Annotated in this window: 93 protein-coding genes and 1 other RNA gene (2 of these 94 cut by a window edge); 30 read left to right on the top strand and 64 right to left on the bottom strand. The window is 54.3% G+C overall.

The features are described 5' to 3' along the window. The 6 genes from OLTU_RS04780 to OLTU_RS04755 form a co-directional block, all read left to right on the top strand. Window positions 1–408, top strand: partial view of a polyprenyl synthetase family protein gene (locus OLTU_RS04780; protein ID WP_176736333.1) — the end only. 558 nt of this gene lie to the left of the window's left edge; the window shows 408 of its 966 coding nt (coding positions 559–966); the start codon falls outside the window, past its left edge; its stop codon occupies window positions 406–408. Further along, the gene (locus OLTU_RS04775) at window positions 405–980 is read left to right on the top strand and encodes a GbsR/MarR family transcriptional regulator (protein ID WP_141731614.1); all 576 of its coding nucleotides are present in this window, start codon (window positions 405–407) and stop codon (window positions 978–980) included. Before OLTU_RS04780 ends, OLTU_RS04775 begins: the two co-directional genes overlap by 4 nt. A gap of 74 nt (window positions 981–1054) precedes the next feature. Further along, complete coding sequence (locus OLTU_RS04770; protein ID WP_141731613.1) at window positions 1055–2014, top strand: hypothetical protein; 960 nt, start codon at window positions 1055–1057, stop codon at window positions 2012–2014. Window positions 2015–2091: 77 nt separating this feature from the next. Next, on the top strand, window positions 2092–3261 hold the full coding sequence (locus OLTU_RS04765) for an acyltransferase family protein (protein ID WP_141731612.1): 1170 nt from the start codon (window positions 2092–2094) through the stop codon (window positions 3259–3261). A 114-nt stretch (window positions 3262–3375) separates the two neighbouring features. Continuing rightward, entirely contained in the window at window positions 3376–5844 is a 2469-nt protein-coding gene (locus tag OLTU_RS04760; RefSeq protein WP_141731611.1) for a 7TM-DISM domain-containing protein, read from the top strand. After that, window positions 5813–8248, top strand: coding sequence for a 7TM-DISM domain-containing protein (locus tag OLTU_RS04755; protein WP_218109841.1), 2436 nt, complete (start codon window positions 5813–5815; stop codon window positions 8246–8248). The genes OLTU_RS04760 and OLTU_RS04755 overlap by 32 nt, the downstream gene beginning before the upstream one ends. Here OLTU_RS04755 and OLTU_RS04750 read toward each other — a convergent pair whose 3' ends face one another. The 9 genes from OLTU_RS04750 to OLTU_RS04710 form a co-directional block, all read right to left on the bottom strand. Continuing rightward, window positions 8249–8683: a PaaI family thioesterase gene (locus tag OLTU_RS04750; protein ID WP_141731609.1), complete on the bottom strand. Its 435-nt coding sequence runs from the start codon at window positions 8681–8683 to the stop codon at window positions 8249–8251. Between the two features lie 12 nt (window positions 8684–8695). Further along, the gene (pfkA, locus tag OLTU_RS04745; RefSeq protein ID WP_141731608.1) at window positions 8696–9670 is read right to left on the bottom strand and encodes a 6-phosphofructokinase; all 975 of its coding nucleotides are present in this window, start codon (window positions 9668–9670) and stop codon (window positions 8696–8698) included. Between the two features lie 123 nt (window positions 9671–9793). Further along, a complete protein-coding gene (thpR, locus tag OLTU_RS04740; RefSeq protein WP_176736332.1) occupies window positions 9794–10354 on the bottom strand; it encodes an RNA 2',3'-cyclic phosphodiesterase in 561 nt (186 codons plus the stop codon). Between the two features lie 76 nt (window positions 10355–10430). Further along, on the bottom strand, window positions 10431–11264 hold the full coding sequence (locus OLTU_RS04735) for an alpha/beta hydrolase (RefSeq protein ID WP_141731606.1): 834 nt from the start codon (window positions 11262–11264) through the stop codon (window positions 10431–10433). Between the two features lie 58 nt (window positions 11265–11322). Further along, complete coding sequence (locus OLTU_RS04730) at window positions 11323–14469, bottom strand: efflux RND transporter permease subunit (protein ID WP_141731605.1); 3147 nt, start codon at window positions 14467–14469, stop codon at window positions 11323–11325. Window positions 14470–14481: 12 nt separating this feature from the next. Continuing rightward, window positions 14482–14919, bottom strand: coding sequence for an efflux RND transporter periplasmic adaptor subunit (locus OLTU_RS04725; RefSeq protein ID WP_141731604.1), 438 nt, complete (start codon window positions 14917–14919; stop codon window positions 14482–14484). Then, complete coding sequence (locus tag OLTU_RS04720; RefSeq protein ID WP_218109840.1) at window positions 14919–16121, bottom strand: TolC family protein; 1203 nt, start codon at window positions 16119–16121, stop codon at window positions 14919–14921. Before OLTU_RS04720 ends, OLTU_RS04725 begins: the two co-directional genes overlap by 1 nt. Before the next feature lie 88 nt (window positions 16122–16209). Further along, window positions 16210–16524, bottom strand: a complete 315-nt coding sequence (locus OLTU_RS04715) for a hypothetical protein (RefSeq protein ID WP_141731602.1) — start codon at window positions 16522–16524, stop codon at window positions 16210–16212. A 1-nt stretch (window position 16525) separates the two neighbouring features. Further along, window positions 16526–18340, bottom strand: coding sequence for an ABC-F family ATP-binding cassette domain-containing protein (locus tag OLTU_RS04710; protein ID WP_141731601.1), 1815 nt, complete (start codon window positions 18338–18340; stop codon window positions 16526–16528). A gap of 159 nt (window positions 18341–18499) precedes the next feature. Between OLTU_RS04710 and OLTU_RS04705 the strand changes: the two genes are divergently transcribed. Beyond that, window positions 18500–19204, top strand: coding sequence for a hypothetical protein (locus OLTU_RS04705; protein WP_141731600.1), 705 nt, complete (start codon window positions 18500–18502; stop codon window positions 19202–19204). Window positions 19205–19206: 2 nt separating this feature from the next. On the opposite strand, the gene OLTU_RS04700 is transcribed toward OLTU_RS04705, so the two are convergent. From OLTU_RS04700 to OLTU_RS04690, 3 genes are all read right to left on the bottom strand, one after another. After that, window positions 19207–19908: a purine nucleoside phosphorylase YfiH/LACC1 family protein gene (locus tag OLTU_RS04700; protein ID WP_141731599.1), complete on the bottom strand. Its 702-nt coding sequence runs from the start codon at window positions 19906–19908 to the stop codon at window positions 19207–19209. A gap of 9 nt (window positions 19909–19917) precedes the next feature. Beyond that, window positions 19918–20757, bottom strand: coding sequence for a ParA family protein (locus OLTU_RS04695; RefSeq protein WP_141731598.1), 840 nt, complete (start codon window positions 20755–20757; stop codon window positions 19918–19920). 119 nt (window positions 20758–20876) lie between these two features. Then, window positions 20877–21347: a type II 3-dehydroquinate dehydratase gene (locus tag OLTU_RS04690; protein WP_141731597.1), complete on the bottom strand. Its 471-nt coding sequence runs from the start codon at window positions 21345–21347 to the stop codon at window positions 20877–20879. A gap of 113 nt (window positions 21348–21460) precedes the next feature. Here OLTU_RS04690 and OLTU_RS04685 point away from each other — a divergent pair, with 113 nt between their 5' ends. Next, window positions 21461–21760, top strand: coding sequence for a hypothetical protein (locus OLTU_RS04685; protein WP_141731596.1), 300 nt, complete (start codon window positions 21461–21463; stop codon window positions 21758–21760). 3 nt (window positions 21761–21763) lie between these two features. Here OLTU_RS04685 and OLTU_RS04680 read toward each other — a convergent pair whose 3' ends face one another. From OLTU_RS04680 to pilM, 7 genes are read right to left on the bottom strand one after another with little or no spacing between them, the layout of a single operon-like run. Further along, entirely contained in the window at window positions 21764–22708 is a 945-nt protein-coding gene (locus tag OLTU_RS04680) for a hypothetical protein (RefSeq protein ID WP_141731595.1), read from the bottom strand. Window positions 22709–22726: 18 nt separating this feature from the next. Then, on the bottom strand, window positions 22727–23281 hold the full coding sequence (locus OLTU_RS04675; RefSeq protein WP_141731594.1) for a hypothetical protein: 555 nt from the start codon (window positions 23279–23281) through the stop codon (window positions 22727–22729). 11 nt (window positions 23282–23292) lie between these two features. Next, entirely contained in the window at window positions 23293–26403 is a 3111-nt protein-coding gene (locus OLTU_RS04670) for a secretin GspD/PilQ domain-containing protein (RefSeq protein ID WP_141731593.1), read from the bottom strand. Between the two features lie 26 nt (window positions 26404–26429). Further along, a complete protein-coding gene (locus OLTU_RS04665; protein WP_176736331.1) occupies window positions 26430–27320 on the bottom strand; it encodes a pilus assembly protein PilP in 891 nt (296 codons plus the stop codon). 19 nt (window positions 27321–27339) lie between these two features. Further along, entirely contained in the window at window positions 27340–27933 is a 594-nt protein-coding gene (locus tag OLTU_RS04660; RefSeq protein WP_141731591.1) for a type IV pilus inner membrane component PilO, read from the bottom strand. A gap of 7 nt (window positions 27934–27940) precedes the next feature. Further along, a complete protein-coding gene (locus OLTU_RS04655; protein WP_141731590.1) occupies window positions 27941–28747 on the bottom strand; it encodes a PilN domain-containing protein in 807 nt (268 codons plus the stop codon). A gap of 15 nt (window positions 28748–28762) precedes the next feature. Then, window positions 28763–29830, bottom strand: coding sequence for a type IV pilus assembly protein PilM (gene pilM / locus OLTU_RS04650; RefSeq protein WP_141731589.1), 1068 nt, complete (start codon window positions 29828–29830; stop codon window positions 28763–28765). A 331-nt stretch (window positions 29831–30161) separates the two neighbouring features. Between pilM and OLTU_RS04645 the strand changes: the two genes are divergently transcribed. Further along, entirely contained in the window at window positions 30162–31508 is a 1347-nt protein-coding gene (locus OLTU_RS04645; protein WP_141731588.1) for a cystathionine beta-synthase, read from the top strand. A gap of 208 nt (window positions 31509–31716) precedes the next feature. Next, window positions 31717–32349: a DUF4360 domain-containing protein gene (locus OLTU_RS04640; protein ID WP_141731587.1), complete on the top strand. Its 633-nt coding sequence runs from the start codon at window positions 31717–31719 to the stop codon at window positions 32347–32349. 9 nt (window positions 32350–32358) lie between these two features. Here the strand turns inward: OLTU_RS04640 and OLTU_RS04635 are convergent, their stop codons facing one another. After that, on the bottom strand, window positions 32359–34107 hold the full coding sequence (locus OLTU_RS04635) for a TIGR02147 family protein (protein ID WP_141731586.1): 1749 nt from the start codon (window positions 34105–34107) through the stop codon (window positions 32359–32361). Window positions 34108–34117: 10 nt separating this feature from the next. Beyond that, window positions 34118–35077: a hypothetical protein gene (locus OLTU_RS04630; RefSeq protein WP_141731585.1), complete on the bottom strand. Its 960-nt coding sequence runs from the start codon at window positions 35075–35077 to the stop codon at window positions 34118–34120. A gap of 273 nt (window positions 35078–35350) precedes the next feature. On the opposite strand from OLTU_RS04630, the gene OLTU_RS04625 reads away from it, so the two are divergent. Continuing rightward, a complete protein-coding gene (locus OLTU_RS04625; RefSeq protein ID WP_141731584.1) occupies window positions 35351–37021 on the top strand; it encodes an AMP-binding protein in 1671 nt (556 codons plus the stop codon). Here the strand turns inward: OLTU_RS04625 and OLTU_RS04620 are convergent. Both OLTU_RS04620 and OLTU_RS04615 read right to left on the bottom strand, forming a co-directional pair. Beyond that, the gene (locus tag OLTU_RS04620) at window positions 37006–38199 is read right to left on the bottom strand and encodes a cytochrome P450 (protein ID WP_141731583.1); all 1194 of its coding nucleotides are present in this window, start codon (window positions 38197–38199) and stop codon (window positions 37006–37008) included. The genes OLTU_RS04625 and OLTU_RS04620 overlap by 16 nt on opposite strands. Beyond that, window positions 38196–38768, bottom strand: a complete 573-nt coding sequence (locus OLTU_RS04615) for a TetR/AcrR family transcriptional regulator (protein ID WP_141731582.1) — start codon at window positions 38766–38768, stop codon at window positions 38196–38198. The genes OLTU_RS04620 and OLTU_RS04615 overlap by 4 nt, the downstream gene beginning before the upstream one ends. Before the next feature lie 106 nt (window positions 38769–38874). Here OLTU_RS04615 and OLTU_RS04610 point away from each other — a divergent pair, with 106 nt between their 5' ends. After that, a complete protein-coding gene (locus OLTU_RS04610) occupies window positions 38875–39939 on the top strand; it encodes an NAD(P)H-dependent flavin oxidoreductase (protein ID WP_141731581.1) in 1065 nt (354 codons plus the stop codon). On the opposite strand, the gene OLTU_RS04605 is transcribed toward OLTU_RS04610, so the two are convergent. After that, the gene (locus OLTU_RS04605; protein ID WP_141731580.1) at window positions 39940–40596 is read right to left on the bottom strand and encodes a hypothetical protein; all 657 of its coding nucleotides are present in this window, start codon (window positions 40594–40596) and stop codon (window positions 39940–39942) included. A 123-nt stretch (window positions 40597–40719) separates the two neighbouring features. Between OLTU_RS04605 and OLTU_RS04600 the strand changes: the two genes are divergently transcribed. Further along, window positions 40720–41052, top strand: coding sequence for a hypothetical protein (locus tag OLTU_RS04600; protein WP_141731579.1), 333 nt, complete (start codon window positions 40720–40722; stop codon window positions 41050–41052). 38 nt (window positions 41053–41090) lie between these two features. On the opposite strand, the gene OLTU_RS04595 is transcribed toward OLTU_RS04600, so the two are convergent. Continuing rightward, window positions 41091–42041 carry a trypsin-like serine protease gene (locus tag OLTU_RS04595; protein WP_176736330.1) on the bottom strand — a complete coding sequence of 317 codons (951 nt, stop codon included), beginning with the start codon at window positions 42039–42041 and terminating at the stop codon, window positions 41091–41093. 362 nt (window positions 42042–42403) lie between these two features. On the opposite strand from OLTU_RS04595, the gene OLTU_RS04590 reads away from it, so the two are divergent. Then, on the top strand, window positions 42404–49276 hold the full coding sequence (locus OLTU_RS04590) for an RHS repeat-associated core domain-containing protein (RefSeq protein WP_141731577.1): 6873 nt from the start codon (window positions 42404–42406) through the stop codon (window positions 49274–49276). 14 nt (window positions 49277–49290) lie between these two features. Then, window positions 49291–49533: a hypothetical protein gene (locus OLTU_RS04585; RefSeq protein ID WP_141731576.1), complete on the top strand. Its 243-nt coding sequence runs from the start codon at window positions 49291–49293 to the stop codon at window positions 49531–49533. Window positions 49534–49805: 272 nt separating this feature from the next. Here the strand turns inward: OLTU_RS04585 and OLTU_RS04580 are convergent, their stop codons facing one another. The 10 genes from OLTU_RS04580 to OLTU_RS04540 form a co-directional block, all read right to left on the bottom strand. Further along, window positions 49806–51161 (bottom strand): hypothetical protein, encoded by a 1356-nt coding sequence (locus OLTU_RS04580; RefSeq protein WP_141731575.1) that lies wholly within the window; start codon window positions 51159–51161, stop codon window positions 49806–49808. Window positions 51162–52562: 1401 nt separating this feature from the next. Continuing rightward, window positions 52563–53036, bottom strand: a complete 474-nt coding sequence (locus OLTU_RS04575) for a hypothetical protein (protein ID WP_141731574.1) — start codon at window positions 53034–53036, stop codon at window positions 52563–52565. 10 nt (window positions 53037–53046) lie between these two features. Continuing rightward, on the bottom strand, window positions 53047–54213 hold the full coding sequence (locus OLTU_RS04570) for an RCC1 domain-containing protein (RefSeq protein WP_141731573.1): 1167 nt from the start codon (window positions 54211–54213) through the stop codon (window positions 53047–53049). An 88-nt stretch (window positions 54214–54301) separates the two neighbouring features. Continuing rightward, the gene (locus tag OLTU_RS32255; protein ID WP_218109839.1) at window positions 54302–54595 is read right to left on the bottom strand and encodes a hypothetical protein; all 294 of its coding nucleotides are present in this window, start codon (window positions 54593–54595) and stop codon (window positions 54302–54304) included. Window positions 54596–54862: 267 nt separating this feature from the next. Further along, on the bottom strand, window positions 54863–55393 hold the full coding sequence (locus OLTU_RS04565; RefSeq protein ID WP_141731572.1) for a DDE-type integrase/transposase/recombinase: 531 nt from the start codon (window positions 55391–55393) through the stop codon (window positions 54863–54865). A 749-nt stretch (window positions 55394–56142) separates the two neighbouring features. Continuing rightward, on the bottom strand, window positions 56143–57171 hold the full coding sequence (locus OLTU_RS04560) for a hypothetical protein (RefSeq protein WP_141731571.1): 1029 nt from the start codon (window positions 57169–57171) through the stop codon (window positions 56143–56145). Between the two features lie 1243 nt (window positions 57172–58414). Next, window positions 58415–59119: a hypothetical protein gene (locus tag OLTU_RS04555; protein WP_218109838.1), complete on the bottom strand. Its 705-nt coding sequence runs from the start codon at window positions 59117–59119 to the stop codon at window positions 58415–58417. 109 nt (window positions 59120–59228) lie between these two features. Further along, the gene (locus tag OLTU_RS04550) at window positions 59229–60116 is read right to left on the bottom strand and encodes a Hint domain-containing protein (protein WP_141731569.1); all 888 of its coding nucleotides are present in this window, start codon (window positions 60114–60116) and stop codon (window positions 59229–59231) included. A gap of 11 nt (window positions 60117–60127) precedes the next feature. After that, window positions 60128–61801, bottom strand: coding sequence for a hypothetical protein (locus OLTU_RS04545; RefSeq protein WP_141731568.1), 1674 nt, complete (start codon window positions 61799–61801; stop codon window positions 60128–60130). 105 nt (window positions 61802–61906) lie between these two features. Next, on the bottom strand, window positions 61907–63112 hold the full coding sequence (locus tag OLTU_RS04540; RefSeq protein ID WP_141731567.1) for a hypothetical protein: 1206 nt from the start codon (window positions 63110–63112) through the stop codon (window positions 61907–61909). Window positions 63113–63488: 376 nt separating this feature from the next. On the opposite strand from OLTU_RS04540, the gene OLTU_RS04535 reads away from it, so the two are divergent. Together OLTU_RS04535 and OLTU_RS04530 are read left to right on the top strand one after the other, a co-directional pair. Continuing rightward, window positions 63489–64229, top strand: a complete 741-nt coding sequence (locus tag OLTU_RS04535; RefSeq protein WP_141731566.1) for a hypothetical protein — start codon at window positions 63489–63491, stop codon at window positions 64227–64229. A gap of 5 nt (window positions 64230–64234) precedes the next feature. Continuing rightward, window positions 64235–64648, top strand: a complete 414-nt coding sequence (locus OLTU_RS04530) for a hypothetical protein (protein WP_141731565.1) — start codon at window positions 64235–64237, stop codon at window positions 64646–64648. A gap of 136 nt (window positions 64649–64784) precedes the next feature. On the opposite strand, the gene OLTU_RS04525 is transcribed toward OLTU_RS04530, so the two are convergent. From OLTU_RS04525 to OLTU_RS04485, 9 genes are all read right to left on the bottom strand, one after another. Continuing rightward, window positions 64785–65900, bottom strand: coding sequence for a CaiB/BaiF CoA transferase family protein (locus tag OLTU_RS04525; protein WP_218109837.1), 1116 nt, complete (start codon window positions 65898–65900; stop codon window positions 64785–64787). A 9-nt stretch (window positions 65901–65909) separates the two neighbouring features. Then, window positions 65910–67055, bottom strand: a complete 1146-nt coding sequence (locus OLTU_RS04520; protein WP_141731563.1) for an acyl-CoA dehydrogenase family protein — start codon at window positions 67053–67055, stop codon at window positions 65910–65912. Window positions 67056–67070: 15 nt separating this feature from the next. After that, entirely contained in the window at window positions 67071–69206 is a 2136-nt protein-coding gene (locus OLTU_RS04515; RefSeq protein ID WP_141731562.1) for a 3-hydroxyacyl-CoA dehydrogenase NAD-binding domain-containing protein, read from the bottom strand. A gap of 11 nt (window positions 69207–69217) precedes the next feature. Then, window positions 69218–70429 (bottom strand): acetyl-CoA C-acetyltransferase, encoded by a 1212-nt coding sequence (locus OLTU_RS04510; RefSeq protein WP_141731561.1) that lies wholly within the window; start codon window positions 70427–70429, stop codon window positions 69218–69220. A gap of 122 nt (window positions 70430–70551) precedes the next feature. Next, window positions 70552–71574, bottom strand: a complete 1023-nt coding sequence (locus tag OLTU_RS04505) for an AraC family transcriptional regulator (protein WP_218109836.1) — start codon at window positions 71572–71574, stop codon at window positions 70552–70554. A gap of 10 nt (window positions 71575–71584) precedes the next feature. Continuing rightward, a complete protein-coding gene (locus tag OLTU_RS04500) occupies window positions 71585–72400 on the bottom strand; it encodes an oxygenase MpaB family protein (RefSeq protein ID WP_141731559.1) in 816 nt (271 codons plus the stop codon). Between the two features lie 13 nt (window positions 72401–72413). Next, window positions 72414–73865, bottom strand: a complete 1452-nt coding sequence (locus tag OLTU_RS04495; RefSeq protein WP_176736329.1) for an aldehyde dehydrogenase family protein — start codon at window positions 73863–73865, stop codon at window positions 72414–72416. A 212-nt stretch (window positions 73866–74077) separates the two neighbouring features. Further along, window positions 74078–74989, bottom strand: coding sequence for an alpha/beta fold hydrolase (locus OLTU_RS04490; RefSeq protein WP_141731557.1), 912 nt, complete (start codon window positions 74987–74989; stop codon window positions 74078–74080). 92 nt (window positions 74990–75081) lie between these two features. Continuing rightward, window positions 75082–77235, bottom strand: coding sequence for a molybdopterin-dependent oxidoreductase (locus OLTU_RS04485; protein ID WP_141731556.1), 2154 nt, complete (start codon window positions 77233–77235; stop codon window positions 75082–75084). A 146-nt stretch (window positions 77236–77381) separates the two neighbouring features. Between OLTU_RS04485 and OLTU_RS04480 the strand changes: the two genes are divergently transcribed. From OLTU_RS04480 to OLTU_RS04470, 3 genes are all read left to right on the top strand, one after another. Beyond that, a complete protein-coding gene (locus tag OLTU_RS04480; RefSeq protein ID WP_141731555.1) occupies window positions 77382–77930 on the top strand; it encodes a cyclic nucleotide-binding domain-containing protein in 549 nt (182 codons plus the stop codon). A 4-nt stretch (window positions 77931–77934) separates the two neighbouring features. Further along, window positions 77935–78576 carry an alpha/beta hydrolase gene (locus OLTU_RS04475; protein ID WP_141731554.1) on the top strand — a complete coding sequence of 214 codons (642 nt, stop codon included), beginning with the start codon at window positions 77935–77937 and terminating at the stop codon, window positions 78574–78576. Window positions 78577–78731: 155 nt separating this feature from the next. After that, window positions 78732–80339 carry a hypothetical protein gene (locus OLTU_RS04470; protein ID WP_141731553.1) on the top strand — a complete coding sequence of 536 codons (1608 nt, stop codon included), beginning with the start codon at window positions 78732–78734 and terminating at the stop codon, window positions 80337–80339. 28 nt (window positions 80340–80367) lie between these two features. On the opposite strand, the gene OLTU_RS04465 is transcribed toward OLTU_RS04470, so the two are convergent. The 5 genes from OLTU_RS04465 to scpA form a co-directional block, all read right to left on the bottom strand. Continuing rightward, on the bottom strand, window positions 80368–81378 hold the full coding sequence (locus tag OLTU_RS04465; protein ID WP_141731552.1) for a threonine aldolase family protein: 1011 nt from the start codon (window positions 81376–81378) through the stop codon (window positions 80368–80370). Between the two features lie 96 nt (window positions 81379–81474). Next, window positions 81475–82560, bottom strand: coding sequence for a hypothetical protein (locus OLTU_RS04460; protein ID WP_141731551.1), 1086 nt, complete (start codon window positions 82558–82560; stop codon window positions 81475–81477). Window positions 82561–82713: 153 nt separating this feature from the next. Continuing rightward, entirely contained in the window at window positions 82714–84093 is a 1380-nt protein-coding gene (locus OLTU_RS04455; RefSeq protein WP_141731550.1) for a cytochrome P450, read from the bottom strand. Window positions 84094–84210: 117 nt separating this feature from the next. Then, window positions 84211–85194 (bottom strand): methylmalonyl Co-A mutase-associated GTPase MeaB, encoded by a 984-nt coding sequence (meaB, locus tag OLTU_RS04450; RefSeq protein WP_141731549.1) that lies wholly within the window; start codon window positions 85192–85194, stop codon window positions 84211–84213. Then, window positions 85191–87344, bottom strand: a complete 2154-nt coding sequence (gene scpA / locus OLTU_RS04445; protein WP_141731548.1) for a methylmalonyl-CoA mutase — start codon at window positions 87342–87344, stop codon at window positions 85191–85193. The genes meaB and scpA overlap by 4 nt, the downstream gene beginning before the upstream one ends. Window positions 87345–87615: 271 nt before the next feature. Here scpA and OLTU_RS04440 point away from each other — a divergent pair, with 271 nt between their 5' ends. Then, entirely contained in the window at window positions 87616–90804 is a 3189-nt protein-coding gene (locus OLTU_RS04440) for a TonB-dependent receptor (protein WP_218109835.1), read from the top strand. A 116-nt stretch (window positions 90805–90920) separates the two neighbouring features. Then, window positions 90921–91715 (top strand): transglycosylase SLT domain-containing protein, encoded by a 795-nt coding sequence (locus tag OLTU_RS04435; RefSeq protein ID WP_218109834.1) that lies wholly within the window; start codon window positions 90921–90923, stop codon window positions 91713–91715. A 34-nt stretch (window positions 91716–91749) separates the two neighbouring features. Here the strand turns inward: OLTU_RS04435 and OLTU_RS04430 are convergent, their stop codons facing one another. Next, window positions 91750–92991 carry a methyltransferase gene (locus OLTU_RS04430; RefSeq protein WP_218109833.1) on the bottom strand — a complete coding sequence of 414 codons (1242 nt, stop codon included), beginning with the start codon at window positions 92989–92991 and terminating at the stop codon, window positions 91750–91752. Between the two features lie 360 nt (window positions 92992–93351). Continuing rightward, the gene (locus OLTU_RS04425) at window positions 93352–93882 is read right to left on the bottom strand and encodes a hypothetical protein (protein WP_141731544.1); all 531 of its coding nucleotides are present in this window, start codon (window positions 93880–93882) and stop codon (window positions 93352–93354) included. Between the two features lie 207 nt (window positions 93883–94089). On the opposite strand from OLTU_RS04425, the gene OLTU_RS04420 reads away from it, so the two are divergent. Continuing rightward, the gene (locus OLTU_RS04420) at window positions 94090–95043 is read left to right on the top strand and encodes an MBL fold metallo-hydrolase (RefSeq protein ID WP_141731543.1); all 954 of its coding nucleotides are present in this window, start codon (window positions 94090–94092) and stop codon (window positions 95041–95043) included. 13 nt (window positions 95044–95056) lie between these two features. Here OLTU_RS04420 and OLTU_RS04415 read toward each other — a convergent pair whose 3' ends face one another. The 9 genes from OLTU_RS04415 to OLTU_RS04375 form a co-directional block, all read right to left on the bottom strand. Then, window positions 95057–96157 (bottom strand): alkane 1-monooxygenase, encoded by a 1101-nt coding sequence (locus OLTU_RS04415; protein WP_141731542.1) that lies wholly within the window; start codon window positions 96155–96157, stop codon window positions 95057–95059. Then, complete coding sequence (locus OLTU_RS04410) at window positions 96129–96794, bottom strand: TetR/AcrR family transcriptional regulator (protein WP_141731541.1); 666 nt, start codon at window positions 96792–96794, stop codon at window positions 96129–96131. Before OLTU_RS04410 ends, OLTU_RS04415 begins: the two co-directional genes overlap by 29 nt. Before the next feature lie 92 nt (window positions 96795–96886). Further along, entirely contained in the window at window positions 96887–98005 is a 1119-nt protein-coding gene (locus OLTU_RS04405; protein ID WP_141731540.1) for a DUF3421 domain-containing protein, read from the bottom strand. A 134-nt stretch (window positions 98006–98139) separates the two neighbouring features. Continuing rightward, the gene (locus OLTU_RS04400) at window positions 98140–100593 is read right to left on the bottom strand and encodes a FliG C-terminal domain-containing protein (protein ID WP_141731539.1); all 2454 of its coding nucleotides are present in this window, start codon (window positions 100591–100593) and stop codon (window positions 98140–98142) included. Window positions 100594–100715: 122 nt separating this feature from the next. After that, on the bottom strand, window positions 100716–101732 hold the full coding sequence (locus OLTU_RS04395; RefSeq protein WP_141731538.1) for a L,D-transpeptidase family protein: 1017 nt from the start codon (window positions 101730–101732) through the stop codon (window positions 100716–100718). 45 nt (window positions 101733–101777) lie between these two features. Then, the gene (locus OLTU_RS04390) at window positions 101778–102818 is read right to left on the bottom strand and encodes an RluA family pseudouridine synthase (protein WP_176736327.1); all 1041 of its coding nucleotides are present in this window, start codon (window positions 102816–102818) and stop codon (window positions 101778–101780) included. Continuing rightward, the gene (locus OLTU_RS04385) at window positions 102785–103615 is read right to left on the bottom strand and encodes a helix-turn-helix domain-containing protein (RefSeq protein ID WP_141731536.1); all 831 of its coding nucleotides are present in this window, start codon (window positions 103613–103615) and stop codon (window positions 102785–102787) included. The genes OLTU_RS04390 and OLTU_RS04385 overlap by 34 nt, the downstream gene beginning before the upstream one ends. Further along, the gene (locus OLTU_RS04380; RefSeq protein ID WP_141731535.1) at window positions 103615–104691 is read right to left on the bottom strand and encodes a MinD/ParA family ATP-binding protein; all 1077 of its coding nucleotides are present in this window, start codon (window positions 104689–104691) and stop codon (window positions 103615–103617) included. The genes OLTU_RS04385 and OLTU_RS04380 overlap by 1 nt, the downstream gene beginning before the upstream one ends. Before the next feature lie 153 nt (window positions 104692–104844). After that, complete coding sequence (locus OLTU_RS04375) at window positions 104845–105447, bottom strand: septation protein IspZ (protein ID WP_141731534.1); 603 nt, start codon at window positions 105445–105447, stop codon at window positions 104845–104847. Between the two features lie 144 nt (window positions 105448–105591). Between OLTU_RS04375 and sthA the strand changes: the two genes are divergently transcribed. The 4 genes from sthA to OLTU_RS04355 are packed head-to-tail and all read left to right on the top strand — an operon-like array spanning window position 105592 to window position 110630. Next, a complete protein-coding gene (sthA, locus tag OLTU_RS04370) occupies window positions 105592–107025 on the top strand; it encodes a Si-specific NAD(P)(+) transhydrogenase (protein WP_141731533.1) in 1434 nt (477 codons plus the stop codon). Next, the gene (locus OLTU_RS04365) at window positions 107006–107908 is read left to right on the top strand and encodes an AAA family ATPase (RefSeq protein WP_141731532.1); all 903 of its coding nucleotides are present in this window, start codon (window positions 107006–107008) and stop codon (window positions 107906–107908) included. The genes sthA and OLTU_RS04365 overlap by 20 nt, the downstream gene beginning before the upstream one ends. Then, complete coding sequence (locus OLTU_RS04360; RefSeq protein WP_141731531.1) at window positions 107905–108798, top strand: DUF58 domain-containing protein; 894 nt, start codon at window positions 107905–107907, stop codon at window positions 108796–108798. Before OLTU_RS04365 ends, OLTU_RS04360 begins: the two co-directional genes overlap by 4 nt. Then, window positions 108795–110630 (top strand): transglutaminase TgpA family protein, encoded by a 1836-nt coding sequence (locus OLTU_RS04355; RefSeq protein WP_141731530.1) that lies wholly within the window; start codon window positions 108795–108797, stop codon window positions 110628–110630. The genes OLTU_RS04360 and OLTU_RS04355 overlap by 4 nt, the downstream gene beginning before the upstream one ends. A gap of 2 nt (window positions 110631–110632) precedes the next feature. Here OLTU_RS04355 and OLTU_RS04350 read toward each other — a convergent pair whose 3' ends face one another. Both OLTU_RS04350 and rsmI read right to left on the bottom strand, forming a co-directional pair. Further along, complete coding sequence (locus tag OLTU_RS04350; protein WP_141731529.1) at window positions 110633–110851, bottom strand: hypothetical protein; 219 nt, start codon at window positions 110849–110851, stop codon at window positions 110633–110635. Next, window positions 110841–111722 carry a 16S rRNA (cytidine(1402)-2'-O)-methyltransferase gene (gene rsmI / locus OLTU_RS04345; RefSeq protein ID WP_141731528.1) on the bottom strand — a complete coding sequence of 294 codons (882 nt, stop codon included), beginning with the start codon at window positions 111720–111722 and terminating at the stop codon, window positions 110841–110843. The genes OLTU_RS04350 and rsmI overlap by 11 nt, the downstream gene beginning before the upstream one ends. Window positions 111723–111929: 207 nt before the next feature. On the opposite strand from rsmI, the gene OLTU_RS04340 reads away from it, so the two are divergent. Then, window positions 111930–112487, top strand: coding sequence for a TMEM165/GDT1 family protein (locus OLTU_RS04340; protein ID WP_141731527.1), 558 nt, complete (start codon window positions 111930–111932; stop codon window positions 112485–112487). Here OLTU_RS04340 and OLTU_RS04335 read toward each other — a convergent pair. Both OLTU_RS04335 and OLTU_RS04330 read right to left on the bottom strand, forming a co-directional pair. Beyond that, a complete protein-coding gene (locus tag OLTU_RS04335; RefSeq protein ID WP_141731526.1) occupies window positions 112484–113248 on the bottom strand; it encodes a hypothetical protein in 765 nt (254 codons plus the stop codon). The two genes, OLTU_RS04340 and OLTU_RS04335, sit on opposite strands and share 4 nt — an antisense overlap. A 128-nt stretch (window positions 113249–113376) precedes the next feature. Then, window positions 113377–113856, bottom strand: coding sequence for an acyl-CoA thioesterase (locus OLTU_RS04330; RefSeq protein ID WP_218109832.1), 480 nt, complete (start codon window positions 113854–113856; stop codon window positions 113377–113379). 269 nt (window positions 113857–114125) lie between these two features. On the opposite strand from OLTU_RS04330, the gene ssrS reads away from it, so the two are divergent. Both ssrS and OLTU_RS04320 read left to right on the top strand, forming a co-directional pair. Further along, window positions 114126–114239: non-coding RNA, 6S RNA (ssrS, locus tag OLTU_RS33340), on the top strand. Window positions 114240–114409: 170 nt separating this feature from the next. Further along, window positions 114410–115343 carry the 5' portion of a pyridoxal phosphate-dependent aminotransferase gene (locus OLTU_RS04320; RefSeq protein ID WP_141731525.1) on the top strand. Its footprint extends 260 nt past the window's final position, so 934 of the gene's 1194 nt are visible here — the first part of the coding sequence; its start codon is at window positions 114410–114412; its stop codon lies off the right edge, out of view.

Raw genomic sequence — 115343 nt, 5'->3', positions numbered from 1 at the left:
CTGGCCTATCCGAACGGCTATCTTCTGCCGGAAGCGCGCCGCCTTGGGGAAGCGATCGGCATCGCCTTTCAGATGACCGACGATATTCTGGATTTCAAACGTCGCGATGGATCCGAAGGGGCCGATATCAAAAACCGCGTGATCAACGCCGTGATATTTGAAGCTCTGTGCCTGACTCATGATCGCGAGCAATTGGATATGACGCGCATCGATTCAATTGAACCCGAGCCGCGGACCCTCGACCTGGCGATTGAGCGCGTGCGCCAGCGGGTGGATCACCTGGTGGGGGAAGCCAACACGCTCCTGGAAATGCTTTCCGAGGCAACGGAAAGCCGTCGCGGGCAAAAAGATCCACAGTCTCTTGCTGCGCTTAAAGTTCTTGTGAATTATCTGGCCCAGCGGATATGACGAAAAAAGACGATCAGCGTGTCCTCACGGAACTCGAAGAATTTGCCTCGGAAGTTGGGCAATTCATGGAGTATTGGGGATTCAAGAAAGTTCACGGACAGATCTGGTGTCATATTTATCTGTCGCAGACACCTTTGGATGCTGCGGAACTCATGCGGCGGCTGCGCATTTCCAAAGCCCTGGTGAGCATTTCGCTGAAGGAGCTTTTGGATTTTGCCGTGATCGAGGAAGCGGGTAAAAGCGAGCGCGGAACCCGTCTTTACAAGGCCCGTGAAGACCTGGGCGCCACCATTCTCGATACCCTGCGTCGCCGCGAACGCAAGATGATGGCCCGCATTCGCACCTCCCACTCCCTTCTGGAGCGTCTCGATCCTCAGGAATTGCAGGACCATGGCGTGGAACGGCAGAAAGTGGCCCTGCTCGGCATGCTCATCCGTATCGTGGAGCAAAGTCTGGATCAGATGATCAAAAGACAAAGTGGTTCTGTATTCGATCTGCTGGGTATGCTTTCTCAGAGCTTCGTGCCTCAGTCTCCGCCGAATACTCCGCCTCAACGCCCCGAAATTACTTAATAATTGGCACATTATCAAGGAAACTACCCAGGCGACCGATCTTAATAAGGTAGGGAACCGTAAGAGGAGTCCGTATGCGACCGACATACCTGCTGGTATGCTCAGCTCTGCTTTTGAGTTGTGCCCCAGGCGATTCATTCAAGCCTTTCCAGCCAACCAAACGCGAAAACAAAAGCGGGTCGGCTCAGCCTTTGGGCAGTGATGCGATTCCTGTTCCCTCCGAACCAGGTGAAATCCTTATGCCGCCTCCGGATGATCCCGAGGAGGAGGAGAAGGCCATTGAGCCCGCGATCATCGGCGGTGCCTATCTCTATTGTGATGCGAATGAAAAGAAGGATGATAAGGCACCGCCCGAGCCGATGAATGTCGGCTGCCGGATCGGGAATGTGCCGGATGATGAGTGGTTGAGTGCTGACAAAAATATGATGGTTATGAACAACCTCGACAGCACCATCGCCCCGAGTGTCGTGACAGCTCTGCCGAAGGGCAGTCCCTATCATATGATTTTTGATTCAGACCGCAGTCTGCAAAATAACGTGGAGCTGCATGTCGAAGTCATGCTTCCCCAGGGCTTTTTGCAGATGTCCACCACCGTCAATCCCGGGTCTTTGAAGGCCATTGAGCAGCGCATCGGCAAAGGCCTGGCGCTTTTTGCCTCCACGGGTTCCGCAGGGGACTGGCCTGGCATGGATCGTAAAACCTGGAATCTCTGGATGCCGCTGAAGATTCCGAGGTATATCAGCAACTATGCCCCCGGTGGGTCCAATGCGGGACAAGGTCCAGGCGCGGATCAGCCCAAGGATAAGATCGAGCTGATCTTCGATGAAACGGTCTGCACCTATTCGGTTCGGGAGGGCAAACCCGAAGGCATCAAGGGTGCGAAGCCCGAGGACTTTATCTTCGAGTCGTGCAGCCGCAACTGGAATCCTGATGAGTGGGTCCGGGTCAAAACCCTGACTTTGCAGATAAAAGCTGCGGAAGGCGCTGGACGCGCCACGCGGACTGCGGGTGTGGTCCTGCAAACCGCACCCTGATCAGCCTATGATTCGCACTCTGATGCAAGCACCTCCGCGGAATTTCCACTAGGATCTCCGCGGAGGAAGCACGCACAATGTCCGAAATCCCAGCCAAGCCGGCTGCGCAAGGCCATATTCCGGCCCTGGATGGTATCCGGGGTCTTGCCATTCTTATGGTCCTCTGCGTGCATTTCTTTGTGACGTTTACACCACAAAATTTTTTCGAGCTCAGCCTGCAGAAGCTCAGCGGCTATGGAACCCTCGGGATCGACCTCTTCTTTATGCTGTCCGGTTTTCTCATCACCGGCATCCTCATGGACACCAAAGCGGATGCTCAGTACCTCCGCAATTTCTGGGTGCGACGCTTCCTTCGAATCTTTCCCCTTTATTACCTGGTCCTCCTGCTCGTCATGCTCGTGCTTCTGCTTTTGCCTGAGGCTTTGCAACCCGCTTACGCCAAAGTCTGGGATGCCATGCCCTGGGCCTGGACCTATCTTTTGAATTTTTACATAGCCGCCGAAGGCAGCTGGTCCGTTCCCTATATTGGACATTTCTGGTCGCTCGCTGTGGAAGAGCAGTTTTATCTGGTCTGGCCTTTGCTTGTTTACCGGCTGGCGGAACGGCATCTGATGCACCTCTGCGCGGCTCTCGTGATCCTTTCCACAGCTTTTCATTTCTGGATGGACGTCAACGGCATCAGCAAGGTTTCGATTCACGTGCTGACACCCTTGCGTTTGAATGCGTTGTGTCTGGGTGCCTGGCTTGCCATCTGGCTGCGTCAGCCTTCGGTTGTGGTTCAAGGCAAGGTGGTCCTACGACGCTGGGCCGCCTGGCTGTTTGGGGCGTCCCTCCTGACGAAGATTGCGATCATCGCCCTGGTGCAGATGAATCCTTCCATGGACGAGGCCGCGGAAGCCTTCCGGACTTTGTCGTGGCTTGGCTTTTTTGCAGCTTTGCATCTGGGGGCTGTGGCTCTGCCGAAGACGTCGCTCCTGAATCGTGGCCTCTGTCTGAAGCCTTTGCGCTTTCTTGGAAAATACAGCTATGGAATTTATGTGTTCCACCACTTTCTGTCCTGGCCCGCCTATCAGTATCACAGCATTGACTGGCTCACGAGCAGTCTCGGCCATCAGACGCCAGCTGTCCTGGTGAATGCCGCCATCGGCATCAGCGTGGCCATACTCGGCGCCTGGATCAGCTACCACCTCTTTGAGAAGCACTTCCTGCGTTGGAAGGATCGCCTCGCTCCCCGTGTCACCTCCTAAGGCGGCAAAATCTGCCGACCATGCCTGCCTGGGCTCGGCAACACTTTCCTCAGCAGGACCGATAAACTGAAAGAGGATCCTCATCGCTTTTTTTAAAAAAGGGCGTTCGTGCGCATGCGATGGAAACTCTGCAAATCTCTGCAGTTCTGCCTGCTTATGGGCAGTCTCTGGTTTTTGACCAGCGGCTGCGATCATGAGCAGCTTTATGATTTGCAAGGTTCCAAAACTTATACTCTGATGCCGGAAGGCCTCGATGAGCCCCTTTCCTTTGAAGCGATGAAACAGAATGAAAATTTCCTGCCGCCGAACCGGATCGATCATCTGGATGCGTTCCAGGCGGTCTGGCTTCGCTATGAGGTCCCGGCGGAAGCGCTTGATCAGCGTTCGGTTTTGATGCTGGGTTTCTGTGGCAATGTGGACAAGGTCTACTGGGGCGAACGAATGCTGGCGGACTTTCAGCTCAAGAGCAACTTCAACCTCGAACTGAACCGCAACAACAAACCCTATTTCCTTCTGCCCATGGATCAGGGTCCGCAGCCGCTTTACTTCCGCATCCTCCGTTCCCATCGCACGGCCTTTCAACTGGACTGCCGCGAGGTTCGCATCGGGAATGAGGTGACCGTCGTAAGGCGGTTTGCAACCTTCCAGGCTTTTGAAACGCTCACGTCCATGGTCATGCTCTTTCTGTGTGCGATCAGCCTTATGGTCTGGCTCTTTAAGATGCAGAGGACCATACTCCTCTTCGGTCTCTTTTCCGGCTCGGTCGGTGCCACCTTCTTCGCCGTGTCCCATCCGGTTCACTTCGCGTTGCCGGGCATTCCCTGGCTGCTCCACGTCTGGCATTTTGCGGTGATGATAGCTCCGGCGGCCTTCATGTTCTTCTTTTATCATGTGCTCCCGACGCCGATTCCAACCCTGCGCGTGCTGGCCTGGGTGAACATCGTGCCGACCCTGGTGGGTGTGGCCCTCTTCGCCAGCGGTTATGATCAGCATTTGGAACGCCTGCGTATCCTCTTCTTCCAGTTCCTGGGTCCCCAGCTGATCGTGGTCGCCATTCTTTGTCTGCCGCTGCTGATCCGGGCGCCTTCACCGGCTCCGATCCTGACCCTGGGGCTGATCGTGCTTTTCCTTGGTACGGCGGTGGATATCGCGAGCCTGCTCCTCGGCTGGCCCTTCTTTGAAGCCACCTGCCTCGCTCTCATATTTTTTATGGGAACACTGATCACCTATCTGATTCAAATCTATATCGATCGGGAGCGCAGCCTGGAAGTCGAGCGCACCCGGAGTCTCGAGGAATACAGCCTGAAACTGGCCGAGGAGGTCGAGCTGAGATCCCAGGTCCTTCAGGTCAAGACTGAAGAACTCGAACAGTCGAATTTTGATCTGGAAGAAAAGAATATCCTGCTCAGCATCAGTCACAAGCGGCTTGAGGATTTGATTGGCCAGAAGGATGCTCTTTTGAAAAAGGTGGCGGAAATCAGCAGCGATATTCTGCCGAGCCTGACGGATGGTCTGAAGCAGCTTTATGAGCAGCGCAATAAAACGGCTCTGCAGAATCTCAGCATTGAAGTCCATAAAATCGCCAGCCAGCTCGAGCCGGTGGCTCGCTTGCACAGCACCAGCGAGGCGCTCAGAAGCCGGCGCATCTGGCTTTTGGAGCCGGAAAAGCAGCTTCTGATGGTCACCAAGATGGCCCTCGGCGGCAGCCGTGTCGATATCCGTTCCTTCATGAAACCTGATGAATTTACCGAGGCCATGTCCCAGGAGCAGCCGGATCTGACCGTGATCAGCACCGACTTTACCGGCATTCCTTCGCTCGTGCACAGGCAGTTTCCGTCCGTGGCGACCGTGCTCACCACGCGTCATGAGCTGAGCCAGCACATTGACCTTCTGGCGGAAAATCCGGGTCTCTGCCATGTCATTTACCAGGATGATGAGGAGCGTGCCCTGACCCAGAAAAACCTTCTGGTTACCGTAACGAAGATACTCAGCAACGATATTTTCGGTTTGGAGAAGTATCTGAACTGGGGTGTGGACGTCAAGGAATACATCATCACGTCGAGTCAGAATCGGGCTCAGTATCTGGAAGTGGTGGAAAGTGAGCTGACCAAGGCCGGGATCATGACCTCCCATATCCGCAATGCGACGATGATCACCGACGAAATTCTCATGAATGCCATCTATGACGCTCCCGTCGATCGCAAGACCGGCCTTTCGAAATACAATCACCTGTCGCGCCGGGTGGCGGTGGAGCTGGAACCCACGGAATACGGCAAGCTGCGTTTTGCCTTTGATGGTTCGACCATTGCGCTCTCCGTGGATGATCCATTTGGAGCCCTGAAGCGCGAAACCATCACGCGCTATCTGAAATCCTGCTTTGATGGACACTTCGGCAAGATCAATGAACATGAAGGCAAAGGCGGTGGAGGCATGGGCCTCTTCCAAATCATCTCCACGGCGGATCTGATGATCACGAATATCAAACCGGGAGAACGGACGGAGATCATTGCTCTGATCAATGTGATTGGCAAAACCCAGGTCCGCAAACGGCATGGGTCGTTTCATTATTTTGTGGAAAGGTGAAGGCTTGGTCTTCCTCAGGCGTTACAACCTGCTCGCATTGCTTCTTCTGCTTCTGACAGGGCCGATCGCCTGTCGGCAGGGAGGCACGTTTGATTTGCGGCAGGGTGAGCCTGTGCTTTGGTTTTATGACAGCAACAATGTGTTCCAAACACCTCCCCCTTCCGGGACGGGCTGGCAGGAGGTGACCGAGGAATCCGTTGATGACAAGCCCATCAATTCCAAAGCGCGCGCGTGGTTCGCCTATTCCCTGCCCGAGGACCCTGCGCTGCACTATTTGATTCTGACCAAATGCACCAACATCATCCGGATTTTCCAGGATCAGGAGTTGATTCTGGAACGCACGCCGGAGGTGAGCTGGCCCAATAGCGTTCGCATTATTCAAGGGCAGCCCTTCCTGATCCTGCCGCGACCCGAACGCCCCTCGCAGGTGATCGTGGAGACGTTCTATTCGGACAAGAACGGCTATCAGCCCACCTGCCACACGTTGAACGTGAGCGAGCAGGATATGGCCCTCTATCAATTCCTGGCCACGGACATCGCCGACCTCACCGCGGGCTCCATCGTGCTGTTCATGGGCATTGGCGGCTTTCTGCTCTATCTCATCAAAGGCGGCCGCGTTCTGCTCTACTTTGGTCTTTCGGCCTGTGCCATGAGCATCACCTATATCACCGGCACGGACCTGGTTTATGTTCTCTTCTCTCATACACCGCTCTGGCGCCTGATCTGGCATCTGCTGCTGGCGCTGGCCCCGGTTCCTTTCTTCCTCTTTATCGAAGAGATCATGCCCACACGGCAGAAGATTGGACATAAACTGGCCCTTCTCAATGCCTGCATCTTTGTCTTCTTCCTCGGCTCCTGGCTTTGGAGTGACTCGCTCAGCTTTGATGGCTTGCGGCGCAATTACTATAAGGTTCTGATCGTTCAGGTTTTGATTTTCCTGCCCTTTGCCTTGCGGGCCATGTTTGAAAAATCCCAGTTCGGCGCCCGGCTTGGGGTCAGCCTCGTCGTGCTCACGGTGGCATCGCTCCATGATATCGGCCAGCTTTTGTTTTCCGATTCGGCTCGCGGCATGCTCTTCCCCTGGGCCCTGATCGCTTTCATCAGCATCCTGCTCTCGATCATGATTCAAAAGACCATTCAGAATGATGCAGAAATTCAACGCGCCAAGGCCAAGATCATTGCCGACCGCAACCGCACGCTCCAGGCTGAAGTGGACCGGCGCACGGCGGACCTCAACCGGCGGAACAGCGAGCTGGAGCGTCTGCATCTGGAGCTTGAGGATCATCATGAGGCTCTGGCCAACCAGAAGGAAAAGGTTGCGCTCATTGCCCGGGACAAGGATGCGATTCTGAGCCGCATCGCGGATCTGCGCAATCACACGATCCCGAAAGTCTTCAGCTGCCTGCAGCAGCTCCATGTGGCCTTTGATAATGCGTCCTACACGGACCTTGAGAGACATATCAGTCTGCTGACCCGCACCCTGGAGCCGGCAGCCCAGCTCTATGAAAAGAGCCATTCCATAAGCAAAAAGCGCCTTCTGATCCTGGATGCCGATCGCAAGCATCAGCGGATCTATCGCATGGCGATCGGCGGCAGCAAGGTCGAGCTTCAGCTGGCGGAAAACCCGCAGGAATTTCTGCAGCTCATGAGAGAGCATGCCTTTGATCTTCTGGCCCTGCATCACAGCTGGCTGAGTCTGACACCGGAAATCATCCGGACTCATCCGAACACCCGCATTGTGGTGATGTCGTCCGAGGATACCCTGAAAAACCTCGCCATGATGCGACAGAACCCGCATGTGGCCCATATCATTCCCTTGAACCTGCCGCGTCTCATGCTGCAGCAGATTCTCCTGATTCATTTAAGCAAGCTTCTGACCCGTGATATATTTGGAATCGAAAAGTATCTGGCCTGGGGTTTCGAGGTGAAGGAAAAACCTCTGCCGGCGATGGAGCAGCGGGATTCCCTGGTGCAGCAGCTGCGCGAGGATCTGGAACGCATGGGACTTGAAGGCGAGAGCATCGAGGACATGGCCGAGATCACCAGCAGTCTTTTGAGCCTTAAGAAAGCCCATGCCATGGTCGCGAACTCAAACCCACAGACCATCAGCACGCCGCTCCAGCAGCTGCGTTATGGTTTCGATGCGAGCCTTGTGGCCATATCCATGGACCTGCGCGGCCAGCTTTTGAGCCAGCAGGAACTGATCGTCTTTTTGGAAGAGCATATTCAGGAGGGTGAGGGCCGCCGCTCGCTGCCAGGTCTTTCGCGCCTGATGCAGCTGGCTGATGCCCTGATACTCAATAGCGACGGTGATCGCCGCCATGAAATCATTGTGCTGATTTTTCTGGAAAAGAAGGACCCCGGCCATCAACCAGCCGCCTGGTTCCATTTCGAAACCCGCTGATCAGCCGGGACGTTCCACCACAGCCACCGTCAAGGTCACCCGCGCCACCAGCTTTTCGCTGCGTTGATCGCGTATTTCCGTTTCCCAGATCTGCGAACGCCTTCCGACATGGACGGCCTGCACGCGGGCCCGGAGAACATCACCGGGTTTGGCCGGACGCAGATGCAGGGCCTGCAGATTCTGGCCGACGACGGCGAGCGCAGGATCCTTGAGGCTCAGATTGCCAGCCACCGAACCCATGCCCTCCCCCACCAGACAGGAGAAGCCGCCATGCATGATGCCATGCGGCTGCAGCATGGCATCACCGACCGTGAATTCCGCTGTGATGCTGTTCTCTCCAATGTCCACGAAGTTCAGGCCGATACTGGATTCAGCCTTGGGTCGCCAGTCCCGATTCAAAGACGCCAGATCGATCGAAGCAGGGAAAAGACCCATCCCCACGCCCTTTCATAGTGCGAGTACATTCAGAAGATCCAAAAGACTGCGATCAAAATCATTGCGCTTGCTCAGACACTCGTTCAGAGGAGCGATCGCGAATTTTCCATCGCGCACCACGGTGGCTACAGCCTTTTCCCCTTGCACGAGGGCCTTGACCGCCATGTTCCCCATGAAGGAACCGAGGAAACGATCCCGCGGCGATGGGTTGCCGCCCCGTTGAATATGCCCGAGAATACAGAGCTTGGTTTCCAGTCCGTAAGCTTCCTGCAGTTCCTTTTGATAGACGTGACTCAGGCCTTCCTTTTCCCCTTCCGCGACGATGATGATGGACGATTTCTTGCCACGCGTCACACCGCGTTTCACAGTATAAGCGACCGAGGCCAGGTCCACTTTCAAATCAGGGAAGATCACGGCTTCCGCACCTGTGGCAATCGCCACCGTGATGGCGATCAGACCCGATGAGCGTCCCATCACTTCCACCAGGAAGGTGCGATCATGCGAGGTAGCGGTATCACGAATTTTATCGATGGCTTCCACTGCGGTATTCAGAGCGGTGTCAAAGCCGATGGAAAATTCGGTTCCTTCGATATCATTGTCGATGGTTCCCGGCAGACAGGCGACCGGGATGCCATGTTCCTTGTGCAGAAGAGCGGCGCCATTGAATGAGCCATTGCCGCCGATCACGATCAGACCGGAAACGCCCAGGTCCTTCAGGAACTCGGCGGCCTGCGTCCGGTATTCGGCCTGCATAAAGCGGGACGAACGGGATGTGTAAATGATGGTCCCTCCGCGCTGGATGATATTGCCGACTGAGGACAAATCCAGATGAGCGACGGATTTATCGAGCAGACCTTCGAATCCCTTGTAAACGCCGTATACATCGATGCCTTCAAAATAGGCGCTACGCACCACCGAGCGAATGGCTGCATTCATGCCGGGGCCGTCACCACCACTGCAAAGCACAGCTATCGATTTCTTCGTCATACTTTCTCCGCACAAGCGAGTTCCGGGGAACCAATCTTTTACACTCCCCGTTGTAATCCTTCCAGACTTTCCTCTCAACAGCTTTAGCGGCAATGCCTACACCGATGAAGCTTCAGCGAACGACTATACCGTAAATCGGGTCAGGACCTCGTACAAAGGCCCAGGCGCATGATCCCTGGCGCCAGAACGCCGCTTCATGAGGACATACTCTTCACAGGTGAAGCGACCCCAGGCGCGTTCCGTCAAGGGTGTGAGCGCCTCCATCAGCGCATCGGCATCCCCTCGTTTGAAGCGGGCAATGGTCAGATGAGGCGTAAAGGCCCGGCGTTCCGGTTCAAAGCCCAGCCCCTGCACCTGCTCCTCGAGACTCTGTTGCAGGTCGATCAGCTCGGGCCACATGGTCTCCAGATCAATCCACAGCACGCCGCGATCCCGGTGCGGCGGAAAAGTTCGGACACCCTGCAACTCCAGGGAAAACGGCGTGAAGGGCAGGCTCCAGTCCTGGACCGCTGCCAGCAGTCGGGTCATGGCTTCGTGCTGCAGGCCCCCGATAAAACGCAGGGTCAGATGGAAATCCTCGGGATGGACCCACTGCACGGATGGCCATTCCTTGCGTAAAGGGGCCAGATCCGCGGCGAGTTGCGCCTTCAGATCAACAGGGATGGGAATTGCGAAGAACGCCATACAAGGTTCCCCCATGATGTCTGCAGCATGACGGGATCAGGGGGCTTTGACAAGGGGCTATCCATGATTTTTGCGCTCACAAAATATAACGGCAGATGGGCCAACCCTTCTTATCCGGCCTGATCTGATTCGTTAAAAACCAGCGTGCGCTGGTGATAAAACTGAGGGCATCCTGCTCCAGCGCTGGCAGCCAGTAGGCGTCTTCACCTGATGCAGCGGACTCCGGCTGGAGCATGGCATGGGGAACGCCTTCCGGATAAAAACAGAGGCGGGCGTTCCTTGCCTTTTCCACCGCGCTTTGGATGGCGTCGGCATCGACCGTGGCTTCATGAAGGACGCCCACGAATTGCATGGGCACGCGAATCCTTGCGATCGCGTCCAGCGATTCCGTTGCACGCGGTGCAAAGATCAAAAGCCGGTCCCAGACGCCCGGCCCGACAAGGGCAGCCTCGGTGGCCAGCGAGCCGCCACCGGAAAGTCCGGCCAGCACCTTGTCCCCACGCGGCGCGCGGCGTGCGATTTCGTTCATGGTGGTGATGAATTTTTTGTAACGAAGCTCCGGCCGATCCAGTGTCCTGTGCGAAGACTCGGGAAGCAGCGGCAGATACACATCAAAGCCTGCCTTGGCAAGACGTTCACTGAGTGTCGCGAATTCCTGCGGGCAGGCGTTGAAGCCATGAAAAAACATCAGAAGGCCGCGGCGTCCCACCGTAGGATCAGCCTGCACGCGACGCGGCTGGCATTCCGAAGGGATGGAATGCGAAGCGACGGTTTCCTTCACATAATCGTTCCAAAGTTCCTGCTCAGGCGAAGGGCCAGCAGGCGTCGGATGGGGACGCGCGCTGTAACTCGTTTGGCAGGAGACAGCGAAAAGCGCAAGAAAGGCCAGCGAAACGAGCTGTTTCTTCATAATGCGAACCCTTGATAATAGGACATCCCCCTATGATAAGGGTTCGCTCAACGTGGGGTCAATGCGCGGTCACGCGAAAGTTCCGCACGCGCTTTTCAATCAGGGAAAAGAGCATCGGCAGAATAAACAGCGTTAAAACTGTCGCCGACAGGACACCACCGGTGACAACAGTGGCCAATGGCTTTTGCACTTCGGCGCCCATGCCTTTCGAAAACATCATCGGCAGAAAACCAAAAATGGCGACGAGCGCCGTCATCACCACCGGCCGCAGACGGGCGACGGTGGCCTGCATGATCATGGGAACTCCGTTTTCACCCTGCGCCTTGCGCGTGTTGTAGAAACCGATGAGCACCACCCCATTCAGCACAGCGATACCGGACAGCGCAATGAAACCCACACCCGCCGAAATGGAGAAAGGCAGATCATTGAGCCAAAGATTCAAAATTCCACCGACCCAGGCCAACGGAATGCCGATAAAGATCAGCAGCGTTTCCCAGGCATTGCCAAAGGCCGCATACACCATGAAGAAGACCAGGCAGAGCGCGAGCGGTGTCAAAATCAAAAGTCGCAGCCGGGCCTCCTGAAGATTCTGAAAATTGCCGCCCCATTCGATAAAACTGTTCTCCGGCAATTGGATTTTTTCCGCGATGCGCGCCTGAGCCTCCTGCACAAAGCTTTCCGTATCACGGCCGCGCAGGTTCACCAGAACGGCCGCGCGACGCATGCCGTTTTCCCGATTGATCGAACCAAACGTATCCGCGAATTCAAGATCGGCCAGATGATCGAGTCTGGTGGAGATGCCATGGCTGATCCCCACGGGCAGCGAGCGGATCACATCCAGGTCGGAGCGTTCGGCTTCACCGAGGCGAATGAAAATGGGCACCTTCTGCTCATTTTCGTGGATAAAACCGGCCTCCTCACCCCCCAGGGCGGCGGCGACGGTTTCAAAAACCTCCGCCACCGAGGTGCCGAAGCGAATCAGGGCTTCGGGCTTCGGCTCAATCTTGAGCACTGGGGACGTTCCCGCCAGATCCAGCTCCACATCCCCGGCGCCGGGAATGGCCTCCACGATCTCGCGAATTTCCCGCGCCGTGTCCAGATTTTTGTCGAGGTCATTGCCAAAGACCTTGATGGCCACATCCGCACGGGTCCCTTCCATGAGTTCGTTGAAACGCATCTGGATCGGTTGCGATGCCAGATAATTCTGTCCTGGCACCTCCCGCTCCAAAAGTTCCACAATATGCTGGGCCAGGGATTCAAAGTTGTGCTTCCGCCCTTCATGCAAGGGCCAGGTCGCCTGGTCCTTCAGCATGATATAGGTGTCCGAGACGTTCACGCCCATCGGATCGGTGGCCACTTCACTGGTTCCAATGCGCGAAAACACATGCTGAACCTCGGGCACATCGCGCAGGACCCGCTCGGCCGTTTTTTGAAAGGCAATCGACTGATCCAGGCTGATATTCACAGGTCGGATCATGTGAAACGCATAGGATCCTTCCCCCAGTTGCGGCAGGAACACAGCTCCCATGCGGCTGAAGAGAAGGAGTGAGACCGCGATGGCCAGCAGGGCTCCGGTGATAAAGACCAGGCGGAAGCGAAAGGACAGATGCAGGATGGGTTCATAGATGCGGGTGAGAATCCGCATCAACCAGGGTTCGCGACTCTGACCCTTGCCACTCAGCACAAAACTCGCCAGCGCCGGCACGGTGGTAAACGACAGCAAAAGTGCACCGAGCACGGCAATCGAAAATGCGGTCGCCATGGGCTTGAACATTTTGCCTTCCACCCCCACCAGGGCAAAGATCGGCAAAAATACGACCACAATGATGAGCTCGCCAAAACCGGCGGCCTTGCGAATCTCCACGGTTGCATCATGGATGGCCTGCTTTTTTTCGAGCGATGTGAGCCCGCGACCAAGATTTTGGGCCCGGCTCTGAATCATTCGCACACAATTATCGAGGACAATGACCGTCCCGTCGACGATCATGCCGAAGTCGAGGGCCCCGAGACTCATGAGGTTGCCGGAAAGTCCCAGAGGACGCATCAGAAGAAAGGTGAGACTCAGGGTGAAGGGTATGGTCAAGGCGGTGATTAAAGCTGCCCGCATATTGCCGAGCAGGGCAAAGAGCACCAGGGTCACGAGCAGGGCACCGAAGAGCAGGTTATGCTGCACCGTCTGGATCGTGTGATCGACAAGTTCCGAGCGATCATACACTGTCGCCAGAACCAGGTCAGGCGGCAGCGTGCGACGGATCTCTTCAATCCGGGCATCGATGGCCTTGGCCACGGCACGGCTGTTATCGCCCATCAGCATCATCACCGTGCCGAGCACGACCTCTTCGCCGTTCATCGTGGCGGCACCGGTTCTTTGCTCACGCCCGAGGGTGACAGCGGCCACTTCACCGAGCCGTACCACACGCAGGGATTCCAGCTGTTTCACGGGAACGAGTTTGATTTCCTCAGGGCTTTTGAAAAGGCCGATGCCTTGCACCAGAAATTGTTCCGCCGTCTGCTGAATTTGACCGCCGCCCACATTACGGTTGGAGCCTTCCAGGGCCTCCTTCAGATCCGAAAAATGAATGCCATAGGCCTGCATTTTCTCGCGATCGGGTTCGACCTGATACTGCTTTTCATAACCGCCCGTGGTATTGACTTCAGCCACCCCCTTGACCGTCAGAAGGCGCGGCTTGATGGTCCAGTCCTGGTAGGTGCGCAGCTGAATGAGTTGCTGAAAGCGGGCCTCGGGATCCTGGGCCACATTCTTGTAATCAAGCGTGTACTGATAGATCTCACCAAGTCCCGTGGAGATGGGACCCAGGCGTGTGGTGGCTCCGGTCGGCAGGTCGCTCAAAACATTCTGCAAGCGTTCGGAAACCATCTGCCGGGCCCGATAGACATCCACGCCGTCTTCAAAAATCACGGTGATCTGCGAAAGACCGAAGCGCGTGATGGAACGCACGCTGTCGACCTGGGGAAGGCCGCGCATGGAGGATTCGACGGGAAAGGTAATGCTGCGTTCAATTTCCTCCGGTGCGAGTCCGGTGATGGTGGTGTTGATCTGCACCTGGTTGTTGGTGATATCAGGAACCGCGTCGATGGGCAGAAGACGAAAGCCAAAGACCAGTCCACACGTCACCAGAAGAAGCGTCAAAAACAGGGTCAAAACCCTATGAAAAACGGCAAAATGTATGATGCGATTGAGCATGAAGCATCCTTGTCAGTGATCGTGATGGTCGGCGGCGGGACCCATAAGGCTCTGTTCGATGATTTTCAAAAAGCCGATCCCCTGGATGGCCAGTTCATCACCGGCAGCCAGACCCGCGCTCCGGATTTCGGCGCTAACTTTGGTCTTGCGAACAATCTCAACATCCACTGATTGCCAGGAGCCTTCACGCTGTCGCATCACCTGGACTTCCAGACCGGAGTACACCAGAGCCGAGACCGGAATGGTCCAGATCGGACCTGCCTTGAGCCGGGACTTTTGAATGGCAAAGTTCTCCTCGGCACTGGGGCGCAGAACAAAGCCTTCATGTTCATCGAACTTCAGAATACCCTGATCCGGGCCAACCCGCGAAGGACCTGCACCTTCATCCCCATGGGCGAAAACAAGGGGAGCAAAACTGCAGATGAGAAGAAGAAAAATAGGAGTTTTCATCACAAATCCCCCTCCTGAATCTGACCCGTGAGATAACGGAGATTCCAATAGGCCTCCATCGCCTTCCATTCGATCTGATGACGGGACACCAGATGCTCATACATCTGCCGATGCGCTTCAATGATGAGCGACGCGTTCACGCGCCCGGCCAGAAAAAGTTTTTCCATTTTTTCATGCTTGTCCTGGACCGCGGTCTCCGCAAAACCCTGCCGCAAAACCTTCACCGCACTTCGGTACTGATGAAGCCAGCGCACATAGTCCGCGTTGCGTTTTTTCGCATCCAGTCCCGTTTCCGCTTCGGCCAGAGCAAAGGCGGCCTGGGCCACCTCCAGCGTGGCCTTCTGTTGGGAGGCACCGATGGGAAGGCTGGCAGCCAGACCAAAGGCGGGTTTGCCGCTTCCATCTTCAAGGCTCAAGCGTGCCACGGGAGCGATGGACACATCAGAAAACGACTGAGCCTTTTCCTGATCGAGGAGCGCCAGAGCATGAGCCTTGTGCGCTTCCTGTTGACGTTTCCAGGCCGCACGCTGTCCCTGCATCTCCTCCGGAAATTCCGGCCATTGACTGCGCTCCTGGGGCGATTCCTTCGGAAGTGTGACGTTGGTGCAACCGGTCAGATAAGCGAGCTGACTGCGCACTCCGTCCTGTTCGACCTCCAGCTGTCCTGATTTCAAAAGCGTTTCATCATGAGCCAGGCGAAAAACAGCGAGCGTGACATCCTGCTCAGGCGAAAGCGCAGCCTGGGCACTGAGCTGACGAATCAGGGCCCGGTAGGTGGTGACAGTTTCCTTCAGGATTTCCTGTTCATGTTCAATCTGCTGCCAGCGATCGGCGGTAATCGCCAGATCACGCAGGAGTTCAGTTTTACGACTCTCCAGCCCTGCCACGGAAAGGGCCAGCTGGGTGGTGGCCAGGCGCTGCCGTGCCTCCTGTTTGCCGCCGCGTTCCAGGGTCCATTCATAGCGGATTTCGGCCTCCCCTTCCCGACGCAAAGGGGTTCCGGCCAGATACTGCGCTTCGGCCCGGGCCTGAGGTCCCAGCGCCGCCGCTTCGATTTGGGTTCGATTCAGATCCTGCTTTTTCTGCAGAGCGGCCCATTCGGGAGCGGAACGCAGCACCGCGGCCGCGACTCCGGACCATTTGGACCAAAGGCAGGTTTCAGCCCCAAAAAGAGGCCAGGGCAATGACAAGGTCAAAGTCATGAGAAATAAATGTCTCATTCCATACTCGAAAAATAAGGGATGGGGGCAGCCACGAGGCTGTGGAAATCTTATCAGATTGTGGGAAGGATCAGGCGAGAGGAGGACGCATGGGTAAAAAGCGCGGCCCACTCCTCACAATAAAGGAATAGGGCGTGATATTTCTGTGATGATGGCTGTCAGGCTCTTCCATGGGACTGGCCTGCCATCGCGCATGCAAATGTCCACAATGCCCAAAGTGGCAGGATTCGGCATGGCATGGGTGAACATCCTTATCCGTGGAAGACGAGGGATCGACCAGAGCAACCGGCTCATGCGCCTTCTCATCACAAAGCAGCCCCTCGGCCAGACTCGAGATCCAGCTGAGGCTAAGGAGCAGCAGAATGAAGAGGGCCATTTTTTTCAAATCAACCGCCCTGCACCTTGGATTCCAGTTCGGTCCATCGTGCATAAAGCCGATCGACCGTTTCCTGCGCTTTTTGCAGCCTTTCACTGGCCGCCATGAGCTTTTGCGTTTGCGACGCGATCGAGGGATCCTCGACGGCAGCCTGAGCCGCGGACAGTTCCTCTTCCGCGTGCAAAATGGATTCCTCCATTTTCTCATATTCACGCTGCTCATTATAGGACAACTTCACCGCCCGGCCGGGCTTGGGTTTGGCGGCAGCTGAGGTGCTGGCTCCGGCCTTGTCCTTTTTCTGAGCACGTCCCTCATCCAGAAGGCTGCGTTCCCATTGTTCGTAATCCGCGTAGGCCGTGATCCTGCCTCCTGGTCCCAGCCCAAGGAAATGCGTGCAAAGACGATCGAGAAGATAGCGGTCATGCGAAACGAGAACGATGGCACCCGGGAAATCCTCAAGGCTGTCCTCCAGAATTTCCAGGGTATCGATATCCAGATCGTTGTTCGGCTCATCCAGAAGCAAAACATCCGCCTTGCGCTGCATGAGGCGCGAAATCATCACCCGGGCCTTCTCTCCACCCGAAAGAAAGGAGACCGGCGTATCCAACTGCTCCGCTTGAAATTGAAAGCGACGGGCCCATGAGGCTACATGCACGGAACGATCGCGGAAGATCACCGCCTCATGACCATCGGAAAGGGCGCGCTTCAAAGTCCAGTCGGGCTGCAGTTGCTCCTTGGCCTGATCGAAGTACACGATCTCCAAATTCTGAATGGCCTGGATGCTGCCCTCTGTGGGTGGCTCGATGCCGCCCATGATTTTCAGAAGAGTTGACTTGCCGGTTCCGTTATCACCGAGGATGCCGAGCGTCATGCCAGGCGCCAGAACGCAGTCGAGATTTTGAAAGAGAACACGATCACCGTAACGCTTGCTGATGCTTTTCAGCTGCATAAGCTGTTTGCTCTTGCGGCCGGACGCTTGAAAATCAAGATTGGCGCTGCTCGTATTGAGGCGCTGTTTCAGGTCCTGCATCTCGCCCTTCATGCGCATCGCTTCATCGATGCGATAGCGGGCCTTGGTGCCACGGGCCTTGGGCTGACGGACGAGCCATTCCTCTTCCCGCCGCAGTTTATTGGCGAGCGAGGCTTCCTTCACCTGCAGGTCATAGAGATAGGCTTCCTTCTTTTCGATGAAGGAGGAGTAACCGCCATCCTCAACATGCCAGCGGCCGGGATAGGCTGGATGAATTTCCATGATTCTTTGGGCCGTGCGATCCAGAAAGAAACGATCGTGACTGACGAGCACCCAGGCAAAACTTGCCTGTCTGAGAAACTCCTCGAGCCAGATCACCGAACGCAAATCCAGATGGTTGGTGGGCTCATCGAAGAGCACAAGGTCGGGATTGCTGATCAGAGCCTCGGCGATGGCCAGGCGTTTGCGCCAGCCTCCCGACAGCGTTCCCACGATTTGCATGGGATCGGGAAAGCCAAGGCGGCTCAAGAGTTTGTGCGCCTCAATCAAGGCCGTGGCATGATCCAGACCCTCATTTTCGCCCGCTGCGGTCAGAACCTCCTCGAGGTTTTTTTCCGTGGGAAATTGCGGTTCCTGAGTAATGAAAGCAAGCCGCAGACCTTTGCGGGCCGCGATGGTGCCGCTGTCAGGCACTTCCAGGCCTTTGAGAATTTTCAGAAAGGTGGATTTGCCGGCTCCGTTGGGGCCAATGATGCCCAGTTTTTCACCGTCCTCGATCGCGAGGTTGAGATCCTGAAACAGAATCTTGTGACTCATCGATTTCGCAAGGTTTTGACAGCCGATCAAAACGCCCATGGAGCACTCCTTCGTAGCCTGCGCGCAGAGAGGCAGTTCTAGCACAGAGCCGGACCAGGAAAAAAGGGCTCTTGCGGGCATACTGCCAATATGATGCACTAAGATGGGGGATAAAAATCGTGTTCCCGCCGCGGAAATTCGTGAACAAGGACACAAGTCATGAAAAAATTTGCCGTTTATTGCATTTCCGCCGTTCTGCTCAGCAGCAGCCTGCAGGCGTCCGCGACTGAAGAGGCTGAAGCCGGCTCTGCAGCGACGGAATCCACCGCCTCGTACTCGCTGCAATTCTCGGGGCTCAAATGGGCTCAATCCAAAACCAAATACAGTGATGAAGCCACGAGCCGCGACGCCACCAGCTTGATGACCGGGGACCTTGTGGATGCGTCGGTCTGGGCAAGCATCGGCAAATGGAACGTCTATTTTTATCCTTTCCAGGATGTCAATGCACTCGCTTCCGTGAGCTATATGCTGCGCGATGATCTGGAGATCGGCATTGATCTGGGGCTCAATGCCACGAGGGTCAAGGAACCGAAGAATGAAGTCAGCTCGGATCTCTACGGGATCTTCACGACCTGGTCGGTCCCCTTTGAAAGCTTTATCCTGGAAAACCTTGCCGTGCTGGACATGACGCGCGTGGAAACGACGAGTTTCAACAGCACCACCGGCGAAGATGAGAGCACCAAAGTCACCGGCAGCTATCTGAAACTCTCCAGTACGATAGTCGTTCCGCTCGCAAAGAATGCTGCGTACCTGGCCGGCGTCTGGTGGGCTTCGGAAAGCGGCAAAAACGATGGCACCGACACCACAAGGAAGAGTTCGCAGTTTGGCCTGACCCTGGCCGGCCTGCGTTTGACTTTGGATTGAAATTAAATGCGAATCCAGCTCCAGTTGCGACCCGCTCTTTGACCATCACGGCGGAAGGAATGCCAGACCATCGGATTTTTCCGCGTGCAGCTGCGGATGACACTCAGCTGCTCAGCCTGAAATCCGGCCTTGCGCAAGCGCAGGGCACTCAGAAGGGCGAGGTCCAGATGCCAGCGATCCCCCTGCCCTTTGCTTGACGCCCAGGCGAGGGTTTCATCATCGAGGCGATAGGCACCGCGCCGCAGCCCTTCGATGACTTCCGGACCAACTTCAAAACTATCGAGACTGATGCAGGCACCAATCCCGACCTTGCAGGCGTTCAGGGGAATGCCCTCCTGCGCCAGAACCTGGCAGCCGGCACCCAGAATATCCTGAGCCATCCCCTTCCAGCCGGCGTGAATGGCCATGACAAGCTGGGGATGATAAATCAGAACCGGCACACAGTCCGCCGTCTTCACGGCGATGCCCAGCCCCGGTTCGCGGGTCCAGAGGCCATCGGCTTCGGGGAGCGCCTCAGGATCCGTGCCTTTTTTTATTTCCACAAGCCGCGCCCCGTGGACCTGCTTCAGGCTGTAACCCTTCGCAGGATACTCATAACCCAGCCCTTCGAATCCATGAATAATCCCGCTTTCAACCCAGGACGGCAGCTGATGTTCCGGACCTGTCCAGGTCATGCGATTGATCCAGGATTCAATGGCTGTCATGCGCGTTCCTTATGCTTCCGGCTGCGGCGTGCGGCGGCTGCGCCCTTTGGGTTTTGCGTCACGACCCGCCTTGTTCTGTCCAATCAGTTGCTCGGCCAGGCCTGAAAACTCCAGGCTCAATTTATGGCTTGGACGGAAGAAAGGCAAGGGAACACCTGCGCTATGGCTTTCGCGCATCACGACCGAGGAACTCAGGAAGGGTTCAAGTATCGTGAAACCCTGCTGCTGCAGGCGGTCGATGCCGGCCTTGGGAACCTTGGCCTGGGCCTGATAATGATTGATGATGATGCCTTCCACCTGCAGATCAGGCCGGTGATCATTGGCGACTTCCTGCACAGCCTGCATAACCTGATGAATGGCGTCCTCGCTGAAGGCATCGCAATCAAAGGGGATGAGCACACGATCCGCCGCGAGCAGCGAGCTCATGCTATAGAAATTCAGAGACGGCGGCGTATCGAAAAACACATCATCGAAGCCCATCTTTTCGATGGCGACGTCGATCGCTTCGCCGAGTTTGAAAATCTTGTAGCGGCCTTCCAGTTTCGGCTGCAACTCTTTCAGCTGCTCACTGGCCGGGATCACGTAGAGGCCAGGATATTCGCTTTCATAAATGGTATCCATGAGCGAATCCTGAAACAGGCGGAAGCTCAGGGTCGAATTGAAAAAGTCGGCGACCGTATTGTTCACGCGCTCCATGCGCGAACCAAGCAAATACTTCGAGGAATTGGCCTGGGAATCAAGATCCACCACCAGGACCTTGCGTCCGGCTTTGGCAAAAGCAGCCGCCAGGTTGCAGGTAATGGAAGTTTTGCCGACTCCGCCCTTTTGATTAAAAACGGCACGTTTCATCGGTCCCCCTTTGGGAAGGTGTGCGCTAAATTCTTTGTGGCAAGAATGCAGGGGGAGCGGAGGGCAGGTCAAGAGCGAAAAAGAACCCATGATGCGAAAGGGGCGCCCGGAAGCCACCTTCAGGACTGTTTGGCAAACCAGGCGTAGAGTCCCGAGAGCCCGCACAAATAGGATGCTGCGCCAAATCCAAAGCAAACGCCCACAGCATGCGGTGCGGAGTACGAATGCTGGCGAAAGGCCTCACGCTTCGCAAGATTGGAAAGATGCACCTCGGCAAAGGGCAATTTCAAACCGGCCAACCGATCCGCGAGCGCCAGGGATGTATGGGTCCAGGCGCCGGGATTGATCACGGCTCCATCCCATCCTTCCGAGATTTTTTCCAGGAACTGCCCTTCATGATTGGTCTGATAAAAGGTGAGCTCGGCGGCATCAAGACTAAAGACCTTGGCCAGATTGGAGTTGACGGCCTTAAGTTCGGCTTCAATACTCGCCAGCGTGGACGCACCATAGATTTCCGGCTCACGCGTGCCGAGAAGATCGAGATTTACGCCATGAGCAATGAGTATACGTTTTCTGGTTCCTTTGGTCATGCCTCTGTCCTCATTTGTAACAGGTCTATTACACAGAAAGACTCGAAATGATCCAGTGTTTATGCTTCTATCAAAGGCGGTGGCAAACGTTTCAAACCAAAAGGAGTTCTTTCATGAAAAAGATGATGATCCTGGTTGCCGGTGCCATGCTGAGTCTGAGTGCGGGTGCCTATGCCGGAGGCCCCGGAAAACACGGCAAAATGACAGAATGGACCAAGGAGCAGCGGGAAACCATGGCCAAAAATCACGAGATGATGGCCACCTGCCTGCGCAGTGATCGATCGGTCGGGGAATGCCATGAGGAGATGATGAAAAGCTGCAAGGATAACGACGCCTGCCCCATGAAAGGTCGCATGGGTATGCATCATGGCATGCATGAAGGAAAAGGCACGAAACCGCAGAACTCCCAGTAAACCTTAAGCCACATCCAGTTTCTCCAAATTCTGGAGCAGATGATTGAGCACAGCGATTTTCTTATCGATCGTCCGAACCTTGTCCATGGCATCGGCCATTTTCGGGTCCATCTGACGATCGATTTCCTTCTGGGCATCGCGCAGTTCCCGGACTTCAGCAAATTCCCGGCGCAAAAGTTCATTGCCGGGTGCTGCATAGGCCAGCCTTTCGTAGATTTCAAAAGCGGTTTGATAGAATCCCTGACGACGGGCCAGGCGGGCCCGGGTCAGCTCATCCAGGTCCCCGGGCTTGAGATCCGGAGCCGAGCGCTTCACAAAAATTTCCTGCACCGGGCTTGAGAAAAAGCCTTTGGCGACGCGCTCCCGAAAATTCTCCTGAGCCAGCTCATCCTCCTGGCTCTTCGATGTCAGGGCGATTTCGTTATTGCGCTGAGCCTGCTGCTTCTGCTGCTGATTGACCCCATCCCAGCCCAGATACTCGGCATAATCCCGCCGCAGCATCACAAAGGTTTTGATATTGATGTGATCGATGACGATGCGCGCTTCACCATCCTGAAATTCCTGAACGGCCAGTTCCCGCGCCAGGCTGCGAGCCTGGGATTCAAAATTGAGAACCACACACAGTTTCAGGCGTAGAATCTGAGCCGTAAGATTGGTGCGCAGCGAGGAAGGGCTCGCTTCGAGGCAGTTCCACGATTCCCTGAAAAAATGCTTTTTGAAAAAGAGCTGGGCGAGGAACACCCGCGCCACCGAATAATTGGGATGACGCTCCAGGCCCTGCATCAGCACCTGAATGGCTTCCTCAATTCGGTGATGGCGGACCAGAATCTCGCCCACCGCAAAAAAACCGCGACCATCCGGCTTTTTGCGGAAATGATCCAGCGCGACCAGCTCGGACTTCGCGAGCTTGCCGGGATCAAGGGCTGCGAGATGATCGATGCTATTCATGACAGACTCGCTTTCGCATCACTGGGACAATGTCGTCGTCGTAAAGGTGGCCACATCCGAATAAAGAGCGCCCGAATGCATCTGAATGCTGACTTCGCTCGAAGAGCCGGCGGGCGGGCATACGGCGGCCACTTCAACCGTCACCACTCCGCAGGAGTCAGAGCACCAGTTATCCTTGGGCGTGATGATTCCTTTGTAACGGGCTGGCGTGAAGACATCACCGTTGATTTCCACATTGGGATTGTGTTCGGGAAGATCCGAACGCAGGCCATTCACAATGGGCTCCACACTGATGAACGGCACCGGTCTTTGGCCCGGCGTATCCCCACCGGTATCAAAGGCCTCCGCCACCAGAAACTGGGCGAAGAACGGATCATTGATCACCTGTCCGGCGGCACCGGCGGCACACGTCACGGTATTGGTTGTGCTTTGCAGGGACAAGGATAAGGGAACATCATTGCTGCCAATGATGGCGCTGCTGCAGTTGAGTTTACAAAGACCTGGATCCTCGGGCTCGAAGGAACAGCCTGAAGCCAGGCTGATCATCGACATCATCAAAATCGGGCGAAACATGGCGCTCTCCTTCACATCACCTGGCTGGGTTGGCTGCTCTTGGCCGCGGAAGTTTCCATTCGTTCTTCACTATTGTTGCCGGATACGATCGTCGGGGTGACCATGATCAGAAGTTCCGTCTGGTTTTCCACCGTTTGCGTTGAACGGAAGAGGGCCCCGAGGATCGGAATATCGGACAGCAGCGGCACGCCCGAAACCGTGGTGGTGCGGCTCGTATCATAGATGCCGCCGATCACTCCGGTATCACCGCTCTGGCGAACCATCTGCGTGGTCAATTCCCTGGTGTTTTTGGTGGCCAAGGCTTCCCCGGTGGAATCGCCCGGCGTATCGCTCTTGATCAGAAGATCCATGATCACAGAACCCAGTGCTGTGATCTGCGGTTTGACATCCAGCTGCAGGTTGAAGGTGACTTCCGCAAGACCCACGGCTTCGCCATTGCCGGCTCCGCCACCGGCCGGAATTTGTCCGGGAATGGTGGCCGCCCCGGCTGCAGGACGGAAGAAGCGCGAGTTACCAGCGAGGATCGAAGCCTTTTGCCCATCCAGGACCAGAACGCGGTTGGACTGCAGAACGTTGGTCGTGCCTTTCTTTTCCTCCATCTTGAGGAGCAGATCAAGATCGACGAACTTGTTCAAAGAACCGAAGCGGAAGCGTCCCACCCCAGCGGTATTAGCTGCAGCGACCCCGGGATCGACGGCAAAACTGGAACCCACCGAGTTCGGGAAGTTCAAGGTGCCAAAGCCAAGGGCACGACCAGGATCAAAGTTGAAGCTGTTGCCCCAGGCCACACCAAAGAAATTGTTCAGGGTCTTTTGCACCTCCACGATCCGCGAGGCGATTTCCACCTGCGGGGTTTCCAGATCGAGGCGTTCAATGATCGCCTTGGCTTTGTTGAGCACCTGCACCGAGGCTTCCATGACGATGGCATTGGTCCGATCATCGGCCTGAATCTTGGTGCGTTGATCGACCTCGATATCACGTGCCAGCAGAGCTGTCAGGCGTGTGGCCACATCACGGGCCACAGCGTTGTTCAAACGGAAGACCAGCACCTTGGTCGGGATGCGGCGCAATTCAAAAAGCTTGGCCTGTTCCAGATCCTGCATGTACTGAGTCAAACGCGTGACCTGATCGATCCGGACCACGCTTTCCCCGATGCGCACCATGCCGAGGCTATACGTTTCCAAAATGCCCTTCAACGCTTCATCCCAGGGCACGCCCTTGAAGTGCACGGTGACCGGTGTGTTTCCGATCTGACTGGAATAAACGAAGTTGTTGCCCGTTTCCTCTGAGAAGCTCTTGAGGACGAGGGACAGCGGGGCATCATAGAACTCCATGAAAATAGGCTTGCCAACGTAAGCCTGACCGCCATTGGGATCGGCCTGACCGGTCATTTCCATGGGCGCTGGCGTGTTGCTGGCGGGCATGGTCATCTGATCCATGGGGTCCTGGACCGGCGCGGCTGCCGGCGCTGGAGCAGGAGCTGGAGTCGGTTCCGCCATGGCCTCGTCGGTGATGGAAACATTTGCGGCCGGGTCGGCAGCTGGCAGTGCCTCCTCTTCCATGAGCGCCGGATCAGCGACGGAAGGAGCCATCTCATCCGCGACGGGAATCGCATTGGGCGTGGCTGCATTCTGGGGCGGGGCGTTCGGTATGAAATTGCCTTCCACCGTTTCGGTTGGAACATTCTGAATGGTATCGTTCGAGACCTCCTGCGCGGCCTCGTTATCCTTCGCCCGCTTCAAGGCGTCAAATGCAAAATTGGATTCCTCTTCCTCTTCAAACGCCTCATTCAAATCATCCTGCCCCACGGAGCTGAGGGAGAATCTTTCGATGTGATAGACCGCACGCTGCTGCCGGGGAGCCGGCTTGCGATTGAAATCCTCGGGCAGACCCTGCTCGTCGGTTGCGTCCTCGCGATAGGAACGAATCACATCCTTGATCGGACGCAGCGCGGTGGGCTCGTCACGGAAAATGGTGCGTCGATGGCCGAGAACGTCCGGACCGTTGGGCGAGGATATTTTGGTTTCCTGGCGCAGCGGTGTTTCGTTGCCGGTCACCAGACTGATGGCCCGATCCTTGATGCGGCGACGGGACGCCCGGGCGTTATTAAAATAAGTTTCCGGGATTTTATAAACGAGCAGCATGCGGCCTTCGCGCGCATAAAACTCAGGCAGAATGGGATCGCGATGGGTCAGCACCACATCCACAACGCCCTTGTCCTTGAATTCGCGCATACGGATATAAGCAACCGGCGAACGGAATTCGCTGGAGTTGATATCCCAATGAATTTTCCGGCGCAGACGCGTCGCATAAAAGCGGATCACGAGTTCAAGCTGCTGGGAACGGTTGGTTTCCTCAAAGATCTCGTAATCGGGATTGCCTTGACTGAAGAGTTCCACTTTCAGCTGGCGCTGTTTTTCTGCAATACGATAGCCCACCCAGCTGAGAACGCTCGACACGGGTTCCAGCTCCTCGGCCGGGGCGGGAGCCGGCTGGGTCGGAGCCATCGGCGCCGCCGGTGCAGGAGCGGGTGCCGCCGCAGGAACCGTGGGGTTGACCGCAGCGGTTTGTTCCACCATGCCCGGAGGCACCTGATCGGAGCCTTCGCCGATGGGATCAATGTTATCCGTGAAGTTGCCCATATCGCCGAATTCAGCCGCAGCGGCCGCGGCCACGGGATCGCCTTCATCCATCAGCATGGCATCCGGGACGGTCGGATTCGAATTGATCAGCGCCGAATCCTGGCCCATATCAGAGGCCGCAAAGGATTCCGATGTCGGATCGATCATGGTATCAGGATCACCGGTGGTATTCACCAGCGTGTTTTCCTCGAACTCATCCCCAAACATATCCTCACGGGAGTTGGATGCTTCATTGACGAAGTTCTCCCCTTCGCTTTCGGCGTTCAGGAAGTTGGCTTCATCTCCGGCATTCAGGGTCGAGCCACCTTCATTGACCATGGCTTCATTGATGGCCGCCTCAGCATTCTCTTCGCTGAACTCCAATTCCGCCAGGCGATCGGCATCGGACGTTTTCGCCGCCTTGTTCGTTGAACTGCAGCTCAGAAGCAGCAAGCAACTGATGAGCGCCAGACGTTGACGGCCTCTTCGCAAGTATTTCATCCATCATCCTCCTGTTCCCGTTCGCTTTACTTCGGCGTGCGGGGAACGACTGGGTCGAGTCCTTTTTCAACGGGCTGAATCGGTTGCACACCGGCTGCAGGGATCGGGGCCACACCACCAGGAGCCACGGCGGGAACTGCTGCCGGCGCGCCAGGAGTAGGCATCGGTGAGGCCGGCGCCACAGGATTCAGTGCCTGGCCCAAAGGCGCCACCGGCATCGGTTTTCTGTCAGCATCGGGATTCACAAAAACAGGATCCTTGCCGGGTTCGAGTTTGATCACGCCCTGGCTGGCATCCGAGCTTCCACCAATTTTCATGCCCACATCTTCATATTCACGCACACCATCGGAACGCAGGCGATAGAGCCGCACGGTGAGCAGTTCGCGTTTGATGCTCAGCACCTTGCCCGAGGAGATGGGATCACCTTCCTTGACGACGACGCCTTCGCCTTTGGGGGTCAGGATCACGGCCCGCACCTCACCGGTGGAGAGCTGCCATATGCCTTTGACATTGAGATCATTGAGAGGATAACGCTGCAAAGGACTGGTGATTTTTATCTCACTGCCTTCGGGCGTAACGGAGGCACCAGCGCTGGTGCCTGGATCCATGAGAGCCGCCGGAGCCTGAAAGGGATCCGGTCGCCCAAAGGATGCGTAGCTGTATTCGCTGGATGGTTCGACGATTTCGCGAATTTTCACCGAGCTGCCCACGTCTATGGTGGAGCGGGTGGGCGTGCTATCCCATTCCTCTTCCACCTGCTCCAAATCGATTTGATTCAAATCGAGGCGCTCAGCCGGTTTTCTTTTCTTGACCGGCTTGGCATTGATCGGTTCCGCGTTCTGAGCCAGTCTCCGGGAATGGGGAATGGGGTCGGCGGCCAGCATGCTCCCCGAGGGCAGCAGCAGGAGAAACATCATTGGGCGCATCCAACACATCTTACATCCCCTTGAACAGAATCAAACGCGCACTGGTTTCCAGAAGCGGAGGTTCGCCGGGTTTCTTGGTCATATCCTGCACGCTATTGCCGAATTGAATATTGCGCACATGAGTCAGGTTCGGCATATGGACCAGGCGATCCAGAAAGCGCATCGTTTGCGGAAAGCTGGCCTGCAGCACGAGATCCACCGGCATTTCCTTGTATTCCAAAGTCGGATTGGGCTGATACTCCTGCCCCGGTGTGAACTTGGCGATTTTCACATCAAGTTCCTTTTCCAGGTTGCCGAGCGAAGCGAGTATGCCATCCATTTCAATGCGATCCGGCAGAATCTGCTTGGCGCGCTTGAGCTCCTCTTCAATTTCTGAAAGCCTGGCCATCAGCGCCGGAAGCTCCGCCACTTTTTGTTTGGCCGCTTCAAACTTCTGACGTTCGGTTGCGACGTCCACTTCCGCTTGCGTCCGCCTGGCTTCAAGGGATTCCCCTTGATTGAACCAGGTATTAAGGGCCGGCAGCAAGGCCAACAGCCCCACGAGCCCATAACGGACCTGGCGTTTGGAATTGCGGTACTTGTCGATCAGATCTTCCAATTCCATGGCGTCCTCAGTTCATACTGGCCTGACCGTTGCGACGGAAATCATCGATAAACTGGCTGAATTTACCTGTACTATCCGTATCGCGACCGGTGCGTTCACGTGAGTTGAGCTGCAACTTGAAGTTGACGTAGTCAGAGGATTTGCCATCCATTTTCTGCGTCGAGACCTGGGAAAAGTTAAGCGCCACATCGCTGAAGAAAAGCTGCGTGCGCAGATCAGACTTTTCATAGGCCTGATTCTGGGTCGTCTTAAGGGCCATCATGAATTCGGCAATCTGCACGTTGCTCGTGGCACTGCCGCTGATTTCAATGACGAAGGGATATTCCGCACCGGCACCATCCAGTGGAATGGCTGCCTGGGGCGCACCCGGAGCGGCGCCATTGGCCGCCATCGGTTGATTCATATCAGGAGGCGGCGCCTGCTGGCCGTCCGCTTTCTTGTCGATAAAGGCCAGCGCGGTCAGCCAAACACCTGACGGTTTCAGGTTCTGAATATTCTCGAGGAGGATGATGGGCAGGAACCGCACCAGTTTCGATTCGGTGATGCGCTTCAGTGAGAATTTTTTCGACTCCAGGAGCTCGATCTTTTGATTCAGGGAGTTGTAGCGTTCCACTTCCGAGGCAAGCGCCTGGGTTTCCGCCGCCATGCGGTTCTTGTCCGCTTCCAGTGCCGCGATTTCAGCCTCCACGGAGCTCACGTAAATGTAGACGCCGCCGAGGCTCAGGAGCAGTATGACCAGCAGCACGGATAGATCCGGAATCCACCAGTAGGGATTCTCGAGTTCTTCAACCGGTGTGAGGTTTATTTTAATCACGGGCCCGTCATCCTCTTAGCCAACATCTGTGAAGTCACGCAAACCCAGGCCCACGCTGATGCCGAACAGCGAACCCTGAGTCATGATATAGTCCATGTCGATGCCCGAGGGTTTGATGTCAATCCTTTGAAAGGGATTGATCACCTGCACCGGGGCTCTTAAAACCGAGGAAATGGTGGAGCCGAGATCCAGCGTGCTGGCGGCACCACCGGCCAGGAAAATATGGTCGACCTTCTCAAAACGCCCGCTCATTTCCTCGCTTTGGAAATAGGTCAGCGTCGTATTGATTTCGACCGCGATCTGATCATTGATTTCCTGGATGGCCGGACGCACCCGATCAGCTATCGCCTGATCGCCCATCGAGGCGGAGATTTTCAGGGATTCGGCATTATCAAAGTCCACCCGCAGATTCTCGGCGATGCGGGCGCTGATATCGTTGCCGCCGGTGAAGAACTCACGAGAGAACAGGAATTCCCCATTGTAGAGGAAGATCACCTGCGTGGCGCTGGCCCCGATATTGACGGCCATCGTCAGGGCATCCGCCACGGGATAGTTATGATCGAACATGTTGGCGAGACAGAAAACGTCGCAATCCGTGATGCCGACTTTCAAACCCACGCGATGGATGAGCTCGACATACTGCTCAATGGTTTCGATTTTCGCAGCAACAAGGATAAAGGAACGCTGTCCCTCATCCACAAAGGCGGATTCAATTTCCTGATGCCTAAAGTACATCTCATCAAGATTCGAATGGAACTGCTGCTTGGCTTCCTCGTAGAGCGCCTCGTCCGTATCCGTATCCTCTTCCACATTCACGGTGACCCGCTTGATGAGAGTGGATACGCCCGAGACGGAGATGGCCACACGCCGGGCCTTGGTTGAGATACCGAGACGATCCATCAGTTTTTTCAAAGCCCGCGAGACCACTTCGGACTCACGAATGATTCCGGCCTCAATCGCTCCACGCGGCAGCAGTTCGATGCCTAAATTGTGGAGCTTTTTCTGTTGCCCGCCCGACATTTCGATCGCCTTGATCGAGGAGGAACCGATGTCGATGGCCAGCAATGGTTTTTTAAATAGCATGCCATAGCCCGCAGTGGTGAATTGTCTGGAAACCGAAGTTTACGGCCAGTGTGACAAGTTGCTGTGAGTCCGGGGACTCCGAAAAACCGGCCTGGTCAAGAATATGACGAGATATCATTCATTATTGTTTCACTGACACCCTTGCCTGTCAACGAGTGCACGGCGTCAAGATTTTGTTACTGCTCGACATGACCTCGAAATTCCTGTGCATTCCTGTTAATTATGGAAGGTGGATAAGAGCCAGTTCACACAGGGATTGACAACTCACTGGCAGCTTCAGGTAAAACCGGGGGATTGGTCCTGTTTTTCCCCTACTAGGAAGGATAAGTGCATGCTTTGCGAAACCATTCTCGATGCGATTGGCAATACGCCTTTGGTGAAACTCCATAGGGTCGGCAGCAATCTCGCCTGTAATCTCTACGCCAAATGCGAATTCATGAACCCAGGCGGTTCAGTCAAGGATCGTATCGGCTATCGGATGGTCACGGACGCCGAGAAACAGGGCCGGATCAAGCCAGGCGACACGCTGATTGAGCCCACCAGCGGCAATACCGGGATCGGTATCGCTTTGGCCGGTGCCGTGCGCGGCTATCGTGTCATCATTACCATGCCCGAAAAAATGAGCCGGGAAAAGCAGGTGGTGCTGGAAGCACTGGGCGCCGAAATTATCCGGACCCCAACCGAAGCGGCCTGGGATGCTCCGGAAAGCCATATCAGCGTGGCCAAGCGTCTGCAAAAGGAATTGCCCAACGCGCATATCCTGGACCAGTATTCCAACCCCTCCAACCCCAATGTGCATTATGAAACCACCGCGGAAGAGATCCTGCGCGATCTGAACGGCAAGGTGGATATGGTCGTGATCGGCGCCGGGACCGGCGGGACCATTACCGGTGTGGCCAAGCGTCTGAAGGAAGCCTGCCCCGACTGCATTATCATCGGCGCGGACCCTGAAGGTTCGATCCTGGGCGGTGGCACCGAGGTCGCGTCCTATAAAGTGGAAGGCATCGGCTATGACTTCATCCCCGATGTGCTCGACCGTGAGCTGGTGCAGACCTGGGTCAAGACCAACGATCGGCAATCCTTCCTGCTCGCGCGACGTTTGATTCGCGAGGAAGGTCTGCTCTGCGGTGGTTCGTCAGGTTCCGCTCTGTTTGCGGCCTTGAGGGAAGCCAAAAGGTTGAAAAGAGGCCAAAACTGTGTGGTTCTGCTGGCCGACGGCGTGCGCAACTACATGACGAAATTCGTCGATGACAAGTGGATGGCGGATAACAGCTTCTCCGGCCCCTCGGCGCTGGAAGGAACGGTGCAACGCCTCGTGGAAGCGAAGCCCAAACGCAATCTCATCACGGTCAGCGTCGATGAAAGCGCGGCAAAAGCCATTGAGCTGATGCGGACCCAGTGCATCTCGCAGCTGCCGGTTCTGAACAACAACTACCTGGTCGGGATTCTGACCGAGGATCACCTTCTGCACTTCCTCAGCTCCACGGATGCCGTGGATGAGAAGGTGGGTGCGATCATGGAACGCTCGGTCCCCACGGTGGAACTGAACACACCCATCAGTTCGCTGCAGGGCGCCATCATGAAGTCGGGCCTGGCGATCGTCCTCGACAAGCAGAACCATCCGCTGCATATCCTCACCAAAATTGATTTGGTGGAATGGATGTCCAAAAAAGTCTAATCCGCCGGCCTTTCCCGTCCACCATCCCTGCCATGCGGGGGTGGCGGCTGGGATGTTCCCCCCATCCGCGTTCTGCCAGCTTCGTTCACTCGGTGAACACAATTCACAGCCTGAAGCCAGGGCCTGGCGACAGCTCCTGACTTCGTCTTGAGTCTCGACAATAATTTGTTAATGTGAGTCTGGAAATTGCTCTTTAAAGGAGAAGTTTATGCGAATGCCGTATTTCCTCATAGGGAGCTGTCTGCTAAGTCTGACAGCCCCGACGGAAGGGCAGGAAATGGTGCCCGATTATTTCGAAATCACGGACGTCATCTTCAATGGTGATGGCTGCCCACCGGGGAGTGTCGACAAGAATGTAGCCGCGGATCGCCTCAGTTTTTCCCTCATTTTTCGCAATTACATCGCGGAGGCGGCGCCTCATCTGAGTCCGAGTGATGGCCGTCGGGCCTGCCAGGTCACAGTCAATCTCAGGGTTCCCCCCGGCTGGCGCTTTGCGGTCGCAGGCTTTGATTATGCGGGTTATATGAATCTCGATGAAGGGATCCATGCCGAGCATAAAACGAGCTATTACTACCAGGCCACCGACAAACAGGGCGAATTCACCAACACCAAAAAGGGCCCGCAGCAGAATCCTTTCCACTTTCAACAGGACGTCAAGCTGCATGACAAGCTCTGGTCGTCCTGTGAGACCAAACGTGCCTTGAATATTAAAACCGCCATCCGCGTCTGGAATAACGACCGGACGAGGTATCCCAATGCCGCGGGTGTGATGGGCGCGGATAGTTTGATTGGTGACTTTCATGATCAGAAATGGAAATTGAGCTGGGCCCGTTGCCCATAAAACGCGGGGTCAGGTCGGACCCTGAAACATTTGAATGCTGAGCTGAAACACCTGATCCTGATCGCGTTCCTTGCCGGTGCGATCCAGAAGGCCGTGCAGCCATTCCCGGATCTTTTGCCTTGCGACATCGAACGACTGCGAATCAATGAGGACATGGATCGCCAGCGAACGCATGGTGTCGGGCGGATCGTCCAGGACAGCCGCCGCCAGCTCAGACATCTCTTCATGGATCCGCAGAATTTTTTCGTGGGCTTTTTCGTCCCCCGTGACCACGTTGCGCTCTCTTTGATGATAGCGGCGCTGGTTCGGATCATAACTGATCATGCCCATTGCCAGGAGGGAATCGAGCGCCTTCTTCACCGCCGTCCCGGAGACATTCGGCGCGAGGCAGGAGGCTATGGCCGCAGGATCAGCGGGAACCGCGGGAAGGGCAATGATTTCCCGAACGATCATGGGCAGCCAGCTGGCCCCATCATGATCCTGTTTTTTCCGTCCCTGGGATTGCGGTTTGCGAGCGTGAGGGTTCACCGACAGCGGAAAAAAATGGCTGAGAATGGTGATGCACTGGCCATCCTCCTTGTTCGTTCCATACGTCCGGATAAAGTCACGCCAGACACATTCCATTTCCCGGGCATATCGTTCCGCGCTGGCTCCGGGGATGGTAAACACCATGGCCTGCAATTCGCGCTGACTGCTTAGGAACGTGGAGCGTCCGAGTTTGGCGAAATCCAGGAAATCTCGCGCGAGTTCGGTTTCCATCAGGTGCAGGGCACTCACGGGATAAAGCGAGGCCGCTCCGGGAATGCCGCGCTTTGTCAGAAGACGCTGCCTTGCGCTCATTTCATCCCGATGGAAAAAGGAGACCTGATGGGTCGCCTTCGCGGGATCACGGGCCTGAAAATAGGCCGCGATGGTTTTCAATTCGGAAAGGCGCGGACTCTGGTTTTCCTCTTTCAGAAAAAAACCGGCGGGCAGCACCAGCGGCAGCTCCAGACCGATCGCCTGGGGCTGATTCTGAACCAGTTCAAGGCTGCGGCGGATGACCTTGCGAAAGTCCTTGAAAAAAGGCGTGCGGCCCGAGCTGTGAACGAGCTTCCAACCCGCTTCATCCATTTCCTCGAACAGCTGCTTTTGGACGTTTTCCTGCAGCAGATTGTGAACGGAACCGACCACCAGCTCCATCTCGTGCCGCACGGGGTGGACCAGAAGGTGATAATCCTTGCCGGCTTTCGTGGGATTCGAACGAGCGGCGAAACTGATGGGATGGTTGACGATGGGCTCGTGAAACTGCGAGGCCCGGGTATAGGCCATCCGAAGCTGGGCGGGATTCAGAGTGCCCTTGATGCCTGCGTTGAAGAGTTTGAGGTTGGCATAGGCTTCCAGCCAGGCGGGATGCCACGACAGGACAAGCTCGTTTCGCGAGGGCAGCGTGATCAGGACCTGATCGTCATGCGTGGTATCGATATCCACGACAAAGCCGGGAAGGTCGGGATAGAGTTCGGCCACCACCACCTGGATCACCTTGATCTCAGGATAACGCGGCAAGGCGTTCCAAACGCCTTTGAGTCGATCCACCGTCAAGTGAAGATGATGCAGACGGTCGGGAATGTGCAGATCCACCTGGGATTTGACGGCCGCCTCCACGAGATGAAGCGGAGGCGTTTCCCAGGCTTTCAAGGAGTCGGCGTGGACATGCAGCAGAAACTTATAACGCCTGGCATCAAATTCAACTTTGAGTTTATCTGGGATTTTATTCATGCGGCTCTCGTTAGGGGCAGCTGAGATCGGACGGCAGGGCCGGAACTTTCAGACTGGCCTTGCCGGGAACGGCGATCCCTTTCAGCCTTTGCCAGGCTTCGGCTCTTTGCTCCGCCGTATAGGTCGTGCCGTCAGGGAGAGGACGGCCTCCACACCAGGAAGGAGCATCCGCTGCCTCATCAAAGACGGTCGTATTGCAGTCGGGACGAAAGATATTATAGGTCACGAATTCGCCGACACCGGCATCATCGAATAATCCCGCAAAATACTCATCGCCTTCATCCTGGATCGTTGCGGCTTCCTCATACCAGTTATGAACACCGGCCAGGGTAAAGGTTCCGTTCTCATACGTGCCCACCGTGTGATCGGCCAGATGGCTGCCGTCCGCACCGGGCAAAGGCTGGCCTGGAGTGGCGGTCAGCCAGACATCGATACTGGATCGCGTTCCCTTCGTATAGGTGATTTCGGAGAGCATGTTGCTCTTGCGCCGCGCATCGACCGGATCGATGGCGTGATCGCGGATCGTATGCACCGAACCGGTCGCCGGCGTCCACTCCACAATTTGAAAGGGCGTGCTGTCGTAACAGATCACGGCCTGGTACACATAGCCGTCCGGGTGATCTGTGAGTTCCAGAATGCGGCCGCTGACCTTGCCGTCCGCGCCCTTACCCGTAAAATCACCCACTGACTGAACAGCATCTGCGTTGAGTCGACTGATCATTTGATTGACCCGATCGATGGTCTCATCAATCCTGCGGGCGGAATCTTCAAAGATGCGATCGGGCAGTTCGGGGGCCAGTTCGTAACCGGACACGCTGGTGGGGATATCATAGTTGATGGTCTGAACAAACCCGGTTTGATCCCCGCCCTCTGCGGGATTTCCCGGGTTGCCAATGATGATGCCGCACGCCCCAAGACTTGTGGACAAGGCCAATCCCAACAGGACCTTGGCGCCCTTTGACTCCTGCATAATCAATCCCAGCCTCCTGGCCTTCGGATGAAAAAGACAAAAATGAGCGGATGTCACCCATCATACCACAGGGGCGAGCACGGCAGGAGGGACGGTGTTATTCCGCAGGCTGGGGTTTACGATTGTGCTCCTGTTCATAAATTCTGAATGCGTCCGTGAAACCCCACAAAACATTCTGAAATGAATGGAAACCCCTCCAGTTTCCTCTTTCTCACAACTGGCATAACTGCTATCAACAGCTCATCTTTCAATCAACAGGGGGAACGGCATACCATGAGTGAACCTATGCTCAAAACACCACTCGATATGTTCCATGAGCGCGAGAAAAATCATCCGAATCGCGTTTTTCTGCGGCAGCCTCTCAACGGCCAGTGGCATGAATACACCTGGGGAGAAGCCGGGCGTCAGGCGCGACGCATGGCCCAGGTCCTGCATGATCTGGGTTGCCAAAAGGGGGATCGGGTGGCGATCCTATCCAAAAACTGCGCGCACTGGATCATGGCCGACCTGGCGATTATGATGGCCGGTTGTGTGAGCGTTCCTTTGTATCCGACCCAGCAGGCGGATTCGATTGAGTATGTCCTGCAGCACAGCGAGACCAAGGTGATCTTTGTTGGGAAACTGGATGAAGGCCCGAAGATGGAGCCTGGCATTCCTGCGAGCGTGAAGCGCATCCGTTTCCCCTATCCGGACCCGATGCAGGCTGAACACGATTGGAAGGAGCTGGTGGAGAATGGCCCCGGCCTGACAGGACAGTACCGGCCGGATCCCGATGATCTGGCGAGCATTATTTATACGTCGGGAACCACAGGCTTTCCGAAAGGCGTGATGCATAGTTTCCGGACGATCGCTCATGCCGCGATGGGTTATAGGCAAACATTCGATTGTAGTCCGGAGGATCGATTTTTCTCCTATCTTCCGCTCTCGCATGTGGCCGAGCGGGTGCTGGTGGAAATGAACGGCATTTATTGTGGGGCCACCATCAGCTTTGCGGAATCGTTGGACACCTTCGCTCAGAACCTGCGGGATGTGGCGCCGACCGCATTTTTCTCGGTGCCAAGGCTTTGGAAAAAGTTCCAGCAGGGTATTCTGGAAAAGGTTCCCCAGGAAAAACTCGATCGTCTGCTGGCCATTCCCGTCGTATCCGGTCTGATCAAACGGAAAATTCGCAAAGGTCTCGGCCTTCACAAGTGCCGTTCGATCGGTTCCGGAGCGGCGCCGATAGCTCCCTCGCTGCAGGCCTGGTATCAAAAGATCGGGATTGATATCCTCGAAGGCTACGGCCTCACCGAGAACTTCGCCTATGCCACCGCCAATCGCATCGGCAAAAACAGGATCGGGACCGTGGGGGCCGCCCAGCCGCATACGGAAGTGAATATCGCGGAAAATGGCGAGATCTGGATTAAAAACAAGGCTGCCATGCTGGGCTATTACAAGGATCCGGCGAGCACCGCGGAGGTGCTGTTCGATGGTGCCATTCGCACGGGTGACATGGGTGAGATCGATGCCGACGGCTGTTTGAAAATCACCGGCCGCATCAAGGAGATTTTCAAAACAGACACCGGCAAGTATGTGGCTCCGGCGCCGATTGAAAATCACTTCCTGGCTGACAATCCCTATATTGAGCAGCTTTGCATCACCGGCAATACGCTGCCCAGTCCGGTGGCGCTGTGTGTGCTCACGGAATCAGCGCGCAAACAGCCGCAGGAATTGATTCTGAAGGAATTTTCGGAATCCCTGCTTCGTCTGAATAAAAAGCTCGACAAGCATGAGCGCATCAACCGCTGCATTCTGATTCACGAGGACTGGACCGTCGATGGAGGAATGATGACGCCGACTTTGAAAGTGAAGCGTCATCAGGTTGAGGCGAAATACCGCCATGTCATTTCCAAAGCGATGCTGGCGGATCAGCCGATCGTCTACGAGCATCACTTGCCACAGTGATTCCACATCCCCTGGCCCGCGGGTTCCTTGATGCGCATCAGGAGCCGGCGCGGTCCCAGGGTATGAAGCCCTGGATTGGGTTCATACGAATCCATTTCAAGTTCAAAATCAGAGATATGCTCGATAAAGGTCTTCAAGGCCACCTTCGCCTCCAGTCTGGCCAGGCTGGACCCCAGGCAATAATGAATCCCGTGCCCGAACGCGAGATGATCGGCTTTTCTCCTGAGTTTAAAAACATCAGGTTCATCGAACACCAGGGGATCCCGATTCGCGGAACCTATAACAGGAATGACAAGCTGCTGAGGCTTCAGCTGGTGCCCGTTCAAGCTCGTTGGAAGTTTTGTCATGCGGTACATATACTGGACGGGAGACATGAAGCGAAGCGTTTCATCAACCCAGGCCTCCAAAAGATCCGGATCGTTCTGCACCTCCTGACGAATCCAGGGGTTTTCAAACAGACAGACGATCGCATTGCTGATCAGGTTGGTTGTCGTTTCATGCCCGGCCGAGATCAGGAGTTCAAACATGCCCAGCACTTCATCCCAGGACAGGCCCGCATCATCCAGCAACAGATGATCCAGAATCGAGGAGACCTGCGCCCCACGCCTGCTCTTCATGCCTGACAAATAATCCGCGATCTCGGTGCGAGCGCTCCGGTAGCGATCGCTGGCCACCTGGGCGTCCGGACCACCCTGAACAACTCTGCTGAGACCGAGTATGCTTTCACTCCAGAGCTTGCACCGGGTCCAATCTTCCTGCGGCAGACCCATCAGCTGGGAAATGGCAAAAATAGGCAGAGGCCCACTGTAGGAGGAGACCAGGTCCATGGCTGTGAATCCCTTCAAACTGGCGATAAGGTCGGCACTCAATTGTTTCAACGGAAGGGATAAGGTTTGAACTTTCTTCGCTATCAATGCGGAGGATACAGTCGAGCGCAGTCTGGCATGAAGAGGCGGGTCCGTGAAGACCATCCAGAGCGGACTTTTGTGATACTCATTGTCCAAGGCGGATCCAAAGATGCTGTGATCAGAAAGCACTCTTTTTACATGGGCATGATCGAAGACAAACCAGGCGTTGAAGTCCTCGGAATAAAAAACAGGATCCGATTCCCGAAAGGCTTGATAGAGGTCATAGGGATTTTTGCGAGCGCTGGGACTGAAGAGTTGCTGGAGGTTCATGACTCAAGTCTCCTTGGCGAATTCAGCAAGGTTTTTAGGGTGGTTGTGATCTGCTGTTTGGAAGGCGTGCTCGTGTGTGTCCACTGGCGCATCAGCCAGTGATGGCAGGTTCCCGTGATGATCATCATCAGGCTGCGGGCCTCGATCGCGTCCGGCAGGTTCAGTTTTTTCGCGAGGCTTTGGAAGAACTGTTCCACAGCTCCAAAGTGAAAGGGTGTGCTGATGCCATGGATCTGGGCATCCATGAACATCCAAAGGTAATGGCGCAGTCGATCCGGATCCGCGTCCCAGAACTTGAAAATGCCATCGATGACGTCATCCCAGGTCTGGATATTGTCCGAGAGCAAGGATTCAAAAATAAGAAGGAAATCCTTTTCCGCTTTCTCCCTGACCTTCGCCAGAAGGTTGGCCTTGTCCCCAAAGTGATGGGAGATGACGCTGAACGTGACCCCCGCCTCGGCGGCAATCATTCGTAAAGACGTCCCTTCATACCCATGCCGGGCAAAAATTTTTGACGCTACGGTCAGGATATTTTCTCGTGTTTGTTCTCCATCCATTCGAAGGCGCATAACAGCCTCTTCTTAGATTGTACAAGTGTACTAACTAATCTTTGTTGACCTGTCAAGCCTTGGCGCTAGAGTCATCAGACATGCCAACTTAAGAGGGAGGACACGCATGATCCACTGGCCCGATCAAAGAATCATCCAGCTCCTTGGTATCGAGCATCCCATTCTGCAAGCCCCGATGGCCGGCGTGCAGGGGGCGGACCTGGCTCTGGCCGTCGCACGGAGCGGTGGCCTCGGTTCCCTGCCTTGCGCGCTGCTGACGCCTGACAGGATGCGTGAAGAGATCCAGCGCATACGCAGCCAATGGAATGGCCCTTTCAATCTCAACTTTTTTTGCCACCAGCCGCCGGCCTACGATTCCGAAAAGGACAAACGCTGGAGGGCGGTTCTGCAGAAGTATTATCGAGAATTCGGATTGGATCCGGAGGCCAGGACGCCTGCAGCGACGCGAAATCCTTTTGATGAAGAATCCTGTCGCATCGTTGAAGAATTCAAACCGGCTGTTGTGAGTTTTCATTTTGGATTGCCGGATGAGCGCTGGCTCGCCCGTGTCAAGGCCAGCGGGGTCAGAATCCTTTCCTCCGCGACGACGGTGGAAGAGGCCCAATGGCTGGAAAAAAAGGGCTGCGATGCAATCATAGCCCAGGGTTCGGAAGCAGGAGGGCATCGCGGATCCTTTCTCGCCCGCGATGTCGCATCCCAGGTGGGGACCCTGGCTCTCGTTCCTCAGGTGGTTGATGCCGTTAAAATTCCCGTGATCGCCAGCGGAGGGATAGGGGATGCGCGTGGCATTCGTGCCGCCTTCGCCTTGGGTGCGGCCGCGGTTCAGTTGGGGTCTGCTTTTCTGCTCGCGACCGAGACCACCATCTCGAATGCCCACAGGCAGGCGCTCCGGTCCGCTCAGGACGATCAGACTGTTCTGACGAATATCTTCACCGGGCGCCCGGCGCGTGGCGTGATCAATCGACTCATTCGGGAGCTGGGGCCGATATCACATGATGTGCCTGAGTTTCCGCATGCGGCGGCGGCCCTGGCGCCACTACGCAGCGCGGCCGAAGCCAAAGGGCAAACTGATTTCAGCCCTCTCTGGGCCGGCCAGGCTATAAGGCTTGCGCGGGAGGAATCCGCGGCTGAGATCGTGAAGCGTCTGGTCGCGGATGTTCAGGGAAAATAATCAAAAGCACTTCCGGCCACCGAGTTGGCCGCCGCCCAGGAGAGCGGCACCACCGTCCTTGCAATCATAGTTATAGTTCACGTCAAAGTTCAAACTGTGGCGGAAATTCCAGGTCTTCTGCCGGGAGATGACGTCCGGAAATGTCCAGGTCTTGGCCCCCGTCTCGATGCAGTTGTGAAACCTGTCATCACGGATCTCAGCTGATTGAGAACGCAGCGAGACCAGCTCATGCTCGGCGAATGTTGCCACGATGGTAAACTCGCCTTCAATGGACAATTCCGCATCGCCCTCGCGAGCCTCCCAGATGGCTGTGCGCCGCTTGACAAGTTCATCGAAGCAGGAGCGGATCGTCTGGCGAACGACGCCACTGTAAAACTCTGCTGTCGCATCCTGAGGTTTTTTCCTGACGGCGAGGTCCTGTCCCTGCGGCAGCAGGGCTGCATAATGCGGAGCCTCGGGCCGCGCTTCGTTTTCCGGAGTCTTGAGGCTGCGCTTAAGATGCGAGGTGATCGGCGCCTTGTCGGCTGTTTCCGGTTCCACGACCGCTGCCTGCGGTTCGCCTGCCTGTCTGATCTGGCTGGAAGCACCCTGCCTGGACAAATAGAAGAGTGAGCCTGTGATGGCGAAACTGGAAATTATGATCCATTTGAGTACCATAAGACCTCTGAGTTTTGGACCTTTATCGGTATAACTTACCAATAACTTGAGTTTTTCTGCGCACCGCCGCAATTTTTGAATTCGCGCGTTCTTCCTTATGTTCCAACCACAAGGAGAACATCCATGCGTTTTGTCAAATTACTGGGAGTTTTCAGCATTCTGTTGAGTTCGGCATTGAGCGCCAACACGAGAGTCGACCTGACTCGCGTGGACAACTGGAACCTCGATGAACATGTGGTCGAGGTGGCTCGTAAAGCGGAGCAGGACGCCGCGCGGGATGCACTGGATCATTCCACAGGGGATGACTGCGACTCATGGGGCAGCTACGTCTGCCCGAGAACCGGCGAGGCTTTCGATTATGATCCGCCGCGCTGTGGAGGGTTTACCAAGCCAGCAGCCAAACGAGCTTGTGAAGCGGCCTGTGCCGTCGCATGCAAGGATCAAGGCTGGCAGTAACAGTGAAGCGGGCCTCGCGCCCGCTTTGCCACCAGCTCTTAAAGACTTTGATTCTGTCCTGAATAGACGAAGGATGAGGTCGGAAGAATACTCTTCAGCCACAGATCGATGCTGCTGCGGTGCCAGGGATCGATCAGCCTTGTATGAATATTGATGGAAGCATAGCCATCTGCGGGATCGAAGAATGTATAGTCAGCATTCACGCCAACCACAATATTCTGACCCACACGGTAAACCGGACCGCCCGAATCACCGGGGCAAAGGCTAAAGCCCGTCCGGTTGCTCTGACCATCATAGCGAACACCAGGAGTCAAAAAGAAGCGACTCGCGAAGAAATCAAGATTGGGTTTTTCCACGTGCTTGCCCCAATCGTTGATTTTGTATGAACTCACCACAGCGCCCTGACCAATTTTCTTGTGAACAATGTTGCTAAAGGTGCCATTGACACCTGCTTCGCAGCCATAGCCGACCACGTCGACCGTATCACCGTCCAGAACATTTTTCACATCCACTTGAGCCGTCGGCCATTGGCTGGGCAGATCCTTTGTGAATTCGATGATGGCGATGTCGGGGGGAGGCAGGAGTTTGACGTCCAGGGACGTTCCACAGTCGACGCCAGAGGCACTGCATTCAGCCGCATATTCATCCTGAATATGAATCGCTTTGATCTTTCCTGAATGCCAGAGACGCGTATCCTTTTCATTGCGTGTCGGGAAGTTGGTAATCTGGAGCGTGGTGCCTGCCGCAAGGTTGGTTTTGATTTTTCCTTTCCTGTCCGCAACACAATGGGCTGCCGTTAACAGGTGACGACTGCTCACCTTCGTGCCGCTACAAAAACCGGAGGGCATCTTGTAATAAACGGCTGAACCATACTGCGTGGCTTTGGCCTGCTTGCCACCAACCAAATTCAATTCGGATTCAGGCTGGGCCGAGCCGCAGCTGATCAAAGGAAATAGACCAATCAATGCAAAGATTTTTCTAAAGGACATGGGTTCACTCCTCGTCCGGGGTTTGAGTTCACGGACAGAGGACGGTCCAGGTGTCAGGAAACTGCAAGTCGCTTCCAGGAAGGCTTTGAGGGAGTCGTTCAAACTCTGACGCCGCTGTCCATGACCCTGACGCCGCCCCCGCCCAACCAAGTGGAATTCTTGGACTATTTCATGGTTATTTTCTTGCAACATTCAACCCAAATTTCGACAACCGAAATCCCGTGACGCAGCAATGCTTGCATTTCAAGGACCTTAAGCAAGTCCGGGTCTCAATCCTTTTTGCTTAAGCCATGCATGCATGACCGAAGACCAGTCATCTGAATCACAGGACTTCCAGAACTCTGCAATGTGAAGGGAATTCCATGACAGTCGCAATTCTGAGAACGGCCATGATGTGCGCCCTGTCCCTCCTGATGGGAGCACGACTGGCCTGGGGGCAGGCTCAGCCCTTGGATCTCACCAGAAACTTTTCGGTCACGGATGATGGAAAAGCGGCATTGACCATACCCATTGTCGCGCCTCCTGGCACCTCAGGGATGCATCCCAATATAAGGCTGGAGTATAACAGCCAATCCGATAACGGAATTCTCGGCAAGGGCTGGAATATCAATGGTCTGAGTTTTATCACGCGCTGTGCCAGGGACCTGGCCCGCGATAACGTGATAGGATCGATCAACTATGACGCCAACGATCGCTTCTGTATGCAGGGTCAAAGGCTTATCGCCATTTCGGGCGCCTATGGCCAGAGCGGAACGAGCTATCGAACGGAGCGTGAAACCTGGAGCGATATCAAATCGGAAGGCGTGTGTGGCAACGGGCCCTGCTCCTTCACCGTGCGAACCCGGGACGGCTTGAAACTCGAATTCGCAACCACCGAGAATGCGCGAATCCGGTTTGCCGGCAATGGCGCCCATGTCTATCTTTGGGCCCTGAACCGGGTGACCGACAAGAATGGAAACTTCTGGGACGTGGAGTATAACCGTTCGGATTATGCGTTCACTCCCAAAATCCTATCCTATACCGGCAACAGTAAAACCGGTCTGGCCCCGACGAAAAACATCCAGTTCATCTATGAAGACCGTAGCGATTACAGGCCACTCTGGGCCAACGGAGTCAGACAGGAAGTTCGCCAACGCGTCCGTGAAATTCAGGTGAACGCATCGAATGAACTGGTCCGCTCTTATAAACTCTCCTACATAAACAGCGCAACCAGTCGGACCAGTCTCCTGAAAAAAATCGATGAGTGCAGCGTCAGCGGCCAATGTTTGCTGGTTTCCGAGTTTGAATACAACCAGCCCAACCCGGGTTTTAACGCCAGCAAATCCTTTGATCTGCCAGGAAAGATCTATCACAATAACCGCGATGGCTGGGACGTAAAAACCGAGGGGCTCCTTCAGGATCTCGACGGTGATGGCATCGTGGACTTTACCCGCGCCACATGCTGGGATCAAAACCTGCCGTGCGACCTTAAAATCTATCGAGGCAACGGTAACGGCTATCATGCCTATGACGGCTGGCAACTGCCAGGACACGTTTTCAAGAATGAATACGCCGGCTGGAGAGTCAAGACGGAAGGTCTCCTCCAGGACCTCGATGGGGATGGGATCGCCGATTACACTCGCGCCACCTGCTGGAAGAATAACCCACCGAATGGCCAGGCCTGCGACCTTCAAATCTGGCGCGGAACGGGCCATGGCTTTGTCAAGGAATCAGGCTGGACTCTTCCCAAACATCTCTTTTTCAACGAAGGTGAAGGCGAGTGGAATTTCAAATCCGAAGGCATCCTGCAGGACCTGAATGGCGACGGCGTGGCTGATTTCAGTACCGGAACCTGTTGGGATAAGGAAAAGCCCTGCGATCTCAGAATCTGGAAAGGGACTCGCCGCGGCTACCAGCTGGTCCCGGGCTGGGAACTTCCCTTCAAGGTCTTTCACAATGAGTACGACGGCTGGCGCGTTAAGGGCGAAGCCATCGTCCAGGATTTGAACGGCGATGGCATTACGGATTTCAGTCGCGCCACCTGCTGGGAAGAGGGCGGCTGTGACACCATGATTTACCATGGCACAGGCCACAGCTTTGTCAATTCCGGTTACAGCATGCCCGCAGGGGAATTTGTCTATAAGAATGAAGGAAACGGCTGGAGGGTCAAGACCGAAGGCGTGTTTCAGGATTTCAATGGCGACGGTATTGCTGACTTCACACGCGGAACGGTCTGGCATGACGGGACCAACAGGCTCCGTATCTACTACGGCACAGGCCGGGGCTATCGCTACGAGAATTTCAATCTCGATGATAAGCTCTTCCATAACAAGTCACATGATTGGGAAGTCAAGACTGAAGGCGTTCTTTTTGACTTCAATAACGACGGCTTGCTTGACTATACCCGTGGGACGGACTGGGATATTGGTGACCCCTACCTGACCGTATTTCATGGCTATGGGCGCGATTTGGGAGGCAGCGATTTCCAGAATTCCGGCTACGGACTTCCCGACAAGTATTTCTTCAATGAATCAGAAGGCTATAGGATCAAGACCGAGGGAGTGCTGAGGGACCTGAATGGCGACGGAGCCATTGATTATACCTCGGGCACCTGCTTTAACGATGCGAGCGGCACCTGCCGCCTCGGCGTCCACCTCAACAAGAGCGTGAACCCCGATACGCTCAGGTCCATTCGCAATCGCATCGGCGGCCAGGTTCATATTGATTACCAGGCCCTGACCAGAAGCGGCATCCATGCCCGATCCATGGGAAGTATTTACCCCAAGGTGGATTCACAGTCGGCAACTTACGTCGTGTCGCATTATGCGTTAAGCGATGGCAACGGGGCTGTCTATAATTTTGATTATCAGTACGAAGGCGCAAAAGTCAGTCAGGATGGTCGGGGCTGGCTGGGTTTTGGAATGATCGCCCAGACCAATCGCGAAGCCGGAATCATCACCAAAAAATACTTTCATCAGGACTTTCCGCGAGCCGGCCTTATGGATTTCCAGGATATTGTCCGGCTTAATGGAAACCTTTTGAAACGTCAGCGCTATGAATATGTTTCCCGCTCATCCCATGCCGGAGTTTATGTCGTCGAAAACTCCAGCGATCGCCAGGATCTCTTTCTGGATGGAAGTTATGATTATACTCTGGCCAAAAACTATGAGTATGACGAGTACGGTAATGCCACTGTGGTCCATGATATCGGGGATATCAACGATCCTTCGGACAATCTTGCCACCTGTGCAAGCTTTTCGAATGATCTTGCATCCTGGCAGCTGGGAAATATCACCGCCATCAAGGTGACCAAGGACCTCAATCAGTGTGAACCGGAAACCCTGCTCACATTCTCCAGCGCCTCTGATTTTAAATTGACCCGTTTCACCTGGGACAGCGAATTCAATCTGGTGGCTGAAGAACGCTACCGGGATACGTTCAACGACTTTGTGAAGACCAGCTATAAATACGATGCCTATGGCAACCGCATTGAAACTCAAAATGCCCTCGGCGCGATCGAGAGTGTTGAATTCGATGCCCTCACACATACCTTTCCGGTAAAATTCCTGTCCGCTCTGAATCAGAATGGTCAGCGCCTCACAACGTCGGCCACCTATTCGCACAAGTTTGGGCAGATCCTCACGCAAACCGATATGAACGGCAACGTCACGCAAAACCGTTATGATGACTTTGGGCGCCTCATCGAACGCCTGGGGGGGTCTGATCAGAATGGAAACCTGGTCAGCCTCGAACAGTTGAGCTATACCGATTGTCCCGGCAGCGGCGTCTGTGCCGCGGGCTTGTATCTTCTGCACCGCAGCCGGCCGACCTGGGCCGACAGTGATGAAGCTTCCTGGCCCTGGACCAAAACATTTGTGGATGGGCTCGGCCGTCAATATCTGACGCAAACAGTTGGTGGAGATCAAGGCGAAAAAATTATCGAGCGCTGGAGGAAGTTTGATGCGCAAGGGCGCATTATCCAGGAATCCAGTCCCGCCTTCCAGGGTGATCCTGTAAACTGGGCTCAGCAAAGCTATGATATCCATAGCTCCCCGACCCGGATGATCACGCCCGATGGTGCCGTCACCAGCACCTGCTATGGATTGGGCAACGATAGCCTCAATATTCAGGATGCCTGTCAACAGGAGCCCACCCAGGGTTTCAGTTTGCTGCGGATGTCACGTCCCGTGGAGAAGGCTCCGGAGGAACCGCAGGATTCCTATGCGGATATCATCGCTCAGATCGAGCAGTCCATTAACAACCAGAGCGCCTTAACGCGTGCGAATCGTCAGACTTTGATCGCCGGTCCTGACCCGCGGTTAAGAAATGACGAAACCTCGCAACTGAACCGTTCCCTGCAGAATTTCAATCCCCAGGGTCTCATGATCCGGGACCAGGCGATTGATGAAAGCGAAGTCACATACCAGTACAATGCCATGGGACAGCTCACCACCGTCAAGGATCGGAGTGGAGCGCAAACCTCCTATACCTATGACTCCCTGGGCAATGTGATCCAGGTGAATGATTCCACCCGTGGCACCAGGACCTATTTGTATGATGAGCTGAGCCGCCTGATCGAAACCCGTGATGCGAGGGGTTCGGTTCTCAAGTTGACCTATGATCGTCTCAATCGTCCGGTGAAGCGTGAAATTTTTGCCGCCGGTCACTCCCACAAACCGGAGTCGAGCAGTGTTCTGGCTTATGACGACCCCAGCCTTGCCAATAGCATGGGCCAACTCGCATCCGTCTCCTGGGATGAATGGGATGAGTCCGAGCGAGCCTTGCTCGAGTATCGCCAGTCGTTTGCCTACGATGCCTATGGTCGCACAACCCTGGATCAGCTGAAGATCAAGTCCGATCGCAAAAACCGGCCGCTGGAATTCCTGGAGCATAACAAGGAAGTGAATTACACATCCTCCATGGAATACCTGCCGACGGGAAAAATAGCCAAACGCGTGTTTCCTGATGGAGCGGTGCTGACCTATGCATACAATGCAAGTTTGCATCTGGAAGCCATCGAACTTCAGGAAACCAAAAAGAATGGAAGCCTCGATACGGCCCAGCTGATCGCAAGGTTCAGTGACTATACCGCCCTGGGCCAGTATCAGAAAATGGTTTATGGCAATGGAGTCGAAAGCCATCTGACGTATGATGCCCTGGGACGCATGATCTCGAAGGAGACTCTATCGAAGGATGGGGAAAGTGCGGAAAAGCTTTCCTATCTTTGGAACAAGGCTGGCAAGCTCTATTCCATTGAGGATGGAGCCGACAGCAGCCGCAATCAGGAGTTTTACTATGACATGCGCGGACGCCTCGAGTCAGCAAAAGGTCCTTACGGGAGCAAGTCTTATGTTTATGATCCGAGTGGCAATCCCCTGGTCATCGACGACCTCTCCTTTGAGTACAGCCCCGGCAGCGCGCATCAAATTGCAAAAGTGCTGGATTCCAAAGGCCGGGAATTGGGCGCCTACACCTACGATGCCAATGGGAATATCACCTCGCAGCCGGTTCTTGATTCCGACAGGCATCGCCATGGCCGAAATGATCACCAGGATCGCTGGTATTATACCTACGATTCCGAAAACCGCCTCGTCGAAGTCCGGAAGGGTCACTCGAGTCGCAACGCGAAACTCGTAAATCGCTTCGTTTATGCTCCTTCCGGGGAGCGCCTCAAGAAAATCGATGCGAACGGCAAGACCACGCTTTACCTGGGTTCCGGATATGAAGTTGCGGTGCAGGGGCATGGGAAGCAAACGCATACCAAGCATATCGTCGACAGTCAGGGTGTGATCGCGGCCTTTACGAAGGACTATATCCGCGGCAAACAGCTTACGCTCCTGGATCAGAATCACAATAACCTCATGGCACAGGCTGCGAATGGAGGCAGTTTTGAAGGCCTGCAGCTGAAGGTCAGCTCATGGCTGCATCTGGCCAGCATGGGCCTTGAGGAAACCATCGGCAACACGATTTTGACCGGTTGGATCGTGGTGTTTGCCCTGGTCTTCGGCTGGATTTGTTATGCCTTGACCCGCATTCACTTCGGCTTAAGAAAAGGCTTTATTTTCCGTCAGATCGCTCATGTTCTGAGCTGGGCCATTATTCTTCTGGCCCAACCGTCGTGTTCCAGTCCTCCGGCCTGGAAATCCGGACCCAATGGTCAGGGCTATCCAAGTGGGGAGCGCTATTTCCATAAGAATCATCAGAATTCCACGACCCTGGTTTCCAACGCCAAAGGTCAGGCCGTCGCGCGCGTGAGTTATGAACCTTTCGGCAAGCTTCATGTCGAAAGCAGTTCAGGCGAGGATAGCTTCCGGCAAAAGTATACGGATAAGGAACTCGACTCCGATTCCGGTCTTTACTACTTTGGTTCACGTTTCTATGATCCCATTACGGGACGCTTCCTGACGCCTGATCCTGCGTGGCAGTATCATAATCCGTACATGATCGGAGGCAATGACCCGCTCAGCGGCATCGATCCCGATGGAGAGTTCTTCTGGTTCCTGATTGCCGTGTTCGTCGGTGCTTTGGTCGGTGGCTATGTCGGCGGTGCCATGGCCAACGGCAACAACTTCAACCCCGCGCAGTGGGATTGGACATCAGGCAAGACCTGGGGAGCGATCTTTGCGGGTGGCATCCTGGGTGGACTGGGAGCCGGGGCCGGAGCCGCGGCCGCAGCGGCCGGTGCCAGTATTCGGGTTATTATTGGAATCGAAGCCGCCGTTGGGGCTGCCGAAGGGCTGGTGAGTGGTGCCATCAGTGGCAAAACGGGCCTGGATCTCTTCACCTCGACCTTGATCGGGGCGGGGGCGGGAGCTCTGCTGGGCGGTGTGTTCGCGGGAGCGGGCAGCGCTCTCGGCAAAGGTTTCGGCAGTGCCATCGGAACAGCAGCGCGAAGTGCGGATGCCCCATCCGGTCAGGCCGGTCAACTCAGGGTATTCTGGTCAGGACCTGGTGCCATGGATGCAGCCGCGGCCTATGCTCGTGCCAATGGTGGTATTACACTGGAGATGACGCCTCTGGGTCGTGCTCTTACGAAATTGACCAACGTGGTTGGATTCAAGCATACGAAGGGTCTTTGGCAAAAGGCATCCGAGAGATTCGCAAGGCAGGCTCAGGGACCTGTTCATGCCTTCCATTCCGCGGATGGGGTGAGACTACAGAGTATCTGGACTCGGATTGAATATCCGATACTCAAATCAAGAGGCGTGGATATCAATTATCATGTCAGTCCCAGTGTTTTAAGTGACGGGATTTGAACGGAGGTCGGTCCATGTTTTTTGGAAAGAAATACAAAGTCAAACTCCTGGGACGTTCCGGGATGATCTATACCGAGGGCGGGAGGAGTCTCTCCCTCGTATCCGAAATGCTGGTGGATGGAGACTATGATATGGTCATCCATCTCAGCCGGGCCTCACGCTGGGAGGATGGCACGCCCTTGTCCGATGAGGATAAGGCGCAGATCAAGTCCAATATCATCAAGGAACTGAAAACGTCCCGGATTGATTGGAGCTGAAACTTTCGCTATGGAAAAAAGATCCCCTGGGCACAGGGGATCTTTTAGACGGTAGTATCGCAGCAATCGCATGTGCAGGCACCACCCCAGCGAGGCAGACAATGCAGCAGACGAGGTATTTTCGGATAGGCACCAAGCCTGCAATAGTCAGATAGAGAGCAGCAAAGCCATCCAAAAGGAAGTGAAAATGAAAAACCGCAGGTTGTTTGCCTGGGGGTATCTGTTTACCTAATTGGTTTGAAGGTTATAGGGTTCAATGTATCAGCAGGCTTCTACAGATATGGTATGATGTTGGAGAAGTCAATTGGAGTATTGTCCAGATTTTCACTTGGGTCTCCATAGTCAACATGACCCTTGATTTCGTCTAATAGAGTGGAGTTCTCTTCCACCGGATCCTGCATATGCTCTCCGGTAAGCTTGTCTGTTTTGAATTTTTGGCAATAGAGAGGCCCATAAAAAGTGGTGTCACAAATGCCTTTCTTCAAAAGAGCTGCCGCCTCTTTCTTGCGCTCCTCTTCAGATTTATTGAAACCATCTTGGTTATAAGTCTTATCCTTATTCTTCGAGACCTCTCTCTTGAAAGACTCGAGTAGGCATCTCGCCACAGGATTGTTAAAGTTTTCCTGATCGTAGTTAGCGAGCATTTCCCCTGGCTTGGTGACAGGTGAAGGGTCTCCCGCATATGAACCTACGTGAGTGTGCTCAATTGTGTCGCCGGTTTTGCCAGAGTTACTGGAAGAGGAAGGGGTTTTATGATTAGTTCCTTCATCTTTCTTGGAACTGCTGCTGCTCTTGCTATCATTATTCGATGACTTTTCTTCCGGCTTTTTGGGTTGAGGCTGGTAGTCCTCATTGGGAATATCGCGCGAGAAGCTGCTTCCGCATTTAGGCTCATCCTTCACGCACATAATATCGGGATTGACTGTCGTTAAATTAGGATTGGCCTTTGCTTCAGCATAGGCTTCAGCATAAATCTCCTTGGCTCTTTGTTCCGACAAAGGCCCTGATTCAGTGGTTTTTCCGTTTGAGTTCGAATGATCCGCCCCAGCTTCCATATCGACGCTGGAAAGTCCACTGAGTCCAATTTGTGATAAGAATTTACCGAATACAGCTGTTGTGGTGGTAGACTCAGTTGTGGTCTTGTTCACTGCAGAGGCTTTCTTTGCGCTTTCGACAGCATACGTGCCATATTCCATGCCAGCCTTCTTCCTGGCAGCTTCGCTCCATTCATGGCGGTGCATGCCTTCTTCTTTGCTATAACGATATTCCGTGTGCCAATATCCAGCTGTAGCAGAACCGCCCCCGCCAGTTTTATGGCCAATGAGTTCATCCCTTAGATCAACTTGCTCTTGCCTGGCTTTATCTACACACTTTCCAGCGGCTTCAGCCATACCATGTCTGACAATGCTCTCTGAGCAGTTTTTCACATCAGGCCGACCAGTAATTTTACAAAAGGCTGTTGCCGTAGCTTCTTCTTTTTCTTCCTGAGTACATATTGGAATTCCGTCAGCGTCAGCATGTTCTTCGGTATTGGCGCAATGGCTGGCGCCGTAAGGTACCTTATGGGCAAAGCCTGTTACAGGCGCAAAGGCCAAGATTGCTATGGGTACATAAACCAGTCTCTTCATAGTATAAACAGCTCCCTTCAAGGGTTTCTGTCCGTTCTCCTTATATCTCAAGGCATTTTAAAACAGAACGGTCATTTAAGCGTTTAATGACATTATTGTTTTCGACCAGAGTTAATTTTTCTGAACTCGAAACGGAACCCACGTCAATTATTCCGCTGGCAAAAATCTCCAACACTTCGCCGTCCCGAAATTGATGTGAAACAATGCTCCTCAAGTGATTTTGATGTCGCATAGCAAGACCAGTTAAGGAGATCGGATATTGCAGACAGGGCGAAAAAGCCTCGACGGGAGTTTTCCAGGAAGATCATTTTGCGGTGAAATTGATCTGGTCATTCAACTCAAAAAGAAAACAACGCAAGAGGTTAGACTGTTCCCTCCTTTGGGGTCTTCAGGAGGACAATGGGGGAAGGATAGGCTCTCCTTCTGCAAATTCTTCCGTAATTGACGTTGTAAAGAGACTTGCTAGTGGCCGACTGGAAACAAGATCCCCTGGCACAGGGGATCTTTAGGACAGTGGTATCACAGCAATCGCATGTGCAGGCACATCCGCTTGCCCTACCTTGGCTCATTCCTTCAGAAGACTGTTATCAGCCCCCTTGGCCGCGCCGATGAAACGATAGATGGGCTGGAAGTTGGAGAATTTAAGAGGCGAGGCTAGCTCCAAAGCTTTCTAAAGTAGAAATGATTTACAAATCTATGTTACACATGCAAAAGTGTTAATTAAAAAATTATATTAAAAGTTAAAGTGCGTTATTACACCAAGAAGGCTCTCCCGTCCTGCCACTCTTCTTTCTCCTCAGTCCAAGGGGTAGAGGCAAGTCAACATAGCTGCGAGCTCAACCTTTTGATCTCTGACAGAAAACTTGCAGTCGGTGGTCTTAATCAAATTGGGGGGCACTATATGGTCTTCCTTGGCATTGGTCTTGAGTCCATTCACGTCAGCCTTGAGAAAGGTTTCGATCCAGCCTTCGACCTCGGACTCTTTCAGGTCCTACTCCCGACAGACATCAACCAGGGACTTCTCCCCCTTCATGATCTTGACTATCAACTCAACCTTGCGTGGCAGTCCATCTCTGAAAGGCGGCTTCATTGCATACCCCGTTAGTACAGAATTTTCTTATACCCTGTACGAATCAGGAGGGGAACACTCCAAGTCTGACTGCTTCTGATTTGAACTCGGAGGAAAATTTGCGGCATTTACCTGCGGATTTAGCTGACTTCTCTGGATTCAATTCTAGACTCCTTATTCTCACGGCTACATCTTAACAGATGCCTCCGCGGAATCCGGATAACTTCACCTGGTCCTTTTCTTCTTCTCTCAGATAGAACTTCTATTACTACGACCTTTCAATAATTTTCATGACCTTTCGGTATAGATAAGCTGCAAGCTTATCTGCATCCTTAAAATATTTTTTTCTTTGCCTCAATGGCCTCCAATGACCGTGATTTCTCACATTCAGCTTCAACGGGCTCTTGGCTCAATAAAGGATAATATCTAAAGCGAGTTTCACCAACCGTCCAGGACGCCAGAGTCTGGATTTTTTCATCCACACACAGGTAGGAGCCGGACGGGTCTAATGGATCAACAATTAAATCCGCTTTAAATACACCGTCATTATAAAATCCTGAACAGGCAATTCTTGTTGGAGCCATGAGGTCTGGCTGATGTTCAATGTGTTCTTCTGTACATTGATCCTCTCCAACCTTCTTGGAAACTTGCTCATATTCAAAGCTCAATACCACAGTCCTTTTAAACAGCGCGCTGCTCTGAATAATACCTTCGCATTTGTAAGAAATCCTGGATATACAATCTTCTTTTTCTTTACCGCATGCTACCAAAGTTATCACGACGAGTAAGACTTGATAGGGTTTCACATTATCTCCGCTAGTTAGAGAAAAAGCGCAAGACTTCGATCGGATCCGTGAGTGCATACCTTGAATTGGCCCAGCAGTATAGATTTTGATCATTCGTAACAGCACAAGTACCCAACTGGCCTGCACTTACATCTATAAAGTAACTGGAATCAGGGATAACAAATTCCTTCAGCTTGGAAGTATCAGCTTCTCTAGAAGATTTATCGTATCTATTGCCAGTTTCATGACTTCCCCAGCAGTACAACACCCCATTACCAATACCGCAGGAAAAACCTTTACCAGAAGAAATTGAATCTAGCTTGACACTCTCAAGAACAGCGATTTTCGTAGGAGCGAAAATGCCTCCAACTGTCCCTCCAGTTATGACTCCGTAATGGTTCCCACCCCAGCAGAAAGTCTCGCCCAACTCAGAAATAGCGCAAGCGTGAAAAATGCCTGCCGATACCTTTGATAATTTAATATCAGACCCGAAATCAATTTTAACAGGGCTTAAACTTTTCTCGACATTTGGACCAAGCTGCCCCAAACTCCCATATCCCCAGCAATAAACATCGCCGGCCGTTGTCAAGCCACAGGTATAACCCTCAGATGAGTGCACACTTTTAAATGTCTCACTCACGGCAATTCCCACAGGAACGATGCTGGATTCTGTATCCCCTGACCCAAGTTCCCCACTGACATTGATCCCCCAGCAATAAACCTGACCTTCTTCCGAGACGGCACAAGTATGGTAATGTCCTGAAGAAATGTTCGAGATCTTGGAGTTGTTGGGAAAATGAATCCTGGTCGGCTCCGTTACTGCTGCGACGCTCTGAGGCTCAGAATTAATTCTGGTGGAACTACCCCAGCAATACACCTCTCCCTGTGCATTAATAACACAGTTATGATAAGAACCACTTGATAATTCTATAATTTTCCCTGTGACATCAGTCGAAGTTACTTTTAAAGGTACTGATGAAGAAGCAACAGCTCCACTGCCCAGCGCCCCAGATTCAGAATCCCCCCAGCAGTATACTTCACTCATTCCGTCTATGAAGCAAGAATGATACATTAATCCCATGCTAACTGACTTGATAGAACCACCTTGAAACCATATCAAAGGTTCATCCTTTTTTTCATTATCGCCGCAGGAAGTGATCACGAAGGCAAATATTGCAAACAGTGTCCTCACTCTCATACTTACTCCGCCAATGGCAATAAGGGGGCCTTAAATCAACTGGGCGTTCCCCGTCGTAATATACCTCAGTTTACACTTGCAGAGCCCATCAAGTCCCCACTTGAAGCTCGCGTTTTAAAGCCAATTCTGTTCCGGAAAAATGCTCTTCGACTTTGCTAAGCCGAAGAACGCCACCATCACTTTCGCCTAAATCCAGCCACAGGCAGCGTTGTACCGCGCAATCCGACCTTTTGTTTCTATATGTGCTACCGGTTTCGCAAGCTATATCAAACTCATGCTCGAACGGTTCCACCACATCCTGGCTGAGAAACCCGGAGCAAGCGTTGCTAATGCCATTTGCATAGATTGATGATGTAAAGGCAATGATATCATCAGGAGCCACTGGATACCAAGTAAACTGCGCATAGAGATTGCTTCCATATTTAGTAGTACTTGGAATAACTTAGAGAATAGCTCAAATACTGGATTGAATCGTAAGTTACAGGATTATCGGCGATGCCAACGTCTATGTTGTCCTGTCCGAGCATAGGTGACACAAACCCGGCCTAAAATTATGTCAACATCCCCTTCCTCGGCATGGCTTCCTGCGATTTCCAGTATACATGCCTTGAACTCCGGGTCGATTCTCTACCCGACTTCCTGCGTTCCATTAGTGCCTTCGCCCCATGTGATGGACGACATTCGATGCAAACCCGCCCACGCTCATGTTGGGTCGGTTGAAACAGTAGTCGTGGATTACCGCGGCGATTCTCCTCTGCGCTTCAGCCTCATCCACATAGTAATCCTGCAGTTTGATTTCCTCAGTTTTGAGCGTTCCAATCACGCGCTCGGTCCTGGCGTTTCCCGTCAGTCTTCCGATCCCTGAGAGCCAGAGTTTGAGTCCTTGAACTTCGATATTACGCCGGGTCCACTTGGAGACATTGGGCCTCCCATGATCGGCCACAAGCAAGGGCTTGAGCGCTGATTCTGGCAGCGAATCGATTCTTTCGATGGCTACAGCGTCTGTTACAACAGCGACCACTTCGTGGCTCGTAATTTGATGCGACAGCGTCCATGAGAGGATCTTGCGCGAGTACCAGTCGAGAAGAACCGTCAGATACATGTGCTTGTCTGCCACGCGAACCCAAGCCCAGTCAAGACCCCAAAGGAGATTCTTTGCTCGGGGCTCATGACGGAGCATGTCCTTAGGTGGGATATCGGTCTTACGTGATGATGGGTCCCAGGCGTGATTGAGCCCATTCTCTTTCGGGATCTCCGCGACTTTGGTTTTCCCGACCCATGTTTTTTTTCTCCAAGGCGTAGGCAATCCTTCGGCATCTGTGCTCGGGATTTTTCCGTGCGTAGTCGATCACGCGCTTGATTTCCAGCGGACGAAGTTTGTTGAGGCCTCCAGCGCCGCCGTGGGGGTTTGGGAGGAGCGGAGCTGGCTCGACGCCAGCGATAGACTGCCCTGGGATTGACTTCAAGGGTCGCGGCGATAGCGGCCAGCGTCTCGCCCCTAGACAAGGCCTCGTCGATTATCGCCAGAAGATTCTTGCGAATTTCAAGGCCCAGATGTCGGCCTCTCAGCGGTCCTTGTAGTCCGAGCTCACGCTTTTTTTGAGCAAGGTCAACTCGATTGTCTGATCGCAGAGCGTCGCACGAAGCCTCTCGACTTCGGCGGTCAGTGATTCGACTACTGACCGCCACAGTCGCTATGAAAAACCAAACCGTGAGCTGGTTTCCTTGATTTCAGGGCCATTCTTAAAGCCTTGATCGCCAGGTCGGCCTTCATATCCACGCGCATATCCCAGCCAACGATTCTGGGAAAGCCGCTCCAGAAGGAGGAGCGGCCATAAAAAAATAAATCAGTCACTACTATCCAGTGTAGTCAAGCCCAATTCATATCTCAGCTTCAGGCCAAGGGCAGTATCGTTTTCCAGGACTGCTTCATTGTTTCGGAACCAATGAAGTCACTTTCAATTCAAATATAAGCTTGTCTTCAAGCTCCTTATCATCCTGAACAACTGAAAGAGAATCAACGGGATTAGCAAGGCTGAATCTTAAAAGTAAGCAATTGTTATCAAGGGAATTTCTAAAAACCCCTTCTACTATACGATTGTGTTGACCGTCCGAAGAAACAATCTTCGAGCTGTATTTTGCGTCAATGTCTGGCCCGCTATGCAATTCAAGCTCTCTTTTATCAGGGTCAGCAAAAGCATTCTTGAATATTTGATTATCGCAGATTCCTGCTTTTGCCTCGCTTACCAATGCATTTTTATTCCCGTCATTTGTTATGAATAAATCTTGAGCTGTACCGGAAGTAATGCCGTCTGCCTCGGAAAAGTCCATTCCTTCGTTAAAAGCAGTAACAAGGAAAGACTGGATACGCTGAACATTGAAATGAACGAAAATAAAGCGGTCAAAAGAAATTTTGCTCGCGATAGCTTTAAAATATCTAACAACGTCGCTATTCTCTGTTAGAGCAGGCAAATTATCAACGCTACGAATGCTCATTGAAATACAAGAATCGAATTTCTTGGCAGTAGCTGTAAAATTCTCAAAATTTGAACCTTGATTTTTCAAGAACCAATTGATTTCGCTGAGTGTTTTCCCACCTAACTCGCCTGGAGCCGGAGTTATTTTGTGATTTTCGCATTGGTCCTTAACAAATCTTGTGGCGAAATTTGCCTTTGTGCCATTGATATCAATTATTGCTGAAATCTGAATATCACTGCTTTCAATAAGCTTTGTAAGAGACTCGTCATCTTCCCAGTAGTAACTCTTGTATTTATCAGCTGTTGGAAGCCGCAGAGTCCAGGGTCCAACTGCAACAAAAGAGCCCTCGATTTCTTCGGGATTCCAACGCTCAGCTGCAGTCTGTTCGGATACCTTTTTATCACTATCGCTATCTTTTCCACAAGCCGACACGAGGAGAGCGCAAGCTGCACTGGAGATTAATACTGATTTTATTTTCATCTAATTAGGCCCTTTCAAATTACAAAAATTCATCACAAGTCGGGTCGCCATCAAAATTGGACGTTCCTGTCCAATCGCAAGTAATACGAATCGTTTGTGCATTCCACGCGTCATAGCAGGCTTGTTTACAATCCAATGGCGAATAAGGTCATCCGGGACCGCTTAGTGAATAGCACCATCTTAAAACGTCACTATCACAGGCCTCGTGCATCCCAATCTCTGACGCTTTTACAATGAAAGACCCGCCAATAGAAATAACATTTTCCTTTTTGCCTTTTCCTTGGAACGGCCCATTTGATGTACCCGCCTTACAGTATGCGCATGCCAGGCGACGATGATCCCGAAGGGCAGTTCGTAATTCCAGTTCGGTCCATACAGGTTTACCGACATGAAACTTGGCTGGTGTGGTTACGCCATGATTCTAAGCATCCTGTGGATGATTGCATATCTCAGGAGCATGCTTGACCCAATCTTCGCGGCAGTATGCGTATGTGACACTCTCTTCAACTAGCACACCTGGCTCAGGCTTTCCGTAAAGATGGGCTGCGGCAGCAAAATTTCCTTTAAGTTCGAAAAAAATAGACGCAGTATTAATTCAACGCACGTTCACACTCCGGGTCCCCATCAAAGTTGGAACGACCCGAATATTCACATGTAAAACGCACAATTTGTTGCTGCCAGGCTTGGGTACATGCTGCAATGCATTGTTCCGGGGTGTATGAAGGTCTGCTAAAAATTAAATCTTGTGGAGTACAAAGCCCCTCCGCCATAGTCCACGTGTTTATACAAGGTCCACCTGGACCAAGCACAGCACCAGTAACAACAAAGGAAGCATTAACTGGTACGACGTTCGTTGCCCTACCTGTTCCCCTAAGCGGCCCGTTGGAACTTCCAGCCCGGCAGTAGGTGCAAGTCAACTTTTTCCGCATCCAATGGCCTGCGGAACGCAAAGCCTCCTGGTTTACTGGCGCCCCAACCCAAAAGGTGTGGTTCTTCCCTTGCTGTGGGTCCCAACTGCCATCAACTGGATGACTGCAGATTTCCGGCGAAGATCCGGCATGCTCGCTATCACAGTAGGCGAACTTGATACCCGAGGCTTCCAGAATTCCATGCTGAACTGGACCTAAAAGGTCCTCGGGAATTGGGCCCGATAAAGCGCTTTTTGCTATTATTAAACACCCGAGAGATATCAATACGAACACAAAACCTTTCATTATTGACCCTTTCAATCATAGGTCTAATCCTAGATAAGCCTGGATACCCTTTGATAGATGTCTTCCTTGGAAAAGCCAGCCAGAGCCAAACCTGTTTTTAAATAGGAAATGTATGGAACCCGCTTTTCTTTATCGACACTGGTTAGGATGAATTCCATGGCCTCTTCCGGCTTATATCTCGCAAACTGCTCGAACGCTTGCATGGTGATATTCGCTGTCGATTTTTCCTCCGGAGAAAGCGTAGAGCTGTATGACAATGGCCGAGTTCCGATGTCACGTAGGATTTCTATGGCAAGGGGCCAGTCAGCACTGTTCTGGCCAAAATAAGCAAGCGTATCTATAAGGGTCACCACCGTGTCGGCCCCCTCCTTGGTCCTTGCTAATTCAGGGCTATCGAGTAGAATTCGACGACCTGCATCAGCAAGAATTCGCTCTTGATATTTGTAAACAATACCGCGGAATTCATCCATTTTTTCTGAATCAATTTTACCTGTTATATTGAGCTTTTTGATTTGTTCGTGAATGATTGCGACTTCTTCAGACTCTTCGTCGTTCAGAGGTACAAATGCCGAAGTCCAGTGCTTCTCTTCAACAGAACCTGGGTCGCTCTTTTCAATGCTTTTCGGGACATTCTGCTCTTCGGGTTCCTTGCTGATGGTGGTCTGCGGAGGCGCCGTAGGCTTATCGATGGGGTTCGCTGCCCTAGTGAAATACAACCCTGCAGCAGAGGCCACAGTCACTATAGAGCAAACCAAAACAAGCTTTGTCTTTCTCTTCATTGTTCTGTAGCCCTTAAAATAGGCAGCAGGGGAACCCCCCCGCTACCCAAGGTGGGATTGTCAATTATTCAGAAACCTGAATATTCTCGACTCTTTGTGTGCGTTCATTCAGGAAGTTTTGCAGGTAAAGGTCGCCAACAAGAATCCCGTTGGCGGTAATCACGTGGTCAAGCACTCTTTCGCCCATCGTATTCACGTTGTAGACAAGATTGCTTTCTTTAGGAAGCATGTAAGATTCAACACTTACAATCACCCGATTGGTCCCATCCTTTGCCAGAAACAAATCGCCTTCCCTGACTTCGCGGGCTACACGCAGCTCGTATTCGCCATCAACGTTTAGGACCATAGGATGCTTTTCAGTAACAGTGATGGACTCGCCCTGGTCGGTTGTGAATCTGAACACTGGCTTTTCCTCGGGACCGACTGTGAATGCACCACGGGTAAGCCACGGTGAAACGCTGTATTCAGCCGAAAACATCTCCGATTGAGTAATCAAGCGGAAGGGGTCAAGGTTTGCTGACTCGAAAAGGTCCAGGATAGTTTTTGGGCCAGATGTGGTATCAAGAACAACATCCGGGGTAAAGCACCCGCACATGCACCGCATTTGCTTAACGCCGCCAGTCAAATTCGGGTCCGGATTGGTCTGAAGGAAGAATGCCCCTCTTGGAACGTTGTGGTCGCCGATGACATCTTCGTTTCCGCCGCCCCCGATTTGACAATGCTCTTCCTGGAGGGTCCAGCATCGAACAGCTGCTTCATCCGTATAGCCAGAAGCAAAGGCATCCGGAAGGCGACAAATCTTGTCAGCATCTGGTTTTGGCTGGGTCAATCCCTCGTCATGGTAGGCTTTACCGTCCTTGCAATAGCCCCAGAATTTATCACTGATGGCAAAGGCGTTGGACGAGCAGACGATTACAAGCAGAATTAGGATTTTGGAAAAGACGATTTTCATGGTTCAGTTCCTTATTTCACAGATTCAAGAACACGACGGATGAAAGTCCTGAGTTCTGATGGGACGCTCAGGTCAAATTTCTGCCCATGCGGCTCTGCGGGGTACATCGAGATAAAAAGGCACTTGCCTGCTCCCTGGTTCCTGAAAGCCGCTTCAAGGAAGAAAGAATAGTCTCCACCGAAATCGTCATTACTGAATCGAATGCCGTAATCTCTGCTAGTAATGATAGAAAGTGGCGAGGACGAGCTGATAATGCCTGCATATTTTGTGCAGTCCGTTTCAGAAGCATAGGTCACCACGCGGACCATTTCACCGGTATCAGTTCTCAGAGCGATTCCCTGACGATCTTCAAGGGTGTTATTGCCGCTGATGACTTTTTTACTAAAAACACTGGCATCTTTCGGGTATCCGAAGGTCCAGGCACCAAGCCTCACCTCTTTAAGGTCTGAGAGGGAGCTTCTCAACGCAAGCTTAGACCTGTCATAAGATTTAATTCCGGGTTCAGCTGCCTTGAAATAGGAAATGCAGCTTGATGGGGAATCGAAGCAGACCAGGGATACGTCCCCAAGGATTGCCGCATTGTTGAAGGTTATCTCCTTGATATTCGAAATAGCGTCAATTTGGGCTTCCTCAAGATAGTCGGAATACTTTCTTAGGATGTCCGCTGCACGCTGGTAATCGACAAGGTTCTGCTGATACTGGGATTCGATTTCCCGACGTTTGGCCTTGGTCAAGGCATCAATGAACTGGTAGCCCCCAGAAGGAACCAATTCATCAAGACCGGATTCCTTATAGTTTTTTGTCAGGTATCTAACTGGAACAAAGGCGGTATCGCTGGCCAGCTGCGCGGGAATACTGGTTCTCGCATACTTGACGGCCTGGTTATAGACTTCAAAACATGGCTTCGGATTGGCCAGGGTGCATTCGACGACGTTGTCGGTAAGGAAGGAGGTGAGTTGGATAGGGTCGCCACCCACCTGTCTTGCGCGAATCGAAAGCTTGACCGACTCTTTTTTCTTCTGGTCAATCTTGTTCAGCTCGCCCTCTATTTTAACGATGTCGACGCTCTCCTGGCCCACAGCAAGTTTCAATTTTCCGCCGATATCCGTTTTATCGCTATCGTTCAGGAAATCGACTTTCATCGTTACAAAAAATGAAGCACCATAATCAACGTTTGTGACAAATTCATCACCGCAGCGTTCCTGAAGCTGGGATTTGTCACCGGCTATGAACTGCTGGCCTTTGTCCGAGACCCGGTAGGTATTCTCGTCAAATGCCACCCGTTTCTTGGTCATCTGCCAGTTGAAAACGAAGGTCGTGGACGAAGAAGTGGCTGCATTTTCCTTGGCATATTGCGCCCCGATTCCGGCTCTGACGGCGGGAAGGTTCAAGTCTGCGGTCAGTTTCCCCTGAGTTTTATCCAGAAAATCCTGATAGGAAAGGTCATAATCAAGCACGAAATTGCTGTCGCTAACCAGGCTTTCCTTAACATTTCCTGTCGCACAGGAAACATTCAAGGTCTTCACCCGGCGGGTATCATACGCCTGCCCCAGAAAAGAATAGGCAAATGCGTCGTTGGAAAGCGTGGAATCCTTTAAAGAGGATTGCTCATTATTGTCATCTTTGGAGCATCCGGCAACTGCAGCGCAGGCCAGCATAGAAATCAAAATTCTTGACTTTCGCATGTAAATCTCCTTCCAAAAGTGTGTATTTCCCAGATTTAAGCACAATGCGGCCGTTTTACCTCCAATTGGTGGCAAAAAATTTGATTTGAAATTTATGTTTAGGCTTTAGAACTCACAGAGTGAGGTTTCGTTAGGACCCGAAAAATCGCACCGGTTTATCCGGCTTGTGACCGTTTCAATTTCATCGTTCAAACGGTTCAGCCTGCTCGCCAGACCTTGTTCTGTTTCACCAGCAAAGATCCCGGAATTAAGTCTGGCTTCGGTCTTCTCTTTTTCAGCCAGCAGTGCTACGAGGTTTTTCCTGTAGGTAGCAATAGCTCTATTCTTGAACGTTAGGGAGGAAGTTTTCCAGCTATAAACCGGGAACTGGTTTGGAAGATAAAGTTCATTATAAGGTGTGGTTGTAATATTCAAGGCAGCCAGTGAATCCAAGCCTGCGGCAGCAACTGAATTCCTGAAACCGGTTCTCGCATAGCGAATCAGAGCTTTGTATGTATCAGCACAACCATCCGGGTCGCTTAAAGAACAGTATTTTTTGCCATTTGCAAGAATATCCCTTAGGGCTGACGTATTCCCACCATACTGATAGGCATCAACATTCAGGACAAAATCCTTGGTTACCTCGTCAGATTCAGAAATCTTGGTCTTTTTCCCGACGGTGGCCCCCAGCATTTCCGCTTTAACTTTCGTTTTTGAATACTTATATTCCCTGTTTCCTACGTAAACAAAGCGAGCTACGATACTAAGGTGCGCCCCAAGGCTGGCCTCGTTCATAACTGAAGAGCCACAAATTTCCAGCACTTTATCAGATGGCCTGGATAACGTCCCTTGGCCGAGGACTGTAAGACTGGGGTCCTTTATCCTCACTTTGTATTTTGTGTAGGTGAAATTCAGGAAAGATGACAATCCAGTTTGCTCATTCGTTTTTGTTTCAACGAAAAGGGTGCTACCGGATGCGCCAGCAACAAGCAGGTTGGCACTACCCTTCACCTTGCCCGACATGCTTGACAGGGTATTCTCGGCGTCCTCCCCGGAACTGAATTCCATGGATGCATGTTCCGCTGCCTGTTTTTCTATTTCCCCAGACACACAGCCGGGGACTATCGTTTTGGTTTCATCAATAAATCCCTTTCCAAGAGTTCTGATATTGGAATTCTCTGGCATAACAATAACTGATGCGTGAGCTGCTTGCGATGACACTGAAAGTAAAGGCATGACGGCTACAAAGCCGCAGCAGATGAGCTTTTTAGTGGATGAAGATTTGATTTCTGTAGATAGAAGAAGAGGCTTTCTAATCGTCATCGGCAGCACTCACTTTCCTAATCTTGACGGTTAATCTAGCGATATCCGTCGCGGTTAACGCATGAGATACGAGAACACGAAAAGTCTCGCCAGTGCTTTCAGTGAGCGCTTCAAAAGCTTTTCACGAATTGCAAAATTCAGGATGCGTCATAAGCGTGGCCACCTACTCAATCCTAGTAGTATCAATATCTGCCATTTTATCTTTGAAACATTTTTTACTGATTTTTTATTTCTTCTAAGCGCCGCGAAATCAAAATGTCACCCCCAGAGGCAGTACGATTAACCCTCAAAGTGATACAAGATTACCCACCGTGGCTAAATTCAATAGACAGCGCTCTAAACCATGGTTATCAACATCTCTATGGAAATACGTGGGAGTGGAGCGATGACGCAGAAGCTGATTGAATACTTGCGCGATGAAATTAAAACGCTAATCGCATCAAAGAACGAAAGCTTACGCTGGTTCAGCCGTCAGGTTGGTGTTGATTATTCGGTGGTCTATAGAATTACCAGTGGCGAGCAGAAGAGTGTTTCATTCTATCAGGCATATAGGCTTTTGAAATATATCAAACCTGACAGTTTTCTTGCGATTCTAGGTGAATATTTCCCTGATGAAGCCAGAGAATTTTTCCCAAGCGGAAAAACACCTGATGACGTCCAACAAATAGATAACGAAAAGATTCTTGCGGCTATTTTCCAAGACCAGCTCCTTTACGAGGTCTTTCTTGCGGCCTCTTGCGGGGACGGTGACCTTAGGTCCATCGAATCTGAGTTTGGGAGCCGCGGATTGGGCGCCATCGACCTTTTGCAAGATATCGGCGCAGTGAAAATCAATAAAGAAGCCCAAATTGACGTCCTGATTGATGGTTTCATCCCGACTGGCGAAATGCTCATCAAGAAACAAGCAGAAAGAAATTTGGACTTAATTGATTTGAATACCCCCGGAACTACGATATTTTCAAATTCGGCGGGTTTAAATTCCAAGGGCGTAGCTGCTGTCTACCAATGCGCACAGGCCCATTGGCACCAGATGACCGGAATCTTTGACCACGACGAATTCAAAGGGAATATCCCAGTTGTCGTTTCGGGGTTGGTCGGACCTTTGGTCGGAAAAGAAAGGAAGTAACAGCCATGCGTGCTTTTATCATATCGCTATTCGTTTTGTGCGCTTCTTCAGTATTCGCGGGGATTGGAACCGGTGGTGGAACGCCTCCCGCCATGCAAGACGCTCTTGCGCAACTTATGACTGGAGCCCCCGGAGATGGTGGATTGTTCCTTGAAAAGGATTACCTTGGCCTTGCCGTCAAAGGCGACCTAAAGCAGGAACTGACAGTATACAGAGCGAAGTTTGCACCACAATCCATTCGCATGTCAGAAGTCGATTTTTCAACTTTGTCCGAGAGGAAGGGAAATATCGATGCCGTTAATTTGGACGGTCTGAACCGTTCTTACACGGTTGAGGACGGGCAGTCGCTTGATACCCTCATACTGAAAGATAGGCGTGAACTGATTCGTGATGCGGTGAACGATACTTCGCAAAACTAGAGATTCACTTACTATCAAATAATCGGTTGCTTCTGCCTCGGCAGGAAACAAGATCCCCTGGGCACAGGGGATCTTAAAGACAGTAGTATCACAGCAATCGCATGTGCAGGCACATCCGCTTGCCCATACCCTTGGTTCATTCCTTCAGAAGGCTGTTATCAGCCCCCTTGGCCGCGCCGATGAAACGATAGATGGGCTGGAAGCTGGAGAATTTAAGAGGCGAAGCCAGCTGCTTCTGGCTGGCCCCCTTTCCAGCCGGCACATCCACAAACATCTGCCGCGCTTGAAACTGCGGATGCCGGACCACCTGATCCAGGGTGAGGACGGGTTCCACACAGACATCCAGCTTCGAGAAGGTCTCCAGCCAGGCTTCGAGAGTTTTCCGTTGAATCCGCTCCTGGATTTGAATCCGCATGCGCATCATAAAATCCGGTCGGGTCAGATCGCCCTGCAAAAGGTCCAGGGCTTCGATCGCTTCCAAAAATCCGCGCAGAAATTTGGGTTCGAGGGAACCAACGCTCAGATATTTCCCATCGCTGGTTTTGTAGTAACCATAGAAGGATCCCCCGTTGAGCGCGGTTCCTTCCCATGATGGGAACTGTCCGCCGCCCAGGCCCATCGACAGCCACATGCCCGAGAGCATGAGACTGCTGTCCGTCATGGAAATATCCACCGCCTGCCCTTCCCCGGTGCGTTCTCGATGATAGAGGGCGGTGAGAAGACCAATCAGCGTATGAAAGGATCCCGCCAGATCACAGACAGGATCACCATGAATCACCGGACCACCGGCCCGGCTTCCTGTCATCGCCGCGAGGCCACTGAGGGCGGCGTAGTTGATGTCATGTCCAGCTCGATTCGCATAGGGACCGGTCTGCCCATAGCCGGTCAATGAACAATAAATCAGTCGAGGGTTGATGGCGGAGAGAGCCTTGTAATCCAGACCAAAACGCGCCATCACCCCTGGACGGAATTGCTCAACGACGACATCGTAGTCCTGTATTAAATCCTTGATCGTCTGCCGGGCCGACTCCTCCTTCAGATCCAAAGTGATCGACTTCTTGGATCGATTCAGAAAGGCATGAGCCGTGCTCACCCCGTGAGCAAAGGGCGGCATGGCCCTGGTGAGATCCTCCCGGTCAGGCGCTTCAACACGCAGAATATCAGCCCCCCAATCGGCAAGGTACATCGTGGCAAACGGCCCTGGCAAGAGGGTGGTAAAGTCGAGAACCTTGAGTTGGGAAAAGGGCTGCATCACACACTCCTAGATCTGCATCTGACGGGCGATCACGGTTTTCATAATTTCATTGGTGCCGGCATAGATCCGACCGATCCGCGCGTTGAGCCACATTTTGCTGATGGCATATTCCTTCATATAGCCATAGCCACCATGCAGCTGCAGACACTCATCGATCACCTTGCAGGCAAGGTCCGTGGTCCAGTATTTGGCCGCGCAGGCCTGCTCGGGGCTCACGGTGCCGCTATTCTGTTCCTCGATCAGGCGATCCACATAAACCTGGGCCATGTCGATCTCGGTGGCCATTTCCGCAAGCTTGAACTGCGTGTTCTGATAAGCGGCGACCGGCTTGCCAAAGACATTCCGTTCCTTGACGTATTTGATGGTCGATTCAAGCGCCAGGCGGCAGTTGGCCACTGCTCCGATCGCCAGCGAGAGGCGCTCGGTGGCGAGCTGGGCCATCAGGTATTTGAAGCCTTTGGTCGGATCACCGAGCACATTGTTCTTCTTCACCTTGAGGTTTTCAAAGTAAAGCTCAGCCGTGTCCTGTGACAGCAGCCCGATTTTTTTCAGCGGTGTGCCGCGCTCCAGACCCACGTCGTCACGTTCGACGATGAAGATACCCATGGCATGCGGATTGCCAGGCACGGTTTTGGCCGCGACCAGAATCACATCCGAGTTGATCCCGTTGGAGATGAAGGTCTTCTGACCGTTCAGCACCCAGTGATCACCCTTGTACTCCGCGGTGGTCTTCATACCGGCCAGGTCACTGCCGGCACCGGGTTCGGTCATGGCCACCGCGAGGATGGCTTCCCCGCTGACGATTTTGGGCACGATGCGGTTTTTCTGCTCTTCGTTCCCATAGGCTAAAATATAGGGAGCGCAGATCGTATTGTGCAGGCCGAGCATCAGGCCAAATTCGTTGCCGTAGGCCAGCTCTTCGAGCATGATCGCTTCATAACGAAAGTCATGAATGCCAAGCCCGCCGTAAGCCTCGGGCGCCTGGGGTACGAGGAAACCCTGCTCGCCGCACTTCTGATAGATTTCATGCGGGATGATTCCGGCCTCTTCCCATTCCTCCTGGAAGGGCAGAACCTCCTTGTGCAGGAACTTGCGAAAACTCTCCCGGAACATTTCATGTTCGTTGGTATAGAGCGTGCGTTTGGTAAACATCGGTGACCCCTTCCCTTAGAATTTTTCGTTGCGTTCGGATTTTTCAATGAGCAGCCTGGGCGGCGTGAAGCGCTCACCGTAGCGTTGCGCCAGCTCGTGTGCGCGCATCGTAAAGGCCCGCACGCCGTAGCTATTGATGAACTGCAGTGTGCCGCCGCTCCAGGGGGCGAAACCAAAACCAAAGATCGAGCCAATATTGGCATCCGCAACCGACATCAGCACCTTCTCTTCATAGATGCGGACGGTCTCCAGAGCCTGAATGAAAAGGAGTCGATCCTTCAGGTCCTGGAACGGCAGCGGTGATCCCTGGTAAAGGCTGCTTAATTGAGGCCAGATATATTTCTTCCCATCTTTCGGATATTCATAGAATCCAGCGCCGGCGGCCTTGCCTTTGCGCTTGAATTCATGAAGCATGCGATCCACCACGGCAAAGGAGGGATGCTGCGGGGCCGGTTTCCCCTGCTTCACGAGATCCGCTTCGGTGGCTTTACGAACCAGATCAAAGAGGGAAAGGCTCACTTCATCCGATACAGCGAGCGGACCGACCGGCATGCCGGCCTGCAGAGCCGCGCGCTCGATGGCCATGGGCGCCTGGCCTTCCGCCAGCATCGCAATGCCTTCCTGTGTGTAAAGGCCGAAAACCCTCGAGGTGTAAAAGCCGCGACTGTCGTTCACCACGATGGGCACCTTGTCGATCTGCCGAACGAAATCAAAGGCGCGGGCCAGGGTTTCCCTTGAGGTTTCTGCGCCCAAAATAATTTCGACCAGCTGCATTTTGTCCACGGGGGAGAAGAAGTGCAGGCCGATAAATTGATTCTGATAAGGTGAAGCCTTGGCGAGGCTCGTGATCGGCAAGGTCGAGGTGTTCGAAGCCATGATCGCATGGCGAGGCAGAACGGCGACAGTTTTTTCCGTGACGTCCTTTTTCACCTGACGATCTTCGAAGACGGCTTCAATGACGAGCTCACAGTTGGCGAGAGCCTCATAGCTGTCGATCGGTATGATGTGCTCCAGGAAGGCATGCTTGTCCGCTTCAGTGATTTGACCTTTTTGCAGACGGCCATCGAGGAGTTTGGCGGAATACTGTTTGCCTTTTTCCGCCGCCTCGATGCTGACATCTTTCAAATAAACGTCGATGCCAGCTTTTGCAGCCGCATAGGCAATGCCGGCGCCCATCATGCCGGCACCCAGCACACCAATCTTCTGGAATTTCTGTCTTGGGAAATCCCTGGGACGGCTTTCACCGGCCTTGATGGCATTGAGCTGGAACCAGAAGGAGCCAATCATATTCTTCGCCACCTGGCCGGTGGCAAGCCTGGCGAAGTAACGGCTTTCAATCCGCAGCGCGGTATCGATGTCCACATGCAGGGATTCGACCGCGGCTTCCAGGATGGCTTCCGGCGCAGGATAGCAGCCCTTGGTTTTATCGAGCAGCATGGCCGGAACGATCGGAAGCATTTCCGCCAATTTTGGAGTCTTCGCGTTGCCTCCGGGAACCTTGTAGCCTTCCTGATCGAAGATCTGTTTGGAGCTCGGGTTTTCGAAAATCCACTGACGGGCCTTGGCATTCAGCTCATCGGTGGAGGATGCGAGGCCATGCACCAGACCCATTTTCAGAGCTGCTTCCGGCGTCAGCTGCTTGCCTTCCATCAGAAGCGGCATGCCCTTTTCCAGACCGAGCAGGCGAATGGTCCGCACCACACCGCCCCCGCCGGGCAGAAGCCCGAGCGTGACTTCCGGAAGACCGACGCGCACCTTCGGATCATTCAAAAGCAGACGATGATGACAGGCCAGCGCGATTTCCCAGCCACCGCCCAGCGCGGTTCCATTGATCGCGGCCACGATGGGAAGGCCAAGCGACTCCAGCGTGCGCAGGTCCGCCTTGATGCCTTCGACCATCGCAAAAATTTTATCGGCATCCTCGGTCCCGACCTGGACCAGTTCATTCAGATCACCGCCGGCGAAAAAAGTGGACTTCGCGGATGTCAGCAGTATGCCCTTGATCTGTGCCTTGTCGGCCACGATTTTTTGCGTGACCGCACGGAGCGAATCCCGAAAGGCGGTATTCATCGTGTTGGCCGATTGACCCTGGGCATCAAAGGTGAGGGTGACAATCTGATTCGAATCCTTTTCCAAACGAATATCATTCATGGATTATCCCCTCATCCGATTCGTTCAAAGACAGTGGCGATGCCCATGCCGGCACCGATACAAAGCGTGACCACACCGTAACGCAGCTGGCGTCGTTCCAGTTCATCGAGCAGGGTTCCGGTCAGGATCGCGCCGGTGGCGCCGAGCGGATGGCCCATGGCAATCGCACCGCCGTTGACATTGATCTTTTCCATGGGCACGCCGGTATCCTTTTGAAACTTCAAAACCACCGAAGCAAAAGCCTCGTTCACTTCAAAAAGATCGATATCCTTGAGTTCCAGCCCGGCCTTTTGCAGAGCCAGACGTGTGGCCGGCGCCGGGCCGGTGAGCATAATGGTGGGTTCGGAGCCGATGGCGGCCGTCGCCAGGATGCGGGCACGGGGAGCGAGCCCAAGTTTGTCACCGATTTTTTTGCTGCCGACCAGAACTGCTGCAGCTCCATCGCTGATACCCGAGGAATTGCCGGCCGTGTGCACATGATTCAGGCGTTCCACCGCGGGATATTTTTGATAGGCCACCGCGTTAAAACCCATCTCGCCCATGCGGGCAAAGGAGGCTTTCAGGGATTGCAAAGCCGCGAGATTGGTCTCGGGACGAATCATTTCATTGCGGTCGAGGATCATGAGACCGTTTTGATCGACCACAGGAACCTGGGACCTTTGAAAGTGACCCTCTTTCTCGGCCCGGGTAGCCTTGGCATGGGAATCCAGAGCGAACTGATCCACGGTTTCCCGGCTGAAGCCTTCCAGCGTGGCAATCAGATCCGCGCCCAAACCCTGGGGCATAAAGCCCGCATGCAAATTCGTTTCCGGATCCTGGGCCCAGGCGCCGCCGTCGATGCCCATCGGCACCCGCGACATCGATTCCACGCCACCGGCCACCACGAGATCCTCATAACCTGAAGCGACCTTGGCCGCGGCGAGGTTGATGGCCTCCAGTCCGGACGCACAGAAGCGGTTCAGGGTGACTCCGGCGACGGTCTCATTCCAGTCCGCCAGCATCGCAGCTGATTTTGCGATGTTCATGCCCTGTTCCCCGACAGGCGTGACACAGCCGATCACCACATCGGAAACCAGCTGCGTGTCGAAATTATTGCGCGATTGCAGAGCTTTGAGCTGCTGCGTCAGCAGGCTGATGGGTTTCACCTCATAGAGTTTTCCATCAGGTTTGCCCTTGCCCCTTGGAGTCCGAACGGCATCATAGATATAGGCATGTTCAGTCATTGATACTCCCTGTCTGGCTGTCTTTGAGCGTGCATTAGGACGAACTCTAGGAAGATTCACAGACATTGACAATGGCACGAGTGATCACCTTCATTGGCAGAAGTGTTCAAGTCAAGAGCGCTTTAACCCATGTCATGGCGGCTTTGGGGCTTCTGACGGTAGGCCTGTGGGGTCAAACCGGTCCACTTTTTAAAGGCCCGGTGGAAGGTCGAGGATTCCGAATAGCCGGTGGCGGCGGCAATGGCGTCGATGCTTTTGTGGGTTTGATTCAGGAAATAAAGGGAACGCTGCTTGCGGATCGATTCCCGCAGATCATGGAAATTCTGTCCTTCCTCACGCAGCTTGCGCCGCAGGGACGAGGGACTGATCCCGAAATCGCGGGCGAAGGCTTCCAGGCTTTTGTTCATCACGTCCTCATCGTGCATCAGGGAGTGCCGAATGCGGGCGCTGTAGCTGTCCTCCTTCCGAAAATCCGTGAGGAAGCGATGCGTTTCCTTTTCCAGAAGCTCGCGCAGTTCGATAGGGTCGTGCTTGATGTCCTCACGCAGAAGGTGCGAGGAAAAATAGAGGCGCGAGCAGGTCTGCCGATAGCAGACTTCGCCGGGAATCTTGCCTTCAAAGGAATGGCCGCTGTCCTCAGGACCAAAGGCGAAGTCCACCCGCGACGGCACGATCGGTTTATCGATCAGCCATGAAAAAAGCCGCATCAGCATCGCAAAGATGGCTTCGGTAAAAAAACCCGGCGGCCCGGCCAGGGGTTCATGCACATGGAGTTCAATCACGGCCGTGTTCTGGTGCCTCTTCAAATGCAGGCTGAAATCTTCCGTCACCAGCCGATAAAAGCGCGTGCAGGTCTTGATCGCGTGCTCCAGCTGCTCGCTGTGAATGATGGTATGGCACATCATGGCAAAGGTACCAGGTTTCAATCCGTGGGCCGTGAAACCAAAGCTTTCATCCCGCGTGGCCATCATCAGAAGGCGGATGAGTCGCGAATACTGCGCGGTCGTGACCACGGCCGTGGGATCATTCAGCAGCTCCTCATCGATCTGGGCGCGGGTCAGCAAAGAGGAGCGATGCTCCTGACCGAATTCCGTGGCCAGCAGGGATTTTACATAGCGAATGGCAACCCAATCCTGACGCCGCATCGTCCTTTCCTTAAACACCGAGTTCTTCCTGGGTGAATCCGTTGGGGTATGTCGTCCGCTTCATCCGGGTGCGATACACCGGCTTTTGCGGAAGAAAGCGCGCCGCCTGCGCCCGGGCCCTTAGAATCGCCTGCACAGCGGTCCGGATCAATGGGCCAGGTGACTTCACACCAAACGCCGCGCACATCCTCGGTGGCATGAGCGAGGGCAGCAGTTCGGTGACCAGCCTGCCAAGTCCCGCAGGCATCATCCGGGCCATGGTGGGCAGAACCAGGTGATAGAGCTGGGCATTGTATTCCGAATAAACCATGTGTTCACGCTCATAATCCTCGTGAAAGGCGACCATGGTTTCAAGGTTCGGGAAAAGATCCTTGATTGCCATCAGGCGGCCCACGTGGATCCAGAACTGAAAGGAGGCCTCCTTTTCCAGCGCATTCAAGGGCCGATGGCCATAGTTTTCAATCCACAGCATCGGATCCACCACAAAGGTGCTCAGGACATAAAGCATCTGCTCGTTGGTGATGGGATACCGCGCATGCATGCGATTGATACGGCGAATGGCCTGGCGGCCGGCAACACTGCTGGGGCCGTTCTCGACGAAAAGGGAAATCAAAAGATCGGTATCATCATAGCGTTTCTGCGGGCGATTCAGAAATTCGCCCGATTCCACCAGGATTTTGGCAATTTCAGGAATCGCAAAGGTTTTCAGAAGAGCGATTTCCGTTCCCCGCAGAACATCGAAGGTCCAGGTCTCCACGGCCATGCACCGGATGATGGCTTCATAATCCTTGGCGGGATCCAGCTTGAAATAGGCGGGTTCCCTCATGAACGCCTCCCCATCAGTTCAGGAACAATCGGAAGGCCTTGTCCTTGAATCGGCCCCAGGGCCCATAACGCAGAGGCAGGTCGATGAAGGTGTTGTTACGCACCACCGCCTTGCGATGGGAGAAGGCTTCAAAACCATGACGACCGTGATAGGCGCCCATGCCGCTCTCGCCCACGCCCCCGAAAGGCAGACCTGGATTGCCCGCATGGACCAGCACATCATTGATGCAGCCGCCACCGAACGAGAGAGTATGGAAAAGATCGTCCTGCTCACGGCGATCCGAACTGAAGACATACAGGGCGAGTGGTTTTTCGCCAGCCTTCACAAAGGCCTTGGCTTCCTGCATATCCTTGACCTTGATAATAGGCAGGATGGGGCCAAATATCTCCTCTCGCATGGCGGGTACGGAGCGGTCTGTCGCGCTCACCAGCGTGGGTTCAATCAACAGATTCTCCGCATCACTGCGACCACCGAGGAGTACGCTGCCAGGACTGATCATCTTCTGCAGACGCAGAAAATGCCGCTGATTGATGATGCGGGGCAGTTGCTCATGCTTCAAGGGATCGGCGCCAAAGCGCAGACGAATCTCCGCACGCAGAGCGGTGACCAGATCCTCATGAATGCTTTCATCAGCCAGGATATAATCCGGAGCCAGACAGGTTTGACCGGCATTCAAAAACTTTCCCCAGACGATGCGTCGAGCCGCGACCGTAAGATCCGCGTGGCGACTGACAAGGCAGGGGCTCTTGCCACCCAGTTCCAGAATGCAAGGCGTCAGATGTTTGGCCGCAGCCTGGGCCACCGAACGGCCGATTTCGGTTCCGCCGGTAAAACAGATAAGGTCCCAGCGCTGATCGAGGAGCATGCGACTCAGCTCCACACCGCCTTCGAGCACGGTCACAAGTTCAGCGGGGAAGGTATCCGCCAGCATTTCGCGAATGGCCGTCGCCATCGTCGGAGCCAGCTCCGAGGGTTTCATCACCACGGTATTTCCCGCTGTGAGCGCGGCGATCAGTGGCGTGATATTGAGCAGCAGCGGATAATTCCAGGGGCTCAAAATCAGACAGCGGCCAAGCGGTTCCCGCCGAATTTCCGAACGGGCCGGGGCCAGCGCCATCGGCGTTGCACAGCGCTCCGGTTTCATCCAGCTGCGCAGATGCTGAAGGGCGTGGCGAATCTCCGCCAGTGTCACACCAATTTCCGCAAAATAGGCTTCGGACGCTGACTTTCTCAGGTCCTGGGCAAAGGCCCGAATCAAGTGACCTTCATGTTTTTCCAGAGCCTTCCGCAGTTTCACCAGCTGAGCGCGACGAAACTCTTCACTCAGGGTCATGCCACTGGCAAAAAATTGATCCTGACGTCGCATGATCCCGAGGAGTTCCTGGGTTTCCACGATGCTTTGAGGCAGGGTGGGAATCGCGGATACAGGCGCAGTTTCGAGCGTTTTGGTTGGGACGTCAAACATGGCTGTGACTCCTTCTTGGCTCTGCTTAAGACAGGAAGACCGATTGTTGAAAATTGCGCTAACTATAGCACCATGGACTTGCGTGGCAAGATATATTCCGTCATGCGTCAGGGGCCATGGCCCGGGCGAGCCGCCGTCTGCCGCAAATCGCGGGGTTACGCCGGGGGTCAGACGCCGCATGGCGTTGCCCCTATCGGATGGTATGAGGGAGATTATCCAGCAGTCCGGAGACGCAGCCAGTTGCGACTGGTCCGTATCTCACGCACGCGATCGAGCGCGCCGGTCAGGAAGCATTGGAAGGCTTTGCGGAATTTAATCGGTTCGGAATACATGAGCCCGTGACCGCTGTGATCGAAGATCAGATGTTCGCTCTTTTCCCAGTTTTGATGCAGCCAGTCCGAACCTTCCCAAGGAAAATACCTGGACTGACGCCCACTCATGATCAGACCGGGAATTTGAAAATGGGGAACACGTGAACGCACATCAAAATTGGATTCGAGCAGAAAGCTGAAGATTTCATGGGTAAAGGCGGGGTCAGGCAGGATCGGATCGAGCAGCCGCACCGGGAGCACATCCACCATCTGCATGACCCACCGCTGCGGGAAGGCCTGGCGTACCATCTCCTGAATCAGGGTGCGATAGGAGGCCCCGGCCGCGGCGGATTTTTGCTCCCAGAGGTCAACCAGAACCCGGGCCTGTTCCACAAGCTGAGGATTGAATCCATGAGCCCAATCCTCGGCATGATGAAAGCATGGGCTCAATTCCATATGGAGGTAACGTTCGACCCGTTCCTGCTGACGCCGGAGAGCGTATTCCAGGCCCACCATTGCGCCCATGGAATAGGCACAGAGCAGAACCTTTTCGATCTTCAGAAAATCGAGGATATCATCGACATCATCACAGAGCGTATCGAGAACCCGGGAGCGATGCAAATCACCGGTCCCGGAGCGTCCATGCCCGCGAAAATCGGGCATGATGAAACGATACGAATTGAGGTAAGGAGCAATGAGAGGCAGCCAGTGCCGACTATCCAACGCAAAGCCGTGGAGCATGAGAACGGGCTGACCACGACCGAGAACGCGAACAAAAACGGCAGTCCCGTCCCGCATTGTGACCATGGGCATGGCTTCACCTCGCGAATTTTTTTTGGATACATTTCCTCATCATAAAGTGGTTTCTGGACGAAATCGAGTCTTTTCCTGCAAAAACTGATCGTTTATTGCGACAGGGCGGACACGCGAACCCGCTGTCCATTCAAAATCGCGTTGCCGGAAAAGCGATCCACCTGGCGATCGTCCATGATATCGTTCAGGCTCACGCCCGGGGACTGGCTCGCCAAAGTCAAGCGGGATGGGCCCCGGTTATGGCCCCAGCCATGAGGTATGCTCACAACACCAGGCATGATGCGTTCGCTCAGCATCACGGGCAATGCGATGGTGCCCACCGGGCTGGAGACCTGAACCTGGCTGCCATCCTCGATTCGGCAGCTGGCGGCATCCTGCTTGTTCATGATCAGATAGCACTGATTTTTGCTGCGCGCGAGACTCGGCAGGTTATGCATCCAGGAATTGTTGCTCTTCAGATTGCGGCGGCCGATCAGAAGGAACTCGCCTGAGTCCATGCCTTGCGGCTGCTTCCAGGCGGGGTCCGAGCGGAAGATCTGCCAGGCTTCGAGCAAGGGCTGAGGGCAAAGGTCGATGCGTTTATCCTTGGTATAGAGCCGTTCCGGAAGACTCGGTTTCAAGGGTCCAAGGTCGATCCCATCCGGCATCTTTTTCAGCTTATGCAGCGTCAGGCCCGTCTTGCGGTAGGGCCCGAGGCGCAGGCCAAGATCCACAAGACGCTCCATGCCGAGGGCCTGCATGGATTTTTTCACCAGCAGTTTTTTGGAGCGATCGATCAGGCTGTCCTTGTAGCCGATCCGTGCCCACAGTTCGAGCATGATCTCCCAGTCTTCATAACTGTCCTTGGGAGCCGGTACCACAGACGGGGAATAACGCACGATATTGCGCGAGGCCAGGGCATTGAAAATCAAATCGTAGTGGCTGTGCTCGAGCGAGGTCGTCGGCGGCAGGATATAGTCCGCCCGCGAACTCGTCTCATTCTGATAAAAATCGATCGCCACCTGCAGTTCGAGCTGCTCCAGGGCTTTTTCCAGTTTACGGCCGTTGGGGGTGGTCAGCACGGGGTTGCCGGCTATGGTGATGAGCGCTTTGATTTGTCCTTCGCCGGGCGTGAGAATTTCATCCGCGAGCGTGGACACCGGCATCTCCCCGCCGAATTCCGGCAACTGATGCACGCGGCTTTTCCGACGGCGGAAACTGCCGCGACTTCCCATGCGGTTGGCCAGATCCACGACATCAAAGGCCGGCTTCGTAAAGAGAACCCCACCGGTCCGATCGAAATTACCTCTGAGGATATTGATGAGGTTGATCAACCATTGACAGACCGCACCATAAGCCTGGGTGGACACGCCCATGCGCCCGTAACAAAGAGCCGGTTCATGGGTCTCCAGATCGGTCGCCACCTGCTCGATCACCTCGCGTTTCACCCCCGTGACGGCGCTCACCTGATCGAGGTCGATATCCGTGAAAAGAGGTTCCAGCTGAACAAGACCCTTGAGCATGGAACTGAGGCGGCCGGGCTTAACCAATTTGCGATCAAAGATCAGCTTCACAAGACCCGCCAATAAAAAGGCGTCCGTGCCGGGTTTGATAAAATAATGTTCGGTCACCAGCGAGGCCGTTTCCGTATAACGCGGATCAAAGAGCACCACCTTGCCGCCACGATGCTGAATGGCCTTCAGCCGCGTCGCCAGCCCCGCGGAGGACAGAAGGCTGCCGTTGGAAACAGCAGGGTTGGCGCCAAACATCAGCATGTAGCGCGTGTGATCCACATCCGCGATCGGCAGCAAAAGCTGATGGCCGAACATCAGATAACTCACAAGCATATGCGGCAGCTGATCCACCGAGGTCGCTGAAAATTTGTTGGGCGAGCGGATGCCCCGCAGAAACAGGGGCAGCAGGATCAGATTGCCGAAATTGTGAGTATTGGGATTGCCGGCATAGGTGGCGATTGCGGCACGTCCGTGGTCCTTCTGCAGCTGATTGATCTTATCCGCGATCTCCTGGAAGGCCTTTTCCCAGGCGATCGGTTGAAATTGGCCATTCACCTTTTTGAGGGGTCCGCGCAGGCGATCCGGATCCTGCCAAAGGTCCCTGAGTCCCTGGGATTTGGGGCAAAACGCACCCTGACTGAAAACATCATCCTTGTTGCCGCGTATGGTCATCGCCTGATCACCGTTCATTTCAATCGTCAGGCCGCACATGGCCTCGCACAGATTGCAGACCCGTTTAACGCTCTGTGACATGATCTCGTCCCTCCAGGAAATAGGAGAGAATCTTGCCACATGGTGGATGAATTTCAAGGAAATACCAAAATCGCGGCACCAGGCAAAACCGTGCCGTCTCTTTTCTTCCGTGGATTTGCTAAACTGGAACCTGGAGCAAAGCAGACATGGAAGATCTCTCTAAACCGTTCTCGATACCGCAAATCGACCTCTACCGGGACCTCGATTGGGGCGCCGAGCAGCTGCTTGCGATCTTTCTTTTCCGTACCTTCAGCAAAGAGCAAAGAAGGCGCATCTGGAGCCTTGGCAGTATCCAGGTGGTAAAAAAATCCGCTCATGCCGTGATCGAAGGGGAACCTTCACGCGGCCTTTTTCTGATACTCGGTGGACAGCTGTCCGTTTATAAGCGTGACACCCTCACCGGCGACGCCCACCGTCTGGCCACTTTAAAATCCGGCGACAGCTTTGGTGAATTAAGCCTGTTTGATCAGGCCCCGCGCTCGGCAACCGTCTCGGCTGATGCGCAGTCCTATCTGTTCACTCTTGAGGCGGGGCTTTTTGAAAGTTTCCTCGATAAGGAAGGCGATCAGACCAAGGCGCAGTTCTATCGCAACTGTGCCACGGTTCTGAGCGAGAAATTTCGAATTTTGAACGCAGACTACATCAGCTCCCAGCAGCTGCTCTGGAAATATGCTCTGCGCAAGACGAAGGACTAAACGCGTGCCGACGCCCATGAAAAAAATCCTGCTCGATTTCAGCCGCTATGATGGTGTGGATCCCCATTCCGAAACGTTAAGCAGCAAAGAGGAACGCGGTGCGCTCCTCGTTCTCAGCGGCGGCGGCTACCGTTACGATCGACCCTGGCTTTACTATCTTACCAACTTGCATCTGGAAGTCGGACACGCGGCCACCTGCATAGGCTACAAACCGGACTTTGTCAGCGAACCCCGTAAAAGACCTGTGCTGCGCCGCTCGGTCAGTCGCCTGTGTACGGACTGGGCCCAGCAAACGCGCGAGCAGAAGCAGACCATCGCAGCCTATTCCTTTGGGAACAATATCCTGGCTGAGGCCCTTTTCATGGGCCTTAAACTCAATCAGGAAAGCCTCATCATCTCCTTCAGCCCGCAGCTGCATCTGGACGAGGAATTCCAGCGTCTACGTAAATTCCCTGAGTCCACGGTCTTTGTCATCGGTGAAGCCGATTCCTGCGCCCCGCGCGATCGCGTTGACGCTTTGCGAGAGGATGGATTTCGCATTTGGATGGTTCCCAATGGGGATCACGGCCTTGATGATCCGCATAGCGTGCGGCGCAGCATTGAAAACATGCGTAGTTTCTTTGATTGGTTGCGGCCTTTGATCTAAAGTCCTTTGCCACTTTCCGCTTAAAAAGCATCGAAATTGTTCATTTCATTTCATTCACTTAATGAAATAGTCTTAACATATTACCTCTTCCTCCGAAGGCGGGATATACGGCCGTGATAAGGCTATATTCAATTCAAGAGAGAGAAGGAAATACCATGATGACCAAACCGTATGGATTCGCCATGCTGCTTGCCTTGGGGCTTGGACTGAGCCATGGCTGCGGCAGCAGCAGTTCATCCAGCGATGCCCCTGCCACCTCTGATGACACCGACACGGATGATGATACTGATACACCAGTCCCTGGTACGCTGGCCCTGGCCATCCCCAATATTTCCATGGACACTGGCGTCAGTCCGAAAAGCGGCACCAGCCTGCGCCTGCAGGATACGGACGACAAGATTGAGGCGATCACCACCGTCCCATCAAAGGATGATCGCGCCAAGGTCATCACCGAGATAACGGAAGCGGAAACGATCGCTGACTGCTTCAAGCTTCAATACCCGACTTTTGAGCAGCCGGCCTGCTTCTCGCCCAAAGTCGAACGTTCGACCATTCAAGCGAATCCCACAAACTATGCTGTGACCGTTCCCAACAATCCGGGCACCATCCTCTACGGTGACGGCGGCATCATGCAGGCCGCAGCCACGGGTGGAGAAGCCTGTGTGTCCGCCACCGTGAATCACTATGTGGGCAGCGCCATTCAAATCGTAGAAATGGGTCGCCAGGCTTTTGCTTCGTTGGTCTGCGCCTCGAAATTCGTGGATGTGGACCTGCCGGAAGCCGGCGCAACCACCAGCTATCTCGATGCGTTGAAGGATGTGGAACTGCCGGATGGAGCCAGCTTCACCACGGCCGATATCAAACATACCACAGAAGACAGTCTGGCCACGTACCGCACCACGATTGGTCTTAAATTCAAGGATGCAGCCGGGCTGGAGCGCATCGTCTATGCGCATGCCGTCAAGCAGGATACCGACGGTGACGCCGGCAACGCGGAAAAAGGCCATGCGATCGTTTTCACCAACCAGCAGGCCGACGAACTCGGCAAGCTGAACGGTGCCACCAACTACGAGACGGATCTCTATGCAGCGGTTGCAGCCACCTATGAGCTGGACGCGGATGGTGATTCCAAAATCATGCTGGACAAGATGACCTTCTGGCACACGGATGACACCCGCCATCCTGCGAAATTTATCACCGCGGAAGGGGCCATCGATTACAACGCTATCGGTGCGATTTCCTCCGGTAACGGCAATGGCAACGGAGTCGCCGACAACCTGATCCGGGCGATCATCAATCAAAATGCTGATGGCACGAGCCAGGGCATCGTGGGTTGGTCCGCTAGTATCAATGATGAATACTGGCGTTCCTTCACCTACTCGGTGACAGCATCAGATGCCAATGAATCTCTGAAGGCCACCTTCGGTTTCAGTCGCAGCTGGGAAAACAATGCGATCAAGGATCCGGCTGCGGCCAAGCTGATTTTCTGCAGCTGGCCTGATAAGGCCAACAGCCAGCAGCTCGTTCAGTTTCAGTCTGCGACCCGCAATGCTTCCAGCAAGGTCTTCGTTCATAATGCAGCGGAGAGCAAGCTGAAGTACATGGTGGGACATGGCGGATGCGGAACCGGCGCCGATCGCGATCTACTGACGGTGGACGCTTCGGGCAACATCAGCCCTTCCTTCACGGCGCCAACAGTCAGCAAGCCAGCGGCGGTGGGTGGCCTCTCCTTTGATGCAGCCACCATCAAACTCGACCCCTGATTGACATCGGGACGCCTGATGAAACGCATCATGGCGTCCCTGATCCTACGAACAAAGCATCCACATCTTCCTTCATCGTATCAAATGAAGTCACAAAACGATGCAAATCCCCATCCCAGGCATAGGCCCGGGCTTTCTCCTGCATAATCTTCGCGATCGGCGGCGGGAGAACGGCGAAGACTTCGTTGGCCTGGGTCGGATAAGGGATCTCGCAGCCCGGCAGTTGGCTCAGGCGTTCCCGCAGATAAAGAGCCATGGCATTCGCCTGCCCGGCATTTTTTTTCCAAAGCTGATCCTGCAGATAGGGAAGAAACTGACAGGAAAGATAACGCATTTTCGAGGCCAGCTGCATGCTCTGTTTGCGGATAAAGGCAAACGATGGGGCGAGGTCAGGCTTTAAAAAGACCAGCGCTTCCGCACAAAGAAGGCCATTTTTAGTGCCGCCGAAACTGAGCGCATCGATTCCCACCGCCGTCGTCACATCCGCAAGTTCACAGCCCAGGTGCACCGCGGCATTCGCCAGGCGCGCCCCATCCATATGCACCAGGAGCCCGCGGGCGTGCGCACGCTCGGTGATCGCCCGGAGTTCGTCCAGGCTGTAAACCGTTCCCAGTTCCGTCGCCTGCGTGAGCGTCACCAGACGCGGCACCACGCGATGGGGATCATGGGGATTGATCCTCAGACGGTCGATCACATCCAGGGAAAGCTTGCCTTCCACAGGCGGGAACGCGAGGATTTTGTTCCCCGCCACATACTCGGGAGCTCCGCATTCATCCTCATTAAGATGCGCCGCAGAGGTGGCCACCACGGCCTCAAAGGGCCGGCACAACGCGCGAAGGGCCAGGGTGTTGGCCGCGGTTCCCGTAAAGACGAAAAACACCTCAGCGTCCGGTCCAAAGGTTTGCCGAAAGAGCCGACGCGCCTCCTCGGTGACAGAATCCGCACCATAGGCTGGCTGATGCCCGGTATTGGCCTCCTGAATGGCGGTGAGAACGGCCGGATGGACACCGGAGTGATTATCGCTGCCAAAGCTTTTCATGGATTGTCCTCGTCGACGGGGATTCACTCAGTCACGCCGCACGGGGCGGCGTCCTTTTATAGCCGGGACTGAGTGCATCTTCAAAGAGGAATCGGGTTATTTTCCGCAGCGCGGGGCAATATTATCGATACCAAAGCCAATCCCCGTGGCGCCAGGAGGATTGAAACCGTAGATTTGCAGTCGGGTGATCGTGTTCGAACCGTCGGGGGTCCGCACCACAAAGCGGCTCAACTGGCCATCCCGGGGCCCGGCCACGGAAGCCTGGACCTGGATCTCATCCACGATCTGACTCTGCGCATTCAGCGCGCGGATCACATAGGTTTCCGAGAAGTCGACATCCACCAGATCCAGACTGGCCTCTTTCACCGGACGATCGTAGTCCATCACCAGAGTTTCGGTGGTTTCCGCCTGTCTATGGCGATCGGTGATAAAGAACTTGCCACCGGTCTGGTTGGTCTGCAGGAAGTTGCCGGTGTTATTCGGCCCTCCAAAGTATCCCAGAGGATTGGCATTGGGCTGATTGTAAAGGGCGAGCAACACAGGTGCGCCTGTCAACGTGGAGAAACGCACACCATGACTCACACGGAACTGATCGGACACCGCGATGCCTACGCCGACCTTTTCACCCAGACTTTCGAACTGGATAGGTGGCAGAGCGCAATCTTCATTCCAGATCATCACAAGCTCAGTCTTAACCGAGGTCGCCAGGCCATCAGCGGTAAAGGCGACGTCAAACGTAACTTTCGATTCGATGGCGGCTGCATCAGCCTGAATGTTGAACATGACCAGCCAGTCCCGATTGTTTTCTTCGTCCAGAACTTTGATATCCACGGCGGAACCCTGGGTCTGATAGGTCCAGGAGATTTTTTCCGCCCGGGCTTTGAAATTCTCCACCACGCCGCCATCAGCCTCAACGCGGCAGCCGACCTGTTGCTGCAGGCCCGTGGTATCGGTGGAAAGCCTGGCGCAAACAAGATAGGCGCCGGTGATAGGCGCAGGAATGTTCACACTTTCATCTACCGGGGCGTCGGCTTCATACTCCGGCTGTTCCCTGTCGATATTTTTTTCTTCCAAACGACCCGTCGTGGCGCTGGCCGTCGCATCAGGCTTCAGCACACGATCTTTCTGGCAAGCCAGAAGCGAGCCGAGAATTACCAGCCATGTGAAGCGATGAAGATTCACGTCAGCACCTTTCATACGGGTCGTATGTTTTGAAAAAGAAAGCGTTATAATCCTATCGGTAAAAGCCGGCGCCGCCCTAACCCTTTCCCAAGAGGGGCGCCATAACCTTGGAATCGTTTGATTTTTTCCTGGTCCCGGACCGATAATTTCTGTTCACCGCCGACTTAGTCGCAGCGTAATACCAGGATCTGCGACCAGGGTGATGAGTGGTTTGATGGTATAAGGAGCGTCCTTGACCGCCTCCATTTTGAAATGCCGCATGAGTGTCGCCAGAATGATCTGGGCTTCGAAGCGGGCCAGGCTTGAACCGATGCACGACCTTTGTCCCGCTCCAAACGGAAAGTAGGCAAAAGGATGCCGCCCCTTGGATTCCTCGGCGGAAAATCGTTCGGGACGAAAGACTTCGGGCCGCGGCCAGTATTTGGGATGGCGATGGGTCAGATACTGAACACAGATAAAGGTGCTGCCGCTCGCAAAACGATAGTCCTGAAATTCAATATCCTCGGTTGCTTCCCGACCGATGGCCCAGGCTGCCGGATAAAGACGCATGGCTTCGGAAAACACGTTCTGGGTGTACTCCAGATTCGGCAGATCGCTCATGGACAAGGTCGATTGGGGCAACGCTGCATATTCGAGGTTCAGGTTCTCGACGCAGCGAGGATTTTTTGCCAGAAGTTCAAAGGCATAGGACAGCGTAATGGCCGTCGTTTCATGTCCCGCCAGCATCAACGTCGTGACCTCATCCCGCAGAAGCTTGTCGGTCATGCCGGTGCCGGATTCCTCGTCGACGCTCTTCAGATACTGCGAGAGCAGATCCTGATAGCGATCGGGATGGGCGCGATGTTCGCTGATGATCTGATACACGATCTGGTCAAGATCCTGGATCGCTTTCTTTGCCTTCAAATTCCCGGGTGTGGGAACGGTCATCGGCAGCGTCCAAACCGAATAGAAGAGAAAGTGGGCATAGTCCTGCAGAACCCGGAGCGCCTGTTTCACATCCTGCGCGCGATCATGCATGTTGATGGAAAACAGGATCCGCACAATGATGGTAAAGGTGAGTCGGGACATTTCATCCGAAATATTCACGAGCGGATTGGTCTTGATCCTTTGATCCAGCTCCTCCACAAGTTTCAGGCACTCTTCCTGAACCACATCAAAAAACCCATGAATCGCCTTCTGATGAAACTCGGGATTGGCCAGGCGCCGCTGCGTCCGCCACAGATCCCCGCCGCTGGTCAGCAGGCCTTCTCCGAGCAAGGGTTTCAGGCGCCGATAGCCAAGCGATTTGCGATTGTTCTTCTCGGTGTTCAGGAGGATCCGTCCGAGAAGATCCGGCTGAGTGACGAGATAAATCGGAGCCAGAGCAAATGGCATCCGCACGACATCCCCATATTCCTTTTGCATGCGGGTGAGGAAACCCAGTGGATCGCGGTTCATTTCGTTCAGGAATTTCAGAGGCGTGTAGTAGCGAGGTCCGGGGACAAAATCAGGCGTTTTGGGGCGAACAACATTGAGCAAGCGATCTGCTATCATAGTGCTTCCCTTCTCATCTGAGGTCTAAACCTGGGATGACTATAACAGATGGGGAAAGGGAAGATACAAAGACTGTGTGAGGGCTCGGTCCGATGAATAAGCGATATTGATCATACCTCAATCTGGCAGATTCAATTTCAAAATTGCCTGCTGAGCCGCCTCAGTCGGCGCCATGGTTCCGTGCATCACCTTGCCTTTCAACTCCTGAACCTTGCTTTTGAACCCACGATCCCGCAAAAGCGAATCCATCAGCTGATCATGCAGTTCGGATTCGAACCACTGCTCCCGCTGCTGCTGCCGTCTCTTTTGCAAACGTCCATCCGAGGACAGTATCTTCAGGTTCCCAAGGATCGTGTCGTAAATCTCATGCAAACCCTTCTTCTCCACCGCACTGCACATCATCACGCGCGGCAGGAGCCGATCCGGGTCCGGCTGCATGTAATGCAGGGCCATCTCATGATCCACCTTCGCGCGACGCGCCGCCTGTTCGAACGCTCCATCCGCCTTGGTGACAACGACCAGGTCCGCAAGTTCCAGAATCCCTTTTTTAATCCCCTGCAGCTGATCCCCCGCATTGGGCAGCTGAAGAAACATGAAGATGTCGACCATCGAACTCACCAGCGTCTCCGACTGGCCCACCCCGACGGTTTCAATCATGATCGTATCGTACCCGGCCGCTTCGCAGAGCAGCACGCACTCCCGCGTGCGACGGGCCACACCGCCAAGGGACAGACCGGACGGCGACGGACGGATGAAACAATCCGGATGCACGGCAAGTTCCGCCATCCGCGTTTTATCCCCCAGGATGCTTCCATGCGAACGCGGAGAGCTTGGGTCGATCGCCAGCACGGCGAGTTTATGACCCTGCTGCAGAAAAAATTTGCCGAGGGCCTCGATGAACGTGGATTTCCCCACACCGGGTGAGCCGGTGATGCCGATACGATTCGCGCGCCCGGTCTTCGAATAGATGGCCGAGAGGAGTTTGCCCGCGAGGAGACGATGCTCCGGACGCCGGCTCTCGATCAAGGTCAAAGCCTTGGCCAGTCCCCGCCGATCCCCGGAAATCAGCGCGGCCTCCAGACCCTTCAGGTCGATGCTCATCCCTTCCTCGTCCGCTTGATGGCTTGCAGGGTTTCCACGGCCGCCGCCGGCACGGGTGTTCCCGGTCCAAAGACCGCGGCCGCTCCGTTTTGAAAGAGAAATTCATAGTCCTGCTGCGGAATGATGCCCCCCACAACCACGGCAATATCCGAGGCCTTCTGCTGCTTCAGAAGTTCGATCAAACGCGGAACCAGCGTCTTGTGAGCGGCTGCCTGCGAGGAGATGCCGATCACATGCACATCGTTTTCAATCGCCTGCTTCACTGCCTCTTCCGGCGTTTGAAACAAAGGACCGATATCGACATCAAATCCCAAATCCGCGAACCCGGTCGCGATCACCTTCGCGCCGCGGTCATGTCCATCCTGCCCCAGTTTGGCGATCAGGATCCGCGGCTGACGCCCTTCCTCTGCGGCAAACGCGGCCACGGCCTGACGGGCATCATCAAAATCAGACTTCATTTTGTACTCCGCTGCATAAACCGCGCTGACGGATTGAATCGGGGCCCGATGTTCACCGAAGACACGACGCATCGCATCCGAAACCTCACCCACGGTCGCACGGGCCCGCATGCAGTCCACCGCGAGTTCGAGCAGATTGCCGTTGCCACGCGCGCCGGCTTCCAACGCCTCAAGAGCCGCTTTCACCCGGGCGGCATCCCGTGTTTTGCGGATCTCCTGCAGACGGGCCACCTGCTGCTCACGCACCTTGGTGTTATCGACATCCCGGACCTCGAACTTGGATTCCTCTTTGGTCTGGTACTTGTTCACCCCAACGATCACATCCTGCCCGGAATCGATGCGCGCCTGTTTCCGTGCTGCGGCTTCCTCGATCTTCAGCTTGGGAAAACCCTGCTGAATCGCCTTGACCATGCCGCCCGCCTCTTCCACTTCATGCAGAATGCGTTCGGCTTCGTTCAACAGATCCTGCGTCAGCGTTTCCATGAAATAGCTGCCACCAAAGGGGTCCACCACATGGCAGATATCGGTTTCCTCCTGGATGATCAGCTGCGTATTACGCGCCAGGCGGGCTGAAAAATTCGAAGGCAGACTCACCGCCTCATCAAACGAGTTGGTATGCAGCGATTGGGTTCCGCCAAAAACCGAGGCCATAGCTTCGATCGTGGTACGGATGATGTTGTTGTAAGGATCCTGCTCGGTCAACGAATAGCCCGACGTTTGACAGTGTGTGCGCAGCATCGAGGAACGAGGATCCTTCGGATTGAACTGCTGCATGAGTTTATACCAAAGCGTCCGCGCGGCCCGAAGTTTGGCCACTTCCATATAGAAATTCATGCCGATCGCAAAAAAGAACGAAAGGCGCGGTGCAAACTCATCAACCTTCAAACCACGGGCTATCGCCGCCCGCACATATTCAATGCCATCGCCCAGCGTGAAAGCCAGCTCGATGGCGGAATTCGCCCCGGCCTCCTGCATGTGATAACCGCTGATACTGATGCTGTTGAAGCGTGGCATGCGCTGCGCGGTATAGCCGATAATATCCCCGACGATGCGCATCGACGGTTCCGGCGGATAAATATAGGTGTTGCGCACCATATATTCCTTCAGGATATCATTCTGAATCGTGCCCGAAAGCTCTTCCGGCTTGACTCCCTGCTCCTCACCCGCCACGATATAGGCTGCAAGAATGGGAATCACCGCGCCATTCATCGTCATCGAGACGCTCATTTTCTCGAGCGGAATCTGATCGAAGAGGATTTTCATATCCTCTACGGAATCGATCGCCACACCGGCCTTGCCCACGTCACCGGTCACCCGTGGATGATCCGAATCATAACCGCGGTGGGTGGCCAAATCGAAAGCGATCGAAAGACCCATCTGTCCTGCGGCGAGATTCTGCCGATAGAAGGCATTGGATTCCTCGGCCGTTGAAAAACCAGCATACTGCCGAATGGTCCAGGGCTTGACGGTATACATGGTGGCCCTTGGTCCGCGGGTATAGGGCGCAAAACCTGGCAAGGTATCGAGCGCCTCCACCTTTTCCAAATCCCTGGCGGTATACAGAGCTTTGATCGGCACACCTTCCGGTGTCTGCCTTGTCAATGATTCAAGAGGGGCGGAACCCAGATCCTTGCGTGCGAGGTTTTCCCAGGCCGAAAGATCCTTGCTGCCCGTTCGATAGGAGTTGCTCATATATATGTGTCCTTATGTCTGCCCTCAGCCGCTGGATTTTAGTGAAAAGCGCGACAGGTAGCCAGAGCTTTCATTCCGGGCGGATTACACCCAATTGACATAATCTAAAACGAGTCTATTCTTCGCAAAATGAAAAACGACTGTGAAGAAACACCCAATCTTTTAACAGAAAACTCCCGGAGAAGCTTAGGTTTTTGACCTTCCCATTTGTATGAGTATCTTGTATGAGAATCGCTCTTCTTTATCTGTTCCAGTTACGAAGGGATGTCTGATGCTTCAGGATAGTCGTTTGCATGCAAGGACTCGGGTGATGCCAGGGCTTCCGGCCTGGCTCATAATTTTACTCAGCTGTCTGACCCTGCTCGGGACAACCCGGGAAGCCTGGGCTCAGATGACTTCAGCCAGCTATCGCGGAACGGTAGTGGACGCCGAAGGCAAGCCCGTGGAAGGCGCGGAGGTGGTCCTTGAATTCCCGGCGGCCCAGGTTCGCAAGCAGGCTCTGACGACGACCAATGGTCAATTTGCGTTTACTGGCCTGCGCGTCGGCGGACCCTACTCCCTGAAAGCCACGAAGGAAGGCCTGCAGGAGGTGACGCGTGAAGGCATTCAATTGAATGCCGGTAACAATACGGGTGACATTTTCACCCTCGGCAAGGCTGAGGTCATGCGAGTCACCGCCGCCCGTGAGGTCCAGACATCATCCAAGGCGTCCTTCTTCAGCAGCGATATTCAGGCGACACCTTCCGTGAATCAGGATCTGAAGGATATCATCCGCCGTTCTCCGGATGCCGTGGTCGATAACGGCCGCCTCAGCGTCGGCGGTGCCAACAATCGATTCAACAGCATCACCGTCGATGGCATGCGGCAGGACGATTCCTTCGGCCTTAATTTCAATGGCTATCCCACCCAAAGAAGTCCCATCTCTCTGCAGGCGGTCCAGGAAATTTCCGTGGAACGCTCGCCCTTTGATGTCCGCTATGGCAACTTCCTGGGCGGTGGCATCAACGTCATCACCAAATCCGGAACGGATGAATTCGAAGGTTCCGTCCTTTACACCCGCCAAACCGATGGTCTGACCGGCCGCAAAACCAAGGACAAGACCTATAAATCCGACTTTGAAGAAAACCGCCTGGGCCTCTCACTCAGCGGTCCCATTCTGGAAGAAAAACTGTATTTCTTCGCCAACATCGAAGGTTTGACCGCTACCTCACCGTCCACGGTGGGGGCCATGGGTTCAGGCAAGCCCTTTCAAGTGGAACGCGTGACGGTCGATGAAGTGGCCCAGGTGCAGGATATCGCCAGCCGGGTTTACGGTTTCGATGCGGGCGTTCCCTCCCAGAGCCAGCAGGAAAAGGATCTGAAGGGTCTCTTGAAACTGGATTATAAAATCAACGACGATCATCGCCTGGAGGCCAAATATCAAAGAGCCCAAGGCAATAACTACAACGCAGGCGGGGCCAGCGAGCGCAACCTCTACCTGACTTCCTATTCCTATGAACGAACCGATACCATGGACAACATGTCCCTGCGACTCTTCTCCGACTGGTCGGAGGCCCTCTCAACCAAAGTCGAGATCAGCAACAAACAGGTGAAGACCGAGCAGGAGCCGCTGCATGGCAATGATTTTATGGAGGCCGAGATCAAAACGGAGGCCGAAGGATCCATTTTCATCGGCCCCGACCGTTCCCGCCATGCCAATGAACTGGAAAACTCGAGCAACATCATTGCTGCGGAAGTCAACTATCTCCTGGATGAGCATCTCATCACGGGCGGTGTTCAGGTGGAGCAAATCGATATCTATAACCTCTTCGTTCCCAGCAGTCAGGGGGTGGTCGCCTACGATAGCCTTGCTGAGTTCGAAGCCCGGGCTCCTTCACGCTTTCAATACAGCAATGCCATCACCAACAATCCCCATGATGCGGCAGCGGACTGGGGATACAGTGTGTCCACCATCTTCCTGCAGGATGAATGGCAGCTGACCCCACGCCTCACCGCACGCGCTGGTGTCCGCACTGAACTTTACAGCGCGAGTGGCGATATCACCCTGAACGAAAATTTTGTGAATCGCTATGGTTTCAGCAACACCGAGGATATTTCCGGCAAGCAGGCTATCCTGCCCCGTCTTGCTCTGGCCTATAAAGCCAACGAAGATCTACGATTCCGCGGTGGCTTTGGGCTTTTCGGCGGGGGAACACCAGCGGTCTGGCTTTCCAACAGCTATACCAACGATGGCGTAACCGTGGACCAATTCACGACCACCGATGCAGCGACCATGGCTGGGTTTGATGGCCGCAATATTCCTGAATCCATTACGTCCCAACTTGTTCCTGGTGATGGCAACGTCGATGCACTCGATCCGAATTTCAAAATTCCTCAGTCCTACAAGTTCCAGGCCGGCTTCGATTATAAGTTCGACATTCCCGATGTCATCGACGACGTGATGTTCGACATGAGTTACACCTACACGCGCACCCGTTATGGTCTCCTTTGGAAGGATCTGCGGCGCAACAATCCAAGCTTTCCGCACAACCTGCCGACCGCCACCGCTCCGGACGGCCGCCCCATTTACGACACCACGCCGGCTTCCACCACGTTTGGCGAGGAATTCAATGTCAACCGCGGCCACGATATGTTGATGACCAACACGGACAAAGGCTACGGTCATACCGCCAGCATGAGTCTCTATAAGCGCTTTGATAACGGCTGGAATGTGTCCACGTCCTACGCCTGGCAGGATGTTCAGGAAGTAAATCCGGGCACGAGTTCCGTCTCGACCAGTAACTATGGAATAGTTGCCATTGGCGATGATCCCAATAATCCTGGACTTGATCGTTCGATCTATGAAACCAAACACCGTTTCATCGTGAGCACCGGCTATGAAACCAGCTTCTTCGAGGATCTCACTTCAAGCGTGAACTTCTTCTTTGAACGCCGCTCCGGTCAACCCTATAGCTTTACCATGGGTGGTAACCGCGACACCCTCGGTCGCATGTATGGCGAAAGCTCGGCCTTCTCCGGCCGCAACCGTATGCTCTTTTATGTGCCGCGAGGCGATGGCAGCGACGTGATCCTGCAGGACATCGACGAAGGGGCGTTCAATGCCTTCCTGAATAAGTATGGTCTCGACAAATATCGTGGACGCGTGGCACCACGGAATGCCTTCTTCAGCGACTGGGTGCAAAAACTCGACATGCGTCTGTCTCAGGATTTGCCAGGTTACGGTGAGACCGGCAAGGCTCGCATCGTGTTCGATATTGTGAACCTGCCCAACTTCCTCAACAAGAACTGGGGCCAGGTGAAGCAGGTCGACTTCCCTTACATGGCAGCCGTCACGGATGTCGGCTACGATGCCGTGACCAACCGCTATATCTATAGCAATTTGCGCAAGACTGAACCCGATTCCGTGCGTCTTTTGGAATCCGTGTGGAAACTGCAAATCGGTATCTTCTACAACTTCTGATGGTTCTCTCGCAAGGCTGCCGCGCGCAGCCTTGCCTCTCTCCCATTTGACATCCTCGCCGCGCTCGCTTAAGATTTCTGCCTGACATCACCCTTCATCACGAGACGTTTATGCCCATGCTGCGTTTTGCATGGACCGCGGCGCTGCTGCTCTGCGTGTCCTGTGCCGATCCCTTGCCGCCTGTGTCCAGCGAGCCCTTGGGATATCCCGTGAGTTTGTCCTATGCCGCGGCGCCTGTTATGCTGCGGGCGGAACAGCCTGAAGAAATGGAACTGGCTTCCTATATCCAGCACAAAGTTCCGAACTGGGGCTACCGTCCTCAGAGTCCGGAACTTCTGGCCTTTGCGATCCGCACGCTGGCCATGGATTTTGATCTGGATGCGCGGCTTCTGACCGCGATGATCGCCCAGGAATCGGCGTTTGATGCGCGCGCGGTGTCGCCGACCGGCGCCGTAGGGCTGACCCAGTTGACGGTAATCGGCATCAGCGAATTTCTCGATCAAAGCGGAGTCGTCTACGCGCATCTCGGCAATCGCGTCTATGCCGGCAGCGGAACAGCCTACTTTCAGGAGGCGATACTCAAACATTGGACGACCTTTCCCGTCAGCAGGGAACTCGAGGACTTTGCCGCCCGCACCGCCTGGGCCCGGTCATGCAAAGAACGCATTTTTTCCAAGCCGGATCAATACGGAGCCCAGATCATCGCCGGAGCCACGATTTTGAAAGCGGCCATCGGCTATGTATGCGCGCGCAGTTCACGCTGTACGCCAGCCACCATGGGGCAGGCGGAATGGGTCCGGGCTGGCCTGGAGCGCTATAACGGGGATGATACGCCGCGTGCGGATGGCGAGCCGACCAAGGTTTATTATGCGAGAAAGATTATGGCAGCGGTTGAGGCCATGCGTTTTTAGATGATGCGAGGCGGGCGTCACAGGCCGAAGCGGGTTATGCATTCTTAAACGTCGCAAACAACCCCAGATTCCGTGGGGAGACGCTGTGATCAAAGAACTGCCGCAGCTCCACACGGTGGCCCTGCTCTTCCATCCACAGCGCCCGATCGAGCAGAAGAAGAACCTCCAGCGGCCGGGCGAAAACATTCCGGACCACATTGATGACGAAAAATTCCCGCATCGAACGCGCAACATCAGATCGCATGATGTAACCGTCCGCCTTCCCCGCCCGCGCTGCAAAATCCAACTGCAAAAAGCGGAAACGATCGGCCGCGTAATCCGCAAAACTCTGAGCATAGATAGCGCGCGGCGCATCCCCTACCGCCAGAAATCCTGCGGCCAGGCCTTCCTCCTGCAAAAATAAATGCAGAGCCAGGCGCCAGGTATTCACCCGCTCCTGCATGGCCAGTTCTTCCAGACTGCGACGCCGGCCGCGCGTCGCCAGAAACAGCGCAAACGATGTCCAGGGCAAAGGATGCTGCCTGGCCCAGGCACTCTGCTGACAATCGCGCGTGACATCCATGCGATCATAGCAACAGCCAAAATTCAAAACCGCACGGCTTCTCTGACTTTTCTTCAAATGCGCCCAGGCCAGCGGCCCGCAGGTATGCAAACCCACACTCAGGCAGTCCCCTTCAAAATAAGGATCCAGGGCATCCTGTCGCGCGCTCTGCATTTCCCCGTTCACAAATTCCAGCGGCACATCCGTCATCCGCAGTTTTTGCAGAAGGGCACGCCCCATGTTCTGCAGATCCGCATTGCGATCAATACTCACAAGCGGCAGCCGCAGTTCCGTGGCCAGCGTGCGGGCCAGATGCCCCACACCACCGCCCAGATCCACCGCACGCTTCACACCGAGCGCCTCGTTCCTTTCTACAAGAAAGGGAAGAATGGCCGCGATCTCGTGCTGTTTTTTGGCTGTCATGCGCAGGGTTTGGGTTTCCGATAAAGGTATCGCAGACGGACTCCGAGGAAACTGCACCAGGGGTCGCACCGCTTCCCAGAACCTGCGAAGTCCCGGGGGCATGTCCAGTCCCTCCGGTATCTCCATGGCTCCGGCCAGAACATCATCCAGCTGATGCATGGCATCCAACGGCCAATCGAGCAGCGGCTGCCACCAGTCATCCGGCAAAGCGTCGCGGCATGCCGGCCAATAGTGCAGAACAGACTGAGTCCAACAAGGCGCGAAAGGTTTCAAAAGTGAAACCAGCTGCTCATATCGCCATGCGAAGTTCATCTCAGTCGTCAATCGTGAAATCTCCCAAGGAATCCTACGCTTTAGCACACAAAATAATAAGACACAAATGCCAGCAAACCACGCCAAATAAGCGACTAACTTTGTTCTGCAATCAACTGATTTCCTGGGGAATTTCAGAAAATTTGAAAAAATTCGTATTCAATTCAACTTAGGACTGGCCAGCCAGTCAATAGTCGGTTACAACAGAAGAAGAACACTCGAGACTTAGCAATCAACCTGTTCGAGTTGGAGAACGATATGAATCGGATTCCACTCCAGGCTGGTAAGAAGACAGGCGAGAGAGGTCATCATAATGTGATGGGGATCCGCGGGAGCCAGGCTACCGCGGATTTTTTTTGGTCACAAGGCTGGCTTTGAAGCCAGGGATTTCTTCGGTTTCTTTTGCTGGCGACTTTTGCCAGCCGCGGTCTTGCTCTTCCCCGTCTTCTGCGCCAGGGTTCTCTTCACCGACCTGGTCGCAACGGCTGCTTTTACCGCGTTCACAGGAGGAGCGACCTTCGCATCCTCGACTTTCACCGTTTCCACAACGGCGCTTCGCTCAAGAGCGCCTTCCACCGCATGGATAGTCATAACTTCTTCAGCGGAACCATCCGCCAGGATTCGTTCCGCTTCGGGTGCCGTGCGCGCGTCCAGCTGCATGGTTGTGCTTTTCAAATAGGATACGCAGCCCCACAGCACCACCAGAGCGATGATGCCGATATTCAGCCGGGTCTTGAATTGTGACATCCAAACATCCGCCTTCTGCAGCATGACCATATCCGTCTGCGGCGCGTCCATAGGGGCCGCAGGATCCTGAGTTTTCGTGCCTGGCGCCAGCAGCGAATTCGCCATCGGCGGCTGGCTGGTCGTCTTTTGGGCTGTCATGCTCATGGTGTTCCTCCGTACACATCATCCCCTGCTTTTCTTTCGGCTCAGTCCCGCGACCCCGCAAGTTTTTCCGATTTTCCAAATCATTTAAAGAACAAGAGCAAGGGTATTAAAGTTTGCAGAATTCCAAACTTTCGATGATTTCCCGTGGGCAGATTTCCGGGGAAAAAGTTATCCTTTCGCAATGTATGCTTTCATGGAGGATGACCTTTGAAACACCTACTCTTTTTGCTCCTCGCCAGTCTGGGAACAGCGTGTGCCATCACCAGCACTCCCGCTCAACTCGTGGAAGTGGGCAAGCCGTCACGCGTGGACGCGATCAAGCCGGCTCTGACAGGTCAGGGCCCGATTCAGTTTCGCAAGGTGGTGGCGGCCAACTGGGCTGCCGATCGTGGCGGTCTGATCCAGCTCGAAGATCCGAAGGCCAAGGCCGCTGGTTTAAAAAATGAGCTGGAGGACATCCAAATCTATTTTTATGTCATCGATCACCCTACGTTCGGACGCTATCTCATCGACACGGGGATTGAGTCCACGATGAAGGAAAAGCCCGAGGACTCACCTGTCGGCGGGATGATGGCCCGTTTCATGAACATGGACAAGCTCGTGATTCATCAGACCACCAGGGACTGGATGCGCCAGAACCCGGGTCCCATCAAGGGTGTGTTTCTCACCCATATGCACCTTGATCACATCATGGGTGTGCCTGATCTTGATCCCACCATTCCCATTTTCATAGGGCCCGAGGAATCCACGCATAAGGAATTCCGCTATCTCTTTACGCGCGGCGCCACGGATGATTTCCTGGAGGGACCACGCACCTTGTCCGAATTGAACTTTCCCGAACCCGCTGCGCCCGGTGAGCCCGCGGTGATCGATTTCTTTGGCGATCAATCGCTCTTTGTTCTTTCCGTGCCGGGACATACCGAGGGCTCCCTGGCGTTCGTTGTTCACAGCAGTGCCGGGCCTCAGCTCATCACCGGGGATACCTGCCACACGCGCTGGGGCTGGGAACAGAACGTGACACCAGGGGAATTTACCGAGGATGCGGACGGCAATCGGCAGAGTCTCGACTTTTTGAAACAATTTTCTGCGACTCTTCCGGGCGTGCAGGTCCATCCCGGACATCAGAGCGCGACCGCCGCAGGGAAACTGGAAACCCTTTGACCCTCAGCATCTCTTAATCCATCAAAGGAGCCTGGCTCAGGACAGCGCGTGCCTGAGCCACCCGATGATCCATCAGACGGCGCCACAGCGCAGGCACAAAAGCAATCGGCATCATCACCGTATAACCAAAAGGCAGTTGCGGCGATCCTGGCAGAGAACGCAGAATCTGATAAGGGCGTGCGGCGTGAGCATGATGATCGGAGTGCCGTGGTAATCCAAAGAGAAGATAATTCGAAACCACGTGATCGCTGTTCCAGGAATGAAAGGCTCTCACTTTCTCAAAATTCCCCTGCGGCGTGCGCCGGCGCTGCAATCCATAATGCTCGATATAATTCACCACTTCCAGGTAACTAAATCCCACGATGGCCTGCAGGAGGAAGAAGAGCAGACCCGCCGTTCCAAAGAACCAGGTGATGAGCCCCATAAAGGCGAGCGGCAGGATCGTATACCAGAGCATCTGATTGTGATGCGTCCAGAATCCAAGCCGCCGTTTGCGCAGTCGGGTTCTCTCCAGATTCCAGGCGCTGTGATAGCCACCCCAAACGGATTGAAAATAAAATTGGTAGAGTGATTGTCCAAGCCGCGCCGTTGCAGGATCCTCGTCCGTGGCCACGCGCGCGTGATGGCCCATAATGTGCTCGATGGTAAAATGCATATAGCAGATGCACATCAGTGTGAGCCGGGCCAAATGCAGATCCAGCTTTCTTACCTTGTGGCATTGTTCGTGGGCGACCGTCACCCCGATGCCGCCGGAGACCAGCGCCACGGCCAGCACCAGCCCCACATATTCATGGACCGCGAGTTCATGCGTGCTGGCCACCCAGCAGCTCCAGACGACAACGGCCACAATCAGCGGCGCAATGCCATAGGTGAGGTAACGGAAAAAACTGTCCTGCGCGGCCGCTTTTTCCTGCTCCGCATCGTAGTTGACCTGACTCGTGCCGATGACAAGATCACAGAGCGGCACCAGCACATAACCGGCGATCACGCTCGTATAGATCCACCCGCCACCCCCATAGAACCCGAGGACGGTCAGGAGCGGGAACACATAAATGCCACAGTACATGAGAGCCTGCTGCCGGTGATTACTCCGGCTTAAGATCGAACGAATCATGACCCCTTGCCTCCATGAAAGACGAAAATATCCCCTGCACCGCTGCCTGAAACTCAGGCGCGATATACGGTGTAAGCAAAAAGAGAATGTGCTTCAGGAGTTCCCGGGACGGCGCCGGCGGGCTGATCGGTGGCGCGGATTCCAGGTAGCTGTGCCAGTAAATGGTCACGATCCAGATGCTGTTGGCAAGGGCCATACGCCGGTCCTGTCCGTCCAGGGAGACCAGGATACCCACCTGGCTCAGGCCACAGATCAGCCCGGCCAGCTCCTCTTTAAAGCGTGCCTGCAGCTGAACATAGTCAGTCCTCAGCTCGGCATCGCGTCTGAGGATCATGGGGAGTTCGGAGAAGAAAAAGCGGTATTCAAAAATGATTTGAAAGCAGACGTTCACATAATCGCTGAGCTGAAGCAGCGGCGGTTGATCGCGCCCATAGAGAGTCTCCAGCTGTGTGCGGATCCGTTCGTAAATCGCCCGGATGATCGCTTCCTTATTGGGAAAATAATAGTAGAGATTGCCGGGGCTGATGTCGAGATGGCTGGCGATATGGTTGGTGGAAATATCGGCAACGCCCATCTGATTGAAGAGCTCAATGCTGCCTTGAATGATGGCGTCGCGAGTTTTACGGCTTTTTCCCATGCTGGATCCCGGCTCGAATTCATATTTAGAGTATTTACTCTAAATTCGACCGGGAGGTAAACCAGGAAATTTTTCGGTCAATATGACTTATATCAGGGAGCTGGCATCGCTTTTTGCACGTCGATAATTTTTTGTGTCGCGCCTGCCTTCCACGCCAGAACCTGGTAGCTGGTGTTGGCCTGGAATCCATCATAGGAATGCGCGCAGGTGGAAGCCCCGGGCCGTAGCACACCTGGAGTCTGCTCCGCTATGCTCTCATCAGCCTGCAGATTGCGGCAGGTATAGAGAGGATTGCCGACCGCATCCTTCCCGGTGATGTAAGCCTGGGCCGGCTTCAAACCATTGGTGGACGGAATCCACTCAAAATAATCATCAAAGACCCCTTGGGTGATGACGAGAACATCCGAGGGAGCGAGCACATCGTCACCGTTTTCACTCTGCGATGTGATCACGGTCCCATTATGCGTGGTGAAGCAATTGGATTTATTGGAATCGCGATCATGCACTTCCAGCTTGCCAGGGATGGATTCCCCGCCAAACGCCATGCGGCAGATATAAAGGTTTTCCGTTCCGTCATCTTCCGTACCGCCGATTGCGGCTGGTGTAGGAATCTGGGCCCCGTTCAAAGCGAGCCACTGCACAAAGGTCGGTGTCACAGGAGCCGAGGCCTGGAATTTGACGCCGGCGCTATTGGTCACACTCACGAAAAAGCGTATCGTATCCTGCTGGGTCTGAAGGTCGCCCAGGGTCGGGGCTTTCAGCGTGACAGCAATATGCCACTCAAGGCTGAGCGGCAGCTCCACCATGGACACGACAAGATTATCATTGTCCGAAGCCTGGTAAGTCCAAATCTTGCTCGCGTATCCAGCCTCTATATTCACCTTGTTGTTGGTTTTCTCATCGCGGAGACCGCAGTGAATCAAAGATTCTGGATCGGCGGCGGTGGCTGCTTTCATCTCCGAACAAATCAAATACGCGCCCGAAATATTCGCGGGCGGACTGACATTCTCTTCCGGCGCCTTCGTTTCCGTTGGCATCGGGACGGGATCAGGCAGGTCTTCGTTCGGCCTGGCATCACTTGACGAGGATGCCGTCGTGGACTCCTCAACCAACGTATTGGCTGTTAAAAAAGGAGCCTTTTTCAACGTGGCACTGCTGCAGGCTGCACCTGTACCGATAAAGGCCATGATTATCCAGTGATGTCGAATCACGACTGGGCTCCTGTTTTGCCTGTGAAAAGTCTTAATTATTTATCGGTCCATGTTTCGCGCAACTGGAATAAGTTCGAAAAAAGGCCTGATATCCAGGCCTTGGAAGGACGAATCAAAACAGCAGGAAGCGGTCATCAGGCAGCAAAGGCCCCTTTGGAGAAGACGGTATCATCTTCCTCCGTATCCTCGGCTTCTGAATTCTTACTCGAGTAAATAAGTTCATTAATGTCCAGCATGCTGATGGCGCCGTTGTTAGCGAGACTGCGCAGGCGCGCCTTGATCTTGACCTCGGCGGTGCGATACGCATTGTCGTCGATGCCGGCCATGTTGCGAATATCCTCGATCCAGCTCTGGGCCAATTCCTCGGGCGCCTTGCGCAGGAGGAGGTCGCGAATATGATCGGGGCTGCCCACCAGGAACGCGAGCAGGTCATCACGGTCCATGCCCAGGATGACTTCCAGCAGATGACCATCCTTCAGGTAAGGCAGCATTTCCACGGTGACGAGCTTCAGCTTCAGACCGCGCGCGGTTTCCGGATTGTTGCGTTCCAGGGTCTGCATCAGGCGGCGCTGGTCACGCAGATCGGAGCGTTCCAAAAGATCGAGCAGGATGTCGCTCGAACGCAGCTGCTCGGTATCAAATTCGGAGCGGGCCTGGATTTTCTTCTGCAGAGCCTGGGCCACGTTGAAGAGGAATTCGCGTGGAATCGCCTCGGCCTGGGACAGTTCCTCAAGCAGGCGGATCTTCGCATCCCCTTCATACATTTCAAACACCGCCGACCGCAGCTTGCGATCGAGCTGGGTCAGGACGATGCTCTGCACCCGCGGTTTCTCGTCCGCCACCAGGCTGAAAATCTGCTGGGCATCGAGACGATTGAGGAAGCCAAAGCGATCGCTGGACTGACTGGCCAGAAGGCGAATCTCACTGGCTGTGACCATGGTCTTCAAACGTTCGAGCAGAGCCATTTCCGTGGCCTGATCGAATTTGAAGTTGGAGCGGTGATAAAATTCGCTCAATTCATAGAGATCGCGTTTCAGACTGGAATCGTTCAGAAGTTCAAAGATGATGAGCTGGCCAAAGATGTGCACGTATTTGGCGGTTTCCGCGACGCCATCATCCTTCAGAAGCCGGGTGAACGTTTCACGGGCGATGCGCGGCTGCTCGACAAACTGCTGGACCAGGTCCTGCTTCAATTGGGCGAGCTTCAAAGCCAGCATGGCTTTTTCCTGGGAAACCTGGGCCGGGGCGACTCTTAGGGTGGTTCCACCCCCACCGGATTCCACCGCACCTTCCCCACCTTCACCATAGCCGGCCTCTTCCGCTTCCGCCGTGGCGTGAGCCGCACGACGACGCATGGCAGGACCGGATCCGGCCGACGCCAGCACCATCTCACGCGCGGTGCGATTGGTGGCGGATACTTTCATGATGGCAATCGCGGCCAGCGTCGCCAGGAGAAGGAAACCGGCGCCATAGGCGGCCATTTCCTCGGTGCTCAGGGTCTTGTTGGTCACCGATTCGTTGTTCACATCCAGGCGACGATCCGATTCCTTTTCAAGGCTTTTCTCCGAGGATTCCTGATTCGACTCCCGCGTGGATTCACTTTCCGAGCGGCTCATCGATTCAGTCGCCCGGGTTTCACTGCGTTCCTCGCTGGATTTGCTCTCCACATTGCTACGCGATTCGCTGGTCGTCGTCTGGATGATTTCCCTGGTTCCCGCCAGATCGCGGAACAGGGTCAGCATCTGCCGCAGTTTTTCCAGACCATAGGGATCCGTGGATTCCTCCATGGCCTTCTTCTTTTTATCCAAAGCCGTTTCCGGGAAGGCTGTGGTATCCACCACGAATTCCACCGGGTTCACAAATCGCGTCTGGGCCTTCATAAGACGCAGAATACGGCTCTGCTCCTCTTCCATGAGGTTTTCGTCCAGAGTCAGATAAACCCGAATTTCCTGGATCCTGAGGCCGCCTTCCGCCCGTTTGCCCACCACGACCTGGTCACTGGGAAAGGAGTTGAGCTGATCGGGGCCAACGGGCTGCGCATCCACATCGATGCGTTCCAATAGACACTGATCCGGGCAGTAGCGATCGATGATGGAATTCAGCACCCGGCGCAGGCGATTTTCCAGCTGGGCGCTCAGGTCCTCGCTCGGTGTGGGTGCGGAACTGCCAATGGCCGGAAGGTCCACCGGTTCCCATTTGATGGAACTTTCCGGAGCCATGCCCTTGATCTTGTTGCGCAGCAACTGTTCCAGGCGGTCGCGATCCAACGGCAGGACACGATTGTCGATTTGAATGATGGGGGTGACGCTGTGAACTTCCAGCTTCGCTTCGGCCGCGAGGGAATTCTGCGTCTCAAAACCCAGCTCATCGCTGTCAGGGATGGTTTCATGAACCTCGACCTTCACCTCCAGGAGCTGACAGTGCTGGCTGCAGTATCGGTCCAGAACCGATTGCACCTTCTGCCCCGCTTCCCGTCCTATATCCGTCTGCATGCGACGGATGCGATCGCTGATCAGCTCAGACGCATGACCAGGGGTCATGCTGAGCAGCAGCATCGTGCCAAGGATAATGGAAAGCCAAGACCGCATCACTGTCCTTCTCTGCGACCGCAAAGGTTCGCAGAAGGTCGATCGGTCATTAAACGGGGAGCATAATGGGAAAAAAATGCCGTGAGGAAGGCGAAAGAGTCGCGGCGGGAAACCGCGACAGCTTAGAGGCGTGATTCCGTGTGTTCCTGAAGAGCCTTGGTGCTCGGCGAAGATTTGATGATTTGAGCAATCTTCTCGCGCGAGAGATCCACAAACTGCAGAGGCTTTTCATCAAATTCCTCGTGGAAAAGTTTCCACTCGTCCTCGCCGGTCAGCTGCCAGTAAAGAATCTTGCGGCCATAGCTGCGATAGCGATTGTCACCGTTGAAGTCCTGGTTCATCACTGCCACCGCATAGCGATCATGCGTGAACACGCGGATATTGTTCATCGCCACTTCCATATTCTTATAGGAACCGAAGACCCGCTTCTTATATTCGTAATAGGCCTGCTTGTCCTTGCCATCCACCGTGAAGCTGTCGTGATAAAGACTGATATAGTGGTCCAGATCGCGTTTGGCCCAGGAATCGATCCACTCCTGCGTAAGCTGTCGCACTTTCGCAACATTTTCCGGACGATTGACCTGACTTCCATCCTTCGCAATCACCACCACCGATTGATCCGGCACGAGCCACTGCGTCAGGGATTGAATGTCGGCATTGTAAAAGGCCACGCAACCTTCGGTGACCTTGGCCGCTTCGATACGGCGATCGGCCTCCACACCATGCAGCCAGATACCGTAACCCGTCTTGCCGAGGAAACGATCGAGAGGATTGGGGAAATCGATCGGAATGGCAAACGGACCATATTTCTTGCCAAGCTTGCGGCCGTTCAGGATGCGCTGGCTGAAGTAGATGCCCTCGGGGGTGCGATTGTCACCCATCTTCTGCTTGTCACCCTCCTCCTTGCCAATGGCAATCTTGAAGGAAATAAGGTGCTCGGACTGTTGATTGTCCTCAGGCATGGTCATCAGGTCTGCGGTCAGCTTCGACTTATCAACCAGCAGATAGACCATCTCCCGCTGGGCCTTGACCCGAATGCTTTCTTCCGTTGTGGTGGCAGCTTCGTCAGCCCAGCCCTGGTTCGCTATGAATCCCAGACCACCCAAGCTCAATGCAAGACTCAGAATTCGGCGATACATAAAGTCCCGTCCTTGGCGGAGATTGTCGATCTCCTAAAATTGGAGTCACTGATCCCTATGCTTTTCCAATAATTCTAACACAGCGCGGAAATCCTGCGGTATAGGAGCTTCAAAAGCCATCTTTTGCCCGGTTTCCGGATGCTCGAAACCAAGGCGCCGTGCATGCAGGAGTTGGCGGGAGACGTCCTCCACAGCCTGGCGGATGGGCTCAGGAAAGGTCGGAGGCAGGCGCACGACCTCGGGTCCATAAACCACATCGCCGACCACCGGCCAGCCCAGGGCCTTGGCATGCACACGAATCTGATGGGTGCGACCCGTGGTGAGGCGGACTAGAGCCAGGGTCAGCTTGCGCCCATAGACCTTGCGCGCCGAGAAATGGGTTTTCGCGTAACGATACGACTCAAGGTCCACGCCCTCGTTCTGCTTCAGGAGGTAATCCTCCATGCTGAGCGAAGCGAAGCGGGTCCGATTGCGCGGGTCGCGATAGAGATAGCTTTCGATTTCGATCTCTTCCTGATCCATGGCCCCATTGAGAAGAGTCACGTATTCACGAAGATTCGTTTTGTTTTTGAATTGTGCGGCCAGGTGTCGGTGTGCAGAGGCAGTTTTGGCCAGAACGATCACCCCTGAGGTGTCCTTATCCAGACGGTGCACGACTCCAGGACGATCGATTTCACCCGGCAGTTCGTCCGCCCGCTGCAAACCCAAATGGGCCAGGACTGCAGCCACCAGAGTGGGCTTGCCGCGTGTTCCCGCACCCGGGTGCACGATCAGGCCGGCCGGCTTGTTGATCACAATCAACGCGGTATCCTCGTAAAGGATATGCAGGGGCATGGGAGTGGGAACAAGGTCTTCCGCTTTTTCCGTTTCCGGAGGAAGATTCGCAAGCTCCAGGCGATCCCCGTCTTCCACCTTATAGCTGGCCTTGGCAGGCGTTCCATTGACCCGCACCTCACCGGCTTTGATCAACCGGTGCAGGGCAGAGCGACTGAAACGCGGCAGGGCCTGAGCCAAAAAAACGTCAAGCCGGCTGCCGGCGGCGCCTTCTGCGGTCAGTATGAATTGGGTCGGGTTGTCTCGCGCCAATGGTTGTATTTCTCCGTGTAGGCCTCGATCAATGTGCCAGCATCGGGAAGCCCCAGATACTGCAAATAGATCTTCAGAAAGCCCCTAACATACACGAGAGAAGGCAACTTTTGAAAGTTGTTATTTTCCATGGCCTTGATGTATTCGATCGAAATTTTGGTTCGCTCCTGGATCTCGGCCTGGTCGATGCCTACAATCTCGCGGAGTTGCACCAAACCCTTGCCATCAAAGGATTGAGGCTTGCTGGTAATCGCTTGCATGGAAGCTAAAACATCGGGGTCAGTCGCCCGTGAGGCTGATTTCTGGATTTTGCCGAAATTCACGGGACGCCGTTGCGTAGCCCGGGTCGGTTCATCGGCCCAGGCTTCGGAATTGCGAACAGGCTCCCGGCGAAAGACGGCATCCCGATCTTCCGTCGTGCGGCTGCCACCCAGACGTGAGGTGGTCAGAGGATCATGAGTGTCACCAAATATTTCCTCGGGCGACCGCGGGGGGGGTTCTTTCACGAGGCCAATGGCATTATCGTATTCCCTGCGTTGCGACTCATCATCCAACACGCGATAGGCTTCCTCGATTTTTTCGAGAGCATCGCGAGCCTCTTCGTCCGAGACGAGAGAATAAAGTGCGTGGCTGCCTGAGGAGTACGTGCTCCGCAGACGAATATAAGCCTCGCGAATCTGCAACCGGGTTGCATTCGGCGCGACATCCAAAATTTCATAGTAGGATGGTCCGACCCCGGACTTGCCATGGCCTTGCAGCTTCGATGGTTTGATATCCGACCCAAGCTGTTCGTTCATCAATTTCTCCGTTGCATTCCTAAAATTTTCAGGGATTGAGCCGCCGCGACTGAGAGTCGTTTAGCAATCATACTATGAGGAAAATCGGAAACAAGCAAACGACGATTTTTCAAAGACTTGAGCACGGCCTCATCATAGTTGAGATAACCGATATACCGGGTGGGTAACCCAAAGTACTTTTGACAGATATGTTCCATGGAGGAACCAAGGTCAATGTCGGTCTGGTCGCGGGTCTGATTCACCACGATTCCAAGACAGCGGGCTTGGATTGCCCGTTGCAGATCCTGGATGAACTGCGGATAGGTCCGCTGGAGTTCCTTGAGGCAGCTGGCATAGCCGCTGCTCAGCGTGCTTCCGGCCATCGAGGACAGAGCCGCCTTGATATCCTGGGCAACCTCGGCCTGCTGCAGCCGACAGCCGAGGTTATCGATGAGTTTCCATAGGGTCATCTTGAAAAATACATAGGCATTCTCAATCGAAGTCGGCTCGGGCAGGACCGTGACGAGGCCCAGATGGGCCGCCGTGAAAAAATCCATCGTGTGCCGATGGGTGCCAGCACCCAGGTCGCAAACAATAATATCGACCTTGAACTGCTGACGACTGGTCAGGAGCGCCTGCCAAAGCGGGAGCAGGTAATCGGTCGGCTTATCCAGATATTCCGCCCATGCCTCCTCGCGACCACCGGCAATGAAGGCCACCCCCTGCACGGGAGCCGGCAGGATCACATCGCGAAAGCCGGCATTTTTCGTTATCAGAAAGTCGACGAGGCTGCGCTTGGGCATCGCTACCCCGAAATGGCTGTGCAGGTTGGAACAGCCAAGGTCCAGATCGACCACCAGAACACGATAGCCAAACTGGGCCAGAGTCGTGGCGAGGTTGGCACTCACTATACTTTTACCGACACCCCCTTTGCCACCGCCGACAGCGATGATTGCAGGCATGTGACGCGAGAGCGGCAGGGGGGCATCAAAGGAAAGACCAGTCTTCCAATTGGTGTAGTGCGAAGTCACGAATTGACTTGCATCGCCTTCTGTGGCGGGACTCGGTTGCTTCAATCGGGGATTGATTTCAAACATGGCCCATCCTGAATGAGGAAATCGGTTCAGAGAGTGCTGAATGGATTTCAAATGCGGGTAAGATCCCTTCAGCTTTCATTATATTCCTATCGTTTCAAGGCATTCAACTGATGCCGGTAAACGACGGCTTCTGCTCTTGGTGCTTTGCGGAATTCACACGAGAATCTGATTGATAATGACCACAACGAAGAGGGCAGGATAAATCGCCAAACGCCAGGCAAACCAGGCTGCGGTTCGAAGCCTCAAAGCCGCGTAGGCCATGAGAATCCCATGAGCGGCAAAGAGCCAGATCATTTGTCCGGACAGGCGACTCAGTGTCAGGCGAAATTCTTCAGAATGGAGCATTTGCAGGGCAGGTGATTCCTCATGAGGCTCGATTCCCGCCCGTGCATTCAGATCCGCTGAGTTGGTTTGAAAAATCTTTTCCATCTGCGGAATAAAGTGCAGCATCAAAGGTTGGTCAAAAACCTGAAACCAGGCGAAGACAGCCGAGAATACGGCGGCCAGCACGGGGGGTTGAAACTTGAAATAACGATCATTGTTCATCTTGAGGCTGATCGTTCCCAGCACGAGGATCATCAAGCCTTCACCGAGTAGAAATTTATCAATTTGACCAAACATCAAATAATGATAAACGGCCATGATGATCGTACAGATCATGGCCGCGATAATTCCAGCTCGAAACCCTTTCCAGGCATCAACTCCGATGTAAATGATCAGGGGCAGAAATTCCATGATCAGGTGCGAAGCGTTCATGCCGACTCCTGTTTGGCCTGGAATTTATGATAAGCGGTCACACCTGATCCCGACAATCCCAAAGCGTAAAACCCGGGCCCAACCTAAAGAAGTCCCGGTGGCGACCGATCCTCTTACCGTGGCGTCAGCATTCGGGGAGTAACTGTGGATTCAGCAGCCTATGATATGGTCGTGATCGGAAGTGGGCCGGCCGGCATACAAGCCGCAATCCAGGCCGCCCGTCTCAAAAAACGCGTCGCCGTCGTGGAAAAACATCCCGAGCGCCTGGGAGGAACCTGGCTGCATACCGGCACCATCCCGTCCAAGACGCTGCGTGAAGTCATGGCGGCCATTCGCAGCATCCATTCGCACGTCGGTGCTCACTGGGTGGAACGGCTGGTGAATACGCTGTCCACCAATCGTCTGACGGAACGCGCCCGCACCGCCTCGATGGATGAAGAGAAAATTGTGCGCGCGGCCCTGGCTCAGCACAAGGTGGATCTGATTCACGGCACGGCTTTCCTTGAAGATACCAACATCGTCCGCATCAATCCGCTGAACGGTGAAAGCTATGTGCTGCACACGGAATTCGTGGTGATCGCCACCGGCTCGCGTCCGCGGCGTCCGCCTGATATGCCTTTCGATGGCTGGCGGGTGGTGGATTCCGATGATATTCTGCGGCTGGAATCGCTGCCGAAATCGATCACGGTTTTCGGCGCCGGCGTGGTGGGCTGTGAATATGCCTGCATTTTCTCGGCGCTGGGTGTGAACACAACGATTATCGATGCGCGGACACGCATCATGCAATTTATCGATCAGGAGATCGCCGAAGAGCTCAAGCAGTCGATGGAGGGACTGGGCGTCAAATTTGAGCTGGGCCGTATGCTGCAGAAAATGGAAGTCAACGGTCCCTTGGTTCGCACAACTTATAATGATCTCATTCTGGAAACTGATATATTCTTCTTCGCTGCCGGCCGTGAATCCTGTAGTGATCATCTGGGACTGGAGCGTGTCGGCATCGAAGTCAACGAGCGTAAAGCGATTAACGTGAATCAACACTTTCAAACCAGCATTCGCAACATTTACGCCGTGGGGGACGTGATCGGCCCGCCGGCGCTGGCGAGCACCTCGGCTGAACAGGGTCGTGTGGCAGCCGCTCATGCCTTTGGCATCCCCGATGTCACTTTTCCCGAGTTCTTTCCCATAGGGGTTTATACCATACCGGAAATGTCTTCCGTCGGCATGACTGAAGAGGAACTGATCCAAAAAAACCAGCCCTATGTGGTCGGCCGCGCCCGCTACGATCAAATCGCCCGTGGTTACATTCGCGGTGACAGCTATGGACTGATGAAGATTATCGTCTGCCAGAACACCCACAAAATCATCGGTGTCCATATCGTGGGCGCTGATGCCGCGAATTTGATTCACATCGGCCAGGTGGGAATGATTGCGGGCATGACCATCCATCAGTTTGCTCACTCCACGATCTTCAATTTTCCGACGCTGGCGGAAGGTTTTAAAATCGCCGCTTTCCATGCCATGGCGGAATTGGAAAAGCTGCCTCAAAGGACCCCGGTGCATGCTGCAAAAATTTCTTGAGCAAGCGGAGAAAGTGGTCATCGGCAAGCGGGAATCCTTTCGCCTGGCCCTGAGCTGCCTGCTGGCTGGTGGGCATCTTCTCCTGGAAGATGAACCGGGCATGGGCAAGACCACCTTCGCCAAGACCCTGGCGAAACTTTTGAATCTCGATTTCAGTCGCATTCAATTCACGTCGGATCTTTTGCCGGCTGATATTATCGGGGTTTCGATTTTTGATCGCGACAAGCAAAGTTTTGTGTTCCAGCCAGGACCAATCTTCAGTCAGCTCGTCCTGGGGGATGAATTAAACCGCGCCTCGCCGAAAACCCAGAGCGCCTTCCTGCAGGCTATGGAAGAGCAGGCCGTGACAGCGGATGGCAAAACCTATGCTTTGGAGCGGCCCTTCTTTTTTATCGCAACGCAAAATCCAAGGCGCAGCATCGGGACTTTTCCTTTGCCCGAATCGCAGCTCGACCGTTTCATGATGAAGATGGCCCTGGGTTATCCCAGTCGCGATGCCGAGATCAGCATCCTGATGAATGAAGGGTCCGCCAAGGCTCTCGCGGACCTGGAACCGATCTGGGATCCCGGTGAAATCCGGGCCCGTCAGGCCGAGATCCGGCGTTTGCATGTGGCACCCGGCATCGCCCAGTACATCGTCGACATCGCCCAGGAATCCCGGCGTTTGCCACACGGCATTTCCCCGCGCGCTTCGCTGGCCCTTCTGCATGCGGCGCAGGCCTATGCCTGGCTCGATCATCGCCAATATGTGATCCCCGAGGATGTGCAGGCTGTGGCCATTTCCGTGATGAGCCATCGCCTGATCAGCGGGGATGAACTGCGTCCTGAAGTCGGCAACGAACGCGCTCGTGAGTTGCTGCATCAGGTCCCGGTACGACCATGAAAAAGGTTTTTATTCCAACCGATCGGCCGGGCATTCTGCCGACCGTTTACGGTTTCGCCTTCTTCACGCTGATCGTCGATGTTTTCGCTCTCGGATTTTTTCGGAATTCAGGTCCCTATCATACGGTTGGTCTCACCCTGATCGTGCTCGGGATGGTGGCCATGATCCAGACCAACAGCAACATGGAGAGTGTGACCGGTGACGTCATCCAAAGCGAGCCTGGCGAGGAAGGCCGGACCGCTCGCGTGCTGGTCGTCCTGCGCAATGGTCAGCAGCCGGCCCGCTATAATATTTCCCTGCAAACCTTGAAAAAATTTCAGCTTCTGAATGCCCCCTTCGTTCAGGAACTCAAAAGCAGCAGCTCGGTACTGCTCGAAATTCAGTGTCCCGTGCGCGGCGTTTATGCTCTGCAGCGCATCCGGGTGCAGAGTCGGGGCTACTACGGACTTTTTTCGGCATGGAAGTGGATGTTTACGGACGCCAAACTCATCGTTTATCCGCGACCGGAAGGCCAGCAGCCGCTGCCTCCTACGGAGGAAGGGGAACGTCTGCGTTACCTGACCGGCGAGGATTTTGCCGGGCATCGCCTGTATCAACCGGGAGCCTCACTCAAGCAGGTGGACTGGAAAGCCTATGCGCGGGGTCAGCCGCTTTTATTGAAGGAGTTTGGCAGTCGCGGGGAAGGCGCCTTGCATCTGCGCTATCAGGATGTTCTGGTCCAGGATCCTGAGGCGAAGCTGCGGCAGCTGACCGCCTGGGTTTTTGCCTGCGCTTCGCAGAATCGGCCTTTTTCCTTGGAGCTCCCCCATGTGACCCTGCCCGAAGGCTCCGGACACGAACAGTTGCGCACCGCACTGAGGCAACTCGCCAGCCATGAGGTGCCGGTATGATGGGCGTTCAGAATTTGGCGCTGATCGTCTTTGCCTTTCTGATCCTCCTGCTCGCGCAGGGGCTTCCCTTCTGGCTCGTGATCGCGGCGGCCGTCCTGGGACTTTGGAAATGGTGGATCCTTCGCAGCGGCAGCGGGCATCCTTCACGGGTTTTGCTCAGTGCGCTCGGCACCCTGATGGTGGCCTTCATTTTTCTCGATAGCGCGCCTATTTTCAGCCGGGAATCGATGATCTCGGTGGTCTGCATTGCCAGCATGCTCTTCCTTCTGGATCGCCCGCATCCACGTCAGGTGATGATGGTGCACGCCGCGTTCTATGGACTCCTGATCTGTCTTCTCGTGATGCGCGGGTCGCCCCTGCCTTTGTTTCTTTATTTTTTCCTGACGGTGCTGATTTTTTTCAGTCTGCTCATCCATCATCTGCCGACTTCGGCTCTGCTTTCGCTTTGGCCTCTGGGGCGCAATATTCTGAAGATATCCCTGCCGGTCGCGGCCATTCTTCTGCCGGTTTATTTCTTTTTCCCAGAGATAAGGCCGCAGACCTCCGAATACGCGGTGACAGGACTTTCGGATATTCTCGAGCCCGGACGCATTGCCCGTCTCGCGCAGTCGGATCGGGTGGCGTTCCGCGTGCGTTTTTTTCAGGACAAACCGGGTGAACAAGCCCTTTACTGGCGCAGCATGGTTCTGGAGGAATCCTTCGGCATGATCTGGCGCAAAAAGCGCAAGATTGAAATGCAGGACTACAATCAGCGACCGGCAGCTGCGGGTCATCTGACCTATCAAATGATCCCCGAGGTGCGCCTGGGGCTGGGGCTGCCGCTTCTCGAGCACACCATTTCCCTCCAGGGCGCCGGCCCGCAGGCAACCCGGATCTGGTGGCATCCTGATCTGCGCATCTATCAAACCCAGAATGAACTGATTGAAGCGAGCGCGGCACCCCTTGATCGCTTTTCCCCGCCGCATGCGCCACAGCACGAAGCGCTGAAAATTCAGGTCTCGGCACGAACGCGGGCGCTGGTGGATGAGCTGAAATTCAGATCCCCCGAGCAGCAGGTCCTGACGCTTTTGGAACGGATGAAGGGCTATACCTATACACTGCGTCCCGGCACCTTGAGTCGGGAGGATGCCCTCGATGATTTCCTCTTCGTCAAAAAGCGGGGTTTTTGCGAGCATTTTGCTGCCTCATTCGCCACGCTCCTGCAATTGGCCGGCACCCCGGCCCGCGTGGTCGCCGGTTATGAAGGTGGAGTTTTTATCGGCAACAGCGATTTTCTTCTGGTTCGGGATAGCGATGCGCATGCCTGGGTTGAAGTCTTCTGGGATGGCCGCTGGCGGCGTGTGGATCCTTCCGCTGTGGCCATCTCCGAAGTGCCCCGTGAATCCAGCAGAGTCTGGATCACCGCCCTGCCGTCGGCCTGGTTCGCCTATGGTTTGCGTCTGGCTGTGGTGAAGTTGCGCGAGTGGGCCCAGGAATTCGAATATCTTTGGATGGGAATGATTGCCGTCCTTGCGATCCTGGTGCCTCTTCAGATTTGGCGAATGCAGAAAAAACGCCTCAATCGTCCGCTCTGGCAGTCGGCCATGGAAGGCTTTCTACGGGATCTGGAAAAGCGGGGTCTCACGCGGGAAAGTTATGAGGGCATGCGGGACTTTCTCGAACGGGTATCCCGAACGTATCCTCAGCATGCGGCGCGTTGCCAGGAACTTTCTCAACTGTATCAGGACACCCTTTACGGCCCGGCCGCCGAACGCCAGGCCGCTCAGGATCTGCTGAAGAGTTTTCATGAGTTGCGAAGGCTCATCAGCCGTTCGCCCAAAATTCCGCTCTAAACTCAGGGTGTGGCCGATTGCGGTACCGCTTCGGGAGTGGCGGGAGTTGTGGCCTGTTCGGCCGCTTCCTGACTTTTAATCGCCTCCTGCTGCTGGCGAATGTTGTAGCTTCGTATCGTCACATTCAAAAACACCAGAAATCCACCGACCAGAGTGGCTATCACAAAAACCCGGGCCATTTTTCGGGCCTGCTCGGGACTCGGTTGTCCATCACGTATCATCGCTCGCCTCCTTCGCTTCGAGGAGCAGTTGGTAAAGATCGGAGCGGCTCAAACCCCGATCCCTGAATTTTTGCAAAAGATCCTTCAGAGTGGCTCCACCCTTGAAGAGCTGGATGGCTTCGCTGGCAATTTCATGGGCCGCTTCCGCCGCCTGAACTTCCGGCGTTTCCGCATCACGACCGAGGGACACCATGACTGTGGCCTCGCCCTTCAGGAATTCATGATCATGACACCAGGCGCGCGCACCCTGGATGTCCGTCATCAGTATCTCTTCATGCAGCTTCGTCAGCTCACGCCCCACCACCAGTTCAGCGTTGGGATAGAGGTCTTCAATCACCTTGAAAACCTGTGCCAGTCGTCGCGGCGCCTCATAGAACACAATGGAAGCCCGCACATTCCGCCAGCTGCCCACTTCACGAACCAGAGCCGCCCGCTTGGTCGGCAAAAATCCGACGAAGAGCAGGCGATCGCTCGGCAAACCGGAAGCGGAAACCAGAGCTGTTAACGCGCTGGGCCCGGGAATCGGATGCACAGGAATTCCGCGCCTTTTGGCTTCCCGAATCAGCCGATAGCCAGGGTCCGAGACGCAGGGCGTCCCCGCATCCGAAACCAGAGCGAGCGAGAGATTGTCCCGTTGCAATCGATCCAAAATGATCGGTGCTTTCTCCGCCTCAACATGATCGTAATAACTGATGAGTTCGACCTTCTCCCGTCCAATTTGCTGCAGGAGCTGGCGCGCGCGGCGGGTATCCTCCGCGGCGATAAGGTCCACATTCTTCAGTATCTTCATGGCTCTCTGCGAAATATCATCGAGATTGCCAATCGGAGTGGCCACGACATAGATGGCGATGGAAGACAAAGCCTCGGTCACATCAGACTCATGATAAAAAAGGTTGAATCGCCCCCGATCAGGCGGCTCTCAATCTAGCCTGAGTCCCCCGCGAAGACAATTGGAAGACGGCACCATATGCGTCACTACGCCCAGCCTCAAATTCATTTCGTACAAAAGGACGGAGCGTCCTTGTCTTTTACATGGAATTATTGATACAAAAGAGCGCCCTTTTGAAGGAGGTCCCCTTTGGATGCTGTCGGCCTGCAGTCTTTTCTTTTGGTTCTTGCCAGTGAAATGGGCGACAAGACCCAGCTTTTGGCGCTGGTGCTCGCTTCGAAATTCAAAAAACCCTGGACGATCATGGCCGGGATTCTGCTGGCGACGCTCGTCAATCACGGGCTCGCTTCGCTGCTTGGCGCCGAAATTTCCGCGCTGATACCCGCAGGCCTTCTGAACAGGATTCTGGCCTTGACCTTTATCGCCTTTGCCGTCTGGCTGCTGATTCCTGATAAGGAGGATGGGCTCAAGTGGAGTGAAAAGTACGGAGCCTTTATCACCACCACGATCGCTTTTTTTCTGGCAGAAATGGGCGACAAAACCCAGCTGGCCACGGTTGCTCTGGGTGCCCGGTTTCAAGCGCCGGTTATGGTCACCATCGGGACCACAGCCGGCATGCTGGTGGCGGATGGTCTTGCGGTTTTCCTCGGCGAACGCTTAACGAGGCGTATTTCGATGAAGTGGATTCATTGGGCTGCCGCCGCCCTGTTCGCCGTCTTCGGGCTTACGCTTCTGTTTCAGGGCTAGAGGTACCAGATATAGCCGAGTTCGAAGTACGAACCATCGAGGATGGAGGCCACTGAATTTTTGGCCATTTTTACCTCGCTGGCGTCTTCGACAAGATCCCGGACTTTGGGATCGATAAAACTGCTGCGTTCCCAAACACCATGAAGATAGAGCCCGCCCTGGGTCGGGCTCATGAAGCCAAAACCGAGGCCTTTCACAAAGACCTGATGCGTTTCCTCCCGACCGGCGAGGGTCAGATTCTGGTGGGAAAACATCCCGCTGCCGTAGATGTACATGGGAAAATGCTGGGAAAGATAGGCCCGCAGGTAAAGGCCCGCCTCGTTGCGCCAGAGCTGAAGGTCCGCCCCTGATTGCTGCTGCCAGCCGCTGCGACCCACGACGCCAATGTCCATGCGCGAAGAAAATGGATACATAAAGGCATAGATCACGGTTGTGATCAGCAGCCCAACCGCGACAATGATGAGGACCTCTTCCCAGCGATTGACGCTGGCATTCCAACGCCAGCCGCTATCGAAATTGGAACGGCCGACCGAAGAATCAAAAGCCCGAACCTCCCTATCGCCTGGCCGATAGCCCGCGCCCCAAAGGTTCAAACCGAAACTCAGCGTCATCGCCGGCCCCATGGAACACAGGGCGTCCTCGTCCGCGACCCGCGCGAGGCAGCCCTGAATGCGTCCCGCCCCAAGTCCCAATTCCAAAGCCTGGGCCTGCCCGGAAAGCAGCCCAAAACTCAAACTACCAACCAATAGGATGGCACGCATGCCTGCCCCTTCTTAAATGAATCTGTTGTGCTGTTGTTCCTAAGATTGCTTCGGTGCATCCGTTGCGCTATTGTTCCTAGGGTTGCTTCGGATCATCCGTTGCACTGCTGTTCCTTCGGCAGCTTCTGCTAAACCGTTGCGCCGCCCTCTCTTAAGCTCGCTTCTTTCCGCTTTTTTGCCCGCTCGTAACGCTGTTTTTCTTCCGGAGTCTTGGGCAGGAATGGAGGAATCGCCTTGGGGTTGCCTTTTTCATCGAGGGCCACCATCGTGAAGTACGAGCTGTTGGTGTGCCGCTGGCTTTTTTTGACCAAATCCTCAGCAACCACCTTGATGCCGATCTCCATCGAAGTTTTGCCCGTATAATTCACAAGTGCCAGAAACGTCAGCAACTCACCAATAAAAATTGGTTGTTTAAATAAAACCTTATCGACCGAAAGGGTCACGACATAGCTTGCGGCATAACGCATGGCACAGGTATAGGCAACTTTGTCAAGATATTTTAAGAGATCTCCACCGTGCATATGCCCCGAAAAATTCGCCATATCCGGGGTGACCAGCACCGACATCTGCAGTGCACGGGGATTGAAAACATCGTTCTCGGTTTGCATGCGGGCTCCATTCCACGGGATTTTAAGGTCTAATCGATATTATGCAGGCAGGCCTGTTTCCTGAAAATTTGCGGTGCGTTTGTAAAGAATTATTTGAACATGAGCCGCATGAGTTTTCAATCTTCTAAGAAATTCCTAAATTTCCAGAGGACATAACTGCCTCCTCTTCGCAGGAAATTTTTTCTTCAAAAAAAAACTATACTCCCGCCCTCGATCTTGTGTTAGAAACTCGCTTGGAATGTGTCGGCATCGTACTGGTTGATGCAGGTGAACCGATGCTTTTAAATCAGGGAGCCTGGGTCCACTCGTGGTGAGCATGCCTCTATTAGATTGAGGAAGCCTGAAGCGCGTGGTAAGGCACCCACCTAGTGAGTGGTGGGTTCCCTGGCAAATCAGATACGTCGTATACCGGCGCATTCCTCCTCCCCTTCTCCTCATGAGCCACCGACTCGGAGCTGGCCAAAACGTCCTCCTTGGAAAGCACTTGTAAGACGCGTTGGACCTCTGCTTAATAGGGGGCAACAAAAACCTTTCCGCGCACAGGGTTTTCACCATGGAATTGTCCCTTTCAAAACGAATCTCGCAGCTTCAACCGTCCCCAACTGTGGCCCTTAATACCAAAGCCAAAGAACTGGCTGATCAGGGTTACAAGGTCATCAACTTTTCAGTGGGTGAGCCGGACTTTCCCACGCCACGACCCATCGTCGATGCGGCGATCGAGGCTTTGAATCAGGGGAAAACCAAATATAGCGCCGCGGGTGGCAGCCTGCCTCTGCGCAAGGCGATCTGTCAGAAATTGGAAAAGGACAATCAATTAAGCTATCAGCCAGGCCAAATCGTGGCAGGCATTGGGGCCAAGGAAATCCTTTTTCACCTGGCCCTGGCTCTGATCAACGAGGGCGACGAGGTTCTGATCCCCGCCCCTTACTGGGTGAGCTACACGGAACATGTCGTCGCAGCAGGTGGAAAACCTGTCGTGATTCCTTATCCCAGCGACCACAAGGCTGCACGCCTGACGCCAGCGATGATTGAACCCTATGTCACGCCCCGGACCAAGGCCATCATCATCACAACGCCCAACAATCCGGCCGGCTACACCATTCCTGAGGCCGAGTTACGCCAGCTGGGTCAGTATCTGACCGACAAGCCCTGGTGGATCATTGCGGACGAAATCTACGAGTACATGTCCTACGATTTCCCTGCCATCTCGATGGCAACCCTTTGCCCCGACCTGAAGGATCGCTACATCCTGGTGAATGGCCTCTCCAAAGGATACGCCATGACCGGTTGGCGAGTCGGTTATATGGCCGGCCCGAGCCAGGTTGCTGAGATGGTGCGCACGCTGCAAACCCAGTCCTCAACCTGCCTTCCGGCCTTCATTGAAGATGCGGCCATCAAGGCTTTGAGTATGGGTTCGGCTGCGACAAAAGATAAGATGGGTCTTCTGAAAGCCCGTCGGGACATGGCGATCCGGCTTCTGCGCGAAA

The sequence above is a fragment of the Oligoflexus tunisiensis genome, assembly GCF_001748245.1.
GTDB classification, from domain to species: Bacteria; Bdellovibrionota_B; Oligoflexia; order Oligoflexales; family Oligoflexaceae; genus Oligoflexus; species Oligoflexus tunisiensis.
This window is presented reverse-complemented; position numbering and strand designations above follow the sequence as displayed.

Coding starts and splice junctions, on each gene's coding strand:
- OLTU_RS04610 (WP_141731581.1), top strand. CDS start 38,875: ATGATCCACTGGCCCGATCAAAGAATCATCCAGCTCCTTGGTATCGAG.
- OLTU_RS04430 (WP_218109833.1), bottom strand. CDS start 92,991: ATGAACTTCGCATGGCGATATGAGCAGCTGGTTTCACTTTTGAAACCT.
- OLTU_RS04470 (WP_141731553.1), top strand. CDS start 78,732: ATGATGACCAAACCGTATGGATTCGCCATGCTGCTTGCCTTGGGGCTT.
- OLTU_RS04395 (WP_141731538.1), bottom strand. CDS start 101,732: ATGTATCGCCGAATTCTGAGTCTTGCATTGAGCTTGGGTGGTCTGGGA.
- OLTU_RS04585 (WP_141731576.1), top strand. CDS start 49,291: ATGTTTTTTGGAAAGAAATACAAAGTCAAACTCCTGGGACGTTCCGGG.
- OLTU_RS04695 (WP_141731598.1), bottom strand. CDS start 20,757: ATGAAACGTGCCGTTTTTAATCAAAAGGGCGGAGTCGGCAAAACTTCC.
- pilM (WP_141731589.1), bottom strand. CDS start 29,830: ATGCTATTTAAAAAACCATTGCTGGCCATCGACATCGGTTCCTCCTCG.
- OLTU_RS04730 (WP_141731605.1), bottom strand. CDS start 14,469: ATGCTCAATCGCATCATACATTTTGCCGTTTTTCATAGGGTTTTGACC.
- scpA (WP_141731548.1), bottom strand. CDS start 87,344: ATGAGCAACTCCTATCGAACGGGCAGCAAGGATCTTTCGGCCTGGGAA.
- OLTU_RS04765 (WP_141731612.1), top strand. CDS start 2,092: ATGTCCGAAATCCCAGCCAAGCCGGCTGCGCAAGGCCATATTCCGGCC.
- OLTU_RS04725 (WP_141731604.1), bottom strand. CDS start 14,919: ATGAAAACTCCTATTTTTCTTCTTCTCATCTGCAGTTTTGCTCCCCTT.
- OLTU_RS04775 (WP_141731614.1), top strand. CDS start 405: ATGACGAAAAAAGACGATCAGCGTGTCCTCACGGAACTCGAAGAATTT.
- OLTU_RS04605 (WP_141731580.1), bottom strand. CDS start 40,596: ATGGTACTCAAATGGATCATAATTTCCAGTTTCGCCATCACAGGCTCA.
- OLTU_RS04675 (WP_141731594.1), bottom strand. CDS start 23,281: ATGTTTCGCCCGATTTTGATGATGTCGATGATCAGCCTGGCTTCAGGC.
- OLTU_RS04510 (WP_141731561.1), bottom strand. CDS start 70,429: ATGACTGAACATGCCTATATCTATGATGCCGTTCGGACTCCAAGGGGC.
- OLTU_RS04505 (WP_218109836.1), bottom strand. CDS start 71,574: ATGCGGCGTCAGGATTGGGTTGCCATTCGCTATGTAAAATCCCTGCTG.
- OLTU_RS04485 (WP_141731556.1), bottom strand. CDS start 77,235: ATGTCACAGAGCGTTAAACGGGTCTGCAATCTGTGCGAGGCCATGTGC.
- OLTU_RS04495 (WP_176736329.1), bottom strand. CDS start 73,865: ATGTTTGACGTCCCAACCAAAACGCTCGAAACTGCGCCTGTATCCGCG.
- meaB (WP_141731549.1), bottom strand. CDS start 85,194: ATGAGCATCGACCTGAAGGGTCTGGAGGCCGCGCTGATTTCCGGGGAT.
- OLTU_RS04620 (WP_141731583.1), bottom strand. CDS start 38,199: ATGAACCTCCAGCAACTCTTCAGTCCCAGCGCTCGCAAAAATCCCTAT.
- OLTU_RS04520 (WP_141731563.1), bottom strand. CDS start 67,055: ATGTTTACCAAACGCACGCTCTATACCAACGAACATGAAATGTTCCGG.
- OLTU_RS04535 (WP_141731566.1), top strand. CDS start 63,489: ATGACGCAGAAGCTGATTGAATACTTGCGCGATGAAATTAAAACGCTA.
- OLTU_RS04525 (WP_218109837.1), bottom strand. CDS start 65,900: ATGCAGCCCTTTTCCCAACTCAAGGTTCTCGACTTTACCACCCTCTTG.
- OLTU_RS04375 (WP_141731534.1), bottom strand. CDS start 105,447: ATGAACGCTTCGCACCTGATCATGGAATTTCTGCCCCTGATCATTTAC.
- OLTU_RS04600 (WP_141731579.1), top strand. CDS start 40,720: ATGCGTTTTGTCAAATTACTGGGAGTTTTCAGCATTCTGTTGAGTTCG.
- OLTU_RS04690 (WP_141731597.1), bottom strand. CDS start 21,347: ATGACCAAAGGAACCAGAAAACGTATACTCATTGCTCATGGCGTAAAT.
- OLTU_RS04635 (WP_141731586.1), bottom strand. CDS start 34,107: ATGAATAAAATCCCAGATAAACTCAAAGTTGAATTTGATGCCAGGCGT.
- OLTU_RS04385 (WP_141731536.1), bottom strand. CDS start 103,615: ATGAACGAACAGCTTGGGTCGGATATCAAACCATCGAAGCTGCAAGGC.
- OLTU_RS04680 (WP_141731595.1), bottom strand. CDS start 22,708: ATGAATAGCATCGATCATCTCGCAGCCCTTGATCCCGGCAAGCTCGCG.
- OLTU_RS04595 (WP_176736330.1), bottom strand. CDS start 42,041: ATGTCCTTTAGAAAAATCTTTGCATTGATTGGTCTATTTCCTTTGATC.
- OLTU_RS04665 (WP_176736331.1), bottom strand. CDS start 27,320: ATGATGTTTCTCCTGCTGCTGCCCTCGGGGAGCATGCTGGCCGCCGAC.
- OLTU_RS04490 (WP_141731557.1), bottom strand. CDS start 74,989: ATGCCCATGGTCACAATGCGGGACGGGACTGCCGTTTTTGTTCGCGTT.
- OLTU_RS04440 (WP_218109835.1), top strand. CDS start 87,616: ATGCTTCAGGATAGTCGTTTGCATGCAAGGACTCGGGTGATGCCAGGG.
- OLTU_RS04560 (WP_141731571.1), bottom strand. CDS start 57,171: ATGAAAATAAAATCAGTATTAATCTCCAGTGCAGCTTGCGCTCTCCTC.
- OLTU_RS04355 (WP_141731530.1), top strand. CDS start 108,795: ATGATGGGCGTTCAGAATTTGGCGCTGATCGTCTTTGCCTTTCTGATC.
- OLTU_RS04570 (WP_141731573.1), bottom strand. CDS start 54,213: ATGAGAGTGAGGACACTGTTTGCAATATTTGCCTTCGTGATCACTTCC.
- OLTU_RS04685 (WP_141731596.1), top strand. CDS start 21,461: ATGAAAAAGATGATGATCCTGGTTGCCGGTGCCATGCTGAGTCTGAGT.
- OLTU_RS04630 (WP_141731585.1), bottom strand. CDS start 35,077: ATGCAGGAGTCAAAGGGCGCCAAGGTCCTGTTGGGATTGGCCTTGTCC.
- OLTU_RS04750 (WP_141731609.1), bottom strand. CDS start 8,683: ATGGGTCTTTTCCCTGCTTCGATCGATCTGGCGTCTTTGAATCGGGAC.
- OLTU_RS04565 (WP_141731572.1), bottom strand. CDS start 55,393: ATGCTCCGTCATGAGCCCCGAGCAAAGAATCTCCTTTGGGGTCTTGAC.
- OLTU_RS04465 (WP_141731552.1), bottom strand. CDS start 81,378: ATGAAAAGCTTTGGCAGCGATAATCACTCCGGTGTCCATCCGGCCGTT.
- OLTU_RS04615 (WP_141731582.1), bottom strand. CDS start 38,768: ATGCGCCTTCGAATGGATGGAGAACAAACACGAGAAAATATCCTGACC.
- OLTU_RS04705 (WP_141731600.1), top strand. CDS start 18,500: ATGAAAAAATTTGCCGTTTATTGCATTTCCGCCGTTCTGCTCAGCAGC.
- OLTU_RS04455 (WP_141731550.1), bottom strand. CDS start 84,093: ATGATAGCAGATCGCTTGCTCAATGTTGTTCGCCCCAAAACGCCTGAT.
- OLTU_RS04735 (WP_141731606.1), bottom strand. CDS start 11,264: ATGAAGAAACAGCTCGTTTCGCTGGCCTTTCTTGCGCTTTTCGCTGTC.
- OLTU_RS04330 (WP_218109832.1), bottom strand. CDS start 113,856: ATGCAAACCGAGAACGATGTTTTCAATCCCCGTGCACTGCAGATGTCG.
- OLTU_RS04625 (WP_141731584.1), top strand. CDS start 35,351: ATGAGTGAACCTATGCTCAAAACACCACTCGATATGTTCCATGAGCGC.
- OLTU_RS04720 (WP_218109840.1), bottom strand. CDS start 16,121: ATGACTTTGACCTTGTCATTGCCCTGGCCTCTTTTTGGGGCTGAAACC.
- OLTU_RS04480 (WP_141731555.1), top strand. CDS start 77,382: ATGGAAGATCTCTCTAAACCGTTCTCGATACCGCAAATCGACCTCTAC.
- OLTU_RS04515 (WP_141731562.1), bottom strand. CDS start 69,206: ATGAATGATATTCGTTTGGAAAAGGATTCGAATCAGATTGTCACCCTC.
- thpR (WP_176736332.1), bottom strand. CDS start 10,354: ATGGCGTTCTTCGCAATTCCCATCCCTGTTGATCTGAAGGCGCAACTC.
- OLTU_RS04645 (WP_141731588.1), top strand. CDS start 30,162: ATGCTTTGCGAAACCATTCTCGATGCGATTGGCAATACGCCTTTGGTG.
- OLTU_RS04350 (WP_141731529.1), bottom strand. CDS start 110,851: ATGATACGTGATGGACAACCGAGTCCCGAGCAGGCCCGAAAAATGGCC.
- OLTU_RS04435 (WP_218109834.1), top strand. CDS start 90,921: ATGCTGCGTTTTGCATGGACCGCGGCGCTGCTGCTCTGCGTGTCCTGT.
- OLTU_RS04550 (WP_141731569.1), bottom strand. CDS start 60,116: ATGAAAATCGTCTTTTCCAAAATCCTAATTCTGCTTGTAATCGTCTGC.
- OLTU_RS04580 (WP_141731575.1), bottom strand. CDS start 51,161: ATGAAGAGACTGGTTTATGTACCCATAGCAATCTTGGCCTTTGCGCCT.
- pfkA (WP_141731608.1), bottom strand. CDS start 9,670: ATGACGAAGAAATCGATAGCTGTGCTTTGCAGTGGTGGTGACGGCCCC.
- OLTU_RS04380 (WP_141731535.1), bottom strand. CDS start 104,691: ATGTTTGAAATCAATCCCCGATTGAAGCAACCGAGTCCCGCCACAGAA.
- OLTU_RS04360 (WP_141731531.1), top strand. CDS start 107,905: ATGAAAAAGGTTTTTATTCCAACCGATCGGCCGGGCATTCTGCCGACC.
- OLTU_RS04770 (WP_141731613.1), top strand. CDS start 1,055: ATGCGACCGACATACCTGCTGGTATGCTCAGCTCTGCTTTTGAGTTGT.
- OLTU_RS04755 (WP_218109841.1), top strand. CDS start 5,813: ATGGGTCGTTTCATTATTTTGTGGAAAGGTGAAGGCTTGGTCTTCCTC.
- OLTU_RS04500 (WP_141731559.1), bottom strand. CDS start 72,400: ATGAGGGAACCCGCCTATTTCAAGCTGGATCCCGCCAAGGATTATGAA.
- OLTU_RS04530 (WP_141731565.1), top strand. CDS start 64,235: ATGCGTGCTTTTATCATATCGCTATTCGTTTTGTGCGCTTCTTCAGTA.
- OLTU_RS04670 (WP_141731593.1), bottom strand. CDS start 26,403: ATGAAATACTTGCGAAGAGGCCGTCAACGTCTGGCGCTCATCAGTTGC.
- OLTU_RS04590 (WP_141731577.1), top strand. CDS start 42,404: ATGACAGTCGCAATTCTGAGAACGGCCATGATGTGCGCCCTGTCCCTC.
- OLTU_RS04710 (WP_141731601.1), bottom strand. CDS start 18,340: ATGGGCGTTTTGATCGGCTGTCAAAACCTTGCGAAATCGATGAGTCAC.
- OLTU_RS04660 (WP_141731591.1), bottom strand. CDS start 27,933: ATGGAATTGGAAGATCTGATCGACAAGTACCGCAATTCCAAACGCCAG.
- OLTU_RS04400 (WP_141731539.1), bottom strand. CDS start 100,593: ATGCGGTCTTGGCTTTCCATTATCCTTGGCACGATGCTGCTGCTCAGC.
- OLTU_RS04425 (WP_141731544.1), bottom strand. CDS start 93,882: ATGAGCATGACAGCCCAAAAGACGACCAGCCAGCCGCCGATGGCGAAT.
- OLTU_RS04365 (WP_141731532.1), top strand. CDS start 107,006: ATGCTGCAAAAATTTCTTGAGCAAGCGGAGAAAGTGGTCATCGGCAAG.
- OLTU_RS04640 (WP_141731587.1), top strand. CDS start 31,717: ATGCGAATGCCGTATTTCCTCATAGGGAGCTGTCTGCTAAGTCTGACA.
- OLTU_RS04335 (WP_141731526.1), bottom strand. CDS start 113,248: ATGCGTGCCATCCTATTGGTTGGTAGTTTGAGTTTTGGGCTGCTTTCC.
- OLTU_RS04545 (WP_141731568.1), bottom strand. CDS start 61,801: ATGCGAAAGTCAAGAATTTTGATTTCTATGCTGGCCTGCGCTGCAGTT.
- OLTU_RS04410 (WP_141731541.1), bottom strand. CDS start 96,794: ATGGGAAAAAGCCGTAAAACTCGCGACGCCATCATTCAAGGCAGCATT.
- OLTU_RS04415 (WP_141731542.1), bottom strand. CDS start 96,157: ATGATTCGTTCGATCTTAAGCCGGAGTAATCACCGGCAGCAGGCTCTC.
- OLTU_RS04760 (WP_141731611.1), top strand. CDS start 3,376: ATGCGATGGAAACTCTGCAAATCTCTGCAGTTCTGCCTGCTTATGGGC.
- OLTU_RS04700 (WP_141731599.1), bottom strand. CDS start 19,908: ATGACAGCCATTGAATCCTGGATCAATCGCATGACCTGGACAGGTCCG.